This window comes from Arthrobacter sp. zg-Y1143 (genome assembly GCF_030125565.1).
Classification (GTDB): Bacteria; Actinomycetota; Actinomycetes; order Actinomycetales; family Micrococcaceae; genus Arthrobacter_B.
The window spans coordinates 1-115,343 of the sequence record NZ_JASKLW010000005.1; the positions used below are offsets into that span (position 1 = coordinate 1).

The following is a 115,343-nucleotide window of genomic DNA, read 5'->3' on the forward strand; positions in this document are numbered from 1 at the left end:
TTCCATACACCTTGTGTGTGAGAGGCCCCCAGCCAGACCACTGGGTTGATAGGCCGGATGTGGAAGCGGGGACTAAAGACCCGTGAAGCTGACCGGTACTAATAGGCCGATAACTTACACCACATCAACACCTGGGGAAACACGACTTCAAACGGTTTCCCAATGTAGAGGGTGTTGTGATCATGCTGCTTGCGTCCACTATGTGGTTCCCGGACAACAACCCGTGAGGGTTGTTCCCCTGGGAACGAATGAACACTATATTTGAATATTTGCTTACGTCTGTTTGATGTTCGTGACCATTGTTTTCCCCACGCACACTGTTTTTGGGTGTGTGGTGCGGGTGGAAGGGTTACGGCGGTCATAGCGTGGGGGAAACGCCCGGTCCCATTCCGAACCCGGAAGCTAAGACCCACAGCGCCGATGGTACTGCATCCGGGAGGGTGTGGGAGAGTAGGTCACCGCCGGACAAATTGTGGGGTGAGGCCCGTACCAGTGTTGGTACGGGCCTCACCTGTTTAACCCGCCAACCTTTAACTAGACGATCGATCCAAACTGCCAGCCGGCAGGCCCGGGGTGGCGAGGGTCACCCTGATCCGGCCGTGCATACACGCCTGTGAATCGGTAGGTGGGGCCTGCCTGCACTAGAATTAGCTCAGGCGTTGAACGCCTCCCATAACTTTTACATCTCCATTACAGGTACATAGTGACGAGCGACTGCAGTAAATTCCGTTGGTCGGCTCACGACGAGAGGAACTAGCCAGCATGTCAGAGCAGAACAACAGGGACCAGGATCGTAGCGGCGCACCGCGCCGGGATTCCCAGGGCCGCCCCGCCACGAATGACCGCAATGCCCCCAAACGCTGGGAAGACCGCAAGCCTGCCGGCCAGCGCAGCGGTTCGAACGAGCGTAAGCCGTTCTCGCGTGATGATCGTCCGCAGCGTGACAGCCGTCCTGCCCGTGATGGTGAGCGTAAGCCGTTTAGCCGTGATGATCGTCCGGCCCGTGATGGTGAGCGTCGCTCCTTCGGTGACCGCGGTGCTTCCGCTGGTCGTAAGCCGTTCTCGCGTGATGATCGTCCGCAGCGTGACAGCCGTCCTGCCCGTGACGGTGAGCGTAAGCCGTTTAGCCGTGATGACCGTCCTGCCCGTGATGGGGAGCGCAAGCAGTTCGGTGAGCGTAAGCCGTTCTCTCGTGATGATCGTCCGCAGCGTGACAGCCGTCCGCCCCGTGACGGTGAGCGCAAGCCGTTTAGCCGTGATGACCGTCCTGCCCGTGACGGTGAGCGCAAGCAGTTCGGTGAGCGTAAGCCGTTCTCTCGTGATGATCGTCCCCAGCGTGATGGGGAGCGTCGCTCCTTCGGTGACCGCGGTGCTTCCGCCGGCCGTAAGCCGTTCTCTCGTGATGAGCGTCCGCAGCGTGATAGCCGTCCGGCCCGTGATGGTGAGCGTAAGCCGTTCTCTCGTGACAGCCGTCCGCACCGTGATGGTGAGCGCAAGCAGTTCGGTGAGCGTAAGCCGTTTAGCCGTGATGATCGTCCGCAGCGCGATAGCCGTCCGCCCCGTGGCGACCGCCCGGCACAGCGCTCGGAGCGCCCGTCCTTCAGCCGCGACGAAGCCCCGGCAGCACCGCGGCCCCGCAATGCGAAGGACCTGCGCAGCGCCAACCGTCCCGACCGTGAGCGGTCCCCGGAAATCGACGAGGACGTCACCGGCCAGGAACTGGACAAGGTAACCCGTGCCCAGCTGCGCAACCTCGAAGAGGTCAACGGCGAGTGGGTCTCCAAGCACCTGGTCATGGCCGGGCGCCTGATCGACGACGAGCCGGAGCTGGCTTTCCAGCACGCCCTGGCAGCCAGCCGCCGCGGCGGGCGCATGGCCGTAGTCCGCGAGGCAGTGGGCCTCACCGCTTATGCTGCCGAACACTTCGGCGAAGCACTGCGTGAGTTCCGGACGTACCGCCGGATCAGCGGCTCCAACGCCTACCTGCCGATGATGGCCGACTGCGAACGCGGATTGGGTCACCCGGAAAGGGCACTGGACTTGGTCCGTTCCGAGGATGCCAAGGACCTGGACGTCGCCGGTCAGGTGGAGCTGGCCATCGTGGCCTCCGGTGCGCGCATGGACATGGAACAGTTCGAAGCCGCCGTCACGGCCCTGGAAATCCCGCAGCTGGACCGCAACCGTGCGTTCTCCTACAGCCCGCGCCTGTTCCGTGCCTACGCAGACGCGCTGGAACTGGTCGGCCGCAACGACGAAGCCGAACAGTGGCGCAAGCAGGCCCTTCGTGCCGACAGTGCCCTCGGTCTGGGCGATTTCGCCGAGCCGGAGATCTTCGACCTCGTCCCCGAAGAGGAAGAGCGCAAGGAACGCCGCTCCGAGCCCCGCGAGGACCGCTCAGGTGCCTATTTCGAGGCTGAAGCACCGGTTTCCAAGGACAACTCGGTGGTGGACGCAGACGCGGAGGCACTGCCCGGCGACGAGCAGGAAGCCCTGCTCGCAGAGGCCGGCGACATCGATGATGCCGACGACGTCGAGGTCACTGTGAAGGACCTGGACCTCGGCGACGACGACGATGAGGAAACCGCCCACGAAGACGCCGACGAGACGGAGCACCAGCACCTTGACGACTGATACCTCCCTGGTCTCCGGGTATGACGCGGTCTTTTCCGATCTGGACGGCGTGGTTTACGCCGGTCCGCATGCCATACCCGGAGCCGTGGAGGCACTGGGACGGCTGGCGGATGTATCCGTACAGCTTGCCTACGTCACCAACAACGCCTCACGCTCCTCGGAAACGGTTGCAGCGCACCTGCGCGAGCTCGGTGCGCCCGCAACGGCGGAAACTGTTTTCGGATCCGCGCAGGCCGGCGCTGAACTCCTGGCCGAGAAGGTGGCACCCGGAGCCAGAGTCCTGGTGACCGGCAGCGCCACGCTGGCCGCCGCCGTCGAAGCGCAGGGGCTCACCGTGGTCAGGTCGGCTGATGACCAGCCCGATGCCGTCATCCAGGGATTTGATCCGTCGCTGGGCTGGAAGGACCTGGCCGAGGCGGCGTTCGCCGTCGGCCGGGGCGCGGTCTGGGTGGCCACCAACACTGATCTGTCCATTCCCCAGGCCCGCGGTATTGCGCCCGGCAACGGCACCCTCGTGGCCGCCGTCGGCGCCGCCACCGGCAAAGTTCCGTTTGTGGCCGGCAAGCCGGAGGCACCGCTGTTTACGACGGCGGCCCGCCACCTGGGCGTCCACCGCCCGCTGGTGGTGGGGGACCGCCTGGACACGGACATCCTGGGCGGCACCAATGCCGGCTTCGACACCGCCCTGGTCCTCACCGGGGTGGATACACCCCTGACTGCGCTGGCGGCCCGCACTCCCGAACGCCCGGTGTACCTCATCAGCAACCTGGAAGCTTTTTTTGCGCCCTATCCGGAGACGACCGCCGACGGCGCCCGCTACCGCTGCGGGAACGCTGCTGCCTGGGTGGAGGACAACGTCCTGGTGATCGACGGCGATTCCTCGGATCTGGACAGCTGGCGGGCCGCCTGCGCCGCCTGGTGGGCGGCCCGGCCGGATGTTGCAACGGCTTCAACCCCCGAGATCCGCTGGACTGTCACCGGGCGCGGATAAGCTTCCGTCAGACGCTTCGCCCGTTACGGGACTGCCTGAACACACTGCCTCGACACACTGCCTGAACACACCGCCTCAATAGCCATTTCCAGGAGGACCACAGATGCCCGATTCCCATCCCGCGTGGCCGGATTCTCCGGCAGCAACGGGGGACCCCGCTGTGGATGCCCTGCTGGAGGGACTTTCCGCTCTCGCCGGAGAGCCGGTGTCCGGACAGGCGGCTGCCTACGCCGCCCTGCATGACGGGCTGCTGGCAGAACTGAACACTGAACCGGATGTGGCAGCAGCGTCCGGTGCCCCTATGCCGGGCGGCCCCCGGGCAGGCCGCTAGGATGTCCAGGCTCGACCAGGAACTGGTGACCCGCGGGCTGGCCCGCTCCCGCACCCAGGCTGCCAAGCTGATTGCCGCCGGCCGTGTCCTGCGCGGCGGCCAGCCTGCGGCCAAAGCGTCAACGCCGGTGGACGCTTCTGAGTCCCTTGAAGTGCTCGACGACGGCCTGCCGGATTACGTCAGCCGCGCTGGCCACAAACTGGCCGGCGCCCTGGCCGCCTTCCCCGCCGTACAGCCGCAGGGGCTGCGGTGCCTGGACGCCGGTGCTTCCACCGGCGGATTCACCGACGTCCTGCTGCGCTCAGGCGCCGCGCACGTAGCCGCGGTGGACGTGGGACACGGTCAGCTGGTGGAACCGCTGCGGCAGGATCCGCGGGTCAGCGTCTATGAGGGCATGAACGTGCGGTACCTGGACCCTGAGCATATTGGCGGCACCGTGGACCTGACTGTTGCCGACCTGTCCTTTATCTCGCTGACCATGGTGGTGGACGCCCTTGCCGGAGCCACACGCCCCGGGGGCAGCCTGCTGCTGATGGTGAAGCCGCAGTTTGAAGTGGGCCGTGAGAGGCTGGACCGTACCGGCGTCGTTACTGATCCGGGGCAGCACCGGGCGGCCGTGACGGCAGTTGCCGCCGCAGCCTTGGCCGCAGGACTGCATATAGCCGGTATCGCTCCCAGCCCGCTGCCGGGACAGAACGGCAACGTGGAGTTCTTTATGTGGCTGCAGGTACCGGCACAGCGGAAGGACCGGGGCAAGGAGAACGGGCAGGATCCGCAGCAGGCGGAGGAAGCAGCCGCACGGCTGGTTGGGGAAGCGTTCGCCGGATTCGACCGGTTTGCGGAGCACGAACCGGCCGTAGAAGACTGACGGATGGGCGTGCCGTACACATTGCCCGTAGACGGAAAAGGATGAAGACGCAGATGAGCAGACGGATACTGGTCCTGGCCCACACGGGACGGCGGGACGCCATGACTGCTGCCCAGGAAACCTGCACCCAGCTTCATTCCTCCGGCCTCGTGCCGGTAATGCGCCGCTGCGACCTCGAAGACATCCAAGCTGAATACGGGGTGCTCACGGCGCCCACCGAAATCCTGGACGAGGACGTGGCACTGGAAAATGTGGACCTGGGCATGGTCCTGGGCGGGGACGGAACCATCCTGCGGGCCGCTGAACTGGTCCGCGGAACAACCGTGCCCTTGCTGGGCGTCAACCTGGGCCACGTGGGTTTCCTGGCCGAAAGCGAACGCGCGGACCTCGCCCAAACCGTGCACTGGGTGGTGGAACGCGCCTACACCGTCGAAGAGCGGATGACCATCGACGTTAAGGTCTGGCACAGCAACAAGCTGATTGCCCACACCTGGGCATTGAACGAGGCAGCGGTGGAGAAAGCAGACCGGCAGCGGATGCTTGAAGTGGTCATGGAGGTCGACGGCCGCCCCATCAGCTCCTTCGGATGCGACGGCGTGGTGATGGCAACCCCCACCGGTTCCACGGCCTACGCCTTTTCCGCCGGCGGCCCCGTCGTCTGGCCGGAGGTCGAAGCCCTGCTCCTGGCCCCCATCAGCGCCCACGCCCTGTTTGCCAAGCCCCTCGTAGTGGCGCCCACATCCGTCCTGGCGGTGGAAATCCTCACCCGCACGGACGCCTCCGGGGTGCTGTGGTGCGACGGGCGGCGGAGCGTGGACCTGCCTCCGGGCTCCCGGGTCGAGGTCACCCGGTCGGCCACCCCGGTACGGCTGGCCCGCACCCACAAAACGCCCTTCTCGGAACGGTTGGTCCGGAAATTCCAGCTACCCACTACCGGCTGGCGCGGGCCGGTGTCCGGCCCGGTCCCGGGCACCCAGTTGAGCCCCGCGGCCCGGGTCGCGGAGGCTCGGGTCGGGGAAACCAGGGCCGTGTCGGACAGTGCAGCTTCGGACAAAGCAGCTTCGGACAATGGAGGCGTGGTCGAATGATTGAGGAAATCCGCATCAGGGACCTCGGCGTCATCACCGATGCAACTTTGGACCTCGGTCCGGGCTTTACCGTGGTGACCGGTGAAACCGGCGCCGGCAAGACCATGGTGATCACCGCCCTGGGGCTGCTCCTTGGCGCCCGGTCCGACGCCGGTGCCGTGCGCATCGGAGCCAAGTCCGCCGTCGCCGAGGCGCTGGTCCATGTCGACCCGCATAGCGCCGCCGCAGTGCGCGCCGCCGAAGCGGGAGCCGAACTCGAGGAGTACGACGGCGCCGCTGAACTGACGCTGGTACGCACCGTTAACGCCGACGGCCGCAGCCGGGCGCACGTGGGCGGCCGGTCTGCTCCGGTGGGTGTCCTGGCCGAGGTGGGCGAACACCTGGTGGTGGTGCACGGGCAGACGGACCAGCTGCGTCTCAAGAGCGCCGCCGCGCAGCGCGAGGCGCTGGATAAATATGCAGGAGCGCCGCTGGCTGCGGAGCTGGGCGCCTACCGTGAGGACTACGCCCGCTGGCGCGCCGCCGCCAAGGAACTGGCCGAACTGCGGGACCAGGCACGGGACCGTCTGCGCGAGGCCGAATACCTCACCGCAGCACTGGAAGAAATCGAAGCCGTGGACCCGCAGCCGGGGGAGGACGAGTCCCTGAAGGCCGAGGCGATGCGCCTGAGCAACCTCGAAGAGCTGCGGACCGCAGCGGTGGGAGCCCACGCGGCCCTGATTGCCGACGATTTCGCCGACGGCGGCGACGCGACTTCACTGGTGGACGCCGCCAAACGCCAACTGGAATCCGCCGGCGAACACGACCCGGTGCTGGCCGATGCCGGCACGCGGTTGGCCGAGGTGGGTTACATCCTCGCGGACATCGCCACCGAGCTGGCCAGTTACGGTGCCTCCCTTGACTCCGAGGGTCCCGGACGGCTGGCCGAAGTGGAGTCCCGCCGCGCTGAGCTGGCCGGGCTGGTCCGCAAGTACGCTCCGTCCATCGACGGCGTGCTTCAGTGGAGCGGTGAAAGCGCCAAACGGCTTGCCGAGCTCAGCTCCGATGACACGCGCATCGAAGCCCTGGAAGCGGAGATCACTGCCCTGGGCGAGGCGCTGGAGAGCAGGGGAGCGGCCCTGACCAAGCTGCGGACCGAAGCGGCCGCGGAACTGGCACAGCGGGTCAGTGACGAGCTGACAGCCCTGGCCATGAAGGACGCCAACCTGGTCATCGAGGTGGAGCCCGCCGGCGAGCCCGGTCCGCACGGCGCTGACACCATTGCCTTCCTGCTGGCGCCGCACCCCGGTGCGCCTGCCCGCCCGCTGGGCAAGGGCGCGTCCGGCGGTGAACTGTCCCGCGTTATGCTGGCTATCGAAGTGGTGCTCGCCGCCGTGGACCCGGTGCCCACCTTCATTTTCGACGAAGTGGATGCCGGCGTCGGCGGCAAGGCCGCCGTCGAAATCGGCCGTCGGCTGGCCATGCTCGCCCGGCACGTGCAGGTGATCGTGGTGACCCACCTCCCGCAGGTGGCAGCCTTCGCCGACCATCACATCCGTGTGATCAAGACCTCCACTGCGGCCGACGACGGCACGGGCGTCACCGCCAGCGACGTCCGCGTGCTCGGCCACGAGGAACGGATCAAGGAACTTGCACGGATGCTGGCCGGCCAGGAGGACTCGGCAACGGCACGCGCCCACGCCGAAGAATTGCTGGAAGCAGCGGGACATCTCCAATAACCGTCCGCCGGAGACCCGAGTCTCCGGCGGATCCAGTGCAGGTTCTACTCGAATCAATAAAAGGTGATAGGCTCGAACTCCGTGGTGCAGCGATCAAATTCCAGGTTTCCCAAGTCGTCTTCTACGACCAAACACATCTTCGTCACCGGTGGCGTGGCGTCCTCACTCGGTAAGGGACTGACAGCGTCAAGTCTCGGCCATCTGTTGAGGTCGCGCGGCATAGCGGTGACCATGCAGAAGCTCGATCCATATCTGAACGTGGATCCGGGCACAATGAACCCCTTCCAGCACGGCGAAGTCTTCGTGACCGACGACGGCGCGGAGACTGACCTCGACATCGGACACTACGAGCGGTTCCTTGACGAGAGCCTCGACGGTTCCGCCAACGTAACCACCGGACAGGTGTACTCCACGGTTATTGCCAAGGAGCGCCGCGGCGAATACCTCGGTGACACGGTCCAGGTCATTCCGCACATCACCGACGAGATCAAGCGCCGGATGCGCCTGCCCTCCGAGGCGAAGAAGACCCCCGACGTCATCATCACCGAAATCGGCGGCACGGTAGGCGACATCGAGTCCCAGCCGTTCCTCGAAGCGGCACGCCAGGTCCGCCAGGACATCGGCCGCAGCAACGTCTTCTTCCTGCACGTCTCCCTGGTGCCGTACATCGGCCCGTCCCAGGAACTGAAGACCAAGCCGACCCAGCACTCCGTGGCCGCGCTGCGCTCCATCGGCATCCAGCCGGACGCCATCGTGATCCGCTCGGACCGCCCGGTGCCCGACGCCATGCGCAACAAGATCGGCCGCATGTGCGACGTCGACGTTGACGCGGTCATCGGCTGCCCGGACGCCCCGAGCATCTACGACATCCCCAAGACCCTTCACTCCCAGGGCCTGGACGCGTACATCGTCCAGCACCTGGACCTGAAGTTCAAGGACGTCAACTGGACCAAGTGGGACCGCCTGCTCGAGTCCGTGCACAACCCCAAGCACCACGTGGACATCGCCCTGGTGGGCAAGTACGTGGACCTGCCGGACGCCTACCTGTCCGTGACCGAAGCGCTGCGTGCCGGCGGCTTCGCGAACAAAGCGAAGGTCAACATCCGCTGGGTTCCCTCCGATGACTGCGACACCCCCGAAGGTGCAGCAAAGGCCCTGGCCGGCGCGGACGCCATCTGCGTGCCCGGCGGCTTCGGCATCCGCGGCCTCGAAGGCAAGCTCGGCGCCCTGACCTACGCCCGGGAAAACAAGCTCCCGACGCTGGGCCTGTGCCTTGGCCTGCAGTGCATGGTCATCGAGTACGCCCGCAACGTAGTGGGCCTCGAAGGTGCTTCATCCTCCGAGTTCGAACCGGACACCCAGTACCCGGTCATCGCCACCATGGCCGAGCAGAAGGCCATTGTTGACGGCGGCGGCGACATGGGCGGCACCATGCGCCTGGGTCTCTGGGACGCCAAGCTGGAGCCGGAGTCCGTGGTTGCCAAGACCTACGGCAAGACGGAGGTGGCCGAGCGCCACCGCCACCGCTATGAGGTCAACAACCAGTACCGCGACCAGATTGCCGACGCCGGCCTGGTGTTCTCCGGAACCACCACCGACGGCGGCCTGGTGGAGTTCGTCGAGCTTCCCGCCGACGTTCACCCGTACTACGTGTCCACGCAGGCACACCCGGAGCTCAGCTCCCGCCCGACGCGTCCGCACCCGCTCTTCGCCGGACTCGTCAAGGCTGCCCTGGCACACCAGAGCGGCAAGGCCTAGCCCCATGGCACGGACAGAGGGGTTCGCAGACGAACAAAGCCCACGCCCGCTGCTGGCATCCGAAACGGTGTACAGCGGTCCGGTTTGGGACGTGGTCAAGGAGAAATTCACCCTGACCGACGGCGGCGAGCCCCTCGTCCGTGACTACATCACCCACCCCGGCGCCGTGGCCATCCTGGCCATGAACGACGCCGGGCAGGTGCTCCTGATCAACCAGTACCGGCACCCGGTGCGGATGACCCTGTGGGAAATCCCGGCCGGCCTGCTGGATGTGGAGGGTGAAGACTTCCAAGTCGGCGCCGCCCGCGAGCTCGCAGAGGAAGCCGACCTGGTGGCCTCCGAATGGCAGGTCCTGACCGACCTGTTCCTCTCACCGGGTTCCTCCCGGGAAGCCCTGCGCATCTACCTGGCGCGGGGCATTTCCGAGGTGCCCGAAGCGGAGCGCCACATCCGCACCCATGAAGAAGCCGAAATCAAGGTGGAGTGGGTGGATCTGGACGTCGCCGTGGAGGCGGCCCTGCAGGGACGGATGCACAGCCCGTCCGCGGTAGCTGCCGTCCTGGCTGCCGCAGTGGCCCGCGGTAACGGTTTCCGCGGTCTCCGCGCGGCCAATGCACCGTGGCCCGAGCACCACTCGCAGCATTCCACCTGGGCCAACGGCCCGGTGCGCTAGCCGGGACCACGCCATGCCCAGCGCTGACGCTTCCGCGCACAACAGCAACGACACCATAGCCATCAACCTCAACGGGTCCCTCAACCCCACCCTGAAGCTGGATCTGGAGTCCGAAGAGGCCCGCCGGCTGCGGGACGCGGATCTGGCTGAGCTGGACCGGACCGGCGGGCCGGACGCCCGCCGGTTGGCGGCGGCGCCTGCGGCCGAGCCCGAGTCTTCGCCGGTGCCCAGGGCAGCGCCCAAGACAGCAGCCAAGTCTCCAGCGGCCCAGAAGGCACCCGCACGTTCGCGTGCCGCCACGGCCCGCTCGGCTGCCGAGGAGCTGCGGTCCACCCCTGCCGGCCGTGCCATCGGCAGCTACCTGCAGCACATGGCCGTGGAACGCGGCCTGGCCGTGAACACCCTGGATGCCTACCGCCGCGACCTGCTCCGCTACGCACGTTTCCTGAGCGCCAGGGGAGTGGAGGACATTTCCCGCATCACCCGGCACGACGTCACAGCCTTCGCCCAGTCCATCTCGGAAGGCTCCGACGGCGCCTCCGCGCTGAGCCTGCGTTCGGCAGCCCGGACCGTGGTAGCGGTGCGCGGCCTGCACCGCTTCTGGGCGCTGGAGGGCATGACCACCGCCGACCCGGCGTCGGACGTCCACCCACCCATGGCCGGCAAGCGCCTGCCCAAGGCCATCAGCGTCAGCGAAGTGACCCGCATCCTCGAGGCCGTCTCGCTGGATACCCCTTCAGGCCTGCGCGACCGTGCCCTGCTGGAATTCCTGTATTCCACCGGAGCGCGCATCAGCGAGGCCGTGGGGCTGGATGTGGATGACCTGTCCCTGGAACGCATTCCGGCCAAGGGTCCGGACGTGGTGCGGCTGTTCGGCAAGGGCTCCAAGGAGCGCCTCGTTCCGTTGGGTTCCTATGCCGCACGCGCGCTGGACGACTACCTGGTCCGCGGCCGCCCGGCGGCATCGGCCAAGGGCACGGGGACCCCTGCGCTGTTCCTGAACGCGCGCGGCGGCCGGCTGTCCCGGCAGAGCGCCTGGACCATCCTCAAAAACGCCGCCGAAAAAGCCAATATCGGCCGCGACGTTTCCCCGCACACACTGCGCCACTCCTTTGCCACCCACCTGCTTGAAGGTGGAGCCGACGTGCGTGTGGTCCAGGAGCTGCTCGGGCACGCCTCGGTGACCACCACGCAGGTCTACACCCTCGTCACCGCCGAAACCCTGCGCGAGGTTTACGCGGCGGCACACCCCCGGGCGCTCTGATGGATTCCGCCGCCGGACGGTCCTTCCGGGCTTCCCCGGTGGTCCTGTGCTTCCTCTTCCGGGATACCCGGGACGGCACCCAGGTGCTGATGGGACTGAAGAAGACCGGCTTCGGCCTCGGCCGCGTGGTCACGCTCGGCGGGCATATTGAAGCAGGGGAGACCCCGGAACAGGCGGCCGTCCGCGAGGTCCAGGAAGAATCCGGCGTAGCAGTGCAGGAAGCAGACCTGCAGCGTGCCGGCACCATCGAATGGATATTCCCCGCACAGCCGGTCTTGGACATGTCCACGGTCCTGTTCCGGGCGCACCATTGGGAGGGGGAACCGGTGGAGACCTCCGAAATCCTTCCCGCCTGGTATGCCCCCGGGGAGATGCCCTACGCCAGCATGTGGCCGGACTCGGCGCACTGGATGCCCCGCCTGCTGTCTGGCGAATACTTCGATGCCGTTGTCACCATCGCCGACGACAACGTCAACGTGGCAAGCATCGTCTTTTCCTAACCTCCCAAACCCAAGGACCGTGCTCCCGGTACGGAACCAAGCAGGGGATGAAGAGTCCGGATCCGGATAGGGAGCCAAGACGCAGAGGAGGCCCCGAGGGTCCCGGAGGAAGGCGGCTTTAATATTTCCTGCGAGCTCTGCGAGCAGGGAATTTCGTTGCCGCCGTTCCGGGACCCTCGGGACCTCAGACCTCACCAAGGCTAGAGATGAAACCTACGGCAGGTGCCGCTCTTCCGGCCCGTTGTATTCGCTCAGCGGCCGGATCAGGGAGTTGGCTTCCAGCTGCTCCATGATGTGCGCCGTCCACCCGGTGATCCGGGCCGCCACGAACAGCGGCGTGAAGGTCGGCGTATCGAAGCCCATCAGGTGGTAGACGGGACCGGCCGGGTAGTCCAGGTTCGGCAGGATGTTCTTACGCTCACCCATGGCCGATTCCAGGGCCGTGTACAGCTCGCCCAGGTCCGGGCGGTCGTAGTGCTTGACCATGTTGTCCAGGGACGCCTTCATGGTCGGTACCCGGGAGTCGCCGTTCTTGTAGACCCGGTGGCCGAAGCCCATGATCTTCTTCTTCTGCTCCAGCGCCTCGTCGAGCCAGGCAGCGGCGTGGGCCGCGACGTCGCCGTGGGCCGCGCTCTGCGTGATCTCTTCGAAGGTGTGCATGACCGCCTCATTGGCGCCGCCGTGCAGCGGGCCCTTGAGGGCGCCGATGGCGCCGGTGACGGCTGAGTGCAGGTCCGAAAGCGTGGAGGTGATGACGCGGCCGGTGAAAGTGGACGCGTTGAAGGAGTGCTCCGCGTACAGGATCATCGAGACGTTGAACGCTTCCACCACCTCGGGTGCGGCTTCCTCGCCGAAGGTCATCCAGAGGAAGTTGGCGGAGTACCCCAGGTCCTTACGGGGCTCGACCATGTCCTGGCCGCGGCGCCGGCGCTGGTCATAGGCGACCACGGCAGGCATGGCAGCGAACAGGCTGACTGCCTTCTCCATGTTGGCCTGCACCGAGGAGTCCTCGGCCAGTTCATGCGACGCACCGAGGACGGACGCCGCGGTACGGCACACATCCATGGGGTGGCAGGTTACCGGCAGGGCATCGATCACGGCCTTCAGTTCCGGGGTGAGGGCACGCTGGGCGCGTTCCCCGTCAGTGAATTCCGCCAGCTCGGCCTCGGTGGGCAGCTCGCCGTTCCAGAGCAGGTAGGCCACCTCTTCGAAGATGCACCGGGCGGCGAGTTCCTGCACCGGGTAGCCGCGGTAAAGCAGGGAGTTCGTTTCCGGGTTGACCTTGGAAATGCGGGTGGTGTCTACGAGTACCCCCGCCAGGCCCTTGTGGATCTGGGTATCAGTCATTGCTGCTGGCTCCTTCGAAAGTGCGGTAAATGCCTGGCCGGTCCTAGCGGGTGCCCGGAACCTGGAAATTGAAAACGGACGTGTCGAAGTGGTTGTACGCCTCATAATCCACCAGATCGTACAAACGCGCACGTGTGAGCATATTGGGCACGTCCGCTTCCTGGGTGCCGTGCGCCTTGATGGTCTCCAGCGTCCGTTCGGCTGCGCCCATGGCGCTGCGCAGCAAGGTGACCGGGTAGATCACCATGTTCACGCCCACCGAGGAGAGCTCCTCATAGGTGAACAGCTCGCTTTTGCCGAACTCGGTCATGTTGGCCAGGATCGGGACGTCGACGGCGGCGCGGATGGCGGCGAATTCCTCCAGCGACTTCATGGCCTCGGGGAAGATGGCGTCGGCCCCGGCGTCGACCAGCGCCCGGGCGCGGTCCTGCGCCGCTTCCAGGCCGTCCACGGCACGGATGTCGGTGCGGGCCATGATCAGGAAGTTCGGGTCCCGGCGGGCGTCCGCTGCGGCACGGATCCGCTTGACTGCGGTTTCGGTGTCCACCACGTTCTTGCCGTCCAGGTGGCCGCAGCGCTTGGGGTTGAACTGGTCCTCGATGTGGCAGCCGGCCAGGCCGGCGTTTTCGAGTTCCTGGATGGTGCGGGCCACGTTCATCGGCTCGCCGAATCCGGTGTCTGCGTCCACGATGGCGGGCAGGTTGGTCATTCGGGCAATCTGCCCGGCCCGGGTGGCCACCTCGGTGAGGGTGGTCAGGCCGATGTCCGGCAGGCCGAGGTCATTGGCCAGCACGGCGCCGGAGATGTAGACACCGTCGAATTCCTTTTCCTCAATGAGGCGGGCCGAGAGCGGGTTGAAGGCGCCGGGGAACTGCTGGAGCGTACCGGAGGCCAGGCCTTCGCGGAAGGCGATCCGCTTCGCTTCGGGGGTAACGGAGGAGTACAGCATTTAGAAGAGTCCCTTCGGTGCGGCGGCGGGGCTGATGACGCCGTCGGCGGCGGTGATGTTCAGCTGGTCCAGCTGGCCGGCGGCCAGTTCGGGCAGGCGCTGCACGGTGGCCAGGAACCGTTCGATCTCCTCTTCGGGAACCAGGCCGGCGGCCAGGGTGCGGAACTTGTTGATGTACTGCTCGCGGGCAAACGGCTTGGCGCCCAGCGGGTGTGCGTCCGCCACGGCAATTTCGTCGGTGATGACGGTGCCGTCGGTCAGCACGATGGTGACCTTGCCGCCGAAGGCCTTCTCGTTGATGTCCAGTGAGTGGTAGCGGCGGGTCCATTCCGGATCCTCCACCGTGGTGACCTTGTGCCACAGCTCCACGGTGTCCGGGCGTCCGGCGCGTTCGGGGGAGTAGGAGTCCACGTGGTGCCAGGCGCCGTCCTGCAGGGCAACGGTGAAGATGTACGGGATGGAGTGGTCCAGGGTTTCGCGCGATGCGGTGGGATCGTACTTCTGCGGATCGTTGGCACCGGAGCCGATCACGTAGTGGGTGTGGTGCGAGGTGGCGATCAGGACGCTTTCCACGTTGGCCGGATCCGCTGCTTCGGGGTGCTCGCCGGAAATCTTGCGGGCCAGGTCGATCCAGGCCTGGGCCTGGTATTCGGCGGAGTGTTCCTTGGTGTAGGTGTCCAGGATGGCGCGCTTGGCTTCGCCCTCTTCAGGCAGCGGCACTTCGTAGGCGGCGTCGGGGCCGTCCAGCATCCATGCAATGACGCCGTCTTCGCCTTCGTAGATGGGGGTGGGGGAAGTCTGGCCGCGCATGGCGCGGTCCACGGCTTCCACGGCCATCTTGCCGGCGAACGCCGGGGCGTGCGCCTTCCAGGTGGAGATCTCGCCCTTGCGGGACTGCCGGGTGGCGGTGGTGGTGTGCAGGGCCTGGCCCACGGCCTGGAAGATGGTGTCGACGTCGAGCCCCAGCAGGGTGCCGATGCCGGCGGCGGCGGAGGGGCCGAGGTGGGCCACGTGGTCGATCTTGTGCCGATGCAGGCAGATGGCCTTGGCCAGATTGACCTGGATTTCGTAGCCGGTGGCGATGCCGCGGATCAGGTCCCGGCCGGAGGCGCCGGTGTGCTGGGCGACGGCGAGGACCGGGGGGATGTTGTCGCCGGGGTGGGAGTACTCAGCGGCCAGGAAGGTGTCGTGGTAGTCCAGTTCGCGCACGGCCACACCGTTCGCCCAGGCAGCCCATTCGGGGCTGGTCTTGGCCAGCACGCCGAAGAGCGAGGCGCCCTTGCCGTGGGCGGAAGGGGAGAAGGACAGCGCCTGGGCGCGGGCGGCGACAATGGGTCCGCGGTTCAGGGAGGCGATGGCCACGGAGGCGTTGTCGATGATGCGGTTGATGACCATGTCGGTGACGTCGTCGGTGACGTCCACGGGGTCGGCGGCAACCTTGGCGATCTTGTAGGCCAGCTGGTCCTCGCGGGCCAGCTTCTCATCGCTGCGGTAGACGCGTACTTTATGCAGGTTCACGGTTTGTCCTTTATTTCAGGGGTAGTGGTCCGCCCGGGGACGGTGGTCCCGGGGGCGGCGGTCCGGGCGGACCGGAGGTGTTCGAGGCTTTTGTGCAGGTGGACGGCGACGGCGGCGGAGGCAAGGTCCGCATCTCCGGCGGCAACGGCGTCGGCAATGGTGGCGTGTTCCGCGGCCGTTTCAAGCAGCCGCTGCGGGTTGTCCTTCGCCAGGCGCCGGACGCGGGCCAGATGCAGGCGGACGTTGCGAAGTGCCTGCACCAGATAGGCGTTGGCTGCGGCCTCGTCCATGGCGGCATCCAGTTCGGCCACCAGGGCGTAGTACCCGGTGCGGTCACTGTCCGCGTATCCGATCAGTTCCCCGGCGGCACGGAACCGGGTCGCGAGCGTACGGAAGGCAGCTTCCTGCCCGCGGACCGCGGCGAGCGCCGCTGCCTTGCATTCCAGCGCCTGCCGCAGCTCGAAGAGTTCAGCCACGGTGTCCAGGGAAATGCCGGTGACGACGACGCCGCGCCCGCTGTGCGGAGCGGCCAGGCCGTCGGCGGTGAGGCGGCTGAGGGCTTCGCGCAGCGGAGTGCGGGAGACCCCGAGCCGGGCGGACTGCTCAACTTCGCCCAGTACCGTCCCGGGAGGTAGCTGCCAATCCACAATGTCCTGCCGCAAGGTGGCATAAGCGCGGTCACTTGCCCGCATAGTCCGCCTCCTTGCGTCAGATACCTGCGTTACTTTCACCACAGTGTATACACGAGAGGGCAAATTAACGTATCCGGGCTCACAATTGGCCGCTGGACCTACGGCTCTGTATACAGATGGGCCTTCATTGGTCGACGCCGTCCGTGTGACGCAGCTATGCGGGAGTACTGCATCCGGTCGAGATCCCCACCCGGGTCTTCCGGCCCACCATTGAGCGGCGCAGCTGCGCAGGTACCATGGCGCCTACCACGCCGGATCAAGGAGGATTCAGATGGGCGAGCGCGACACCTATGCAGAGGCCTATGCCCGCAGTATGTCGGATCCCGAGGGCTTCTGGCTGGAGGCTGCGGCCCTGGTGGACTGGGACACCCCTCCGGCACTCGCCCTCGACACTTCCAAGGCGCCCCTCTATGCCTGGTTCCCCGACGGCCGGCTGAACACCAGCGTCAACGCCCTGGACCGGCATGTTGCAGCGGGCCGCGGAGACAACGCAGCCCTCATCTATGACTCCGCGATGCTCGGCACCAGCCGCACCTACTCCTACTGCGAGCTGCTGGCGGAAGTGGAGGCGTTCGCCGGGGTGCTCCGCGGCCTGGGCGTGGCCGCGGGGGACCGGGTAATCATCTACCTGCCGATGATCCCCGAGGCCGTGATCGCCATGCTTGCCACCGCCCGGCTGGGTGCGGTGCACTCGGTGGTGTTCGGCGGCTTCGCGCCCCGTGAACTGGCAGCCCGGATCGACGACGCCGGGCCCAAGGTGATCGTGACGGCCAGCGGGGGACTGGAACCCAAGCGCCGGGTGGAGTACCTGCCCGCCGTGGCCGAAGCGCTGGAGACCGCGGCACACCGGGTGGGCGCCGTCGTCGTCGCCGAACGCGACGGCTTCACCGCCTCCCGGAAGCAGTACGACGGCACCGGCGGGGCGGCCTGGCTGGACTGGACGGCGCTCGCCGCCGCCGCGGCACCCGCCGGACCGGTGAGCGTGGCCGCCACGGATCCGCTGTACATCCTCTACACCTCCGGCACCACCGGCTCACCCAAGGGGGTGGTGCGGGACAACGGCTCCCACGCCGTCGCCATGGCCTGGTCCATGGAAAACATCTACGGAATCGGCCCGCGGCAGGTGATGTGGACCGCGTCGGACGTCGGCTGGGTGGTGGGGCATTCCTACATCGTCTATGCGCCCCTGATCGCCGGGGCAACAACCGTGCTGTACGAAGGAAAGCCGGTGGGCACCCCCGACGCCGGCGCCTTCTGGCGGGTGGCCGCCGACTACGGCGTGGACGTCCTGTTCACCGCCCCGACCGCCCTGCGCGCGATCCGCAAGGCGGACCCCAACGCCGCCGAGCCGGACACTTACGACCTCTCCCGGCTGCGCTACCTCTTCTCAGCCGGCGAGCGCCTGGACCCCGCCACCATGGACTGGGCGGGCACAGCCCTGGAGGTGCCGGTGATCGACCACTGGTGGCAGACCGAAACCGGCTGGGCCATTTGCGCCAACCCCGTGGGGTTGCAGGAGCTGCCGGTGAAGCCGGGCTCGCCCACCGTGCCCGTGCCGGGCTTCGATGTGCGCATCCTGGACGGAAGCGGCACCGAGGTTCCGCCCGGAACCGAGGGCAACATTGCCCTGAAGCTGCCGCTGCCCCCGGGCACCCTCCGGACCCTGTGGGGCAGTGATGACCGCTACCGGGCCGCATACCTGGAAGTCTTCGAGGGGTACTACGCCACGGGTGACTCCGGCTACCGGGACCAGGACGGCTACGTGTACGTGATGGGCCGCACCGATGACGTCATCAACGTGTCCGGGCACCGGCTCTCCACCGGGGCCATGGAGGAGGCCGTAGGCTCCCATCCGGATGTGGCCGAGTGCGCGGTGATCGGCGTCGCGGATCCGGTCAAGGGCCAGCGGCCCTGCGGTTTTGTGGTGCTCAAGTCCGGCTCGGAGATCGACGCCGGCCGGCTGCAGGCGGAGCTGGTGGAGCGGGTGCGCTCGCGGATCGGTGCCGTGGCGGACTTCAAGGACGTGCAGGTGGTGGACGCACTGCCCAAGACCCGCTCCGGGAAGGTGCTGCGCAAGACCATGCGCCAGATCGCCGACGGCGTGCCCCACACGGTGCCCTCCACCATCGAGGACCCGGGAGTCATCGACGCACTGGCGCCGCTGCTGCGGCCCGAAGCCTCAACCCGTTAGCTACCAGCGCCAGCTGTACTCCAGCTCGGGCCGGCCCCGGGTCCCGTAGCGCGGCGAGCGCAGCACCGACTGCTCCTCGGCCAGGTGCTCCAGGTACCGCCGCGCCGTAATCCGGGACATTGCCAGTTCCGCAGAAACCTCGGAGGCCGACAGCGGGGAAGGGGCACGCTTGAGCAGGTCGGCCACCGCTTCCAGGGTTTCCCCGGACATTCCCTTGGGCAGCGGGGTGGCCACGGTGGGGCGCAGCGCCGCAAACGCGCTGTCCACTTCGCTCTGGGTGGTCGACGCCGCCTGCTCGCCCATCCGCCGCCGGTATTCCGCGTAGGTGGTGAGCTTGGTGCTGAACGCCGAGAAGGTAAAGGGCTTGATGAGGTAACCGACAATGCCGCCGGACATCGCGCCGCGGACCACGGCCAGGTCCCGAACCGCGGTAATGGCAATAACGTCCACGGGCAGGCCCGCCCCGCGGATCCGGCGCAGCAGGTCCAGCCCGTGCAGGTCCGGCAAGTTCATGTCCAGCAGTACCAGGTCGATTCCCTGTCCGGCGTCGGATCCGCTGCCCGGCCCGCTGCCCGATCCGCTGCCCGGCCCGCTGCCCGGCCCGCTGCCCGGCCCGCTGCCCGGCCCGCTGCCCGGTGCTGCGTCGACCTTCAGGGCCGTGATGGCTTCGGTGCCGGTGCGGGCAATGCCTGCCAGCCGGAAGCCGGGGATGCGGCGGACATACTCGGCATGCGCCTCGGCGGGGATTTCCTCGTCCTCCACCACCAGGACACCGATCGTCTTGGAATCGGTCATGGCCGTCCCCCAGCGGGTGCGGCCTCAGTGGAGGGGAGGGGAATATCCACCCGGAAGCATGCCCCGTGGCCGGGAAGCACCTGAATGCGACCGCTCAGCCGGTTGACGGCCTGCCGGACCAAGGCCAGGCCGATGCCGCGTCCGGAGGCGGTGCGCCCCTCGGGGAGCTGCTTGGTACTGAACCCCTGTTCGAAGATATGTTCGAGTACGCCGGGGTCGACCCCCGGCCCGTCGTCCTCTACTGCGATCAGAAGCGCACCGTCGTCGCTGCCCAGTGAGAGCGTGACTAAACCTGCGGCGGCGTCGAAGGCGTTGTCCAGCAGGTTGCCGATGATGGTCACCAGTTCCACCGGTTCCACACCGCCGCCGCTGAACCGCCCGCCCGCGGCTGCCACGGTGATTTCGAGGTCGATGCCGCGCTCGCGGGCCTGGGCGGCCTTGCCCATCAGCAGTGCGGTCACCGCCGGTTCCTCCACGCCGGCCAGGACCTCGTCGTTGAGGTGCTGGGACTGTTCAAGGTCCGCGGTGGCAAATCGGAGCGCCTCCTCGCTGCGGCCAAGTTCGATCAGGGAGACGAGGGTGTGTACGCGGTTGGCATGCTCGTGCGCCTGCGCGCTGAGCGCGTCCGCCAAGGTGCGCATGGAGGCGAGCTCGCCGGTAAGGGATTCGACGTCGGTGCAGTCCCGCAGCGTGGTCACGATGCCAAAGCGCCGGCCGTGCGGACCGGGGGAGACGGCGTCGGACTGGTTGACCACCAGGATGCGCTCGCCGGTGAGGTGGACTTCCTCGCGCGCATCCCGGCCGGTGCGCAGCAGGGAGGCCAGCGGGCCGGGCAGGTCCGGGAGCTCTGGGACCTCCGGGCCGGTGCCTCGGGGCGGCAGTCCCAATAGGGCGGCTGCCTCGTCGTTGTAGAGGACCAATTCTCCGCGGTTGTTGTGCAGCAGCAGTCCTTCCCGCACTGAGTGGAGGGCGGAGTCGTAGAAGGTGAACATATGCGCCAGCTCGGCCGGACCCAGTCCGTACGTAGCGCGGCGCAGGTACCGGCTGAGCAGATAGGAGGCCAGCGCTCCCGCAGCGAGCGCAGCGGCATCGATCGCGAACAGCTCCGGCAGCCGTGCGTCGCGCGCAATCCCCACCCGGTCCACGGTGATCCCGGCTGCCACCAGGGCGGTGACATTGCCGGCGTCGTCGCGCACCGGCGTGATGGCGCGGACCGAAGGGCCGAGGGTGCCGGTGTAGGTCTCCGTGAAGCTCTTCCCGGCCAGGGCCTGGTCCACGGAGCCGATGTAGGGTTTGCCGATCTGCTCGGGGTTGCGGTGGGTCAGGCGGGTGCGGTCGGTATCCATGATGGTCACGAAATCGACGCCGACGCCGGCCATCACTTCCTGCGCATAGTCCTGCAGGGCAGAGTCGCCGGACACCGGGCCGTCCGGGAAGGCGCCTGCTGCTGCCCGTACGGTGTCGCTGGCGGCAACCGTTCCGGCCACAGCCAGCATGCGCTCGCCGGTTTCCTCATACGTGTTCTCTTCGGCCTGCTGGTAGAGGCCCCAGGCAATTCCCCCGGAGACGCACAGGATGAATGCCAGCTGGCCCAGGAACAACCGGCCGGCCAGGCTCCATCTGCGCACGTTCCATCCTTCGTTTCGCTGGTGCATTTTCCGGGGGTAGGTACATTGCCGCGAACAGTATGAACACAAGGGTGACTGTGATCACACAACACAAGAAGATGGAAGCCGACCCCACGCACCAAGGAGTACCGCCATGGCAGCTGCCACTAATCCGTACGCCGGTTCACAGAAGAGCCGCCGGCCGGACCGAACCCATTTCCTCTACATTGCCGTCATTGCGGCGGTAGTGCTTGGCGCCGTCATCGGACTGGTGGCTCCTGAGTTCGCCAAGTCCCTGAAGCCGCTCGGCACCGGGTTCATCAACCTGATCAAGATGATGATCGCGCCGGTCATCTTCTGCACCATTGTCCTAGGCATCGGGTCAATCGCCAAAGCAGCCACGGTCGGCAAGGTCGGCGGGCTGGCGCTGGGCTACTTCATCATCATGTCCACCTTCGCCCTGGCCATCGGCCTGGTGGTGGGCAACTTCATCCACCCCGGTGAGGGACTGGACCTGCAGGCCTCCGGTGCGGCAGCGCCGGCCCCCGCTGAGGACGAAGCGGGGATGACGGGGTTCCTGCTGAGCATTGTCCCCACCACCCTGCTGGCTTCCCTTACCGGTGAGAGCATCCTGCAGACCCTGTTCGTGGCCCTGCTGGTCGGCTTTGCCCTGCAGAAGATGGGCCCCGCCGGCGCCCCGGTCCTTAAGGGCATCGGCTACATCCAGGTGCTGGTCTTCCGCATCCTGATGATGATCATGTGGCTGGCCCCGGTGGGCGCCTTCGGTGCCATTGCCGCCGTCGTCGGCGAAACCGGCATCCAGGCCATCGTCAGCATGGCCACCCTGATGATCGCCTTCTACCTCACCTGCATCCTGTTCATCGTGGTGGTGCTGGGCAGCATCCTGAAACTGGTCACCGGCTTCAGCATCTTCAAGCTCATGCGTTACCTGGGCCGGGAATACCTGCTGATCTTCTCCACGTCTTCCTCGGAAGTGGCCCTGCCCCGGCTGATCGCCAAGATGGAGCACCTGGGCGTGTCCAAGCCCGTGGTCGGCGTGACCGTACCCACCGGCTATTCCTTCAACCTGGACGGCACGGCCATCTACCTGACCATGGCCTCCCTGTTCGTGGCCTCGGCCATGGGCAAGCCGCTGGAACTGGGCGAGCAGATCTCCCTGCTGGTCTTTATGATCATCGCCTCCAAGGGTGCAGCCGGCGTCACCGGTGCCGGCCTGGCCACCCTGGCCGGCGGCCTGCAGTCGCACCGGCCCGACCTGATCGACGGCGTCGGCCTGATTGTGGGCATCGACCGCTTTATGTCCGAGGCGCGCGCGCTGACCAACTTCACCGGCAACGCCGTGGCCACCGTGCTGATCGGCACCTGGACCAAGGAAATCGACAAGGGACAGGTCACCGCGGTACTGAACCGCGAACGTCCCTTCGACGAGGCCAGCATGAACGTGGATGCGGGCACCGACGAGCCGCTGCAGACGGCCGAGTCCGCGGAACTGGCCCAGACGGTTCCCGGCCCCGCCGGAAGCACGGCAGCGCCCGGGCCGCGCCACTAGCGCCTCACCACGCAGCGAACGCGCCCTGTCCCGGTTCCCCGGGGCGGGGCGCGTTTTTGCGTCCGGTGCGCTTTGCCTGCCAAAAGCTGCGGGCGGGCATAATGGTGCCCGGCTTTTCCACTTCCGGCACTGGCCGGCACTAAACGAAAGGCGGGCCCCGGTGGGTGCACTAGGTCCTTATCTGCGGCGGGGATCACTGAACTCGTCGGTGCAGCCGGTTCTAACCGCCGACGGACTGGTGCTGCGGCCCTGGATCGAAGACGACGCCGCCGTCCTGGTTGAGGCCTACAAGCAACCGGCGATAGCCCGCTACAACCGCCGCAGCATGGATACCGAAGAAGAAGCGATCGCATGGATCCTCGGCTGGTCCGCCCGCTGGCGGGCCGAGACCGGCGCAAACTGGGCCGTCTGCACCCGTGGCGGGCAGGTGGTGGGGCGTGCGGCGCTGAGCCGGCTGAACCTGTATGAGGGGGAGGGGGAGCTTGGCTACTGGGTGCTGGAAACCGCGCGGAGGCAAGGTGTGGCTTCCCGCTCTGTGGCGGCCCTGCGCAGCTGGAGTTTCGACGTCGGCGGGCTGAAGCGGCTCCAGCTGTCCCACTCCGTGCAAAACGCGGCGTCGTGCAGGGTGGCCGGCAAAACCGGATTCGCCCTGGAGGGAACCAAACGCAGCGCCCTGAGGCACTTAGACGGGTGGCATGACATGCACCTCCACGCCGCCGTGAATCCGCAAGGTTCGAGTTCTACTTGAGCGTCAAGGCTCGCCGGTGTTCCGCGCACTGATTCACGGTAAGCCTGCGGCCCGGCTGTAACCTTGACACAGACAGCCCGCAGGACAGCTAGATACGGAAGCGTGGATTAATACGTGAGCATCGATCAGAGTTCATCGACTCTGCAGGACGCAACCGCAACCGACTCGACCATGGGCCCCACGGGACGTCCCCTGACTGAATTCCCCGAACCTCCCGTCCTCACCTCGCACGGTCCTGCCCGGATCATTGCCATGGTGAACCAGAAGGGCGGGGTCGGCAAGACCACCTCCACCATCAACCTCGGTGCTGCCCTGGCTGAAGCCGGCCGCCGCGTGCTGCTGGTGGACTTTGACCCGCAGGGAGCCCTGTCCGCAGGCCTGGGCGCCAACCCGCACGAGCTGGACCTGACGGTCTACAACGTGCTGATGGACCGCAAGGTGGACATCCGCGAGGCCATCCACGAGACCTCCATCGAGAACATCCACCTGCTGCCGGCCAACATCGACCTCTCCGCTGCCGAAGTCCAGCTGGTGAACGAGGTAGCCCGCGAGCAGGTGCTCGAACGCGCGCTGCGCCGGGTCTCGGACGACTACGACGTCATCCTCATCGACTGCCAGCCCTCCCTGGGCCTGCTGACGGTCAACGCGCTGACCGCCGCGCACGGCGTGATCATCCCGCTGATCTGCGAATTCTTCGCACTGCGCGCCGTAGCGCTGCTGGTGGAGACCATCGAGAAGGTGCAGGACCGGCTCAACCCCGGCCTACAGGTGGACGGCGTGCTGGCCACCATGTACGACGCCCGCACACTGCACAGCCGTGAAGTCATTTCCCGCCTGGTGGAAGCCTTCGGCGACAAGGTCTTCGAAACGGTCATCAAGCGGACCATCAAGTTCGCCGACGCCACCGTGGCCGCCGAGCCGATCACCACCTACGCCGGGAACCACCCCGGGGCCGACTCCTACCGGCGCCTGGCCAAGGAACTGATTGCCCGCGGCGGCGCGCCCTAAGCCGGCGCGCGGCGCGGCGGCTGCCAAAGCGGGCGCAGCAAAGGCCGCCGAGGTCTCCGATGCCCCGGAACGCGGCGGCTTCGAAGTACGGCTGGCAAACTTCACCGGACCCTTCGACGTCCTGCTGGGACTGATCTCCAAGCACGAACTGGACATCACCGAGATTGCCCTGGCGGCCGTCACCGACGAGTTCCTGGGCTACATCCGCGAGCTCTTCGGAACCGGGCCGGAAGTGGCACTGGACGAGGCCAGCGAATTCCTGGTTATTGCCGCCACCCTCCTGGACCTAAAGGCCGCACGCCTGCTGCCGGCAGGCGACGTCGAAGACGAAGAGGACGTGGCGCTGCTGGAAGCCCGCGACCTGCTCTTTGCACGCCTGCTGCAGTACAAGGCGTTTAAGGAGATGGCCTCCCGGATGGGGGAGCGGCTTCAGGAGGAGGCCCGGCGCTTCCCGCGGCAGGTCTCCCTGGACCCGCACTTTGCCGCCATGCTCCCGGAATTAATCTGGCGCACCACGCCCCGGCAGTTCGCCGACCTGGCCGAGCGTGCCCTGCAGCCCCGGGACGAACAACCGCCCACTGTGGGCCTGGAGCACCTGCACGCCCCCAAGACGAGCGTCCGGGAGCAGGGCGGCATCATTGCCGGCCGGCTGTTCGCCGAAGGCGCCGCCACATTCGCTGCGCTGGTGTCCGACGCCGACGGTCCGGTGGCGGTGGCGCGTTTCCTGGCGCTGCTGGAAATGTTCCGGGACGGCACAGTGAGTTTCGAACAGCAGGCACCTCTGGGTGAGCTGCGCATCACCTGGACCGGCGGCGACCCCTCGGCCCGGGACATAACGGACGAATATGACGGCCCAGGACCGGGCGCCGCCGCAGATACAGAAGGAGCGCAGGCATGACGACTGCCAACCAGGACACGTGGCGTGTCAACGGTGCCGGGCCCGAAACCGGCATCCCGGACATCGCCGGCATGCCCGGCGGAGTCAAGGCCGCAGTCGAAGCGGTGCTGATGGTTGTGGACGAACCCGCCGCGCCGGCGGAGCTGGCCGCAGTGATCGGAGTTCCCGAGCCTGAGGTGCTCGCGGCCCTGACGGAACTGCAGCGTGAGTATGACGGCTATACTGGGGATGGACCCGAGGGCGCACCGCGTGGTTTTGAACTCCGCGACGTAGCAGGCGGATGGCGGATTTTTTCCCGCGCTGACTTTGCGCCCGTTGTGTCGAAGTTTGTACTGGAAGGCCAGAGTGCACGGCTGTCGCAGGCCGCACTGGAAACATTGGCGGTGATTGCCTATCGGCAGCCCGTCTCCCGGGCCCGGGTCTCAGCGATCCGGGGAGTAAACGTCGATTCGGTGGTCCGCACGCTGGTTCAGCGTGGATTGATCGTCGACGCCGGCACCGAAGCTATTACGGGTTCGCTGCTGTACCGGACAACGCCGTACTTTTTGGAACGGCTTGGCTTGGGGAGCCTCGACGAACTTCCGCAGATTGCACCGCACCTGCCCGGGCTGGAAAACCTGGCCGAATTTGAAGACACTACTTACTAACCGCTAGACCCCAAAGGACTTACTCATGACCCCAGCACCCCGTTCCGGATCCGGCCGCAACACCCCCCGCGGCGGCGGACGCAGTGCCGGTGGCCCCGCCGGCGGCAAGACCTTCGGCGGCAAGGGCGGCGGCCGCGGCTCGAAGCCCGGCTCCTCCCGTACCGGCGGACCCCGCTCCGGCTCCGGCCTGAAGCCCGGCGAAGACCGCGCCAACGGCTACCGCCCCGCCCCCGAGGTCCGTCCGGAGAAGTTCAAGTCAGACGCCGTGAAGGCCTTCGGCGACAGTTCCGCCAAGTCCGCCCCCCGCACGGGTGCGCCCAAGTCCGGCGGCGCCCGCCCCGGTGCCGGCAAAACCGGTGCCGGAAAGTTCGGCGGCCCGCAGGCCGGCCAGCGCAAGAGCGGGGACCGTGCCTTCCGCAACGAACGCTTCGGCCAGAACCTGGGACCGGTCCGCCGTTCCACCACCCGCCGCCCTGCCGCGCCGGTCATCTCCGAGCACCACAACCCCGAGGGCGTCCGCCTGCAGAAGGTCATGGCCAGTGCCGGCGTCGCCTCCCGCCGCGTGTGCGAGGAAATGATCGCCGAAGGCCGCGTGGAGGTTGACGGCGAGGTTGTCACCGAGCTCGGTGTCCGCGTTGACCCGGCCACCGTTGCCATCCACGTTGACGGCATGCGCCTGCAGCTGGACGAAACCCAGAAGTACTACGTGTTCAACAAGCCGCGCGGCGTTATCTCCACCATGGAGGACCCCGAAGGCCGTCCGTGCATCAGCGACTACCTCAAGCCCTCCAGCAAGCACGAACGCCTGTTCCACGTGGGACGCCTCGACAACGAGACTGAGGGCCTGCTGCTGCTGACCAACGACGGCGAGCTGACCAACCGGCTCACCCACCCCTCCTTCGAAGTGCCCAAGACCTACCTGGTCCAGGTCCGCGGACCCATGGGCCAGGGCGTCGGCGCGCAGCTGCGCGAGGGCATTGAGCTGGAAGACGGCTTCCAGAAGGTCGACTCCTTCAAGCTGGTGGACTCCACCCCCGGGCACATCCTGGTGGAGGTCGTCCTGCACTCAGGCCGCAACCGTATTGTCCGCCGCCTGTTCGACGCCGTCGGGCACCCGGTGGAGCGCCTGGTCCGCACCAAGATCGGCCCGATCAGCCTGGGTGACCAGCGCCAGGGCAGCATCCGCGTCCTCGGCCGCACCGAGGTGGGACACCTCCTCGCTTCCGTAGGACTGTAGGCCATGGCCGCTGCCGCTGACGGGGGCACCCACCTGTCCGGATCCGTGCTGATCACCGGCACGGGACTGCTGGGCACCAGCATCGGCCTCGGGCTCTCCGCCCGCGGCGTGGATGTGGTGCTCTCGGACATCTCTCCCTCCACAGAGGCGGTGGCCCGCGACATCGGCGCCGGCCGGCTGCTCGGTACCGTGGGCGAAGGCTTTGCGCCTTCGCTGGTGGTGGTTGCCGCACCGCCGGACGTCACCGCGTCCCTCGCGGCGGCCGCGCTCAAGGACTGGCCGGACGCCGTCGTCGTCGACATTGCCAGCGTCAAGTCGGCAGTGCTGGCGGACCTGCGCGGCTACGACGCCGACCTGTCCCGGTACGTGGGCACACACCCGATGGCGGGCCGGGAGAAATCCGGGCCGGTTGCTGCGCGTGCGGAGCTGTTCAACGGCATGCCGTGGGTGATTTGTGCGCCGGTGGAAGCGGCCCCGGAAGCTGTGCGCCGCGCGGAGGCCCTGGCATATGACCTGGGTGCCGTGGTGGCCCGGATGTCCGCGGAGGAGCACGACGCGTCGGTGGCCCTGACCTCTCATCTGCCGCAGGTCATGGCCTCCCTGGTGGCCAGCCGGCTGCAGGAAACCCCGCCGCAGTCCCTGGCCCTGGCCGGGAACGGGTTGCGGGACGTCACCCGGATAGCGGCCAGCGACCCGCGGCTGTGGGTGCAGATCCTCAGCGGCAATGCGGACCGGCTGGTGCCCATCCTGCACGGGGTCCGCGAGGACCTGAACCGGCTGATCCGGACCTTGGAGGATCCGGTGGCGGACGGTGCCCGGCTGGACATGGCCCAGCTGATTGCCGAGGGAAACGTGGGCCAGGCCCGCATTCCCGGCAAGCACGGCGGCCCGGCCCAGTCCTTTGTGTCCTTCACCGTCCTGGTGGATGACACGCCCGGGCAGATCGCCCGGCTGCTCACCGAAATCGGTGAGATCGGCGTGAACCTGGAAGACCTGCGCCTGGAGCATGCCTCCGGACGCCAGGTGGGCCGGGCGGAGATTTCCGTCCTGCCCGGCCGGATGAATGACCTTGTTTCTGAATTAAGCGCCCGCGGGTGGAAGGTAGTGCAGTGAGTTCCAAGATTGATCCGGCCCAGTTCCGGCAGGGCAAGCCGCTGGTGGTGGCCATTGACGGGCCGTCCGGTTCCGGCAAGTCCAGCATCAGCCGCGAGGTGGCCCGCCGGCTGCACGCTGCCTACCTCGACACCGGCGCCATGTACCGCGCCGTGACCCTCTCCTGCATGGAAGCCGGAATCGACCTGACCGATTCGGTGGCCGTGGAAGCGGCTGCCGAAAGCGCCGACATTGCCCTGAGCGTTTCTCCGAACGAGGAATGGGTCCGGGTCAGCGGCCGGGACGTCACCGACGCCATCCGGGAACCCTCTGTCTCCTCTTCGGTCAGCGCCGTGGCAACGACGCTTGGCGCCCGGGCCGAACTGGTCCGCCGGCAGCAGCAGCTGATCCGGGATTCGGGGCTGCGGATTGTGGCCGAAGGCCGCGACATCACCACGGTGGTGGCGCCGCACGCCGAGGTCCGCATCCTGCTCACGGCCAGCGAAGAAGCCCGTCTGCGCCGCCGCGGCATCCAGCTCGGCGGAACGCAGAGCGCCGCCGCCCTGAAGGAACAGGTGCTGGTCCGCGACGCCAAGGACTCCACGGTGGTGGAATTCCAGCAGGCCGCCGACGGCGTCGTCACCATCGATTCCTCCGACCTGGACTTCGAAGAGACCGTTGCCGCGGTGCTCGACGTCGTCTACGCCAGCACCCACTAACCACCCCCGCCGGGGTTCCGGCACCGAACACGGGCACCTGCCCGTGTTTCAATGGGAGGAGGGCCGGCGCGGCAATGCCGCGCGGATCCTCCCGCACACTTACCGGGCTGAACGTCCGGCGACGGCCTGTACGCGCAGTGCTGCAGACCTCAACGGAAAGAAAGCAATTCTATGAACGGAAAACCTCTCAACGACGACACCGCCGGTGATTGGGCCTCCGCGGAGGAGTACATCCCCGCAGGAACCGACTCGGTCAACGAGCGCCTCGCAGCCATCGACGACGACGAGGCCGAGGTTCGCGCCCGCTCCCTCCGCGCCGGTCTTGACGACTATGAGCTCGACGAAGAAGACGCTGCCCTGCTGGACGGCGGCTTTGACGAATTCGACGAAGACGCACCCCTCCGCCAGGATCCCGTGGTGGCCATTGTGGGCCGCCCGAACGTCGGCAAGTCCACCTTGGTGAACCGCATCCTGGGCCGCCGCGAAGCGGTTGTCGAGGATACCCCCGGCGTCACCCGCGACCGGGTGTCCTACCCGGCTACCTGGAACGGCGTGAACTTCACCCTTGTGGACACCGGCGGCTGGGAACACGACGCCCGCGGCATCCACGCCCGCGTGGCCGACCAGGCCGAGATCGCCGTCGACCACGCCGACGCCGTCATGCTGGTGGTTGATGCCACCGTAGGCATCACCGCCACGGATGAAGCCGTGGTGCGGATGCTGCGCGGCAAGGGCAAGCCCGTCGTCGTCGTCGCCAACAAGGTGGACGACATCCAGAACGAAGCCGACGCCTCGTCCCTCTGGGGCCTGGGCTTCGGCGAGCCGTACCCGGTTTCGGCCCTGCATGGCCGCGGCACCGGCGACATGCTGGACGCCGTCCTGGACGTGCTGCCGGAGTACTCCGCCTACGGCGGACTGGACCGCTCCGGCGGTCCGCGCCGCATCGCCCTGATCGGCCGCCCGAACGTGGGCAAGTCCTCACTGCTGAACAAGCTGGCCGGATCCGAGCGCGTGGTTGTTGACGACCTCGCCGGCACCACCCGCGACCCGGTGGACGAAATGGTTGAACTGGGCGGCCGTACCTGGCGCTTCGTGGATACCGCAGGCATCCGCCGCCGCCAGCACATGGCCCAGGGTGCGGATTTCTATGCTTCGCTGCGTACCCAGGCCGCGCTGGAAAAGGCCGAGGTCGCCGTCGTGCTGCTGGCTGTGGACGAGGTCCTCAGCGAGCAGGATGTTCGCATCCTGCAGCTGGCGATCGAATCCGGCCGCGCACTGGTCCTCGCCTTCAACAAGTGGGACCTGCTCGACGACGACCGCCGCCGCTACCTCAAGACCGAAATCGAGCGCGACCTCGCCCACGTGGAGTGGGCCCCGCACGTGAACATCTCGGCCAAGACCGGCTGGCACAAGGACAAGCTGGTGCCCGCCCTGGACACCGCCCTGGAAAACTGGGACAAGCGCATCCCGACCGGCAAGCTCAACGCCTTCCTGGGCGAGCTTGTGGCCGCGCACCCGCACCCGGTCCGCGGCGGCAAGCAGCCCCGCATCCTCTTCGGCACGCAGGCGTCCTCCCGCCCGCCGAAGTTCGTACTGTTCACCACCGGCTTCCTGGACCCGGGCTACCGCCGGTTCATCACCCGCCGGCTGCGCGAAACCTTCGGCTTCGAAGGAACGCCGATTGAGGTTTCCATGCGGGTGCGCGAGAAGCGCGGCAAGAACAGCAAGCGCTAAACCGTCAGTTCCGGCGTCTTGTGCCCCGGTCCGGCTTCCCTTCTGGGCGAGCGGGGCCGGGGTTTCGCGTTCTGCGGGACACCTCGCCGCGTTGGAGGCGGCGCGGAACCGCTCCCGGGCCGTCTCCTGTACAGCTGACGCTGCCTTCGGGACCTCCGGACAGCAGGAGCTGTACAGTAGGCGGATTTCCCGGCCGCCGGGCTGCCGCAGAGGGATTTGTTCGGGAGGGTACGTGCCGATTCGGGACTTTTGCCAACTATGATGTAGAGTATTCGAGTTGGTTCGGCCGGAAATAAACCGGCCGGGTAACGGGTTGTGGCGCAGCTTGGTAGCGCACTTGACTGGGGGTCAAGGGGTCGCAGGTTCAAATCCTGTCAACCCGACAGATAGCCTGATGAAACGCAAGTTTCGTCAGGCTTTTGTCGTTAACAAGCCCATATGCACCGACTCAGGGCTGCGGCCCCAGCGCCGCCAGGTCATCGGCCACCGCGGTCATCCGGCCGCGAAACTGGTGCCCGCCCGTCGCATGGCCGCGGACCCGGGCGTGTGGCAGCCGGGCAGCGTGGCGCCCGAGGTGGCCGAAGGGCACGACGTCGTCGTCCCGGCAGTGGTGCAGCCAGACCGGCAGGCCCGCCGGCAGTTCTGCTTCGGGCGGCAGGGCGTACTCCGCCTGCCAGCCCTCTGCGCCCCAGAACGGCATGGCCAGGAGGGCGAGTCCCAGCGGAGGGTCGCCCGGCCCGCTGCCCGGCCGGCTGCCCGAGAAGTGCTGCAGGGCCATGGACGCTCCAAATGAATGGCCTACGATCACCAGTTCCGGCCCGAGGGCCGCCCGTTGCCGTTCGATTTCGCTGCGCCAGGCCGCTGCGGACATGTCCTCGTCCGGAAAGCGGGGCGCCGACACAGGTACTCCCAGTAGTTCGTACAGTGCCTCGGCCATCGGCTGGTCATCTTCCCAGCCGCCGGCACCATGGATAAAGAGGATTTCCATATGGTGCTCCATTCCCGTACCGCTATTTTCCAACGAAAGCAGCGGATATGGTACGGGTCCCGGGCAGGACCGGGACGCGGGGCATTTGGAACAGGCATGAGAACGGACAAGGGATGCGGAGCAGGCAAACTGCAGCGGCTGTGGCAGTGCTGACTCTGGCCGGGGTTACGGCCTGTTCAGGAACGGACGGAACCGGACAGCGAACGCCGCTCCCGGCAACGCCGGCACCGGCCACGGTTATGTCTGGAGCTGCCGCCCCGGACACCATCACCACCGGCCTCGACACCCCGTGGTCCATCGTGTTCTTTGAAGGCGTCCCGCTCGTCAGCGAACGCGACTCCGGCCGGATCCTGGAGCTCGACGGCGAGGGCACCAGCCGCGAAGTTGGAACCGTCGCCGATGCAGCAGGCAGGGGAGAGGGCGGTTTGCTGGGGATTGCTGTACGGGACGGGTTCCTCTACGCCTACCTGACCGCTGGGGAAGAGAACCGGATTGAACGGCGGGAACTGGTCGGAACAGCCGGATCGCTGCAGCTGGGGCCGCCGGATACGGTACTGGACGGGATTCCCGCCGGTCCGGTCCACAACGGAGGACGCATCGCCTTCGGCCCGGACGGCATGCTCTACGCCACCACGGGCGACGCCGGAAACCGCGCCAGCGCGCAGGACCTGGAATCCGTCTCGGGCAAGATCCTGCGGATGACGCCCGAGGGCGCCGCGCCCGGGGACAATCCCTTCCCCGGCTCGCTCGTGTACAGCTACGGGCACCGCAATCCGCAGGGAATTGCCTGGGACGCCAATGGTGTCCTCTACGCGACCGAATTCGGGCAGGACACCTGGGATGAGCTGAACGTGATTGTTCCCGGCCAAAACTACGGCTGGCCTGAAGCAGAGGGCATCACCGGGGAAGCCGGTTTCACTGACCCGGTGCAGCAGTGGACGCCGGACGATGCGAGCCCCAGCGGGATGGCGGTGTCCAACGGGTACGCCTACATCGCGAACCTGAGGGGCCAGCGCATGCGGCGGGTTCCGCTCAGCGACCCCGGCAGCTCCGCGGAGTACTTCGCCGGAGAGTACGGCCGGCTGCGCGACGTCGTGAATGCACCGGACGGCAGCCTGTGGGTGCTCACCAACAACACTGACGGCCGCGGAAGCCCAGGCCCAGACGATGACCGCGTCCTCCGGCTGGAGCCGGAAGGGTGACGGCGGCTAAACGATCTGGTTGATCCGGATCAGGTTTCCGGTCGGATCCCGGAACGCGCAGTCGCGCACACCGTAGTCCTGATCGATGGGTTCCTGGACGACGTCGGCCCCGGCCGCTTCCAGCCGCGCGAACAACCCGTCGAGGTCATCGGTGGCCAGCGTCACGGACGAATACACACCCTTGGCGATGAGGTCCAGGATGGTCTGCCGCTCGGCGTCGGTAATCCCCGGATCGATAGCCGGCGGCTGCAGCACGATGGAAGTCTCCGGCTGGTCCACGGGGCCAACGGTGATCCACCGCATGTCCTCGTAGCCGACGTCGTTGCGCACCTCTAAGCCGAGGACATCGCGGTAAAAGCCCAGAGCGGCTTCGGCGTTGGTCTGTGGAAGGAAGGTGTAATGAATGTTGAGGTTCATGCTCGAAACGCTACGCGCGGGCGCCAGCGTGCGCTTCTTGATTCCTGACCGGTCTGGTCACCTGCTTCGCCTGGCACGGTGGAATGCCCGCCGCGTCCGGAGCATGGCTGCGCCGGTAGGTGCTGGGCGGCACCCCCACCAGTTCGGTGAAGCGGGTGCTGAAGGTGCCCAGCGAGGAGAAACCCACCGCAAAGCAGATCTCCGTCACGCTGAGGTCCCCGCGCCTCAATAAGGTCATGGCGCGCTCAATCCGCCGGGTCATCAGGTAGGAATACGGCGACTCGCCATAGATGCGGCGGAACTCACGGCTGAGGTGTCCCGCGGACAGATACACCCCGCGCGCCAGCTCCTCCACATTCAGGGGCCGGGCATACTCCCGGTCGATCCGGTCCCGAACGCGGCGGATCAGCGTGATGTTCTCCAGTCGCCGCGACCGGGTGCCTGCCGAAGCTGCACCTGCCGAAGCTGCACCTGCCGACCCCGTGCTTGCCGAACCCGTGTCCTCCGAATCCATACGCCTATTTTTGCGCACCGCCGGACCAGTGTCCCGGTTGCCCACCGCTTAATCCGGGCTCATGCCGCAGCTAAGGTTCAGCACGGCGCCGTTCATGGCCTCGGCCCCGCCATCGGCCAGGAAAACCGCCGCGCGGGCGACGTCGTCGAGCGTCGGCAGGGTTTTACTGCTGGTCAGGGATTCCAGAAAGGTCCGGAATTCGCTCACCGGCATCGGCAGATCGGGTGTGTCGCCCAGTGTTTCGGCGATCCGCTGCGGCCGAAGGCAAACAGTGCGTACACCTGAGGGGCCCAGCTCGGCCGCCAGTGTACGCGTCAGGGCCTCGACGGCGGCGCAGGCCGCGGCGAATCCGCCCACGCCCGCCAGCGACATCCGGGCGGGCGAGGCGGAGAGGGTCAGGATGGTCCCCGCCTGCTGCCGGACCATGTGCCGGGCCGCTGCCCGCGCGGTCAGGAACTGTGTCCGCGGCCAGGCCGTGAGCGGGTCCAGGAGGTCGGCCAGCGGCATCTCCAGCAGTGGGATTCCCTGCACCAGCGGGATTCCGACGGCGTTGATCACGACGTCGATCCGTCCGGCTGAGGAGATTACCTCCCTGGTGAAGTCCTCCACCGCCAGAGGATCGGCGGCATCCAGCACGTGCGTCGACACCGGCTCGGCGGTGAGGTCCCGAAGCTCCGCGGCGGCTCGGGACAGGTGCTCGTCCGTCCTGCCCGCCAGGAAGAGCCGGGCGCCCCGGGCGGCGAAGGCCGAAGCCACCGCGCTGCCGATGGCGCCCGCGGCTCCGTAGACAACTGCAACTGATCCTTGAACCGGCATGTTTTCTCCTTCGGTCAGCTCTATCCCGCAACCTTGCAGGCCGGGAACACCAGTGTCACCCGTGGCCGCGCTATTGCCCCGGCGGAGGTTAAGGGGCAGCGCGCTTCCGGTGCCGCCGCCGGCGCATTATCCTGTCACCGGAAACCGGCGGACCGCTGCTGGAAGGCCTGCTGCAGGTGCTGGTCGTAGAGGGCTTGGACGGAGTCCATGAGCAGCTGGTACACGGGGCATAGATGTCGTCACGCCTCCGGAAACCGAACCCTGGGGCGAGCGGTTTGCGCAGTATCGGGATCCGAACGGTCTGATAGTCCAACTCGTTGAGTGGGTGGAGGGACATGAGTGACAACATCCCAACGGAGCTCGCACGGGAGGAGCTTGTCCGTCTGGAACGGCGGCTGGCCCTGGAAGGTGCACCGGCATATGAGGACCTGCTGCACCGGGACGCCCTGGTCATCGTCCCCGGTGCCGTGCTCAACAAGGGGGAATGCGTTGCAGCCATTGAAGCCTCCGCTCCCTGGGCCCGGATCGATATCGACCCGTTCTGGTACTTCGGTACGGCCGACACAGCAAGCATCGCGTACAGGTTCACGGGCAGCCGGGGAGCGGACGAGTACCGGGCCGTGATGCTGTCCAGCTACCTTCTCGACGCGGGTTGGCCTCAGTTGATCCATCATCAGCAGACAGTAGAGGCGCCATAGCTGCCCGCTTTCTTTGGATCCGGGTCCCGAAGCATCCATTACCACCGTTTCGGTTGCAGGGTGAAAGGCGGGATGGAAGCCTCGGTGCATGCAAAATTTGAAGCTCCGTAAGGCCCTGGTCCTACCTTCCGTCTGCAGCCTGGCGGCAGGGCTTGCAGTGGCAGGAACGCTGTTCACGGCTCCCGCGGCCGCGGCACTGGCGCCGGTCAATCCTGTCCGGATCAACGACGCCGCCCCGGCAAACTCAGGATTCCTCGTTTTTGTGGAAGGAAATACGGCCATCAATGCAGATGAATCGGAAGGTTCCATCGCAACTGGAGGGAACCTGAGCTTCAGCACCTCCTACAACATCGCCATTTCGGAAGTACTCCAGACACCCACTGCACCCGGTGATCCGGCTCCGGTGTCGCTTTGGGTCGGGGGAGGAATCGCCTGGCCGGACAACGGGTCAATCGTCAGCGTGAACCAGGGCACCACGAAGGTCGGGGACACGAGCACCTACACGGCGTACGACGTGGACCCGAACGGCGCTCAAGTGAATTACCGGTTGACCGAGTTCGGTCAGCCGTACACGTCCACGCCCCAGATCAATGGCACGGTCCGCCAGACTCCCGCATCCGTCGCCGCGACCGAGGGCATTGTCGACATTCCCGGCGCTTTCACCCAATACCGGGCGCTCACCCAGGAGATGGGGGCCTGCACCGAGACCTTGGCACTGCGCAACGCCAACGGCGATCCGTTGCCCCGTCCGGTGGCTGCCGGGACCAACGCCTACATCACCCTCGTGGAAGGCCAGACCAACGTCCTGAACCTCACGGCCGAGGAACTGGACGCCCTGGACGTCCTTACCTTCACCAACCAGCCCACCGCGGCCACACCATTGCTGGTCAATGTCTCTGGGACCTCGTTCAACGGAACCACCCCGAACCTTGCCGGCATAGGCCGGGACCAAGCACCGTATATCATGTGGAACTTCCCTTTCGCCACCAGTGTTACCGCCACGGGAGGGGCCGCCCTGCAGGGAACGTTGTATGCACCGAACGCGGACGTCGCTTGGCTCACCACCCAGAACATTGAAGGAAACATTATCGCGGGCTCGCTCACCCACGGGGCTTTGAACGAGCGGGAGACAGGACCGCGCGAGATCCACAGTGAGGCGTTCGCCACCACGTTGAGCTGCGCAGATCCGACACCTACTCCCACTCCGACTCCGACGCCGACTCCCACTCCGACGCCGACTCCCACTCCGGAGCCCACGCCCACCCCCACGACGTGCCCGCCGACCCCAACTCCCACCCCAACGCCCACCCCAACGCCCACTCCCACCCCAACGCCCACTCCCACACCGACGATCACGCCGACCCCGACAATCACGCCTACTCCGGAACCGACCACTACTCGGGCCTGTCTGCCAGCCGCCAACCCGCTACCGGCCCAGACTGTGCGGCCCCAGCTACCCAACACTGGTACCGGGCCTGCGGCTCTGCGCTGGCTTTCCGCAGCGCTCGTGCTGGCAGGAGGCACGGGAATCTATCTTGCCCGGGGCCGTGGATCGCGCGAATAGCCGGGAACGCACGCCAGGCACGGATCGGTGCAGGCACTACCTATGTGGCGGGTGGGGTCAGCGTGAAACTCATGCGGACTTCTGCATTTACTGTTGTCGAGCGGAAACCAAGGTGCAAGCCTCTGGCCTATGCACACTAAACGTCACTCAAGAGCCCTAATTGTCACTACTATGTGCAGCCTCGCGACAGGGTTCGCCCTGACAGGCTCCCTGGCCACCGCCCCGTCCGCCGCCGCGCTTGAACCGGCGTCCTCGGCCCAGGTCAGCAATGCCGTTTCGTTGGAAAACGGCATACTTATGTCCCTCACCGACCCCACACCCACGTGTTCCCCCTCGCTGGTGCCCACCCCTACAGAGCCGGCACCAACGCCAACCGATCCGGATCCCGTGCCCACGTCAAGCGTCCCGGAGACTACGCCTACAGTCCCGGCGCCGATCCCGACACCCACGGAGCCTGCGCCCAGCCCGACGACGACCGAGCCTAGCCCGCCGATGACTACCTCGGAGCCGAGCCCGCCGATGACTACCTCGGAGCCGAGCCCGCCGATGACGGACCCCGAGCCGAGTTCGACGGCAACTGACCCCTCCTTGACCGTAACGGGCTTGACGGTTGACAGGGTCCTGGCCGTCACGCCTCCGTGCATGGGTGCTGTGGATTCATCGCAGCCCGAACGGGCAGGCTTGGCCAACACCGGAACAACCGGTACGTCGCTCAGCCTGCTGGCCGCAGGCGGAATGCTGACAGCCGGTGCGGCCGGGCTTTACTTCGTTCGCCGACGCGGAGTTCGGGAGTAGAACGCTCTGCCGGTCCATCCTTCCCATAGCAAAGGTCCCTGCCGGCCCCCGTACTTGACGGGGCGCCGGCAGGGCGCCGGCCAGTTGGAACCGCCCCGCGTTGCGCAGGGCGAGAGGGGGGGCATGGCCGGTCCGGCGACACAGTGCTCCGCCGCAGCGCCTCATCCGACCGCTCAGACGGAGGTGGAAGGGACCCGGCGCGACAGCATGTTTCGACGCCCCTGAACAACCAGTGCCGTTGGAGGCCGGCAGCGGGTAGGCTAATACAGCAGGTAAGGCAGAAACAGTCATCGGAACCGGGTCAGCCAGGACAACTGGCTGATCAGTTTTCTTTTTGGGGAGGAAATTGCACATGGCGGGCGAGCAGTACAGCGCCGAACGAACGGGCGACCGACGGGAACCCAGCTCGGAAGACACCACATCCATCAGTCTTCCGCCAATCTCAGACTCCACCACGGTGGAGCCTAAGCTCACCCCGGACGAGCGCGCCGCGGTCGCGGCCCTTCCGGCGGGCTCCGCCCTGCTGATTGCCCACACCGGCCCCAACGCAGGTGCGCGTTTCCTGCTGGACCAGGACGTCACCACTGCAGGACGGCACCCCAACGCGGACGTTTTCCTGGACGACGTGACGGTGTCCCGCAAGCATGTGGAGTTCCGGCGCACTGCGGAAGGATTCCGGGTAGTGGATGCCATGAGCCTGAACGGCACCTATGTCAACAACGACCGCGTGGACAGCGTGCTGCTGCGCACCGGCAGCGAAGTGCAGATCGGCAAGTTCCGCCTGACTTTCTATGCTGCCCGGCCCGCATCTGCAGGAAACCAGGCGCCGGCACAGGCGTAGGGCAGATAAGGTAGTAGTCATGTCAGCATCTCAGTCCGTCAGGCGCAGCACCGGACCCGAACGGCTGCGCGGCAGGGTGCTGAACATCGGTGAAGTACTCGGCGAGCTCAGCGGGGATTTCCCCGCCATCAGCGCGTCCAAGATCCGTTTCCTGGAGGAAAAGGGTCTGGTGACGCCGCAGCGTACGGCGGCCGGCTACCGGAAATACAGCACCGCCGACGTCGAGCGCCTCCGCTTCGTGCTTGCCCTCCAGCGAGACCAGTACCTGCCCCTGAAGGTCATCAAGGATTACCTTGATGCGATCGACCGGGGTGAACGGCCCGAATCCCTCCCCGGCGGGATGTCCTTGGCACCGCGAGTTGTTTCCGACCAGCTGGCCGGAGAGCTGTCGGCCCGAACACACGCGCGGACACTGACGTTTGACGAACTGGTGCAGGAATCCGGAGCCAGCGCCGACCTGGTGCGGAGTTTGGCCAGCTACGGCCTGATCGGGCCGGCCGATGAGAACTACGACGAGCACGCGCTGAAAGTGGCCAAGGCGTGCGCCCAGCTTGAAGCCCATGGCATCGAGCCGCGGCACCTGCGCCCTTTCCGTGCCGCAGCGGATCGTGAACTGGGCCTGGTGGAACGTGTGGTTGCTCCGGTTGCGTCCCGGCGCGACGTTGCGTCCAAAGCCAGAGCTGCCGAAACCGCACGGGAAATCAGCGACCTGTGCCTGAGCCTGCACAGTGCGCTGGTCCACGGCCAGATCGCGCGGATGGAGTCCTGAGCATGCAGGAAGTCGAAGTTGTGGGTGTCCGGATTGAACTGCCGTCCAACCAACCGCTGGTCCTGCTCAAGGAAATAAACGGGGAACGCCACCTGCCCATCTGGATCGGGGCGCCCGAGGCCAGCGCAATCGCTTTTGTGCAGCAGGGCATTGTCCCGCCGCGCCCCATGACCCATGACCTGCTGGTGAACCTCATCCACGCGCTCAAGCGCGAGGTCAGCCTCGTCCGGCTGATCTCGGTGGAGGACACCGTCTTCCACGCCGAGATCGTCTTCGAGGACGGCACAGCGGTCAATTCACGTGCCTCTGACGCCATCGCAGTGGCCCTGCGCATCCCCTGCCCTATTTACTGCGCCGACCAGGTCCTTGACGAGGCAGGCGTCCGCATTGCCGACGCTGACGACGACGGCGAGGAAGAGCAGGACAACGCCGAGCAGGAAATGCGGCAGTTCCGCGAGTTCCTGGCCGACGTCGAGCCTGAAGACTTCGAGCGCTAGACGCTTTTCCGGTCCCCGGGTCCGACACGCTGCGGAAAGTTCCGCCGCCTCTTTGACCTTGGTGCCCGTCAGTTCTAACGTCGAAGACATAGAGTTCCCATTGCACCGGGGGAGTTCTCGGGGGACACTGAGAAAGCCCCGACAGCTCCGGCCAGTGCCGACCCCCAGGGGAACCGTTACTAGGAGGCACAAGTGAGTCCGAAAGGCGATGCCGGCCAGCATGCCGCAGCACCGGGGAGCATCCCTTCCCAGAGTGCGCAGGGCTTGCTGTTCACGGAGGACCTGCCTGTGCTGGATGAAGACGCCGGCTACCGCGGTCCCACGGCCTGCAAGGCCGCCGGAATCACCTACCGCCAGCTGGATTACTGGGCCCGGACCGGGCTCGTTGAACCTGCCGTACGCGGTGCGGCCGGCTCCGGTACCCAGCGGCTGTACAGTTTCCGCGACATCCTGGTCCTGAAAGTCGTCAAGCGCCTTTTGGACACCGGGGTATCGCTCCAACAGATCCGTACCGCGGTGGAGCACCTGCGGGAGCGCGGCGTGGAGGATCTGGCGCAGATCACCCTGATGAGCGACGGCGCCAGTGTGTACGAATGCACCTCCGCAGACGAGGTCATTGACCTGGTGCAGGGCGGACAGGGTGTCTTCGGAATCGCAGTCGGCCGCGTGTGGCGAGAGGTTGAAGGCAGCCTGGCCCAGCTCCCGAGCGAACACGTCAATGACTTTCCCGGCGACGAGCTGAGCCAGCGCCGGATCGCCCGCAAAATCAGCTAGTCTCCTGCCGGCAGCGCCGGCAATAACGCTATGACAAATGCAGGAAGGCCACCCCGCGGGGTGGCCTTCCTGCATTTGTACGGTGAATCCTCAGCGGATGCTCAGATGCTGTCTTGGTTTACGCGACCGGGCGCCGCATCACGCGGTTGCGCACACTGCCCGTGTCCATGAGGTTCTTCAGCAACGCATCAAAGGTTCCGGAGGCCTGCTTGGCGGATTCGCCGGGCCAGTGGTGGACGGAATGCGCTGCACCCTGAATCTGCTGCCAGTTGGCCTGCTCGGCAATGGTGGGGCTAAGCAGCAGATCGCCGAACATCTGCTTCATTTCAGCCAGCCGGAAAACATGCTCATTGGAACTGGGACGGACCCGGTTGGCAATGATCCCCGCCGGAGCGAGGTTGGGAGCGAACTCCTCCCGGAACAGTTCAAGGGCACGCATGGTCCGCTCGGTTCCGGCAACGGAAAACAGGCCGGGTTCGGCAACCAGCAGCACCCGGTTGCTGGCGGTCCATGCCATGCGGGTCAGCCCGTTCAGGGATGGCGGGCAGTCGATGAGGACCAGCCCGTAGCCGGTGACCCGGGAGAGCAGGTTGGTCAGGCGGCGGAGATCCCGCTTGCCCAGATCCGGGCGGTCGTAGATACCCGAATAAGCCGAGCCCATGGCAACGTCCAGCACGGGGCGCTTGCCGGTGTCCTTGGCCAGGCGGCGGGCGTTCTCCACCCAGCCGCTGGGCACCACGTTGTCGCTGAACTGGACCCGGCGGGGACTGCGAAGCATCTCGCCGATGCCCAGCTGGTTTCCCGCACTGACGCCCAGGCCCGTGGTTGCATCAGCGTGCGGGTCCAGGTCCACGACCAGGGTCGGAATGCCCGCGGCCAGCGCGGCGGATGCCAGACCCAGAGTGACGGAGGTCTTGCCGACGCCGCCCTTCAGGCTGCTGATGCTCACTACTTGCACTTGTTGAACCAAAACCTAACGTGTCTAGGAATCACTGGAGGCTGCACACTCATTCTATGTGACGGACTACGGTTACCCTCGCATCAGGGATTTGCAGGGGTGGCGCTTACACTGGTGCCACAGTGTGAGCCCCGGCACGGTCCAGGCAGCGCTGTTCTCCCGGAGTTGCGCCCGCAGGCGGGCTTCGGTGCGTTCTGCCGATGGCCCGACAGCGTAGGTAGAATCCGATACAGGCGGTACTGTCCAGGTGCCCCAGCCCGCAATAGACGCAGGAGACCCATGTTCTCGAAGATATTGGTAGCCAACCGGGGTGAAATCGCCATCCGTGCCTTCCGGGCGGCCTATGAACTCGGTGCCAAGACCGTAGCCGTATTTCCGCACGAGGACCGCAACTCGATTCACCGGCAAAAGGCCGACGAGGCCTACCTGATCGGTGAAGAGGGGCATCCGGTCCGGGCGTACCTGGATGTGGACGAAATCGTCCGAGTGGCCAAGGAGTCCGGCTGCGACGCCATCTACCCCGGTTACGGCTTCCTGTCGGAAAACGCGCAGCTGGCCCGGGCAGCGGCCGACGCCGGCATCACCTTTGTGGGGCCCGCCGCCGACATCCTGGAATTGGCAGGCCATAAGGTCCATGCCCTGAACGCCGCCCGGGAAGCGGGTATCCCGGTCCTGCGCTCCACCCAGCCCAGCGCCGACGTCGAGAAGCTGCTGGGTGAGGCGGAGGACATCGGCTTCCCCATCTTCGTTAAGGCCGTCGCGGGCGGAGGCGGCCGCGGAATGCGCCGCGTGGATACCGCGGACAAGCTTCCGGAGGCGCTGCAGGCCGCCATGCGCGAGGCGGAGACCGCTTTCGGTGATCCCACCGTCTTCCTGGAACAGGCGGTGCTGCGCCCCCGGCACATTGAAGTGCAGATCCTGGCGGACAACGAGGGCAATATTGTGCACCTGTTCGAGCGGGACTGCTCGCTGCAGCGCCGCCACCAGAAGGTGGTGGAAATTGCCCCGGCGCCCAACCTGGACGAGAACATCCGGCAGGCGCTTTACCGCGACGCGGTGAAGTTCGCCAAGGCACTGAAATACGTCAACGCCGGAACCGTCGAGTTCCTGGTGGACACCGTGGGTGAGCGGGCCGGCCAGCACGTCTTTATCGAGATGAATCCCCGCGTGCAGGTGGAGCACACCGTCACGGAGGAAATCACCGACGTGGACATTGTCCAGTCCCAGCTGAGGATCGCGGCGGGGGAGAGCCTGGCGGACCTGGGCCTGGCACAGGACGAGCTGCAGGTGCGCGGTGCCGCACTGCAGTGCCGGATCACCACCGAAGACCCGGCCAACGGCTTCCGTCCCGACGTTGGACGGATCACCGCGTACCGGTCAGCCGGCGGCGCCGGAGTGCGGCTCGACGGCGGCACGGTCTACGCAGGTGCCGAGATCAGTCCGCACTTCGACTCCATGCTGGTGAAGCTGACCTGCCGGGGCCGGACCTACCCGATTGCCGTGAACCGTGCCCGCCGGGCGCTGGCCGAGTTCCGGATCCGCGGGGTGGCCACCAACATTTCCTTCCTCCAGGCCGTGCTGGATGATCCTGATTTTGTGGCCGGCGACGTTGCCACCTCCTTCATTGAGGAACGCCCCGAGCTGCTCAACGCGCGCGGCTCCGCGGACCGCGGCACCAAACTGCTTAATTGGCTGGCGGACGTTACCGTCAACAAGCCCTACGGCGAAGCAGCCGTCCACATCGACCCGGCAGAGAAGCTCCCGTCCCCGCTGCCGGAGGCTCGGCCGGGCTCCAGGCAGCGGCTGCAGGAGCTGGGCCCGGAGGGTTTTGCTGCGGAGCTGCGCAGGCAAACCGCGCTGGCCGTCACCGACACCACCTTCCGCGACGCACACCAGTCGCTGCTGGCAACCCGCGTGCGGACCCGTGACCTTGTCGCCGCCGCACCGGCAGTGGCAGCACTGACACCGGAGCTGCTCTCCGTGGAGGCCTGGGGCGGTGCCACGTACGACGTCGCCCTCCGCTTCCTGGGCGAGGACCCCTGGGAGCGACTGGCCGCACTGCGGCACGCACTGCCCAACGTATGCATCCAGATGCTGCTGCGCGGCCGCAATACCGTCGGTTACACCCCGTACCCCACGGAGGTTTCGGATGCCTTCGTGGAGGAGGCCGCAGCCACCGGCGTCGACATTTTCCGGATCTTCGACGCGCTCAATGACGTCTCACAGATGGAACCGGCCATCCAGGCCGTCCGCAGGACCGGAACAGCCGTGGCCGAGGTGGCGCTTTGCTACACCGCAGACATGCTCAACCCTGATGAGACGCTCTACACGCTGGACTACTACCTGGACCTGGCCCAGCGGATGGTGGACGCCGGCGCGCACATTCTGGCCATCAAGGACATGGCCGGGCTCCTCCGCCCGGCCGCTGCCGCGAAACTGGTGTCAGCCCTGCGGGAGCGTTTCGACCTGCCCGTGCACCTGCACACCCACGACACCGCCGGCGGACAGCTCGCCACGCTGCTGGCGGCGGCGGAAGCCGGAGTGGACGCCGTCGATGTTGCCAGCGCGCCGCTGGCCGGAACCACCAGCCAGCCGGCCATGTCCTCACTGGTCGCCTCGCTGACCAACACCGAACGTGAGACCGGTATCAGCTTGGCGAACGTAGGGGCGCTGGAGCCCTACTGGGAGGCAGTGCGCCGGGTCTACGCACCGTTCGAGTCGGGCCTGGCCGGACCCACCGGGCGGGTCTACATGCACGAGATTCCCGGCGGGCAGCTCTCGAACCTCCGCCAGCAGGCCATCGCGCTGGGGCTTGGCGAGCGGTTTGAAGCCATCGAAGACATGTACAGCGCCGCAGACCGGATCCTGGGCCGCCTGGTGAAAGTCACGCCGTCGTCCAAGGTCGTGGGGGACCTGGCCCTGCAGCTGGTCGGTTCCAATGTCTCCCCGGAAGACTTCGAGGAGAACCCGCAGAACTACGACATCCCGGATTCGGTGATCGGCTTCCTCAGCGGTGAACTCGGCGACCCGCCGGGAGGCTGGCCCGAGCCCTTCCGGACCAAGGCGCTGCAGGGACGCGAGGTCAAGCCCCGCCGCGTTGAGCTGACGGAGGTGGACAAGGCCGGACTGCAGGCGGATTCCGCCACCCGGCAGGAAACCCTGAACCGGCTGCTCTTCGCAGGCCCGGCGAAGGAATTCGCCACGGTCCGGGAAACCTACGGCGACGTTTCCGTGCTGGAAACCCGGGACTACCTGTACGGGCTGCGCCGCGGTGAGGAGCATGTCATTGAGCTGGAGAAGGGCGTAAAGCTGATTGCGGCCCTGGACGCGGTGTCCGAACCCGATGAGAAGGGCATGCGTACGGTCATGACCACGCTCAACGGGCAGATGCGGCCCGTCTCGGTCCGGGACCGGAGCATCGAGAGCTCCAGCAAAACGGCGGAGCGTGCCGACCCGGCCGAGCCCGGGCACGTCGCTGCTCCGTTCGCCGGAGCCGTCACCGTCACGGCCAAGGAAGGCGCCGAAGTGGCCGCCGGGGAAACGGTGGCCACCATTGAGGCGATGAAGATGGAAGCCTCCATTACGGCACCTGTCGCCGGCACCGTGGAGAGGGTGGCCATCTCCACCGTGGAGCAGGTCCAGGGCGGGGACCTCCTGCTGGTGATCGCACCCAAGTGAGGTCCGCGGAAATGTACCGGCGGGGCCGACTGCCTAGACTGGGGGAGTGACCCACTACGATCTAGCCATCATCGGTTCAGGCTCCGGCAACTCCATAATCACCCCGGATTGGGACGGCAAGCGGGTGGCCGTCATTGACGGCGGCACGTTCGGGGGAACGTGCCTGAACGTCGGATGCATCCCCACCAAGATGTTCGTATATCCCGCCCAGCTGGCGGCCGCCGCTGCCGACGGCGTCCGGCTGGGCGTGGATACGTCCATGCAGGGGGTCCGCTGGCGGGAGGTCCGGGACCGCATCTTTACCCGCATTGATGCCATCTCCGAGGGCGGCCGGCGGTACCGGGACGAGGAACTGGACAACGTCACGCTGTACAGCGAGAACGTACGCTTCACTTCGCCGCACGCCTTGGTCACCGAGTCGGGGGAGAAGATCACCGCTGACCGGATCGTTGTGGCTGCCGGTTCCCGTCCGGTACTCCCGGACACCCCGGGCATGGACCTGCCGCAGGTGCACACCTCCGACACGGTCATGCGCATTGATGACCTGCCTGCCCGGGTACTGATCATCGGCGGGGGATACATTGCGGCCGAATTCGGTTTCGTTTTCTCGGCACTGGGGTCCCGGGTCACCATGGCCGTCCGCTCGGAGGCGTTGCTGCGCTCCCTGGACGGCACCCTATCCGAGCGCTTTACCGCAGAAGCAGCCAAGCAGTGGGACCTGCAGCTGAACACCACCGTGGATTCGCTGAAAGAAAACGCCGACGGTTCCGTACATGCCGTGCTCAGCAGCCCGGGCGGCACCCGGGAACTGGACGTGGACCTGGTGCTGGCCGCTACCGGGCGCAAACCCAACACCGACCGGCTGGACATAGCCGCGGCCGGTTTCGACGCCACGCCGGACGGACGGCTCGCGGTGGACGGGTTCGGCCGGGTGCTGGCCGGCGGAGAACCGGTGCCGGATCTTTGGGCCCTGGGCGACATAAGCAGCCCCTACCAGCTCAAGCACGTAGCCAACCATGAGGCCCGCGTGGTGGCCCACAACCTGGTGCACCCCGATGACCTGCGGGAGATGGACCACCGGTACGTCCCTGCGGCAGTTTTCAGCAGCCCGCAGATCGCCAGCGTGGGAATGACCGAAGAGCAGGCCTGCGCCGACACTGAAGCCCGGGGAGTGGAACTCGCCCTGGCGGTGCAGGAGTACGGCTCAACGGCGTACGGCTGGGCCATGGAGGACTCCACCGGCTTCGTCAAGCTCCTGGCTGAAAAGGAAACCGGCCGGCTGCTGGGCGCGCACATCATGGGTCACGAGGCCTCCATGCTGATCCAGCCGCTGGTCCAGGCCATGGAATTCGGGCTGGACGCAGCGACCATGGCCCGCGGCCAGTACTGGATCCACCCGGCCCTGACCGAAGTTGTGGAGAACGCGCTGCTCTCGCTCAAGACAAACGAAAAGCCGGGCAGGAACCGCCTTTAAGGGGTTCCTGCCCGGCCGGCAGGCAAGGATCAGACGCGCTGCCCGCTGTAGATCTCGTCAATCACTTCGGAGAAGTCGCGCAGCACCTGGGCACGCTTGATCTTCAGTGACGGGGTGAGGTGCCCGCTTGACTCGGTGAAGTCCGTGGGGACCACCCGGAACACCTTGATGGCCTCGGCCTGGGAGACCTTCTTGTTGGCCCGGTCAACCACGGCCTGGAGTTCTGCCTGCAGCTCGTCGGTCTTGGCCACCTCGGTCACCGTCATGCCGGCCGGCAGCTTGTGCCGTTCCAACCAGCCTGGCAGTGCTTCTTCATCCACCGTGATCAGCGCGGAAATAAACGGCTTGGCGTCGCCGACCACCACGCACTGGGAAACGATGGCGTCTGCACGGATTGAGTCCTCCAGCTGGGAGGGGACCACGTTCTTGCCGCCGGCGGTGACAATGATTTCCTTCTTGCGGCCCGTGATCTTCAGGAAGCCGTCCGCGTCCAGCTCGCCGATATCCCCGGTGTGGAACCAGCCGTCGGTAAAGGTTTCCGCCATCAGTTCCGGGCGCTTGTAGTAGCCCTTCATCACGCTGATGCCCTTGGCGAGGATCTCGCCGTCGTCGGCGATCTTGACGCTGTTGCCCGGCAGCGGCGCCCCCACCGTGCCGAGCTTGACCAGCTGCGGGGTGTTGGTGGTCAATGGGGCGGTGGTTTCGGTGAGGCCGTAGCCTTCGAGCACCAGCAGGCCGATCCCGTGGAAGAAGTGCCCCAGCCGCTCACCCAGGGGAGCACCGCCGGAAACGGCATACTGCACCCGTCCGCCCATGGCCTCGCGGATTTTTCCGTAGAGCAGCCGGTCGAACACAGCGTGCTTGAGCTTCAGGGACAGCGGTACCTTGCCTTCCTGCTTGGCGCGGGACCATTCCACAGCGGTGGCCACACCGGCGTGGAAGATCTTGCCCTTGCCGCCGTCTTCGGCCTTGAGCATGGAAGCGTTGAAGACCTTTTCCAGTACGCGCGGAACCACCAGGATGAACGTGGGCTTGAAGCTTTGCAGGTCCGGCAACAGGTTCTTCACATCGGGGGTATGGGCAACGGTGGCACCGGTGCCCACGCTGAGTACCGAAATAAAACGGGCAAGCACATGGGCCAGCGGAAGGAACATGATGGTCTGGGAGCCCTCACGGGCAACTTCAGGCTCGGCCAGCTCGGAGTTCTTCGTCAGGTTCACGAAGTTGGCGTGCGTGAGTTCGCAGCCCTTCGGCTTCCCGGTGGTGCCGGAGGTGTAAATGATGGTGGCGAGGTCTTCCATGGTGGCCGCAGCGCGGCGGACCTCGAGATTTTCGTCACTGACGGACGTGCCGGCGCTGCGAAGCGTATCAAGTCCGCCGCCGTCGATCTGCCACACGTTTGCCACTGCGGACAGGTCTTCGTCGGCGGCCGCCTGCCGGACAATGTTCTCGTGCCGGGCCGCTTCGACCACAATACCCACGGCACCGGAGTCGCTCAGGATCCAGGCGACTTGGGACGGGGAGGATGTCTCATAGACCGGAACCGAAACGGCTCCGGCGAACCACAGGGCAAAGTCAACCAGCGTCCATTCGTACCGGGTCCGGGACATGATGCCCACGCGGTCCCCGGCCTTTACTCCCGCGGCCACAAAGCCCTTCGCCAGGGCACGGACGTCCTTGGTGAACTCCGTGGCGCTGATGCGCTGCCATTCGCCCTGGCCGTCCCGGACAGCAAACAGCGCCGGGTTGCTCGGCTTGGCAGCCTGGTCCAGCAGCATGTTGGTGATGTTTGTCTGCGGCGGGGATTCCGCTAGGACGGGAACGCTGAATTCTCGCACGATAGCTCCTTTGATATCCGGTAGGCCCGTAGGCACTGCCAGCCTATAACGTAGATCACACTTCTGTACCCGTCGGTAACCTTGCGGATCGATAACGTTCGTGCCACCCCTCTTGCAGTTTCCCTAGAATAGGTTTCTGATGCGTTCCGTTACCCCAGCACCTGTTCCCCGTCCCGCCTCCCCGTTGCAGCGCCGTCCCGACGCGGCCGGGCCTTTCCGTACCCGCCGGCCCATGCGCCTGCCCAACCGGATGCGCCGCCGCGGACTCGCGATCGGCATTGATATCGGCGGCACAAAGGTGGCAGGCGGCCTGGTGGACGGCGACGGGCGGGTCCTCAGGCAGGCCCGCCGCCTGACTCCCGGGCATGATCCGCGCGAGGTCGAAGCGGTCATTGTGGATTTGGTGCAGGAACTCTCCGCGGACCATCATGTCTGGTCCGTTGGCATAGGCGCGGCCGGTTGGATGGACCTGGCCGGCAGCACCGTGCTGTTCAGTCCGCATCTGGCCTGGCGCAATGAGCCGCTCCGCGAAAACCTGGAACGGCTTCTGCGGCGCCGCGTGTTCCTGGTCAACGACGCCGACGGCGCGGCCTGGGCCGAGTACCGGTTCGGTGCGGGGGCGGGGGAGAGCAGGATGGTCTGCGTCACCCTGGGCACCGGGATAGGCGGCGCCATGGTGATGGACGGGCGGCTGGAGCGCGGCCGCTTTGGCGTGGCCGGCGAGTTCGGACACCAGATCATCATGCCCGGCGGCCACCGCTGCGAATGCGGCAACCGCGGCTGCTGGGAACAATACGCTTCCGGCAATGCCCTTGGCCGGGAAGCCCGTGAACTTGCGGCCGCCAACTCGCCGGTAGCCCAGGAAATCCTGCGGGCCGTGGACGGCAACATAGGGGACGTGACCGGGGCAGTGGTCACGCGGCTGGCCCTGGAAGGAGATCCGGCGTCGATCGAGCTCCTCGACGAGGTGGGGCAGTGGCTGGGCCTGGGCCTCGCCAACCTCGCAGCCGCCCTGGATCCGGGAATGTTCGTGATCGGCGGCGGCGTCAGCGATGCAGGAGACCTGATGCTGGAACCTGCGCGGCGTTCGTTCGCCCGCAACCTCACCGGCCGGGGCTTCCGCCCCGCGGCCCGCATGGAGCGTGCCGCACTGGGACCAGCGGCCGGACTGATCGGCGCCGCAGACCTCTCCCGGATAGCCGCGCGCCGCTGAACCGCGGCGGTGGGGCAGACCCCGGCGGCATTGCCCGCCGCGCTCCGTCACGGGAGCGGCGGGCGCACTGCTGCGCCTAGACGGCCGCGCCGTCGTCGCCCTCATCGCGGTACTGCGGCAGGCGGAACAAGAGGTAGCCGGCCGAGCCGACAAAAACGGCAACGGTGCCGAGGATGACGGCCAGCGGAGCGCTGCGCCAGAACATGGCGAACACCAGCAGGAGCAGCGGCCCGCCGACGGCGCCCAGCCAGGCAAGCACCACCGTCGGTTCGCCGAGGCCCAGCGGCGGCGGTTCCGGCGGAACAAACGCACCGTCCTGCTCGTCGGGGACAGCATAGTCCCGCGGCCCGCCCGCCAGCGCCTGGTTCTCGAAAAGGGCCCTGGTGCGTTCAGCCGGCGATGCTGTGCCGGGGGACGCGGGAGCCCCGGAGGCTTCCGGGCCGGGCTCCGCCGGCGGGGACGGCCGGGTATCCGGTGCGGGGCCGGCGTCGTCCATGTGTTCCAGGCGGGCCACCAGATCCTTCCAGACCTCTTCGTCGGTGGACTCGTTGTGCTCGGGTTCGCGTTCACTCATGTCCGGACCCCGGCGCTAACCCGTTGGATGAACTCGTGCGAACGGACAAAAATCAACAGCGAATCGTGGTCCATGGTTGCCACGTGGTAGCTGTTTTCCAGCGGAACCACTTCCAGCTCGGCGTTCACCAGCCTCCGGCGCAGCAGGTCCATGCTGGATTCCGGGACCACCGCATCCGTCCGCGAGCGGAAGGCCAGTACGGGGGCGGTGACGGCCGGCAGGCTGGCCGCCGTGTCCCGGAAGAGACGGCCGAGCTGCTGAACGGCTGCCACCGGGGTCCGGGCATAGGCGCCCTCGTCCTGGCCCGGCAGCCGGATGTCATTGCCGATGGCGGGAACCGATTTGAGTACATACTTGAGCACCCCGGAATACCGGGCACGCGGGTCGCCGAAGGTGAGGCCGGGATTCACGACGGCGGCACCGGCCACCGGCTGGCGGGCCGCCAGGCGCAGGGCCAGGGCGCCGCCCATGGACAGTCCGGCAGATACAACACACCGGGTCCGGGCACGGAGAGAGAAATACGCGTCCTCGTATTCCTCATACCAGCGCTGCCAGGGCGTCACGGCAAGTTCCTGCCAGCTTGTCCCGTGGCCCGGCAGCAGCGGCAGCTCCACGGCGTATCCCTGATGGGCGAGATGGCGTGCCCATGCCGCCATGCTCACCGGGGAACCGGTGAATCCGTGGCTCAGGAGCACGCCCACACCCGCGTTGGGACCGTGCCCCTCATAGGAGAAGGCAGCAGCGCCGGGGAGGGAAGTCATATCTCTATGGTTGCATTAGAGGGCGCTTTTTCCACCCCAAAAGGGGCAAACTATTCGTAGGCGCCGTTCGCTGGAATTAACCAGCGGGGTGGGGCGCGCATACAGTAGAGTCTGGGGAACCAAACAGGTCCCTAGCTTTGCCTTGTCCGGACGGGAGATCAAACCGCGTGTTCTATTGGGTGATGAAGACGATATTCATCGGGCCGGTGGTAAATCTTCTCTTCAGGCCCTGGGTTAAGGGAATGGACAACATCCCCGAATCCGGTCCTGCCGTCCTGGTGAGCAATCACCTGTCGTTCTCAGATTCGATTTTCCTTCCGCTGGCCGTGCCCCGGCCGGTGAGTTTCCTGGCGAAAAGTGACTACTTCAACGGCAAAGGCCTCAAGGGTAAACTCACGGCTGCTTTCTTCCGGCTTTCCAACCAGCTGCCGATGGACCGTTCCGGCGGTGCCGCCTCCGCATCCTCGCTGAAGGCAGGCGTGGACGTTCTGGAGAACGGCGGCCTGCTGGGTATTTACCCCGAGGGAACCCGCAGCCCCGACGGCCGTCTCTACCGCGGCAAGACCGGTGTGGCCAAGCTTGTGCTCTCCACCGGGGTACCGGTGATTCCGGTGGCCATGATCGGTACTGACAAAGTCCAGCCGATCGGACGCAGGATCCCCAACATCCGCCGGATCGGCATCATTGTGGGACGGCCGCTGGATTTCTCCCGCTATGCCGGGCTTGAGAACGACCGTTTTGTCCAGCGTGCAGTGACCGATGAAATCATGTACGAACTGATGCGGCTGTCCGGCCAGGAATATGTCGACGTGTACGCAAGCACCGTCAAGGAACAGCTGGCCGCCCGCAAGGGCGGAAAGGCGGCGGAAGCCCGTGGCGCGGCAGTACGGCTTTCCGCCGGCAAGGGGGCCGGTCCCGCAACCGGCGGCTCCGAACTGCCAACCGAGTCCGGGGACAAGCTGCCCGGAACCGTTACGGTAATCGGTTCGGCCAAGGGATCCCGGGATGCTGCCCGGGGGAAGCAGGGGAAGCGCGCCGCCGGTGCGCCGGAGCCCGACGGCGGCACAGGCCGCGCGCGCCGTTCACACACCGCCTAGGGGCGGGCCCACGGCGGCACCGTGTTGCGCTGTGTCCGGCGGAATATGACGTTCTTGTTTGTTCCCGGCAGGCAGCCAGTAGGATTTAAGCCGTGACGTACACACCCGTAGACAGCGACTCCACTCCTACAACCCTTTCCGGTGCGGCAGCAACTTCCGCCAGCCACCCCGAACTGGATAACTGGCGCTCCCTCCCGATCGGCCAGCAGCCGTCCTGGCAGGATGATCCCGGGTATAAGGCCGCCATCGATGAACTGTCGATGGTTCCGCCGCTGGTGTTTGCGGGCGAAGTGGATGTCCTGCGGTCCCGTCTGGCTGAAGCAGCGCAGGGCAGGGCCTTCCTCCTGCAGGGCGGTGACTGCGCAGAGACCTTCCAGGCCGCGACCGCCGATAAGATCAGCGCCCGCGTACGGACCCTGCTGCAGATGGCCGTGGTGCTGACCTACGGCGCCTCGGTGCCGGTGATCAAGATGGGCCGCATGGCAGGCCAGTTCGCGAAGCCGCGCTCCTCCAACGACGAGACCCGGGACGGCGTGACGCTGCCGGCCTACCGCGGTGACATGGTCAACGGCTATGAGTTCACGCCTGAGTCCCGCAGGCACGACCCGGCCCGCATGGTCCGGGCCTACCACACCTCTGCCTCCACGCTGAACCTCATCCGTGCCTTCACCCAGGGCGGGTTCGCGGACCTTCGGCTGGTGCACCACTGGAACAAGGGTTTCACCTCCAACCCGGCACACTCGCGCTACGAGTCACTTGCCCGGGAAATCGACCGTGCAGTGCGCTTTATGGAAGCATGCGGGGCCGATTTCGAAGCCCTGAAGCGGACCGAGTTCTTCGCCAGCCATGAGGCCCTGCTCCTTGACTACGAACGTGCGCTGACCCGGGTGGACTCGCGGACCGGGCAGCCCTATGACACGTCAGGGCATTTCCTGTGGATCGGGGAGCGGACCCGCGACCTGGATGCCGCGCATGTGGACTTCCTGTCCCGGGTGCGCAACCCCATTGGCGTTAAGCTCGGCCCCTCAACAAGTGCCGAGGACGCACTGGCCCTGATCGACAAGCTCGATCCGAACCGCGAGCCCGGGCGGCTGACCTTCATTACCCGAATGGGCGCGCGCAACATCCGCGAGAAGCTGCCGCAGCTGGTGGAGAAGGTCACTGCCTCCGGTGCCCAGGTCCTGTGGGTCACGGATCCCATGCACGGGAATACCGTTACATCTCCCAACGGGTACAAGACCCGCAACTTCGATGACGTGATGGATGAAGTCCGCGGCTTCTTTGAAGTCCACGACTCCCTGGGCACGTTCCCGGGCGGGATGCACGTGGAAATGACCGGCGACGACGTCGCAGAGTGCCTGGGCGGTGCCGATCCGATTGACCAGGAAGCCTTCGCGGAGGGCTATGAATCGGTGTGCGACCCCCGCCTGAACCACATGCAGTCACTGGAGATGGCGTTCCTGGTGGCCGGAGCCCTGTCCGGCAGGGGCCAGTAACTCCCCGCCAGCCGGGGAGGATTGGCTCCTCCCCGGCCGGCATACCGAAAGCCGGCTAAACCACCTTCAGGGTGATGGTGGAACCTTCCGGTGCCGTTCCGGCGCCGGGCTCCTGGTCACGGACCAGGCCGAGCAATCCGCCCAGCAGGTTTTCGACCTGGACGCTGAATCCGCGGCTTTCCAGATCTGCCTTGGCATCCTCGGCCCGGCGCCCCACATAGTTGGGTACCTCGACCATCCGGGGGCCGAGGGAAATAGTCAGGGTCACCGTTGAACCGCGTTCCAGAAGGCCCGACGCTGGTGTCTGCGACACCACGGCACCGGCAGGAACAGTGCTGCTGTTGACCTGTTCGGGCGAAACAGCGGCGGTGAGCCCCGCGGCCTCTATGGCCTTCACCGCGGCGTCCCGGCTTTGTCCCGTCACGGCGGGGACCTCAACCGGGGCCGGGCCCTTGGATACGGAGACGTTTACAGGCGTGCCCTGGCGGAGCTCCGTGTCGGGCAGCGGATCCTGGCTGATGATGTTGCCGGACGCCACGTTTTCGCTGTACTCCTCCGTGACCGTACCGAGTGCCAGGCTGGACTCGGACAGGTCTGCCTGTGCAGCCTCGAGGTTGCGCTGTACGAGGTTGGGCACGGAAAACAACTGCGGTCCCTTGGATACAAGCAATGTGACCGGCCGGAAGCGGCGGACCTCCAGGGTTGCGGCCGGATCCGTGCCCACGGCAAGCCCGGCCGCCACCACCTCGTCGTACACCTCGTTCGTGGTGTAGGACAGTCCGGCATCACCGAGCTGCGCGCCGGCCTCTTCCACGGAAACGTTGCTGACGTCGGGCACGGAAACGAGTGCTCCAGGCCCGGCGCCGAAGAACCAGCCGGCGAAGGCTGCTCCGGCCAGCAGGAGAGCTATCAGCACCCCCAGCAGGATGCCGCGGCGCCGGGATTTGCCGCTGCGCAGGGATACCTGCGGACGTCGGGCTTCCCGATCGCTCTCGCGCAGCCGGTCGCGGTCGTGACGCTTGTCCAACCGGCGCCTGGCGCGGGCACTGAGCCCCTCGTCGTCGTACCCGTCATCGTCTCCGTAGTCCGCGCTGTCGTCGTCCTCGTCGTCGTCTTCGTCTGCGGGCCCGTGTCCGGAGAAGCCGCCGGCCGGGAAAACGGTGGTGTCATTGTCGCTTCGGCGGATCACCTCTGTGTGGTTGCTTCCCGAAGCGGGCGGACGAAGGTCGGAGGTGTCGATGATGCTGGTGGCACCTGCTGCGGAAAGCACCTCGGTGGCACCGGGAGGCATCTTCGGGAGTGCCGGCAGGGCCTGGGTGGCGTCGCCGGGGGAGCCAACGCCGGCACCGGCGGGCGGGCAGTGGAAGTCCAGTTCCGCATCGCTCAGGGACGTACGGATATGCCGCAGTTCCCCCAGCAGCGCCCGGCCGTTGACCGGACGGTCTTCCGGGTCCCGGGCCGTGCACCAACGGACAAGTTCGTCGAGATCCTCGGCAAGTCCCGGGCAGAGGACGGAGGGTGCCGGAACGGTGGAATGGACATGTGCGAAAGCCACCTGGATGGGTACCTCGCCCGTGTACGGCTGGCGCCCGGTCAGCATCTCGTACAGCATGATGCCGGCCGAGTACACATCGCTGCGCTCGTCCGCTACGGCCCCCGTCACGAGTTCTGGTGCCAGGTAGGCAACGGTTCCCACCAGGGTTCCGGTATTGGTGCTGGTGGAGACGGCCCGGGCAAGGCCGAAGTCGGCAATCTTGATCCGGCCGTTCTCCGCCAGGAGGACGTTCTCCGGCTTGACGTCGCGGTGGACCAGGCCGGCGTCGTGCGCAGCCGCGAGTCCCTCAACTACGGCGTCCATCAGCGCCAGGGCCAGCCGCGGGGACAGGGAACCCCGCTCATCGAGCAATCCGCGAAGGGTGCGTCCCGGCACGTACTCCATGACCAGGTAGGCGAGGTCCTCGGTAATGCCCTGGTCCAGTACGCCCACAACGTGGGGGTGGGACAGCCGGGCGGCGGACTTGGCTTCACTTTCGAAACGCCGCAGGAATCCACGGTCTGCGGCGAGGTGCGGATACAGCACTTTCAGCGCGACGTCGCGGTCCAGCCGGCGGTCGGTGGCGAGGTAGACGGAGGACATGCCTCCGCGCGCAATCAGGGACCGGACGTAGTAGCGCTCGTCTACCAGCGTCTCAACGAGGGAGTCTTTCAGGGGCTCTTGCACTCTTCGATCCTAATGGGGGTAGGCGAAAGGGTCCGGATCGACACCCGATCCGGACCCTTCGCTGCGCTTCAGGCCTTGTGTTTTGCCTACAGGAAGGAGGACCTGTGTGCGAGCACGGAGTTCACGTACCCCTGCGTGTCGGCGAACATGCCGTAGGTGTTCACCGAGTACTGGCCCTGATAGTAGGACGCGATGGCGGTCTCCAGGCTGTCGCTGCTGCGGACCAGCGCGCTGATGATGGCCACGCCCGCCGTGGCGTTGTCATAGGGGTCCAGCAGGTTCAGCTGGCGTCCCACCAGCTGCGAGGCCCATTCACCCGAGGACGGGATGACCTGCATGGTGCCGATGGCGTTGGCGGGGGATACCGCCCGCTGGTCGAAGCCGGACTCCTGCAGGGCGAAAGCCTGCGCCAGGGCCGGGTCGACGCCCATCTGGGCTGCGGTATCGGCAACAATCTGCTGCATCTGGGCGCGGCTGGGAACCGGCAGGGAGTTCAGCGTCTGCTTGTTCAGGTTGGCGCCGGCAACAGTGTGCTCCGGGTAGGTGTAGTGCAGGAAGGTGCTGGGCACCAGGTCCGTGGGTGCCGCGGTAACCGGGGCGGAGGACGCGATGCTGATGGTGCTCTTGCTGACGGCAATCTTCTGGCCCGGGTGGATCACCGACGTCGTGGTGAGGCCGTTGGCGGCCAGGACCGTGGTTAGGCTGACTCCGTGCCGGGCGGCGATGCCGCTCAGCGTGTCGCCGGAGACCACAGTGTAGGTGGACTCTCCCGCATCAGCGGGCGCGACGGCGACGTCGGCCGGCGTGGCGGACGGGGCGGCCGGTGCGGCCGGTGCGGAACCGTCAACGCGGATGGACTGGCCGGGGTAGATCACCGAGGTGAGGGTCAGTCCGTTGGCAGAGAGGACACTGGAGAGGCTGACGCCGTGGCGGGCTGCAATGCCGCTGAGCGTATCCCCGGAGACCACGGTGTAGGTGCCGGCGGAGACAGCCGGAGCTTCGGGGGAAGCGGGGGCGGCGGGGGCAGCAGCACCGGTCAGCCGAAGTTCCTCGCCCGCAAAGATGAGGGACGTGGACTGCAGGTTGTTCACGCGCAGGAGCTCGGTCACGGAGAGACCGTACTGGGCGGCGATCGAGGTCACGGTGTCGCCGCGGACAATGCGGTGCGTGGCTGGGACGGAGGACTCGGCCGGCAGGGTAGCCGGAACCTGGGTGGCCAGCTGTGAGGCGGCAACTCCGGTTGATGCACCGGTGTTCAGGTTCTTGATGGCCTGCAGCGGCATCTGGGGGAACAGCGTGTTCTGCGGGGCGGCGGGCGCAGCAGCGGCCGGCTCGGCAAGGGCCAGGGCGGACATCATCACTGCCGGAATGGCGGCGGTTGTCACCGCGACACTCAGTTTGCGCGGCATTCCGGTACCAGCGGGACGTGCGCTTTGCGTTCCCGTTGTTGACGATGCGTTCATATGGTGCTGTTTCCTCATCTGTGATGGCCGCGGCCTTTACCGCAATCCTTGGGACTAAAAACAAGTGATAGGGCTCGAAAGCTGTTATTTCTGTTACTACTGTTGCATTTGTTACTGATGTGACTTTAGGTACTCCTGTGAATTTACACCAAGGGCGGTGCCGCACAATACCTGAGTAGTCCCATTTGTGTTTCAGTTAGGCCACTAAAGCCCGAGTGGCCCGGGGTGCCCGGGTCGTGGCACCCTTGAAGGGTGAATGAACTTCAGGAACTGGTTTCCGACTGGCTGACCCTGCCCGATGTGGCTGAACAACTCGACCTCCCCATTAACAAGGTGCACAGCCTGCTGGAGGAGCGCGCCCTCGTGGCCGTCCGCCTGGGGGAGCGGAAGATCCGCAGCGTCCCGGCTGCCTTTATCGCTGACGGCGCCGTGCTGGACAGCCTCAAGGGCACTATCTCGGTGCTGAACGATGCGGGCTTCCATGATGACGAAATGATCCGCTGGCTGTTCACTGCTGATGACACCCTGCCGGGACGTCCCGTCGACGCGCTCCGGGAAGGACGCAAGACTGAGATCCGCCGGCGGGCGCAGGCCCTGGCCTGGTAGTGGTCCGCTTCCGCCGGTAACCGGCGGTAACCGCCGGTAACCGCAGGAAAATAGCTGGACAAAATCTGGACAACACAGCTGGACAACACAGCTGGACAACACAAAGCCGCCCCGTCGCTGACGGGGCGGCTTTGTGTCTTGGGATGCTCCCTTGCCTGTGTTGCCTGTGCTGCCTGGTTGTCGGCCGTTAGGCGCTGCGCCGGACGGCTGCATGCGCCAATGCATCCAGCGCGGCCCGTGACACTTCGTCCAGGGACAGATCCCTGAGCGCGGAGAAGGCAGTTTCCGTGTGCCGGGAGATGAGCTCTTCGGTGGCAGCCAGTGCACCCGTGTCCTGGATGATTCCGCGCAGGACGGCAACGCCGTCGTCGTCCAGCTCCGGATCCCCGAGCCTGGCAGTGATCTCCCTGCGCGCGTGCTCACCGCCGGCGAGTGCATAGGCAATCAGGACCGTACGCTTGCCCTCCCGCAAATCGTCACCGGCAGGCTTGCCCGTGGTCTGCGGATCCCCGAAGACCCCCAGCACATCGTCACGCAGTTGGAAGGCCTCGCCCAGCGGCAGGGCAAAACGCGAATAGCCGGACAACAGGTCAGGTTCCGCTCCGGCAAGCGCGCCGCCCAGGGTCAGGGGATGTTCCGTGGTGTATTTGGCTGCCTTGTAGCGCAGGATATTCCGGGCCCGGACAACCGCGTGCTCAGGTTCGTGGCTCGGGCCGACAACCTCTTCAAGGATGTCCAGGTACTGGCCGGCCATCACCTCCGTGCGCATCCGGTTGAAGATCCTCCGAGCCGTCGTGCCGTGTGCAGCGCGCTGCCCGACGGCGGTGAACATCTCCTCGCTGAGGGAAAGGCACAGGTCGCCGGCAAGGATGCCGGCCGAGGCACCGAAGTGGGATCCGTCCAGATGCCAGTTGGAATCCGCGTGCGCGATGGAGAAGGTCCGGTGGACGCTGGGTCCGCCGCGCCGCGTGTCCGAGCGGTCAATGATGTCGTCATGGATCAGTGCTGCGCTCTGGAACAGTTCCAGGGCTACGCCGGCCCGGACCGCATCGGGCGCCAGGGCGGCGCCGCCCGCTCCACGCCAGCCCCAATAGGCCAGCAGGGCACGGAGCCGTTTTCCGCCGCGGGCGAGGTTGCGGACCGCGTCCAGCAGCGGGAGGGCTTCTGCGGACACTTCCGCGAGGACCGAATGCTGGACAGCCAGGAAGTCTTCCAGTTCCGCGCCCAGCAGGGCCCTGTACCCGGCCTGCTCATGTTCGGCCGCTTCTGCCGGGAGCGGGGCGGGGGAACCGTGGACCCCGCTGGCCGAAGCGGGACCTGATCCGGTTGCCGCGGCGGGGGAACCCGGTTCCGGAGCAGTGCCGGGAGCCACGGGCTAGCCCTCCGCTTCGACGAGGAGAGTGGAGCCTACGGTGACGGTGGAGGAATCTGCGTCCTTGGCAGTGACCGTGATATTAACGGTTTCCGGTTCCCCTGCACCTATCCGCAGGAAGTCCCGGGACGTGGGAGTGCCCGGTTCTGCGGGTGAGGCAGCGAACCCCTGGGCCGTCAGGGCTGCTTCGTAGTAAGCGATGACCTCGGCCGCCGGCACAGCAGTGGAGGCGACCAGTACGGAGGTAATGGTTTTCCCCGAGCGGTCCACGGTGCTGGAGAGGATCTCGGCTCCGTCCATAACCGGGATCCGGTCGGTCGGGAAACCGTCCGCCAGCGCCACCGGCGTCTTCGTGGGAGAAGCTGAGGGAGCAGGAGCGGCGGCCGTGGAGGAGCTGGATTCAGGGTCCGCAGCAGCGCCGTCTCCGGCGGTGCAACCGGACACAGCCAGGGCCAGGGCCGCGATGGTCAGTGCAGGGAGGGACTTGTTCATCGGTTTCCGCATCGGTGGGGGTCAGGGTCCTGCACCCAAGTCTAGGCGACCGGACCGCCCGGGCAGGAAAGGAGTTATGGGGGTGGCGGTGGCTACGATGAGTTGGTGAGCAATGGCCCCGAGAACGGCAGCGGCAACCGCGACTGCACCATCATGCACGTGGACATGGACGCCTTCTATGTCTCCGTCGAATTGCTGCAGCACCCGGACCTGGTGGGCAAGCCGGTGATTGTTGGAGGATTGGGGGGCCGGTCCGTTGTGCTGTCGGCTTCCTATGAGGCCCGCCGCTACGGCGTGCACTCAGCCATGCCTATGGCGGTGGCCAGGCGCCAGTGTCCGCAGGCGGTGGTGCTGGAACCGCACCAAGAGGTCTACCGGTCCTATTCCAAGCAGCTGATGGCAATCTTCGAATCCATCACGCCCCTGGTGGAGCCGCTCAGCGTGGACGAGGCCTTCCTGGATATCTCCGGTTCCATGCGCAGGCTCGGCCCGCCACGCGTCATAGGCGAACTGATCCGTAAAAGGGTGGCGGCCGAGCTGGGGATGACCGCCAGCGTAGGCATTGCCGCCACCAAGTTCGTGGCCAAGATCGCCTCCACCCGCTGCAAGCCCAACGGACTGCTGCTGGTGCCCAAGGACCGGACAGTGGACTTCCTCCACACCCTGGAGGTATCCGCACTGTGGGGGGTGGGCGCCAAGACCCGCGAGGTGCTGGCCCGGGTTGGCATAGCCACCGTCGCCGACGTCGCCAATACTCCGCCGAGCGTACTCCGGCGGCTGCTCGGTGCCACGGGGGAGCATGTGTACGAACTGTCCTGGGGGCGGGACGCGCGCGCAGTGACACCGGTACGCCGGGAAAAGAGCATCGGGGCCGAAGAAACCTTCGCGGCCGATGTCAGCGACGATGACGTGCTGCATACCGAACTGCTGCGCCTGGCACACAAAAGCGCTGTGCGCCTGCGCGCCGCAGGCCTGCAGTGCAGGGCGGTTTCCCTCAAACTGCGCTACACCGACTTCACGACATTAACCCGCACCCGCACCCTCACCGAACCTTTGGACAGTGCCCAGATGATCTACGAGGCAGCCAAGGGCCTGCTAACGGCCCTGGAGCGGCGGCCCCAAAGCGTGCGCCTCATTGGCCTGCGGGCGGAACAGCTGGAGCCGGCGCAGGGTGCCGCCATGCAGCTCACCTTGGACGGGCGGGAAGACAGTTGGCGTTCGGCGGAGGATGCCCTGGACCGGATCAACCGGCGCTTTGGCGAACTCGGTGTGGTGCCGGCCCGGTTGATCGCACCCTCAGCCCGCAAGACACCGCCGGAGAGCACGGAATGAGGCACCGGAACGGCTCCGGCGGCCTACCCGCCGGAATACGTACACGGGCCGCTTTCATGCGGACCCGTTGACACCTATCCTTGGACTAAGTGCAAAGCAGCAGCGGCCTGCGCGGGAACATTCGGCGTAACGGGTTCGTTGGTTGGTTTACAGGGGCACAAACCGGACGGCAAGGAGGCAGCAATGGCACTCTCGGAACACGAGCAGCGCTTGCTGGATCAACTGGAGCAGCAACTACACGCCGAAGATCCGAAATTCGCGAACTCGATGGCAACGTCCGCCGGCCGCGGCATTTCCACCAGGCGCATTGTCCTCGGGTCACTCATGGCCGTGGTGGGGTTGGCGATACTGCTCCTTGGCATCACCGAAGCCGGCATAGTGGTCGGCGTCCTTGGGTTCCTGGTTATGGGTGCGGGGGTCTACTACGCCACCACGCGCGGCCGCAAGAATGCGCCCAAACCTGCGGACGGCCGCAAGGAACGCGAATCAAGTGCCCAGCGCGGATTCATGAACAATCTGGAAAACAAATGGGACGAACGCAAGCGTGACCAACCCTAACCTTCCCCGGTGCCCGCTCCCGGTCCCGGCAGTGTCCACCTGAAACCACCCCAGGCACAGGCTTGGCATAAAGGATCCGCTTAGGCGGGTCCTTTTTTGTGTCCCCTGCGGGCCAGGCGGGCGGTCCAGTCCCTCCACTTTGCACCACCGCCTGCATCCCGCGGGAATTCGCGGAATTTGGAATACGGCGCGCCCGGAATCAGATGCCCCGCATCGTTGACTGTGGAGGGAAGTGGAGTAAAGTGGGGGACATAAGAGGGTAGGGGCGGTACTCGAGGGGTTTTCCCCTAATCGGACAGGGTGGTGAGTGATGTTCCTGGGAACACATTCACCGCGTTTGGACGAGAAGGGGAGGCTGATCCTGCCGGCCAAGTTCCGCGAGGAACTGGCTGACGGCCTCGTCCTGACCAGGGGTCAGGAGCGCTGCATCTACGTCTTCAGCCAGAAGGAATTCGAACGGGTCCACGACCAGATGCGGGAAGCTCCACTTTCCTCCCGCCAGGCGCGCGACTACATTCGGGTCTTTTTGTCCGGAGCCTCTGACGAAGTACCAGACAAGCAGGGCCGGGTCACTATCCCGCCGGCCCTGAGGTCGTATGCAGGCCTCGGACGCGAACTCGCCGTAATCGGCGCAGGAACGCGGGCCGAGATCTGGGATGCGGCTGCCTGGCAGAAGTACCTGGAAGAGCAGGAGACCGCTTTCTCGGAAACGGACGAGGACGCGATTCCCGGCATCTTCTAGGTGCACCACCCGCAAAGACAATCCCGCAGGCAGTTGTTTCTTGTATGAGATCTCCAGCCGCCCCACCGCGAGCCATCCTGGCTTCCCTTCCCCGGAGCCAGGCGGCCGGCAGCGGTGAGGCGCGGATGGGGGCCTGATCCAAGAACCAGCAGCTGTTGCCGGTACCACTCACTACGTACGGAAGGAAGCCTCAGATGAGCGAAGAGCGCCCCACCGAGGAACGGCATGTTCCGGTGCTGCGCGACCGCTGCATCAATCTCCTGGCTCCCTCGATTGAACGCGCAGTCGCAGAACGCGGCCGCGCCGTCGTCGTGGATGCAACCCTGGGAATGGGCGGACACAGCGAAGCCATGCTGCAGCGGTTCCCGGAACTGCACCTGATCGGCATTGACCGTGACCAGCAGGCCCTGGCGCTGGCCGGAAAGCGGCTCGAACCCTTCAACGACCGGATCGACCTGGTTCACGCCGTGTATGACGAGATTGCCGACGTCGTCACAGATCTGGGCTTCGACGGCATCGACGGCGCACTCTTCGACCTCGGGGTCTCCTCCCTCCAGCTGGACGAGAGGGACCGCGGCTTCGCGTATTCATACGACGCGCCGCTGGACATGCGGATGGATACCACCCGCGGACAGACCGCGGCCGACGTCGTCAACACCTACAGCGAAACCGAACTGGTCACCCTCATCCGCAAGTGGGGCGAGGAGAAGTTCGCCGGCCGCATTGCATCGGCCATCGTTGCGGCCCGCGCCGTCCAGCCCTTCTCCACCACCGGCGAGCTGGTGGAAACCATCCGCAAGGTGGTTCCCGCTGCTGCGGCCCGCACCGGCGGACACCCCGCCAAGCGCACCTTCCAGGCCCTGCGGATCGAAGTGAATGAGGAACTGGACGTGCTGGAGCGCGCCATCCCGGCATCACTGTCGGTGCTGAACCTGGGCGGCCGGGTTGTGGTGCTCTCCTACCACTCGCTTGAAGACAAGATCGTCAAGGGTGTCTTCGCCGCGGGAGCCCGGTCTTCCGCCCCCAAGGGTTTCCCCGTTGAGCTTGAGCAGCACAAGGCCCAGCTCACACGGCTGACGAAGGGCACCGAAGTGCCCACCGACGAAGAAATAGCAGAGAACCCCCGCGCGGCATCGGCCAAGCTCCGGGCAGTAGAACGAATCCGCAAACCCATGGATGGGGCCAGGAAATAATGAGTGAACGTCGGCCATCGGCCCGAATCGGCTCCGGCCGCGCAGCGCAGTCGGTTGTGGGCAACACCGCCCGTGCCCTCGATTGGGACACAGCCACAGCCGCTCCCGCGCCCAAGCGGCGCACTCCGCTGTCGCTGGTCCCTGCGGCCGCCCGCAGGAAGCGCACTCCGTTCGCTGTCGTATGCTTCGCGGCCCTGGTGCTGGGACTGGCGTCCGTGCTGCTCCTGAACATCTCCGTTTCCAGCGGCCAGTACGAGCTTGTACAGCTGCAGAGCCAGCAGGCGGAACTCGCCCAGCGCAACGAGGCCCTGACACAGGAAATCGAAAACCACCAGGCGCCCCAGGTCCTGGCAGCGGCCGCAGGGGAGCTGGGCATGGTGTCTTCACCCACCTTCGGCACCATCGACCTGATGACCTTGGGCGTTACGGGCAGCCCCGAAGCCGCCAAGGAAGCAGACCCGGCCAAGGCACTGATCGGTGCTCCCAGTGTCCTGACACAACCGGTGGCACCCGCGCCTTCCGTGGTTCCGGAGGAATCCCGGGATACTGTGAGGGCGACCGAGGAGCAGGAGGAAACCGCTCCCCGGGAACAGGACACGGCTCCCGCCGCGCCCACGGTTGTACCCCAAGCGCCCGAGACGGTACCGGAAGCTGAGCTGAACGGTGGAACCATCCCGGTTCCGGGCCAGAGAAGCGGAAACTGATCCAGGCCGGCAGGCATCGAATTTAGGCATAAACAAGGACACGTTGTGGCACAAACTTCCGGCCCGGACAACCACAGGGTGGCCATCGTAGCCAAGCGGCTGCGTGTCGGCCTGGTCCTGGCACTGGCACTGCTGGCACTGCTGGGGCTCCGCCTGTTCTGGGTCCAGGCGGTGGACCCGGACGGCATGGCGCAGGCCGCCGTCGACAAGCGGCTGGTGACCGTCCCTGTTCCGGCCCTGCGCGGCAGCATCCTGGATGCCAAGGGCAACTACCTGGCCCGCAGTGTGGAGCGCTTCGACATAGTTGTGGACCAGCGCCTCTCCCAGGACATCGAGGAGAAGTACAAGCGCCGCGACGCCGAAGGCACCCTGCAGGAAGTCACCTTCGACCAGGCCTTTACGGAACTTTCGGCCGTACTGGGCCAAGACCCGGAGACCCTGCGTTCTGCTGTGCTGGGGGAGAAGGGCTTCAACTTCGTCGCCAAGACCGTGACCCCTGAAATCAAGGAGAAGGTCCTGGCCGTCAAGTTCCCGGGGATCTACGCGGACCGCACCACGCTGAGGACCTACCCCTCCGGAGCGGTGGGCGGTTCCATTGTCGGTTTCCTCGGCACGGAAGGTGCCCAGGAAGGCCTGGAGCTTACCCAGGACGGCATCCTGGCCGGTGCTGCCGGCAGCAAGACGTACGAAATCGGCGGTGACGGCATCCGCATCCCGTACGCCACCAACACTGACGAACCGGTCCGGGACGGGCAGTCCATCAAGCTCAGCATCGACCAGGACCTGCAGTGGTTCGCCCAGCAGACCATTGCCGCGCAGGTGGAGGAATACCACGCCGAGTGGGGCAACATCGTCGCCATGGAGGTGGAGACGGGCAGGGTTGTTGCACTGGCCGAATCCACCACTGCCGACCCGAACGATCCCGGCGCAACACCGGCGGAATCGCGCAAGGCACGCTCCGTCACGGACTCCTTCGAACCTGGTTCCACCACCAAGGTGATCACCATGGCCGCCGGCATCGAAGAGGGGATCATCACCCCGCAGTCGCAGTTCGAACTTGAGCCCACCTACACCGTCGACGGCCAGACGTTCAAGGACGCCTCGCCCCACGGAGTGCTGCACATGACGGCCTCGGGAATCCTGGCCAAGTCGCTGAACACCGGGACCGTGAAGATCGGCCAGCAGTTGACTCCCCAGGAACGGTACGACTGGCTGACGAAGTTTGGAGTCGGCCAGCCCCTGGGCGTGGGCCTGAACGGAGAGACCGCAGGCCTGCTGGCCGACCCGGAGGACTGGGACAACCGGCAGCAGTACACCGTGCTCTTCGGCCAGGGCCTGACCCAGACCGCGCTGCACACCGCCAGCGTCTACCAGACCATCGCCAACGACGGCGTCCGGCTGAAGCCGAGCATCATTGACTCAGTGATCGACGAGGACGGCACGGAGCATCCGGTGGAGAAGGACACGGGAACCCGGGTGGTGTCCAAAGAGACGGCCACGCAGGTACAGCACATGCTGGAGACGGTCACCACGGATGGTTCCGGCGCCACCGGCGCGCTGAAGCAGTACCGCGTGGGTTCCAAGACCGGTACCGCGGAGGCTCCCGGCGCCAACGGCGGTTACGACGGTTCCACACTCTCCTATGCTGGTATTGCACCCATGGACGACCCCAAGTACGTGGTTGTGGTGACCCTCCAGCGGCCCCAGGGCGACCTCTACTACATCGTTCCCGGCCAGTCCTTCCAAAAGGTCATGGAACAAGCCCTGGTCAGCAACAACGTGCCGCCGTCCAAGGGTGAGCCGGAGACCTACCCCATTGAGTACTAATTCCTGGAGCAACGAAGTGGCAACAAGTGAAGATCAGCAGCCCGGTTCCGGGTTCCGCCCTGCCGCCGTGGAACCCGTCACCATGCGTGCTGCGGTAGACCGGCTGCCGGCGGCCCTGCGCGCGGTGGCGCCCGCAGCAGGAACCGGGAACACCGCCTGGGGCACTGAACTGACCGGTCTCACCATCAACTCCCGCGAGGTGCTGCCGGGCGACCTGTATGTGGGTGTTGCCGGGGCGCGCCACCACGGCGCCCGTTTCGCTGCCGCAGCCGAAAAGGCCGGCGCCGCCGCAGTTCTGACCGACGAGGCCGGGCTGGAACACCTCGAAGGACTCGGCATCCCCGTGTTCCTCGCAGGCGACGTCCGCCGCCTGGTGGGCCCGCTCGCCGCTGCCGTGTTCAACAGCATGCCCGCCGACGGGCAGCGCCCGGTGCTGCTCGGCGTCACCGGCACCAACGGCAAAACCACCACCTCCTACTTCGTGAACTCCCTGCAGCAGGCACTCGGGCGGACCACCGGGCTCATCGGCACCATCGAGATCCTGGCCGGCGGGGAATCGATTCCCAGTGTGCTGACCACCCCTGAATCGCCCCAGGTCCACGGGCTGCTGGCGCTCATGCGCGAGCGGGGCCTGGACGCGGCCACCATGGAGGTCTCTTCGCACGCCATCAGCTACCGGCGGGTGGACGGGATCCGTTTTGACGTAGCCGGGTTCACCAACCTCACCCAGGACCACCTGGACCTGCACGGATCCATGGAGGAATACTTCGCCGCCAAGGCCGCGCTGTTCCAGCCCGACCGTGCCCGCCGCGCCGTGGTGACCGTCGACGGCGAATGGGGCACCAGGATGGCCGAACGGGCCGGGGTGCCGGTCCTGACCCTGTCCACGGACGGTGCAGGTGCCGGTGCGGACTGGAACGTGACCGAGGTGGCTCCCCGCGGCCTCGGGCACTCTTTCGTGCTGAGCGGCCCGGACAACGTACAGCTGCGCGTGTCTACCGCCCTGCCCGGCGGGTTCAATGTATCCAACGCAGCCTTGGCCACCGTTATGGTCCTGGCCTCCGGTGTCCCCGCGGACGCCGTACAGGAGGCACTCGATACCCATGACCCGTTCACCGTTGAGGTGCCGGGACGGATGCAGCTGATCGGCGAAGAGCCGGCTGCCATTGTTGATTTTGCGCACAACCCCGATGCGCTGACCCGCACCCTGGAGGCCGTGCGGCGCACTGACGAGGACAGCAGGGTGATCATCGTCTTCGGTGCCACCGGCGAACGCGACCAGACCAAGCGCCCGCTGATGGGGGCCATCGCAGCGCGGCTGGCCGACGTCGTCGTCGTCACCGATGACGACCCGCACGGTGAGGACGCGGCGGCGATCCGCGCCGACGTGCTCCGCGGTGCATCGGCAGCGCAGTCCCGGGAGGGGCTCACCTGTGTCATTGAGGAAGTGGCACCCCGTGCTGCAGCCATTGACCGCGCCGTGGAACTTGCCCGGCCGCAGGACACTGTCCTGGTGGCGGGCCGGGGCCACGAGGTCTGGCAGGAAGTCATGGGGGAGAACCTCGCCCTGGACGACAGGGTGGAGCTGCGCCGGGCTTTGACAAGATACGGATTCACTGCCCTTTCCAGCGACGGGGTAGAGTCCTAAATCGTTATGATTGAACTTAATGCAGCCGAAATAGCGGCAATCACGGGCGGCGAACTGATCGGTCCGGCCGCGCAGGCACCGGTTCCGGCAGTGACTTCCGCCACTACGGATTCCCGTGAAGTAACCGGGGGTTCGCTCTTCATAGCCAAGCCGGGGGAGAACTCCGACGGCCACCTGTACGTGGGGACGGCCTTTGAACGCGGCGCCGTGCTGGCGCTGGTGGAGCGTCCCGTGACCGACGACGCCGGCGCGCTGTACCCCGCCGTTATGGTTCCCGACGCCGTCCTCGCCATGGGCGCCATCGCCGCGGAAATAGTCCGCAGGCTCCGGGCCCACGGCGAGCTGACCGTCATCGGCATTACCGGATCCGCCGGAAAGACCACCACCAAGGACCTGCTGGCAGGGGTGCTGTCGCAGGCGGGCCCCACCGTGTCGCCCGTCGGGTCCTACAACGGTGAAGTAGGCCTGCCGCTGACTGTGTTCAACGCCGGCTACGGGACCCGCTACCTCGTGATGGAAATGGGTGCCACGCGCATCGGTAACATCCGCTACCTGGCGGACATGGTGAAGCCGGACATCGGAGTGGTCCTGTTCGTAGGGTCCGCCCACGCCGGCGAATTCGGCGGCGTGGAAAACATTGCCGTGGCCAAGGGTGAACTGGTGGAGGCGCTGCCCGAAGGCGGTACCGCCATCCTGAACGCAGACGACGTCCGCGTGTCCGCGATGGCCTCCCGCACCCAGGCCCCGGTGCTGTACTTCACCTCCTCGCCGGAGGAAGCCCACGGGGCCAAGAACGCCGTGCGCGCCCTGGACGCGCGTACCGACGCCGAGGGCCGCCCGGTCTTTACGCTGCTGCTGCCCGACGGCAGCAAGCACGAGATCCGCTCCGGGCTCATTGGCGCGCACCACACCGCGAACCTGCTGGCAGCCGCTGCGGCTGCGTATGCCGCCGGCATCAGCGGCGAGCAGATCGCCGCGGGACTGTCCGGACGCACCGCGGCCAGCCGCTGGCGGATGGAACGCACCGACCGGGCCGACGGCGTCACCGTCATCAACGACGCCTACAACGCCAATCCCGAATCCATGCGGGCAGCGCTGCGGACCCTGGCCGAACTCGGCGCCGAACGCCGCACCTGGGCGGTGCTGGGCGAAATGCTCGAACTCGGTGAAGACTCCGTCACCGAACACGACGCGATCGGCCGGTACGTTGTCCGGCTGAACATCTCCAAACTGATTGTCGTGGGCACCGGCGCCCGCGCCATGCACACCGGGGCCGTTATGGAGGGTTCATGGGGGGATGAATCCACCTTCGTGGAGACCGCCGAGGACGCCGAACGTATCCTCGCCGAATCCCTGGCGCCCGGTGATCTTGTCCTGTTCAAATCCTCCAACGGAGCAGCCCTGCGCTACCTCGGCGATCGGATAGCCTTGACCCCTGTACCACCGTCCGCAGTCACAGACTCAGCCGCACAGCCGGCCCGTGCCGAAGGGACCGGAGGCGAGAACCTGTGATCTCCCTGCTCGTAGGGTCTTCGCTGGCCATGGTTTTTGCCTTTGCCGGAACACCCCTGTTCATCCGTTTCCTGGTGCACAAAGGCTACGGCCAGTTTGTCCGCGACGACGGCCCCACCTCGCACCACACCAAGCGCGGCACCCCCACCATGGGCGGCGCCGTCATTGTGGCATCCGTGGTGGCTGCGTACTTCATCACCCACCTCATCAGCGGCATGCTCGGATCGGGATCGTTCAGCCCGACGGCGTCGGGCCTGCTGGTGCTGCTCCTCACAGTGGGCATGGGCATGGTCGGTTTCATTGACGACTACACCAAGATCTCCAAACAGCGCAGCCTCGGCCTGAACGCCAAGGCCAAAATCATCCTGCAGGCCGCGGTGGGCATAACCTTCGCCGTCCTGGCCCTGCAGTTCCCGAACGACCAGGGACGCACACCGGCCTCCACCGCCATCTCATTCGTCCGTGACACCGGCGTGGACCTGGCGTTTGCCGGAACCATCATCGGCGCGGTCCTGTTCGTGATCTGGTCCCTGCTGATCACCACCGGAACCACCAACGGCGTGAACCTGGCCGACGGCCTGGACGGCCTCGCCGCCGGCGCCTCGATCCTGGTCTTCGGGGCCTATTTCCTGATCGGCATCTGGCAGTACAACCAGAGCTGCGGTGCCGAGGATGCAGGCTCCGTTTGCTACGAGGTCCGCGATCCGATGGACCTGGCACTGCTGGCCGGAGCCATGGCCGGCGCGCTGGTCGGTTTCCTCTGGTGGAACACGGCGCCCGCCAAGATCTTCATGGGCGACACCGGTTCGCTGGCCATCGGCGGTGCCATTGCCGCTTTCGCCATCCTTTCCCGCACCGAACTGCTTCTCGTGATCCTGGCCGGACTGTTCGTGATCATCACGCTGTCGGTCATCATCCAGGTGGGGTACTTCAAGATCAGCGGCGGCAAGCGTGTGTTCAAGATGGCCCCGCTGCAGCACCACTTTGAACTCAAGGGCTGGGCAGAAGTGACGGTGGTGGTCCGGTTCTGGATCATCGCCGGACTATGCGTAGCCGTGGCACTGGGAATCTTCTACGCCGAATGGGTGGTGGGACTGTGAGTGCTCCTCTTGAGGAACTGACAACCTGGGACGCTGACTGGAGCGGACTGCGCGTGGTGGTGACCGGCATCGGCCTCTCCGGCTTCTCCGCCGCGGACACCCTCGTGGAACTCGGTGCCCGGGTGGTTGTCGTTGACGCGTGCGACACGGAGGAAAACCGTGCCAAGGCGGACACCCTGCGGATTGTGGGTGCAACGGACATCCTGCTGGGTGCGGACGCCGTTGCGTCCCTGCCGCCGGTTGACGGGCAGGCGCCCGACCTGGTGGTGACCTCCCCGGGGTTCCGCCCGACCCATCCGGTGCTGGCAGCAGCCGCCGAGGCAGGTATCCCGGTGTGGGGCGACGTCGAGCTGGCCTGGCGGGTGCGCATCCGCGAAGGCCGCAAGACAGCGCAGTGGCTTGCCATCACCGGAACCAACGGCAAGACCACCACCGTTTCGATGACGGAGAGCATGCTCCGCGCAGCCGGACTGCGAGCCATCGCGGCCGGCAACGTCGGCACGCCGATCCTGGACGCCATCCGGGACCCGGAAGGCTACGACGCCATTGCCGTGGAGCTGTCCAGCTTCCAGCTGCACTGGACGCACTCCATTTCGCCGCTGGCCAGTGTGTGCCTGAACATTGCTGAAGACCACGTGGACTGGCACGGCTCCTATGAGGCCTACATGGCCGATAAGGCCAAGATCTACGAAAACACGCAGGTTGCCTGCATCTACAACGCCGAACAGTACGAGACCGAACACATGGTCGAGGAAGCGGACGTGGTGGAAGGCTGCCGTGCCATCGGCTTCACCACCGGTGTTCCCGCCGTCAGCATGGTGGGCGTTGTCGAAGGCCTGCTGGTGGACCGCGCGTTCATCGAACAGCGGAAGGACTCGGCCGCTGAGCTCGCCGCCATGGCGGACCTGGGGGAGTACGCCCCGCGGCACATGGTGGCCAACGCACTGGCCGCCGCGGCACTGGTGCGGGCCTACGGCGTCGAACCGGCTGCCGTCCGTGAGGGACTGCGCGCCTACTCGCCCGGAGACCACCGGATCCAGGCGGTTGCCCGGCTCGGAGACATCCTCTGGGTCAATGACTCCAAAGCCACCAACCCGCACGCGGCTTCGGCCTCCCTGGCCGCCTTCAGCAGCGTGGTCTGGATTGCCGGCGGCCTGTCCAAGGGCGTGGGCTACGACGACCTGATCGCGGCGCACCGGGACCGGCTCAGGGCCGTGGTCCTGATAGGCGCAGAGACCCGCGACCTGCAGGATTCCCTGGCAAGACACGCACCCGATGTACCGGTGATCCGTGCACTCGGAGAGCAAACTGGTGAAGAGCAGTCCCCGGTCACCAGCGCCGAGGAAATCATGGTCCGTGCCGTTGCTGCAGCGGCCGCCGTCGCGGAGGCCGGTGACACCGTCCTGATGGCTCCGGCAGCTGCGTCCATGGACCAGTTCACGTCATACGCCCACCGCGGCGAGGCTTTTATCGAAGCGGTTGCCGGGTATGTGGGCGAGCAGCAGGAAAACACCACGCCGGGACAGGTCCAAACCCCGAAGGAGCCCTAGATTGGCCACCACGCCCACCGGCAGCAAGCGCAAACCGGTCCTGCGCCGGAATCCGGGCGCGGGATCCAGTAACGGAACGGGCGCGGTATCAGGGACTGGCGGGGCAGCGTCCGGCGCCGGCCGGGCCTCCTCCGCACCCCGGCCGTCTTCCGGCCGGGCCTCAGCGGGCGGGCCCTCCGCGGGCAGGCCCTCCGCGGGCAGGTCCTCCGCAGGCAAAGCGGACAGGACCGCCACGGCCAGCAGGGCCGCGGAGACGGCAGCCGCCGCCGCCAAGCCGGTCTCCCGCCGGGAACGCTTTATGGTTTTCCTGGAAGGCAGCGGCCGCCTTGCCACCGGTTCCAGCTACTACACCATCCTCGGCGCCACGCTGGCGCTGACGGCCATTGGCCTGATGATGGTCCTCTCGGCCTCCTCGGTTGAATCCATCGCTGCAGCCGCCGGAAGCGACGCCGGAGCGGCCACCACGTTCGACCTGTTCCTGAAGCAGTCCATGTTCGCAGCGGCCGGCGTCATCGCGATGCTGGTGCTCTCACGGCTGACCACCCGCCACTACCGGGTCTTGGCCTGGCCGCTGTACTTCCTCGCGATTTTCCTGCTCATCCTGGTGCTGGCGATCGGCAAGGAAGTCAACGGCAACAAGAACTGGATCGAGATTGGTCCCATTACCGGACAGCCGTCGGAAGCCGCGAAGCTGGCCATGGCCATCTGGTTTGCGGCCGTGCTCTCCCGCAAGGGGCGGCTGCTCACTGAGTGGAAGCATGCGTTGATCCCGGTGGTGCCCGGCGGCGGCATCCTGATTGTGCTGGTCATGGCCGGCAGCGACCTTGGCACCGTGATCATCATGGGCCTGATCATGGTGGCCGCACTGTTCTTCGCCGGCGCCCCGGGGCGGTTCCTGGCTGCCCTCGCCGCTGCCGCAGCCTTCGGAGCCCTGCTGATGTCTGCGCTCAGCGGCAACCGGTCCGGCCGAATCAGCGCCTGGCTGAAGCTGGACTGCGGCACCGGACTGTGTGACCAGGCCAACGCGGGCATGTACGCCCTGGCGTCCGGCGGCTGGCTGGGCGTGGGCATCGGGCAGAGCCGGCAGAAGTGGAACTGGATTCCCGAAGCACACAACGACTTCATCTTCGCCATCATCGGCGAGGAGTTCGGCCTGCTGGGCACCCTCGTGGTGGTCAGCCTGTTTGCCGTGCTGGCGATCGCCACCGTCCGGGTAACCATGCGCCACACGGACCCCTTCATCCGGATCGCATGCGGTGCCGTCCTGGTCTGGATCATCGGCCAGGCGGCTGTGAACATCGCCATGGTCACCGGCCTGCTGCCTGTCATCGGTGTTCCGCTGCCCTTCATTTCCTACGGCGGATCGTCCCTGACCTTCACCCTCGCGGCCATCGGCGTCCTGCTTTCCTTTGCCCGCAAAATTCCTGAAAGTGAACCAACAGCTCCATGACGCAGCACCCCTTGTCCGTAGTCCTGGCCGGAGGCGGCACCGCCGGGCACATCAGCCCGCTGCTGGCCATTGCAGACGCCGTGACCGCGCAGCGCCCCGACGCCCGCATCACCGTGGTGGGAACGGCGTCAGGCATGGAAACGCGCCTGGTCCCGGCTGCCGGCTACGAGTTGGCCACCATTGACCGGGTGCCCATGCCCCGCCGTCCCTCGGCGGACCTGGTGAAGCTCCCGGCCCGTCTGGTGCGTGCCGTGAAGCAGGCCGGTGCGATCCTGGACGCTGCACAGGCCGACGTCGTCGTGGGCGTGGGCGGATACGTTTCCACGCCGGTGTACCTGGCGGCCCGCCGCCGCTCACTGCCCGTGATTGTCCATGAAGCCAACGCCCGTCCGGGCCTGGCCAACCGCGTGGGTGCCCGCTTTGCCGCCGTCACCGGGGTCGCCTTCGAAGCCACCAGCCTGCCGAAGGCCACGTGGGTGGGCATGCCGATGCGACGGGAAATCTCCTCGTTGGACCGGAACGCTGCCCGGAACGCTGCCCGGGCCGGTGCCCGTGCCGCGCTGGGACTGAAACCGGACATGCCCACACTGGTGGTCACCGGCGGGTCCTCAGGAGCCGCCAGCATCAACCGTGCCGTGGAACAGGCCCTCCCGGCACTGGCAGCCGCCGGGATCCAGACCCTGCACATCACCGGCCGCGGAAAGTCCCTGCTGGATGCTGCCGGCCGGCCGCTGGCCGCCCCCGGCTACACCCAGGTGGAGTACGTGGACGGGATGGAGACCGCCTACGCGGCAGCGGACCTGCTGCTGGCGCGCTCCGGCGCAGGCACGGTCTGCGAGATCAGTGCCGTGGGCCTGCCCGCCGTGCTGGTGCCGCTGCCGCACGGCAACGGTGAACAGGCACTGAACGCCGAGGCCCTGGTCTCTGCCGGCGGTGCGCTCACCGTGGCCGACCCACTCTTCACAGCCGAATGGATATCGGGCAGGCTGATACCTTTGCTGGCCGATCCGGCAGCACTGGACGCCATGTCCCGGGCGTCGTCCAGCCTGGGAATCCGTGACGCGGACCAGCGGATGGCGGCATTTATTCTCGAAGCAAGCGATAGGTCAAAGGCATGAACCGGCTCAACCCCAGTGACTTGGGACAGGTACACTTCATCGGCCTGGGCGGCGCGGGAATGTCCGCCGTGGCGCGGGTGCTCGTAGCCCAGGGGGTGCCTGTTTCCGGTTCCGATGCGAAGGATTCCCCGGGGCTGCGCGCGCTCGAGGCGCTGGGTGCCACGGTCTACGTCGGGCACGACGCCGCACACGTGGCGGACGCAGACACCGTTGTGGTCTCCACGGCCATCCGCGAGCAGAACCCCGAACTGGCCGAGGCCCGTGCCCGCGGGCTGCGGATCATCCACCGGTCGGTGGCGCTCTCCGCGGCCATGGGGACGCAGGACCTGGTGGCCGTGGCCGGAACCCACGGCAAAACGACCACTTCCGCCATGGTGACGGTCATGCTGCGCGAAGCGGGGCTGGACCCTTCGTTCGCCATCGGCGGCGACGTTGCCGCGCTAGGCGTCAACGCCATGCACGGTACCGGCCCGGTTTTCGTGGCGGAGGCCGATGAATCCGACGCTTCGTTCCTGAACTACAGCCCGCGGGTCTCTGTGGTGACCAACGTCGAAGCGGACCACCTGGACCATTACGGCACCGAAGAAGCGGTGTTCGCCTCCTTTGACGCGTTTGCGGCCCTGCTGCCCGCCGGCGGACTGCTGATTGCCTGCGCCGACGACGCCGGCGCCAGCGCGCTGGCCGACCGCAGCGGTGCCCCGCGGGTCCTGACCTACGGCTACGCGGCGACGGCCGGAGTCCGGGTCTCGGATACCCGCGCCGCGGGCGCAGGGTCGGTCAGCACGCTGCACTTCACGGTGGACGGAACCGAATCCCAGGTGGAGCTGGCGCTGCAGGTTCCGGGCGCCCACAACATCCTCAACGCGGCGGCGGCCTTCGCCGTCGCCCTGGAACTGGGCGTCGACCCGCAGGCCGCCGCGGCGGGACTGGGCACCTTCTCCGGTGCGGCACGGCGCTTCGAACCACGCGGCAGCGCCCGGGGCGTGCAGGTCTTCGACGACTATGCGCACCACCCAACCGAGGTGAACGCGGCCCTGAAGGCCGCCCGGACCGTAGCCGGCTCTCACCGGGTGCATGTATTGTTCCAGCCGCACCTGTTCAGCCGCACACGCAACTTCGCGGCCGAGTTCGCGGCTGCCCTGGACCTGGCGGACACCGCCACGGTGCTGGATATCTACCCCGCACGTGAAGATCCCATTGACGGGGTCACCAGCGAACTAATCACCTCGCGGCTGCACGTGCCCGGCGGCTACGCCGGCTCTGCGGACGAAGCCGTGGCGCAGGTGGCGGACAACGCCGGCGAGGGGGACATTATCCTCACCGTGGGCGCCGGCGATGTCACGGCCCTGGGCAGCGAACTGGTCCGCCGGCTGGCCGCCGGGAAAGCCGTCCATGGCCGGTAGGAAGCGCCCCGGAGGCGACGCCGAGATCATTACCGCCACCCGGGCGCTGGACCCTCGGGACGAAATTACGCACGCCCCGGGCAACGGGGCAAGGGGAGCCGGCAGGACCGGCGGGGCCAAGGGTGCCCCCCGCCCGGCAGGCACCGTCCTGGCCTTTCCCGAGCCTCCGCGCAAGCGCCGTCGCCGGATCGTATGGATCACTGCTGTGTCCGCGCTGGCAGCCGTGGCCCTGTTCTTCGTTTTCCTGGTCTATTCGCCTGTCTTGGCGCTGAAGACCGTGGTGGTGGAGGGCACGGTACTGCTGCCGCGCGAGCAGGCCGAAGCCGCGCTCGAGCCCCTGAAAGGGCAGACGCTGCCCACCATTTCCGACGGGGACGTTGAAGCGCTGCTGCGGGACCGCCCGGAAATCGAGAAGATCGACGTCGCGGCCCAGCCGCCGTCCACACTGGTGGTCACCGTCACCGAGCGCGTTCCGGTGGCCGTCCTGCAGGACGGTCCGCAGTTGGCGCTGATCGATGAGCAGGGCAGGCGCCTTGCAGCCGCTGCTGACCGGGCGGCGGTGCCGCTGCCGCTGATCGACGGCGGTGCCGAGGCTGTGAATGCGCAGGTTTTCCCCAGCATCACCTCGGTGCTTGCCGCGTTGCCGACCAATGTCCTGGCCCTGCTGGAAAGTGCTTCGGCCCAGACCGTGGACTCCGTGGAACTGAAGCTGGCGAGCGGGCAGACGGTATTCTGGGGGAGCGCCGACGACAATGCGGCCAAAGCGCGTGTCCTCGAAGCGCTGATGCGGATGGCACCGACGGATCCGCCCGTGCAGGTCTACGACGTGAGCACTCCGGACCGGCCGGTTACCCGCTGATCCGCAAGAGGCGCAGAAAGAATCCGCCGACACGCGGGGCCGGTAATTGCAGAAGCAGCGCTGGCCCCATAGCGTCTCAGGTAGAGGATTACTTGACATAACTATAACTCTCAAGCTGAGGGTTAGGGTTGGTCAGGTTCAAGGTTTTCGGCCGGGCAGCCGCAGGGACTCCAAGGGGAGGTCCCGGCGGTTTACCCGGGCCGGCAGTTGCAGAACACTAAAAAGTTGCAGAGATTCGAACAAGGGACACAGGACGTGGCAGCACCGCAGAATTACTTGGCCGTCATCAAGGTCGTCGGCATCGGCGGCGGTGGCGTGAACGCCGTAAACCGGATGATTGATGTTGGCCTCCGCGGCGTGGAGTTCATCGCCATCAACACCGATGCGCAGGCTCTGCTGATGAGCGACGCCGACGTCAAGCTTGACGTTGGACGCGAACTCACCCGCGGCCTGGGCGCCGGCGCGGATCCCGAGGTCGGCCGCAAGGCAGCTGAGGACCACGCCGAAGAGATTGAGGAAGTCCTGCGCGGAGCCGACATGGTCTTCGTTACCGCCGGCGAAGGCGGCGGAACCGGCACTGGCGGCGCTCCCGTCGTTGCCCGCATCGCCCGCTCCCTGGGTGCGCTGACCATCGGTGTCGTCACCCGCCCGTTCACCTTCGAAGGCCGCCGCCGCTCCAACCAGGCGGAATCGGGCATCGATACCCTGCGGGACGAAGTGGACACGCTGATCGTGATCCCCAACGACCGCCTGCTCTCGATCAGCGACCGCAACGTGTCCATGCTGGATGCCTTCCGTTCCGCCGACCAGGTGCTGCTCTCCGGCGTGCAGGGCATCACCGACCTGATCACCACCCCGGGTCTGATCAACCTCGACTTCGCCGACGTGAAGTCCGTCATGCAGGGCGCCGGCTCGGCCCTCATGGGCATCGGTTCGGCCCGCGGTGAGGACCGGGCCGTCAAGGCAGCCGAGCTGGCAATAGCTTCTCCGTTGCTTGAGGCCTCCATCGACGGTGCCCACGGCGTACTCCTGTCCATCCAGGGCGGCTCCGACCTCGGCCTCTTCGAAATCAACGAGGCAGCCCGCCTGGTCCAGGAAGTGGCGCACCCCGAAGCCAACATCATCTTCGGTGCCGTCATTGACGATGCCCTGGGTGACGAAGCACGCGTTACGGTTATTGCCGCCGGTTTCGACCAGGTGGACGTCACTTCCCAGCCGGCTTCGCACAAGCCCGCTGAGCCGGCCACCCCGCCGGCTTCGGCTCCGGCCGCAGGCGGCTACGCTGCTGCAGCACCGGCGTCGGCAGGACTTTCGGCCTGGTCGCAGCGGTCCCACCAGCACAGCGACGTCCCGGCAGACGCCGGGTTCGACATCGACCTTCCGGCCGTCGTTGAGTCCGATCTGTCCACCGGCCGTCCGGATGACCTCGACGTCCCCGATTTCCTCAAGTAGGAACCGCAGGAACAGCTGAGCATGGCAGCGGGGTTGTCCCGGATGTTTTGGTGGCACCGGCAGGTTGGCGACAACCTGTGGGCGGGCTTCACCAACACCTCCGCGGGCAACCTCGCTTTGCATGTAGGGGACAACCCTGCCGCCGTCCTGCAGCGCAGGGCCGCGCTTGAATCCCAGCTGGGCGTAGCGCCCGGCTCGCTGCGGTTCATGAACCAGGTCCACTCGGCCCGGGTAGTGGATGCCTCGGCCCCGGGTGATGCCGGGGGAGCGGATACTTCCGCACCCACCGCGGACGGACTCATCAGCATCGGGGGCAGCGTTCCGCTGGCGGTCCTGGTGGCAGACTGCATGCCCGTCCTGTTCGCGGGCGCAGGCCCGGCCGGGAACCCCGTGACCGCCGCCGTCCACGCCGGCCGCAAAGGCCTGCTGGACGGCATCCTGCCGGCCGCAGTGGAACAAATGCGCTCGGCCGGCGGTACGGACATCCAAGCCTGGATCGGGCCCTGCGTCTGCGGGACCTGCTACGAAGTCCCGACAGACATGCAGGCCGGAGCCGCGGCCCTGCATCCGGCAGCAGTGTCACGCACCCGCAGCGGTACACCCGCCCTGGACCTTCCGGCAGGCGCCGAAGCGCAGCTGGCTGCGCTGGGCGTCCGCAGTGAACGGATCCCCGGCTGCACCATGGAGAACGAGGACCTGTTCTCGCACCGCCGCAATCCGGCCACCGGACGCCTCGCCGGGATCATCTGGCGCCGCGCCTAACTGCCGGCAGCGGGCTGAGACAATGAAAGAACCATGACATCTATGCATTCATCCCGGGCCGTCGAACTCGCGGACCGGCTGGGCCGGGTCCGCGCCCGGATTGCCGCCGCCGACCGCCCGGCACGCTCCGGTGAGCCCCGCCTGATTGTGGTCACCAAATACTTCCCGGCCTCCGACGTCGAAATCCTCGCCGGACTCGGCGTGCGGGAGGTGGGTGAGAACAAGGACCAAGAGGCGGCGGCCAAAGCCGCACAGCTGCACGGGCTGGGTCTTCACTGGCACTTCATCGGCCAGCTGCAGTCCAATAAGGCCAAGTCAGTGGTGCGGTATGCCTCCTCCGTCCATTCCGTGGACCGCCTGTCGCTCGTGACTGCGCTTGGCAAGGCCATGGCGGCAGAGCAGCAACGCCGGGCGGGGGAGTCGCTGCCGGTCAGGCAGGACCTGCGCTGCTTCCTGCAGGTGGACCTGCGCACGGAGCATGCCCGGGCGGCAGATCCCGGCCGCGGGGGAGCGGCACCGGAGGAACTGGCGCAGCTGGCGGACGCGGTGGCCGGCACCCCGGGACTGGAACTGTCCGGGCTGATGGCCGTGGCTCCGCTGGACGGGGACCCCGCCGAGGCGTTTGCCCGGCTGCGCGGGCTCTCGGAGCGGCTGCAAAAGGACCACCCCGGGGCGCGGGGCATCTCCGCCGGTATGAGTTCGGACCTGGAAGCCGCACTGGCCAACGGGGCGACACACCTGCGAATAGGTTCCGATGTTCTGGGCCCGCGCCCGCCCGTGCGGTAGCGTCGAAGTAAGAACATCACAAAGCCGCCGCCCGGCATGTAGCCCGGGGAAGCGCCGGAACCACGGGCAGCTGCGGCGTTGAAGGATTAGAGGAGCAACCATGGCTGGCGCAATGCGCAGGACAATGATCTACCTTGGGCTCGCCGATGGTGACGAGCACTACGAGTCCGAGCAGCGGAACCTGCGGGAAGCCCCGGTCCGGGACGAAGACTATGCTCCCATTCACGAACCAGAGGAGCTGGACCCCGAACCCGCTCCCGCACCCGTTGTCCGCAATGCAGTCGAGGAGTACCGCGCACCCGTGACACCCATCAAGCGTGCCCCGTCATCCCGCGAGGATGTTTCCGGCCTTCGGCAGATCACCACTGTCCACCCGCGCTCCTACAACGATGCCAAAATCATCGGTGAGAGCTTCCGGGACGGCATCCCGGTCATCATGAACGTCACCGACATGGGCGAAGCAGATGCCAAGCGCCTGGTGGACTTCTCCGCCGGCCTGGTCTTTGGACTGCGCGGCAGCATTGAGCGCGTGACCAACAAGGTCTTCCTCCTGTCGCCTTCACACGTGGAGGTCCTTGGGGACGACAAGAAGATCAGCGAGTCGCAGTCCACCTTCTTCAACCAGAGCTAACGTGCTCCCGTTCCAACGGGACGCGGGGGCTGCCAACCGACTTCCGGAAATGAAACCCTTCGCGTGAATATCATTCTTCCCCTGGTGTATCTGGTGCTGGTGCTCTTCCAGCTCGCCCTGATCCTGAGGATCGTTTACGACGCGGTGCAGATGTTCGCCCGCCAGTGGCGCCCGAAGGGCCCGGCACTCGTGCTGGCTACGGCCATCTACGGTGTCACCGATCCGCCGGTACGGCTTTTCCGCCGCATTATTCCGCCGCTGCGCCTTGGCGGGGTGGCACTGGACCTCGCGTTCCTGGTCCTGTTCATCATCGTGTCAATCCTGACGCAGATTGTCGCCGGCGTGGCCCGCTAGGTCGGGCCCGCTGGGGGCCGGTTAGTTTTCGGCCCCCAAAAGATATACTGTGAAAATTGATACAACCCCAGATTTTTGTATGTCCGAAATTCTCTACGTAGAACCGCCTGCCTGACACGCAGGCGAATCTTATAATCCAGTATGAGGTGACCAGATGGCTCTGACGCCAGAAGATGTTGTCAACAAGCGGTTCCAGCCGACCAAGTTCCGGGAAGGCTATGACCAGGACGAAGTCGACGACTTCCTCGACGAGATCGTGGTGGAGCTGCGCCGGCTGAACGCCGAAAACGAAGATCTCCGCCGCCAGCTGGCAGAAGCGGCAGCCGGTGGCTCCGTATCGGAGAAGACCGTCCCCGCGCCCGTCGCGGCCGCCTCCACCACCGAGCAGGTCCGCGAAGAGCCCAAGCCTGAGCCTAAGGTTGAAGCACCCCGCGTGGAGGAGCGTCCCGCTCCGGTCGAGCCCAAGCAGGAAGCGGCCCCGGCTGCACCTGCAGGCAACACCACCGAAACCGCAGCCGGCATCCTGGCCATGGCCCAGAAGATGCACGATGACTACGTCAGCGCCGGCGTCGAGCAGCGCGACAAGATCATTGCCGAGGCACAGATCGAAGCCAGCGGCCTCGTCACCGATGCCCAGGAGAAGAGCCGCAAGATCCTCAGCACCCTGGAGCAGCAGAAGGCTGTCCTGGAGCGCAAGGTCGAACAGCTCCGCGGCTTCGAGCGTGACTACCGTTCACGCCTGAAGGCATACATCGAAGGCCAGCTGCGTGATCTGGATGCACGCGGCTCGGTTGCTTCGGAGACCGCCGACGCGTAACAGCGTCAGGTCCCGGCCGCGTTCCGCGTTCGGATAAGAATCACTTCAGCGGGGCGGGGGGGGGGGGGGGGGGCCCCCCCCCCCCCCCCCCCGCGGGGGGGGGCCGGCGGGCCGGGCCCCGGCGGGGTGCGGGGTTGGCATAACAACCACTCCAGCGGGCCGGCGGCCGGGTCATCCCGGCCGCCGGCCCGCTGCATTTGTTCCCGGCGCCTGAGCGCGCCGCTCGTTTCCCGCCCCCAGCTCCGCCCAGCAGTACAGAAAGCACCATGACCAACTCTTCACCGGACACCCCGCAGGACACCGGAGCCAGGCGTCCTGCCAAGGCCAAAGCGGCCTTCGCCATGCTCGCCCTGGCGGCCGCCGCCCTCGTTGCGGACCAGCTCACCAAACTGTGGGTAGTGCGTACCATGACCGAGGGACAGGTCACCGATGTCCTGCCGCCGCTGCTGCGGTGGCATTTCATCCGCAATCCCGGAGCTGCGTTTTCGATCGGGACCGAGTTCACCTGGGTGTTCACCATCATCATGGTGCTGGTTTCAGGTTTCCTCGTGTACCTGATGATCCGGGTCCGTTCGCTTGCTTGGGCCACGGCCCTTGGCTTGGTGCTCGGCGGTGCCCTTGGCAACCTGACGGACCGGCTCTTCCGTGCGCCCTCCTTCGGGCAGGGCCACGTGGTGGACTTTATCGCCTTCCCCAATTTCGCCATCTTCAATATCGCCGATTCCTGCGTGGTGTGCGGCGTGATCCTGGTCTGCCTGCTGACCCTCCGCGGCATCAGCCTCGACGGGACACGCACGCTTCCTTCCGCCAAGGAACCCGCTGCGGCCAACGACGGCGAGGAGCAGCGATGAACGAGTTGCACGCCGTGTTCGCGGTCCCGCCCGAAGCTGACGGCAAACGCGCGGACGCCGTCCTGGCCGGCCTGCTGGATGTATCCCGCTCCACTGCCGCAACCTGGTGCACCGACGGGTACTTCAGTTCCGCCGGCAAGGTGCTGGGCAAGTCAGACAAACTGCACGCCGGCCAGGAAATCACCGCCGACGTCCCCGAACAGCGGGACCCGCTGGCCGTCGTCGTCGAGCCGGTGGAGGACCTCAAGATCCTGGGCGATGACGAGCACTTCGTGGTCATCGACAAACCCGTGGGTGTGGCAGCGCATCCCTCTCCCGGCTGGGTCGGTCCCACCGTGGTGGGTGCCCTGGCCGCTGCCGGCTACCGGATCTCCACGTCCGGCGCTCCGGAACGGCAGGGCATTGTGCACCGGCTCGACGTCGGCACCTCCGGCGTGATGGTGGTGGCTAAAACGGAGCACGCCTACACGCTGCTGAAGCAGGCTTTTAAGGAACGGACCGTGGACAAGATGTACCACGCCGTCGTCCAGGGTCTGCCCGATCCGCTGAAGGGCACCATTGACGCCCCGATCGGGCGGCACCCGGGCTATGACTGGCGCTTCGCCGTGGTCGAGGGCGGCAGGCCGTCGGTGACGCATTATGAGGTGCTGGAGGCCTTCGGGAAGGCCTCCCTGGTGGAGGTGCACCTGGAAACCGGGCGCACGCACCAGATCCGCGTCCATTTTTCTGCCCTGCGGCATCCCTGTGCCGGTGACCTCACCTACGGCGCTGACGCCAAGCTTGCCGCCGAGCTGGGGCTTACGCGCCAGTGGCTGCATGCCCGACAGCTGGGCTTCACCCATCCCGGCACCGGTGAGCATGTGGAGTTCGTCAGCGAGTACCCGCAGGACCTTCAGTACGCCGTCGACGCCCTGCGCAGCGGCGAGGTCTAGGCACGGACCCCGGCCCGGCCCGGCAGTGACGCAGGCCCCGGCGCGGCGGCGGCAAAGCGCTCCCGCGCCGGGGCCTAGAATGTACAGGTGGCTTCAGCAACTAGTACGTCCAAATCGTTTGCCCATCTTCACAACCACACTGAATATTCCATGCTGGACGGCGCAGCACGGCTGACCGACCTGTTCAGCCACGCCGAGGAACTGGGCATGAATGCCCTGGCAACCACCGACCACGGCTTTGTGTTCGGCGCCTTCGACTTCTGGAACAAGGCCCGCAGTGCCGGCATCAAGCCGATCGTGGGCGTGGAAGCCTACCTGACACCGGGCACCGCGCGTGCGGACAAAACCCGTGTGAAGTGGGGCGACGGCGGACGCAACGACGTCTCCGGTGCCGGTGCCTACACCCACATGACCATGTGGGCCGAGAACACCGAGGGCATGCACAACCTCTTCCGGATGTCTTCGCTGGCTTCCCTCGAGGGTTACCTCTACAAGCCGCGCATGGACCGGGACCTGCTGCAGACCTACGGCAAGGGCCTGATTGCCACCACAGGCTGCCCCTCCGGTGAAGTACAGACCAAGCTGCGGCTGGGCCTCTACAAGGAAGCCGTGCAGGCGGCGTCGGATTTCCGCGACATCTTCGGCAAGGAGAACTTCTTCTGCGAGCTGATGGACCACGGCCTGGACATTGAGCGCAACGTCCAGGCGGACCTGGTCAAGCTGGCCCGCGAGCTGCAGCTGCCGCTGGTAGCCACCAATGACTTGCACTACACCCACGCCGAAGACGCGTCCGCGCACGCGGCCCTGCTGTGCGTGCAGTCGGGGTCCTCGCTGGCGGACCCCAAGCGGTTCAAGTTCGACGCCGACGAGTTCTACCTGAAGTCCCCGGAGGAAATGCGGGCCATTTTCCGCGACTACCCCGACGCGTGCGACAACACCCTGCTCATTGCCGAGCGGTGCGACGTCGAATTCAACACCAAAGCGTCCTACATGCCCCGCTTCCCCTGCCCGCCCGGGGAAAACGAGGAATCCTGGTTCATCAAGGAAGTGGAGACCGGCCTGCACTACCGGTTCCCGAAGGGTATTCCCGACGACGTCCGCAAGCAGGCCGAGTACGAGATCGGCATCATCACCCAGATGGGCTTCCCGGGCTACTTCCTGGTGGTGGCCGACTTCATCAACTGGGCCAAGAACAACGGCATCCGGGTGGGACCGGGCCGCGGTTCCGGTGCCGGATCCATGGTCGCCTACGCCATGCGCATCACCGACCTGAACCCGCTGAACCACGGGCTGATCTTCGAGCGCTTCCTGAACCCGGACCGCGTCTCCATGCCTGACTTCGACGTCGACTTCGATGATCGGCGCCGCTCCGAGGTGATCCACTATGTCACCGAGAAGTACGGCGCGGACCGCGTGTCCATGATCGTCACCTACGGAACCATCAAGGCCAAGCAGGCACTGAAGGACTCCTCCCGCGTGATGGGATATCCGTTCTCCGTGGGCGAGCGGCTCACCAAGGCCATGCCGCCGGACGTGATGGGCAAGGGCCTGTCCCTGCAGGACGTTCATAACAAAGACGCCAAGCGCTACGGCGAAGCCGACGAACTGCGTGAACTGCTCAAGTCCGATCCGGACTCGCAGCGCGTCTTCGACACCGCTTTGGGCCTCGAAGGGCTGAAGCGCCAGTGGGGCGTGCACGCCGCCGGCGTCATCATGTCCTCGGACCCGCTGATCGACATCATCCCGATCATGAAGCGCGAGCAGGACGGGCAGGTGATCACGCAGTTCGACTACCCGACCTGCGAAGGCCTGGGCCTGATCAAGATGGACTTCCTCGGCCTGCGGAACCTGACGATCATTTCCGACGCGATCGAGAACATCAAGAACAACCAGGGCGTGGACCTGGACCTGGAAAAGCTGGAGCTGGACGACAAGGGTTCCTACGACCTGCTGGCCAGCGGCGACACCCTGGGTGTGTTCCAGCTCGACGGCGGGCCCATGCGGTCCCTGCTCAAGCTGATGCGTCCGGATAACTTCGAAGACATTTCCGCCGTCATCGCCCTGTACCGTCCCGGTCCCATGGGCGCGAACTCGCACACCAACTACGCCTTGCGTAAAACCGGCGTGCAGGAAGTCACCCCCATCCACCCGGAGCTGGAAGAGCCGCTGCGGGAAATCCTGGATACCACCTACGGCCTGATCGTGTATCAGGAGCAGGTGATGTCCATTGCCCAGAAGGTGGCCGGCTTCTCGCTCGGCCAGGCAGATATTCTCCGCCGCGCCATGGGTAAGAAGAAGAAATCCGAGCTGGACAAGCAGTACGCCGGCTTCCACCAGGGCATGGTGGACCGCGGCTACTCGGAGGCAGCCATCAAGGCGCTATGGGACATCCTGCTCCCGTTCTCCGACTACGCCTTCAACAAAGCCCACTCGGCCGCCTACGGCTTGGTGTCCTACTGGACCGCGTACCTCAAGGCGCACTACCCGTCCGAATACATGGCCGCCCTGCTCACCTCCGTGGGCGACGACAAGGACAAGCTGGCCCTGTACCTGAACGAGTGCCGCAAGATGGGCATTACGGTGCTGCCGCCGGACGTGAACGAATCCTCGGTGAACTTCACCCCTGTGGGCACGGACATCCGCTTCGGCATGGGCGCCATCCGCAACGTCGGCGCCAACGTTGTCCAGGCCATGGTGGCCGCCCGCGAGGAAAAGGGCGCGTACACCAACTTCAAGGACTTCCTGATGAAGGTCCCCGCGGTGGTGTGCAACAAGCGAACCATCGAGTCCCTGATCAAGGCCGGCGCGTTCGACTCGATGGGCCATGCCCGGCGTCCGCTGGCCATGATCCACGAAGAGGCCATTGACTCTGTGGTGGTGCTCAAGCGCAACGAGGCCGTGGGCCAGTTCGACCTGTTCGCGGCCATTACGGACCAGGAACCGGAAGACTCGATCAGCATCGATATCCCGGACCTGCCGGAGTGGGAAAAGAAGGACAAGCTGTCCTTTGAACGCGACATGCTGGGGCTTTACGTCTCCGACCATCCGCTGCAGGGCCTGGAGGGCATCCTCAGCCAGCACGCCGACTCCTCAATCACGAACATCGTGGGGGAGGAGGGGCCGCCCGACGGCGCCATTGTCACCATTGCGGGCATGATCACCTCGCTGCAGCGACGGATCGCCAAGAACAGCGGCAACGCCTATGCACGCTGTGAGATCGAGGACCTCGCCGGGTCCATGGAAGTGATGTTCTTCGGCCAGGTCTACGGTCCCATCGCGGCCGTGCTGGCCGAGGACCTGATTGTGGTGGTCCGGGGCCGGCTGCAGCGCCGCGACGACGGCGCGGTGACCCTGAACGCGCAGGAGCTCACCGTTCCCGACCTCAGCGAGGGCCACTCCGGGCCGGTGGTCATTTCGATGGCCACCTACAAGGCCACGGAAACGGTGGTCTCCCAGCTGGGTGACGTGCTGCGCACCCACCCGGGCACGTCCGAGGTGCAGATCCGGCTGAACGGCTCCCGCACCGTGGAAGTCATGAAGCTTGGCGTGGACATGCGGGTGAACCCTACGCCGTCGTTGTTCGGCGACCTGAAGGTGCTGCTGGGTCCGGCCTGCCTGGACGCCTAGGCGTTTAGGCAGGCCGGCCGGGCCGGCGCCCTAGCTGGCGCTGGACACGGGCATCAGGACGTCCTCCGTGGTCCAGCGGTTCACCACGTTATCCATTCCGGCGGCCCTGAACGCCAGGACTGCTGCTCCAATCCGGCTGCCGGAGGTCCCGAGCATGGAGAGACGGAGATCGGGGGCATCCCGCCATGCGAGTGAGCCGGACAACTCCCGGAGCAGCGGGTCCAGTAAGGCTGACCCGGCGCGGGACACGCCGCCGGTCAGGACGATGACGGCAGGATCGGTCAGCAGGGTCAGCGTCTTGAGTCCCAGCGCAAGGGCCGTGATGCCCTCGCGCCACACGCGGTCGGCCAGTGGATCGATACCCAGCCGGGCAACAATGCCCGACACGTCCAACCCTGCCTCGCCCCCGGAGGCGGCGAAACGCCGGGCCACCCCTGCGCCGGAGAAGTAGGCCTCCAAGCAGCCGAACTGGCCGCAGGTACAGCGTTCCCCGTCCGGTAGGACCGGGATATGGCCCAACTCACCGGCTGTGGCAGACGCGCCGGAAATACGATGGCCCCCGCTTTGGATTGACGCGGCAACACCTGTTCCCACAGCAACCAGCACGGAGTCGCCGGAACCGTGTGAAGCTCCGAAAAGGTCTTCGGCCAGGCCACTGGTTCGGACGTCATGGTCTATGTGGACGGGGACACCGAGCCTCTCCGTGAGGAGGCGCTTCAGCGGAACGTTGGACCAGCCGAGGGAAGAGGCATACCGGATGATTCCCTCTTGGGAGTCCACCATTCCCGGCGTGACGACGCCTGCCCCTGCGACAACGCAGCCGTCATCCTCCGCATAGTCGCGGAGGTCCTCCGCGAGGGCCAGTATCCGCTCGATGGATTCGTCGCCCGTAACACCTGCCGGGACGGTACGGGAGAGCAGGGTCCGGCCGGATGCCGCCACCAGCGCTCCCTTGATGTTGGTGCCGCCTACATCCACGGCGAGAACCACTGCGTCGTGACGGGGAGCAGAGGGTGAGCCGTCTGCTGCTGCGGACTCCAGCGCCGCGAAGAGGCTGCGGACCATGTCCGGGTCTGTCTGCAGCGTTCCGTCCATGCGCGGCGACGGAGTCTGGGCCCGCAGGTGGATTTCGCCTGCACCGGTCGCTGCGACAATTTCCCTCACGTTGGCAGGGCGGACCGATCCACCCACCAGGACCGACGGCGCGGACGGAGCGGCCTTGGAGAGGCGGACCAGCTCAGCCAGCACTCCGATGCCCTCGGCTGCCGGGTGCGGGCCGCCCGAGGTGAGGACACGCTGGACACCCAACTGCGTGAGCTCCTGGTACGCCTTAAAGGGATCCCGTGCCAGATCGAAGGCTTTGTGGAAAGTCACGGGGAGGGTGCCTGCAGCCGCCATTAGCCGGCGCATGGCGGTTACATCCACCTCGCCGTCGCTGGTGAGCACACCCGTCACGACTCCTACCGGGGTGCCGGCCCCGGACGCCGCGGCTTCGATTGCTTCCAGATCCCGGCACATTGTCTCGAGTTCAGCTTCGCTGTAGACAAAATCGCCGCCGCGCGGCCGTACTATGACTTGGACGCCTACCCGGTTCACCGCCCGCAGCACGGCCAGAACCGCACCCATACTCGGCGTGGTGCCGCCTTCGCCCAGGTTTGCGCACAACTCGATCCGGTCCGCACCTGAACGGTCCGCCACCAGGGCCCCGTCGACGTCATCGACGCAGAGTTCCACGGCTATGCGCCGCACTGCAGGCGTACACCCGTTTGCTGACCTCACCACCGGGGCACCGGGTTTTCGGCCCAGGCAGCAACGTCCGAACCAATCGATATCCGGCCAACCCGTTCCGAGCCGCCGTTGATCGGCAGGTCCATCAGTGCTCCGGCACCGGAAGTGTCGACTCCGAGGGCCTCCAGGACCTTAAGGGCTATCAGGGTGGTTGCCCGCGGGTTGCCGTCGACAATCTTCATGGCTACTGCCTGGCCGGTCGACGCGGACATGCCGATAACCCCTTCCGCCCCGCCCTTGGCAAGGACGCCGGGTACGAGGGTCATGGCGCTGCTGTTTGCATGCCCTGTTCCGCCGACGTGGAAAGGGTTGGCACGCATGGCATCGGCTACCAGGCGCTCCGGAGTCCCGGGGGACGCGGTGACGAGGGCGCGGAATGCCTGCGCAAGCCCAAGGACCGTGGTGCTAAACAGCGGCGCTCCGCATCCGTCGACGGCCGCGTGCTCAACCGGAACGCCGGTAGCGCGTTCCACGGTGTCCCGGACCATGAGCTGCAAAGGATGGGCCGGGTCCAGGTAGCCTGCGGTGTCCCAGCCGTTGGCGGTGCAGGCCAGCAGCATGGCGGCGTGCTTACCCGAGCAGTTCATGTGGACCCGGGAGCGCGTCTTGCCGGCTCTTATCAGGCGCTCACGGCTTGCTTCGTCCTCGGGCCAATCGGCCGGACAGGCAAGGGCGGAATCATCCAATCCCGCCCGCTCCAGGATGCTGCGCACCGCCTCTACGTGGGCGTCCTCCCCGGTATGGCTTCCGGCGGCGATCGCCAGTTCCGGGCCGGACAGGTCGGCGCCGGCGCGCAGGCAGGCAAGAGCCTGCAGCGGCTTGGTGGTCGAACGCGGCAGCACCTGCCCTGAGCTGGCACCGAGGCTGGCGGCGACGTTTCCATTTGCGTCAAGTGCCGCCAGCCAACCGTAATGGCGGCTTTCAGTGACACCGGACCTTATGACGACGGCGAGTTCGGCAAGATGCTCGGCAGCGTTGGATATGCGGGCGCTGGCCGTGCCAGGCGCGGCGGGGGATACCACGGGGGTGCTCCTTTACTGGGGGCGGGGGAGGTCGGAAAAGGGTGCGCCGGCCACAGGTACCGGTCCTGCAGCGGCCCGGCGCGGGCTTCGTTTGGGAGGGCGTGTCCGCAGGCGGGCGGCGAGGGCGGAAAGGATGCCGTTGAAGACGAGATAAACCAGGGTCACCACGAGGAATGTCTGGATGAGCAGACCGTTGAAGGCGGAGAGCACCTGGCCGCGGTACAACAGCTCCGTGAAGGCCACTATGTATCCGAGCGAGGTGTCCTTGATGAGGCTTACCAACTGCGTCACGAGGGACGGCGTGGCAAAACGCAGCGCCTGCGGCAGGACAACAAGACGGCTTGCCTGCCCCTCCGACATGCCGAGGCTGAGTGCAGCCTCCCGCTGGCCGCGGGGGAGGCCGAGGATCCCGGCACGGATAATCTCCGCAAAGGCAGCCGAGTTGGCGACGGTGAGCGGGATGACCAGCTTCCAGATCAGGGGGAAGTTGAGGCCCAGCTGCGGAAGGCCGAACAGCATCAGGTAGATGAGCAACAGCACGGGTATTGTCCGGGCGGTTTCGATGTAGCCTGCGCAGATCCATCGCACGGGTGCGAAGCGGCTCAGGCGGCCGAGGGCAAGGAGGAGTCCCAGCGTCCCGCCCAGGACGGCAACGAGGGCTCCGGCCTGCAGAGTTCCCCACAGTCCAACGAACAGGTACTGCCAGATGGGCCAGGAGAGGAACGGCGTCCACTTGTCCGGGTGGAGCTGGCCTTTGGAACCGAACTGGATCAGCCCGCTGATAATCACGCCCAGAAGCGCGAAGATTGTGATCACGGACCATATACGTATGTTCCGCCTGGCCTTCGGGCCCGGCTCGTCATAGAGGGACAGGGTCGCCTGCGCCTGCACGCGGGTACGGGCAGCGGACTTGGCAGGTACGGCGGTAGTCATCGGAGAACAGCCACCTTTCGCTCGATACGGCCGGCGCTGAGTCCGATGCAGAGGGCAAGAAGCATGTAGGTCAACCCCGCGGCGGAAAAGATCAGGATGGGCTGTGCCTCAACTAGGTTCAGTTTGTTGGCTGCGGACGTCAGTTCCACCACACCTACGGCAGCGGCCAGCGCTGTGTTCATGGTCAAAGCGATCATCACGTTGCCGATGGGTTGCACGGCCGCCCGCAGTGCCTGCGGCAGGACGACGAGGCCAAGTGTTTGCCGGAGGGTGAAACCCAGGGCGCGGCTGGCCTCTATCTGTCCGTGGCCCACGGTGTTGACTCCGCTTCTGATGGCTTCGGAAACGTATGCAGCTTCATAGGCCGTGAGGACAAGGACGGCCGTTGGGGTGAGCGGCAGGATGAAACCGGCGTCCGGCAGCGCGAAGACGGCAAGGATCAGGAGGGCAAGCAGGGGAACATTGACGAAGAACTGCACGTAGGCAAAGGCAGCAGCCCGCAGGGGCGGAATGGGGCTGATCCGGGCGGCGGCCACGAGTGTGCCGAGGATCAGTGCTCCCGCCCCGGCGATGATTGCCATAACAACCGTTGTTCCAAGGGCATGGAGGAAGGCGTCGGCACTGTCGGCAAAGATGTCCATCTATTTCCTTTGAGTATGCGGCGGGCGAATGCCCGGTACGGCGCCCGGCGGCGCTGCCGCGGCGCCCGGTGTGCAGTGACACCGGGCGCCGGGCAGGCGGACTAACTGCCGGGAACGGAACCGATTTCGGGGGCGCTGGGTGCCTCTGCCTCCACGGCTTCGCCGAGCGTGGCATCCCACACCTTGCCCCAGGTGCCGTCGGCCTGGATCTTCTGGAGCCATTCGTTGATGAAGGCCTTGAATTCCTCATCGTCGTGCTTCAGGCCGATGCCGTAGGACTCCGTAGTGAAGGGCTGGCCCACCACCTTAATGGAGGTGTCATCTGCACTGTGTGAGGCCAGGAGCGTGAAGTCCTGCACATAGGCATCCCCGCGGCCCTGCTTGAGTGCCTGCAGTGCCTGCGGATCCGTGCCGAAGGACACCAGGGTGGCCGTCGGCTGCTTTTCGGGTACGGCAGTCACTGCAGGTGTGTTTGCGCCGACAATAACGGTTTTTCCGCCGAGGTCATCGATGCCGTTGATGTCCTGGTTGTCGCCTTTCACGGCAACGGCCAACCCTGATTCCAGATACGGTCCTGCGAAGGAGATCTGCTCGGCACGCTCCTCGGTGATCGTGTAGGTATTGAACACTACGTCGACCGTTCCGTTTTGGAGCAGGGCTTCACGCGTCTCGGACGCCGGCGGGACGATCTTGATATTCGGTTCGCCCAGGATGTAGATAGCCAGCAGTTTCGCGAGATCGGCATCAAATCCTTCGATGCTTTCGGGGTTTGCGGGGTCCTGCTGAGACAGCAGCGGTGCGTCGAGCGCGGCCCCGACGATCAGCGTTCCGCGTTCCTTGATCCGGGCCATGGTGGACTCGGGCAGTATGGCTGCGGCGTCGGCCACGACCGCGTTTGCGTAAACCTCCTCAAGGTTGGAGGGCTGGGTCGAACTGCCGGCTTCGGCTCCGGGGACGGCGGTATCGCCGCCGCCGCAAGCCGAAACGCTCAGCAGTGCAGTCAGTGCAAGTACGGCAGGTAGGAGCCGCCGGAAGGGGGATGTGCTGCGCAAGGTGTGGCCTTTCTTCTGATGTGGACGGCAGACGCCGCTGATAGTTGGTCAGTGAGTAAGGATTCTGGAGAGGAATGCCCGCGCCCGTTCAGAATCCGGACGGGCGAAAAACCGTTCCGGTGAGCCGTGCTCGATGATGCGGCCCTCGTCCATAAAAACAACACGGTCGGCGGCCCGCCGGGCGAAACCCATTTCGTGGGTGACTACCACCATGGTCATTCCTTCTTGGGCGAGGGAGACCATAACGTCCAGCACCTCAGTCACCATTTCGGGGTCCAGGGCCGAGGTTGGTTCGTCGAAAAGCAAAACCTTGGGGCGCATTGCCAGCGCGCGGGCAATAGCTGCGCGCTGTTGCTGTCCGCCCGAAAGCTGGGCCGGATAACTGTCGGCCTTGTCGGCGATGCCAACACGTTCAAGCAGTGCCATTCCATCTGCCCGGGCCGTCTTCTGGGCTACGCGCCGCACTTTGACAGGTGCGAGCGTGACGTTCTCGAGGATGGTGCGGTGCGCGAAGAGATTGAAGGACTGGAAAACCATGCCAACGTCACAGCGAAGCGTCGCAAGCGCCCTGCCCTCTGCCGGCAGGTCCTTGCCGTCCACGAGGATCTGCCCGCTGGTTACCGTCTCCAGCCGGTTGATGCACCGGCAGAGGGTGGACTTGCCGGATCCTGACGGGCCAACCACCACTACCACCTCACCGGTGGCCACGCTCAGGTTTATGTCCTTCAAGACGTGGTGCTCACCGAAGTGTTTCTGCACATCCCTCAGTACCACCATGGCACCCGGCTTATCCGGAGCAACGGGTCCGCGGAGGCCGGAGGAATCATTAACCAGTGCCATCGAGCTGCCTTTTCCTGAACCCGGACCTGCAGCTTTAGCCGGCCGCGGCGCCGTGTTCTGTCGTTGGTGTGACTCACCACACACTATCCGAGGTTTTCCAGAAATAAACCTAAGCGGTAAAAGTTTCACAGATATTTCGATTAACTCTCTATAAACTTGGACTAAGTTAAGAGGGAGCTATCGAACAGATTGGGAAAACATGGCTGAACGATTGAGCGGAAATGCTGCTGGCCCCTCCCGCACTGTGGACCTGATCGGACTTATCCGAACGGGCCGCGCGGGATCCCGCGCGGAACTGGCAAAAGCCACGGGACTCTCTCCCTCCACGGTGGCAACGCGGATCGACGCTTTGATCGCGCGGGGGCACGTTGCAGAGGTTGGCGAGGGGGAATCACGCGGCGGACGCCGCCCGCGGCGCCTGGAAATCAGGGCGGATGCCGGGCTGGTGGGTTGTATTGACCTTGGCGTTGACCGCACCTCGTTCGGGGTGGCCGATTTCGCCGGTAACCTCCTCGCTGAACACCATGCGGCCCTCGATCTTGCAGCTGGTCCGGAGATTATCCTGACTTCCGCAACGGCCCGGCTCAAAGACATGGTCGAGCAGGCCGAGGCAACGGGATCCGGCCGGCTAAGGGGTGTTTCGGTGGGAGTGCCCGGACCGGTGTCGAGCGCTGATTCCCGCATTGTTGCCCCGTCCCGCATGCCCGGCTGGAACGGGACGAACGCAGCGGAGATTATTCAGCGGGAGCTGGGGGTGCCCGTCATCGTTAATAACGACGCCAATCTCATGGCTGCCGGGGAACTGCTCAACGGCACCGACCCGGTCACCTATCCGCACCAGATTTTCGTCAAAGCCGGCACCGGTATCGGCTGCGGGATCATTGCCGGCGGTGAACTGTACAAGGGCAGTAACGGGTGGGCAGGGGACATCAGCCATGCGGCGGTGCAGGGTGCTCCTGCGGTGCCTTGCTCCTGCGGCCGGACGGGATGCCTGGACGTGCTCGCTTCCGGCACCGCGCTTGTCCGCGAGATGCAGCTGCAGGGCCATGATGTACAGACGGTGGAGGCGATGATCGACCTCGCCCGCGACGCCCATCCCGCTGCAACCGGACTGCTGCGCGGCGCCGGAGTGATGACCGGCGGTGTCCTCGCAACCAGCATTAATTTCTTTAATCCGAACCGGCTGGTCCTTGGCGGCGTCTTGGCGGGTTCAGCGGTTTTCGTTGCCGCGGTGCGCTCGACCCTCTACTCGGATTGTCCGCCCATGGCCACTGCGGAACTTGTTGTGGAGGTCGCCCGGCATCCCCAAACCGGTGGCCTGCGCGGCGCCGCCCGCGTGATGCTTGATGACATCTTCTCCGGGGAGGAGTTCCGGGCCTGACGCCCGGCGACGCACAGCGGAACTGGTAGGGGCCCCGGAGGCTTGGCTGGGTAGAATGAAATGCGTGAATCCAACCAGTCCCGAAGCAGCCTTTGACTCCTTCCGCACCATCGACCTGCGCGGTCGGCACCTGCGCCCCGCGGAGCTCAAGGGTGCCATGCCGCGTGCCGAAACGACGTTCGACGCCGCGTCCGACGCCGTCTCAGCCATCATCACCGACGTCCGTACCCGCGGATTCGCCGCGCTGACGGAACTGGCAGAGCGTTTCGACGGCGTTCAGCAGCACACGGTGCGGGTGCCCGAAACCGCGCTGGACTCAGCGCTGGAGCAGCTGGACCCGGCGGTCCGTACGGCACTGGAAACGGCCATTGAGCGGACCCGGATTTTCGCTGCCGCCCAGCGTCCCGCCGACGCCGAAGTGGAAATCCGCCCCGGTGCCCTCCTGGCCCACAAATGGGTGCCGGTCTCCCGGGTGGGACTGTATGTTCCGGGCGGGCTTGCGGTGTATCCCTCCTCGGTAATCATGAACGTTGTGCCGGCGCAGGCCGCAGGAGTTTCCTCCCTGGCACTGGCCTCGCCGCCGCAGAAGGAATTCGGCGGGCTGCCGCACCCCACCATCCTCGCTGCGGCCAAGCTGCTGGACATCACCGAGGTCTATGCCGTGGGCGGCGCCCAGGCCATTGCCGCCTTCGCCTACGGGGTGCGGGAGGATGAAAATAATGCCGCCATCCTGCCGGTGGATGTGGTCACCGGCCCGGGCAACGTCTTTGTGGCCACCGCCAAGCGGCTGGTCAAGGGCGTAGTGGGAATCGACTCCGAAGCGGGACCCACGGAAATCATGGTTCTCGCCGACGAAACCGCTGACCCGCGGCTCGTGGCCGCCGACCTGATCAGCCAGGCCGAACACGATCCCAATGCCGGGTCGGTCCTCGTCACGGCGTCCGAATCCCTCGCTGAAAAGGTCCGGGCTGAACTGGACGCCCAGGTCCGGGCCACCAAGCACAGCGACCGTGTGCGCACGGCCCTGTCCGGCCCCCAGTCCGGCGTTATCCTCGTGGACGGGCTGGAGCAGGGCATTGCGGTATGTGACGCCTACGCTGCCGAACACCTGGAAATCCAGACGGCCGATGCCGAAGCCGTGGCCGGCCGAATCCGCAGTGCCGGTGCCATCTTCGTGGGCAACTACAGTCCCGTGAGCCTGGGTGACTACTGCGCCGGGTCCAATCACGTGCTGCCCACCGGCGGCACCGCAGCCTTTTCCTCGGGGCTGAACGTCACCACCTTTATGCGCGCCATCCAGATGATCAACTACAACCGTGAGGCGCTGCAGGAAGTCAGCGGTGACATTGTTGCCCTTTCCATCGCCGAGGATCTGCCGGCGCACGGGGACGCGGTCACGGTCCGTTTCGAATAACCGCTAACCCTTCGGGATACCCGCAACATGTAGTAGGAGCACCTACTACATGTTGTGGTCCTCCACTTGGTGCTCAGGCAAAGTGCGCCCTATAGTGGGAGCACCATAAGGCGCCTTCCCGAAAGGACGGGACATGTACTGTCCGTTTTGCCGCAACGCCGACTCCCGCGTCGTGGACAGCCGCCTGGCCGACGACGGGTCGGCCATCCGCCGCCGGCGGCAGTGCCCGCAGTGCGGCCGCCGTTTCTCCACGGTGGAAACCACCAGCCTCAGCGTGATCAAGCGTTCCGGCGTAGCCGAACCCTTCAGCCGCAGCAAGGTCATCAACGGCGTGCGCAAAGCCTGCCAGGGCCGTCCGGTCAGCGAGGATGACCTGGCCATGCTGGCCCAGGAAGTGGAGGAATCCATCCGGGCCAGCGGTGTGGCTGAAATCGACGCGAACGGCGTGGGGCTGGCCATCCTCACCCCGCTGCAGAAACTGGACCAGGTGGCGTACCTGCGCTTTGCCAGCGTCTACCAGTCCTTCGACTCGCTGGAAGACTTCGAGACGGCCATTGAAAAACTACGGGCCGAAGCGCAGCAAAACCGCGGGCGGGTCCCGTCCGGCGCGCAGCGCCCGCTGGGCGCCCAGTAGGTCCCGGGCCGGATCCGGCCAGGGGACCCAATAGCTTTAGATGCGAAAAAGCGGCGGAAGGGAGAATCCCTTCCGCCGCTTTTGCGCGCCGTTTTTGTGCGGTGCTGCCGTCCGGCTACTTGATGTACTTGAAGTGCAGGGCCGCCTGCAGGGCGCCGCCCACAATGCCGGCGTTGTTCTTCAGGTTGGCGGTGACCAGCGGGGTGCGCAGGTCCAGCATCGGCAGGAAGTCCTCGCTGCGCTTGGAGATGCCGCCGCCGATCACGAACAGGTCGGGGGAGAAGAGGAACTCCACGTGGGAGAAGTAGCGCTGCAGCCGCTTGGAGTATTCTTCCCAGCTGATGCCGTCCCGTTCGCGGGCGGACGCGGAAGCCTTCGTCTCGGCGTCGTGGCCGTCAATCTCCAGGTGGCCCAGTTCCGCATTGGGGACCAGCACGCCCTTGTAGATCAGCGCCGAGCCGATACCGGTGCCCAGGGTGATCACCAGTACGGTGCCGTCCACTTCGCGGCCGGCACCGTAACGTGCCTCGGCGAGGCCGGCGGCGTCGGCGTCGTTCATGACCTGGACATCGCGCCCGAGCGCCTTGGTCAGCAGTGCGTCGACGTCGGTGTCCACCCAGCTCTTGTCGACGTTGGCCGCGGAGCGGGCGATGCCGTGGGAGATGATGGCCGGGAACGTAACGCCCACCGGAACATCGGGGCCGGGTCCCTCCGGGCGGGAGGAGAGCTCGGCGACGATCTGCCCCACAACCCCGGCTACGGCTTCGGGGGTGGCCGGCTGCGGGGTGGGAATGCGGTAGCGTTCGCCAATCAGCTTGCCCTTGGACAGGTCGACAATGCCGCCCTTGATGCCGGTACCGCCGATATCAATTCCGATGACGGCGTCGACGTGCTTGTCGGACTTATGCTTCTTGGCCATGGTTCTCCAGTAGTAGTTCTGAGCTCGGTCTGCGGATTAGGGAAGGGTCAGAACTTCGGCGCCGTCCTCAGTCACGAGCAGGGTGTGCTCGAACTGCGCCGTACGCTTGCGATCCTTGGTCGTAACTGTCCAGTTGTCATCCCACATGTCCCACTCAATGGTTCCGAGCGTGAGCATTGGTTCAATGGTAAACACCATTCCCGGCTCAATCAGCCTGCTGTACGCCGGTGCGGCGTCGTAGTGCGGGATGATCAGGCCGGTGTGGAAGGCTTCGCCGACGCCGTGGCCGGTGAAATCACGGACCACGCCGTATCCGAAACGCTTGGCATAGGACTCGATGGTACGGCCGATGACATTGATTTCCCGTCCCGGCGCAACGGCCTTGATGGCCCGGCGCAGCGATTCCTGCGTGCGCTCCACCAGCAGGCGGGATTCCTCGTCCACGTCGCCCACCAGGAAGGTCCAGTTCGTGTCGCCGTGCACGCCGTCCATGTACGCGGTGATGTCGATGTTGATGATGTCGCCGTCGGCCAGTTCCGTGGTGTCCGGGATGCCGTGGCAGATGACCTCGTTGATGGAGGAGCACAGCGACTTCGGGAACCCCCGGTAACCCAGCGTGGAGGGGTAGGCATGGTGGTCGAGGAGGAATTCGTGCCCCACCCGGTCCAGCTCGTCGGTGGTGACGCCGGGGGCAATGTGCTTGCCGACTTCCACAATGGCCTGCGCCGCCACCTTGGAAGCAATCCGGATCTTCTCGATGGTCTCGGCTGACTTGACCTCGGAACCGGTGAAGGGGGCGGGTGCTTCCTTGTCCACGTATTCGGGACGCGGGATTGACGCGGGAACGCGCAGCCGGGGGCTCACGCTCCCGGGCGACAGGTGTCCAACGGGTGCTGCGGCAAGTTTTTGGGGCATACCATCGATCTTATCGCCAGCGGCTGCGGCCGGGGGACGAGCACACACCAAGCAACAGGAGGACAGCTGATGGCCGATTACTGGTTCAACGTCGTAACGCACGAGGTGGAGGAAGGCCCGCAGTCGGACTGGACGAAGCTGCTGGGGCCCTACCCTACCCGCGAAGAGGCCGAACTGGCGCTCCAGAAGGTCCAGGCCCGGAACAAGGCCTGGGACGCGGACGAGGACAACTAGCTAGAAGCTGTGCTCCGGGCCGGGGAAGGAACCGCTGCGTACTTCGTCGGCGTATTCCTTCGCCGCCCGGGACAGCTCGCTGCGCAGGTCGGCAAAGGCCTTGACGAACCGCGGCTGCTTTCCGCCGCGCAGCCCGGCCATGTCCTGCCAGACCAGCACCTGCCCGGTGGTGGCATTGCCCGCCCCGATGCCGATGGTCGGCACGCGCACCGCGGCGTCGACCTCGGCGGCCACATCCGCGGGCACCATCTCCATCAGCACGCAGAACGCGCCGGCCTCTGCCAGGGCCACGGCGTCCTGCACGACGGCGGCACCGGCTTCTCCGCGTCCCTGCACCTTGTAGCCGCCCAGGGCATGCTCGGCCTGCGGCGTGAAGCCGACATGGGCCATCACGGGGATGCCGGCGGCGGTCATGGCGCGCACATGGTCAACGTAGTGCCGGCCGCCTTCCATCTTGACGGCGTGCACCAGCCCCTCCTTCATCAGCCGCACGGAGGACTCGATGGCCTGTGCGGGGGAGACTTCGTAGGAGCCGAAAGGCAGGTCGCAGACCACCAGGGAGTGCTTGGCGCCGGCGGTGACGGAGCGGGCGAAAACAATCATCTCGTCCATGGTGATGGGCAGGGTGGTGGCGTGTCCCATCACGTTGTTCGCAGCGGAGTCGCCCACCAGCAGGACTTCGATGCCGGCTTCGTCGAAGATGCCTGCGGCGTACTGGTCATAGGCGGTCAGCATGGCGAACCTGCCGCCGTTGTCCTTGAGCTGCTGCAGGTGGGAAATGCGGATCTTCTTCAGCGGCGGTGCCGCGGGAGCTGAAGGGTCCGCGGGTGCGGCGGCGTACGGGGAAGGCTGTTCGGCACTGGTCATTACTTGAGCCTACTAAAGAACGGCCGCCGGGAACCGGCCCGCGGGTATCCGCCCGGCGTAACGCAACGGCCGCATACGCACCGCTGCGGCCCAAACCGCGCGCACGTAGGTAGAGTGAAGAAAGTTTCACATGCCCCTGAGCAGGTACAGAAAGAAGGTAAGGATGAACCGCCAGCAGGAATTCGTTCTGCGCACCATTGAAGAGCGCGATGTCCGGTTTGTGCGGTTGTGGTTTACCGACGTCGTGGGCTCGCTGAAGTCCGTGGCGCTGGCACCTGCGGAAGTGGAAGGCGCCTTCGAGGAAGGCCTGGGCTTCGACGGCTCCTCGATCGAGGGCCTGGCACGCATCTTCGAGTCCGACATGCTGGCCCAGCCGGACCCTTCCACCTTCCAGATCCTGCCCTGGCGCGGCGACGAGGAGCAGACGTCGCGGATGTTCTGCGACATCCTGACGCCGGACGGCCAGCCCTCCGCCGCGGATCCGCGCAACGTCCTGAAGCGCCAGCTCGCCAAGGCCGCCGACATGGGCTTCACCTGCTACACCCATCCGGAAATCGAGTTCTACCTGCTCAAGTCGGACCAGCTGGATGAAAACGGCGAGCCGGTTCCCGTGGACCGGGCCGGCTACTTCGACCACGTGCCCGGCGGCGTTGCCCAGGACTTCCGCCGCACCGCTGTGTCCATGCTGGAAGCCGTGGGCATCTCGGTGGAATTCAGCCACCACGAAGCCGGCCCCGGCCAGAATGAGATCGACCTGCGCTACGCCGATGCCCTGCAGACCGCGGACAACATCATGACCTTCCGCACGGTCGTCAAGGAAGTGGCGCTGATGACTGACTGCTACGCCAGCTTCATGCCCAAGCCCTTCTCGCACCACCCCGGCTCCGGCATGCACACGCACTTCTCGCTCTTCGAAGGCGATTCCAACGCCTTCTTCGAAGCCGGCGCCGAGTTCCAGCTGTCCAAGACTGCCCGCCAGTTCATGGCCGGTATCCTGCGCCATGCTCCGGAATTCACTGCGGTCACCAACCAGTTCGTAAATTCCTACAAGAGGCTCTGGGGCGGCGGGGAAGCACCCAGCTACCTTTCCTGGGGCCACAACAACCGCTCGGCGCTGCTGCGCGTGCCCCTCTACAAGCCGAACAAGGGGCAGTCCGCCCGCATCGAATACCGCGGCATCGACTCCGCCGCCAACCCGTACCTGTCCTACGCCGTGCTGCTTGGTGCCGGCCTGAAGGGCATCGAAGAGGGCTACGAGCTGCCGCCGGGCGCCGAAGACGACATTGAGAGCCTGAGCGCCGCGGAACGGCGCGCCATGGGCCACGATCCGCTGCCGGCGTCGCTGCATGATGCCGTGCGCGTTATGGAGGAATCCGAACTGGTGGCGGACATTCTCGGCGAGCAGGTCTTCGAGAATTTCCTGCGCAACAAGCGGGCGGACTGGAACGAGTACCGCCAGCACGTGACCCGGTTCGAGCTGCAGAAAAACCTGGGCATCCTTTAGGCGAAGGCACGGTACTACCCATGAGCCTGTCCCGGCGGATGATCGCCACGGGGTTCCACGACCTGGAGAAGAGCACCCGTTTCCTGGCCGCGCCCGAACTTGCCCCGGTGGATGAGGACGCACTGTTTGCCGGGTTCAACTTCTCGGCGGATCCGGACCTGGCACTGCAGTCGCTGGTGCGGCTGATCGGCCGTGCCCCGGAACTGGTGGACCTGGTCAACGCCGGTGCCGAAGAGAGCGAAGCGCTGTTCCGCCTGCTCGGCGCGTCCGAGGCCCTGGCGGAGTTCCTGATGCGCCATCCCGGTGACGTCGGGGTGCTGCAGCGCCAGCTGCGTGCCGAGCCCGGCAGTACCGACGGGGCGGCGCTGCGCGCCTCGCTGCTGGACGCCGTACACGCCGGCAGCGGAGCAGCCCCGGTGGCCGGGGTTACGGGCGCCGATGCCTACGTGGCGCTGCGCGCCCGGTACCGCCGGCACGTGCTGGACCTGGCCGTCCGCGACCTCGGGGCGGCGTCGCCCACGGACTACCTCCCGGCGGCCGGCCGCGAACTGGCCGACCTCGCCGGTGCGGCACTGGAAGCTGCCTTGGCTGTCTCCCGCGCGGAACTTGCGGCCAGCTACCCGGCCGAGGATATTGCTGCCGTAAAGCTGGCGGTGATCGGCATGGGCAAAGCGGGAGCGCGGGAGCTGAACTACATCTCCGACGTGGACGTGATCTACGTGATCGACGGCGACGGGCTGGACGAGCAGCGCGCCTCGGCCATCGGCACGGCACTGGCCGCCGGCATCTCCCGGGCCATTAATGCCTCCGCACCTGAGCCGCCGCTCTGGGAAGTGGACACGAACCTGCGGCCCGAGGGCAAGGACGGGCCCCTGGTCCGAACCCTGGATTCGCACTTGAACTACTACCAGCGGTGGGCGCACAGCTGGGAGTTCCAGGCCCTGCTGAAGGCGCGTGCCATGGCCGGGGATGCGGAGCTGGGACGCCGCTATGAGGAAGCGGTTGCACCCCTGATCTGGAGCAGCTCCGAACGGGACGGGTTTGTGGAATCGGTCCAGGCCATGCGCCGCCGGGTCACCCAGAACATTCCAGCCCACGAGGAGTCCCGGCAGCTGAAGCTGGGCAGCGGCGGGCTGCGCGACGTCGAATTCACCGTCCAGCTGCTGCAGTTGGTGCACGGACGCGTCGACGAGTCGCCGCGGGTGCGCGGCACCACGGCGGCGATTGCCGCCCTGAGCGACGCGGGGTACATCGGCCGCACCGACGCCCGTGCACTGGACGAGTCCTACCGCTACCTGCGGGTACTCGAACACCGGATCCAGATGGTGCATATGCGCCGCACGCACCTGATGCCCGAAAGCGACACCGCCCTGCGCGCCCTGGCGAAGGCCAGCGCCGGATCGCTGACTGCAGAGCGCCCCAGCGCAGACCGCCTGCGTGAGCAGTGGATGCGCACCAAACGGCTGGTCCGACAGCTGCATGAGAGCATCTTCTACCGTCCGCTGCTGAGCACCGCAGCGAACCTCAGCGCCGATGAGGTCCGGCTAAGCCCCGAAGCCGCGCAGGCCCGCCTGGCCGCGCTCGGATATGCCGATCCCCGCGGAGCCATGCGCCACATTGAAGCCCTGACCGTGGGGGTAAGCCGCCGCGCAGCCCTCCAGCGGCAGCTGCTGCCGGTGCTGCTGGCCTGGCTGGCCGACGGCGTGGATCCCGACGCCGGGCTCCTGGGGTTCCGGCGGCTCAGCGAGAACCTGGGGGACACCCACTGGTACCTGGGCATGCTGCGGGACTCCTCGGCGGCGGGGGAGCGGTTGTGCTCCATCCTGTCCTCCAGCCGGTTCATCACGGACCTGCTGGAAGTTTCCCCCGAGGCCACCGCCTGGCTCGGCTCCGACAAGGACCTGGTCCCCGTCCCCTTCGACACGCAGTGGCAGGAAATCCAGTCCAAAATGTCCCGCCATCCCCGGCCGGCGGAGGCCATGCGGCTGATCCGGCTGATCCGCCGCCGGGAAATGCTGCGCATTGCGGTGGCCGACAGCGCCGGACTGCTCAGCCAGCAGGAGGTGGGACAGGCGCTGGCCGACGCCGACCGGGCTGCTGTCCTCGGCGCCCTAAACGTTGCGGAGGGGGAAGTCTTCGGCAGCAGCGGCAAACTTACGGACATGCTGGTGGTGGCAATGGGCCGGCAGGGCGGCCGCGAAATCGGCTACGGCTCGGATGCGGACGTCATGTACGTGCACCGGCCCCTGGCCGGGGCTGATCCTGCGGCGGCGCAGGCCCAGGCCGAAAAAATCGTGTCCTCCATTTCGACCTTCCTGCAGCAGCCCTGCACCCCGGCCATCCTGGCCGAACGCACCCTGGTGCTGGATGCCGGGCTGCGGCCCGAAGGGCGGCAGGGTCCGCTGGTGCGCAGCCTGGAATCCTACCGCGGCTACTACGAGCGGTGGTCCCTGGCCTGGGAAGCGCAGGCCCTGCTGCGGGCCCGTCCGATGGCCGGCAGCGACGCCCTCGCCGAAGATTTCATGGCGCTGATCGACCCGGTGCGCTACCCCGGCGAGGTTACCGACAAGGATGTGCGCGAGATCCGGCGCATCAAGGCCCGGGTGGAGGCGGAACGGCTGCCCCGCGGCGCCGACCCCTCCCGCCAGCTCAAGCTGGGCCGGGGCGGGCTGAGCGACGTGGAGTGGCTGGTACAGCTGCTGCAGCTCCAGCACGCCCACCGGATCCCGGAACTGCGCGTCACGGCGACCATACCGGCACTGGACGCGATCGAGGCCGCGAAGCTGCTTCCTGCTGCCGACGTCGAGACGCTGCGGCACGCCTGGCTGCTCGCCAGCCGGATCCGAAGCGCAAACGTTATCCGAGGCGGCCGCAACGCCGATGTCCTGCCTTCGTCCCGCCGGGAACTGGATGCCGTGGCCCGCTGGTGCGGCTACGGCGCAGGTCAGGGCGGGGTCCTGGAGGAGGATTACCTGCGCGACACCCGGCATGCGCGGGCCGTTTTCGAACGGTATTTCTACGGCTACGGGACGTAGCTCACGTTTCTACGGGCCGTTCCGGTTCGTTGCATTGCCACTGCTCTAGGTAGTCTCTATGGGGGCATTTGCGGCGCCAGCCGCAGTGAAAGAGCTAGGAGACGTTAACTTTGCTTAGTGGCAAACGGGCCTTTAAGGGCCCGGCTAAACTGGCCGTACCGCTGACCGCATTCCTCGCAACCCTGGCTTTGCTGCTGGGTGTACCTGCGGCCGGGGCTTTCGCAGCGGACGGCGTGGAGGATAAATCCTTCATCGTCGGCACCGACACCACCTTCGCGCCGTTCGAGTTCCGCCAGGACGGCGAACTCGTGGGCATCGACATGGACCTTATGAACGCCATCGCCGAGGAAGAGGGTTTCGGCGTCGAAATCCAGTCCCTGGGCTTTGACGCTGCACTGCAGTCACTGCAGTCCAACCAGGTGGACGGCGTCATTGCGGGCATGTCCATCACCGACGAACGCCGCAAGGTCTTCGACTTCTCGGACCCGTATTTTGAGTCCGGCATCCAGATGGCCGTTGCCGAGAACAATGATGACGTCAAGGGCTATGAGGATCTGCGCGGCAAGCGTGTTGCCGTCAAGACCGGCACCGAGGGCCAGACGTTCGCAGAGTCCATCAAGGGCGAATACGGCTTCGAAGTGGTTGCCTTTGCGCAGTCCGCGCAGATGTACGACGACGTCAAAGCCGGCGGTTCCGTTGCCGTGTTCGATGACTACCCGGTGCTTGCCTACGGCGTGAAGTCCGGCAACGGGCTGAAAACCGTCACGGAGAAGGAAGCCGGCAGCTCCTACGGCTTTGCCGTTAACAAGGGCACCAACGCCGAACTCCTCGCGGCCTTCAACGAGGGCCTCGCCGAGCTGAAGGCAAGCGGGGAGTACCAGGAAATCCTGGACACCTATCTTGAGGCAGGCGCCGCGGATTCCAGCTTCTGGGCCCTGGTCACGGACAACGCTCCGGCCTTCGCCAAGGGGCTGGGCCTGACCCTGCTGGCCACCGCACTGTCCCTGTTCTTCGCGCTGATCCTGGGTGTCTTTTTCGGCTTCCTGAAGGTCGGCAACTACAAGGTCCTGCGCGGCATCGCCACCATCTACGTGAGCATCTTCCGAGGCACTCCCGTTCTGGTCCAGGCGTTCTTCTTCTACTTCGGCCTGCCGCAGATCATCGACCGTCCCGTGGATGTCCTGACTGCCGGCGTGTTGACGCTGAGCCTGAACGCCGGTGCCTACATGACGGAGATTGTGCGTGGCGGCATCCAGTCCGTGGACCCGGGCCAGATGGAAGCGGCCCGCAGCCTGGGGCTGGGCTACGTGAAGACCATGCAGAAGGTCATCATTCCGCAGGCCATCAAGATCATGACGCCGTCCTTCATCAACCAGTTCGTCATCACGCTGAAGGACACGTCGCTGCTGGCCGTCATCGGCTTCGCGGAGTTGACCTACCAGGGCCAGCAGGTTTACGCCGTGAACTTCCGCACCGCGGAGGTCCTCCTCATTGTGGCTGCGCTGTACTTCATCGTCATTACGGCGCTGACCAAGCTGGCTGACGTCTTGGATAAGAGGTTTAACAAGTGAGCAAGATCGAAACCATCGGGCTGCGGAAGTCCTACGGCTCCAACGAGGTGCTCAAGGGCCTGGACGTGGCTGTGGCCGAGGGCGAAGTAGTATGCGTCATCGGTCCCTCCGGCTCCGGCAAGTCCACGTTCCTGCGCTGCCTGAACAAGCTGGAAGACATCACCGGCGGCACGGTCTCGGTCAACGGCGTCAACCTGACCGATCCGAAGGTGGACCTGAACTCGGTCCGCCAGCACATCGGCATGGTTTTCCAGCACTTCAACCTGTTCCCGCACATGACCGTGCTGGAAAACATCATGCTGGCCCCGGTGCAGCTGAAGAAGGCATCCAAGGCCGAGGTCCGCAAGACCGCCCTTGCCCTGCTGGACCGGGTGGGCCTGGCAGACAAGGCCAACGCCCGCCCCGCACAGCTTTCCGGCGGCCAGAAGCAGCGCGTGGCCATTGCCCGTGCGCTGGCCATGAAGCCGGACATCATGCTCTTCGACGAGGCCACCTCGGCCCTTGACCCGGAGATGGTGGGCGAGGTGCTGCAGGTTATCCGTGACCTGGCCAAGCAGGGCATGACCATGGTGGTGGTCACCCACGAAATGGGCTTTGCCCGCGAAGTGGCGGACCGCGTGATCTTTATGGCCGACGGGCACATCGTGGAGGAAAACGTCCCCGACCAGCTCTTCGGCAGCCCGCAGGCACCCCGCCTGCAGGACTTCCTGGCAAAGGTGCTCTAGCCCGGGCCCAGCTGTGCCCGCAGTGGCCGCCTGCCGTTGTTCGTTATGCTTCTGGGCATGACTGAACTGACCGGTACGGCGGCCACTGTCGTTTTGCTGCGGGACTCCGGCGCCGGGCCCGAGGTGCTCCTGCTGGAGCGCCCGACGGCGGGTTCCTTCGGCGGCGCCTGGGTCTTTCCCGGCGGCCGGGTGGACCCCGGGGACCGTCGCAGCGGTGAACCCGAAGCCGCGGCCGCCCGTCGGGCCGGGACGCGCGAGACCGGTGAAGAGACCGGCCTGCTGCTGCATCCGGAAGACCTGGTGCCGTTGTCATGCTGGTATCCGCCGGAGAACATCCCGCGCCGGTACCAGACCTGGTTTTTCGCGGTAAAGGCACCAGCAGGCGATATCCGGCTCAACCCGGGAGAGCTGCTGAACCATTTGTGGCTCGCCCCCGCTGAAGCCTTGGACCGGCACCGCAACGGCCTGATGCAGCTGGTACCGCCCACATGGGTCACCCTGTACGGCCTGCAGCAGGACAGCGGCGCCGATGCCGCCCTGGCCCGCATCTCCGCCGCGGAACCGGAAACCTTCCGGACCCGCCCGCTTGCCGGGTACGGCACAGTCAAGGTGGTCGGCTGGGAAGGGGACGCAGAGTACGACGGCGCGGCGTCCCCGGTGGATGGAACGTCGGCAGTGCCGGGATCACCGGCGCCCCGGCACCGCCTGGTGATGGACGGTACGAACTGGCGGTACGAACGCAGTTAGCTGCACCGGGGACGGCCGGCGGCGGGTGAGCCGCCGTCGGCACGCGTTCCGGCGGGTACACTCCCTGCATGGGGTTTACCGGGGTTTTGATGATTGGATGCGGTGCTGTGCTTTCGTGGGCGGCGGAGGCCACCGCCAGGGGCCGGATAGGGATCAACTCCCTGGTTGGCATCCGGGTGGGTTACGTGACCGCTTCCGATGCGGCGTGGCTCGCCGGCCACCGTGCAGCCCGGGTCCCGACCCATGCGGCGGCCGCTGTTTTCGCCGTACTTGGCGTGTTCGCGCTTGTCTTCCGCGGCTCGGAAGACGTGGCCGGTTTTGCGGTGATCGCCGGATCAGCGGCGGTACTGGGGCTGGTCCTGTGGGCCGCGGTTCGAGCCAACCGGGCCGCTTACCGGGTTGTGGCTCAGGAACGGGCGGTCCCGGGCGTTCCGGTCCCGCACGGTAGCAAGCCAGGGCAGTCTGCCCCTGAGTAGGGCCGGGTCGTGACGCCGGAACCGTTGCGTGCATCCGTCCCTGAAGGCGGCTACGAGCTCGCGCTGGCCCGGCCGGTGGACCGGCTCCCCGGTCCCGGTGCGCTGCCGGGCGGATGCCTGTATGAACCCAAATGGGACGGTTTCCGGGTTGCCGTCATAGTCACCGGCGCCGGTGCGCGGGTTCAGTCCCGCAACGGGAAGGACCTCACCGCAGTGTTTGCGGAGCTGGCCGCCGCCGCGGCGGACCAGGTGCCGCCCGGGTACGTGCTGGACGGCGAAGCCGTGGTCTTTTCCGGCGACCGGCTGGACTTTGATGCCCTGCAGAAACGCTTGGTGGCAGGACGGGAAATCGCCGCCCTGGTACGTGCAAAACCGGCGTCGTTGGCAGTGTTTGACCTGCTGGCCGTAGACGGACAGGACATCCGGAGCATACCCCTGCGGGACCGCCGCGCGCTGCTGACGGAACTGGCCCGGAGTTGGCAGGCCCCGCTGAACCTTTCGCCGGTAACATCCGATCCGGACACGGCTGAGCAGTGGCTGCGGGACCTGCCTGCCACGGGCATCGAGGGCCTGGTGATCAAGGGGGCCGGGCAGGCCTACGCGGGCGGGCAGCGTCAGTGGCTGAAGCTGCGGCACCGGGACACGGTGGAGGTCCTCTGCGGGGCGGTCACCGGTTCGCTGGCGCGTCCGCGGGAGGTGGTGGCCGGGCTGGTCATTGACGGCGAGCTGCGGATAGTCGGGCGCAGTGCCCCGTTGAAGCCTGCTGCTGCCCGAATGCTGGCGGCACATCTGAACGCTTCCGGCGACGGCCACCCCTGGCCGGAATTGATCAAGTCCGCTGCCATGGACCGGTTCAACGCTGGAGCGGAGCCCACCCGGATCATCCGCGTGGAGCCTGTGGTGGTTGAGGTGTCGGCGGACACCGCGTTTACGGGGACCTCGTTCCGGCATGCCTTGCGCTTCCTGCGGCCGCGTCCGGACCTGGATCCCGGGGATATTGAGCTGCCTGCCGCGCTGCGCTGAGGGGTCCGGCACCGGTGGCGGATCAGGCTTCTTCCAGAAACCCCAGAACCTGTTTCCGCGCCTTCCTGCCCTCGGGGACGGGCAGAAGCGGATAGACGTGGACGCCGCCGTCGGCCACCTGCAGGGACACTTGGCCGCCTGCAGCCCGCATGCGGGTTTCCAGCTTGCGGATGTCGGGGTACGGCAGGTCCCGGGTCCCGGCAAACAGCAGTGTGGGCGGCAGCCCGGCAAAGCCGCCGTAGAGCGGGCTGACGCGCGGATCCGTCAGCGGGGTTCCTGATGCCCAGGCGCGGGCGGACACGCGGAGCCCGGTGCGGCTGAGCCACGGATCATGCTTTTCCACCTCGTCCAGTTCCGGGTTCTCCATCGCCAGATCCACCCAGGGGGACAGCAGGACCATGCGGCCCGGGGCCGGCAGTGACAGGGCCGGCAGCTGCTGGGCGAAGGCCAAAGCCAGTCCGCCGCCGGCCGAATCGCCCGCCAAGGCCACCCGCTCCGGCGGGATGTCGGCCAGGATCGATTGGTAGAGCGGTGCCAGCAGCGCAGTCGTGTCCCGGTGGCTGTACCGGGGCGCCAGGCCGTACAGGGGGACTTCAACGCGGTGGCCGGCGGCGGCCAGCCCGGCGATAAAGCGCCAGTGCCAGCCGGTGATGGGGCTGGTGTAGGCGCCCCCGTGCAGATACATCACCGCGGAGGCGGAGGCGGAGGCAGAGGCGGAGGCAGGGCGCGGGTCGCGGGGCTGCACGCTGTAACAGGTGAAGCCGTTGAGGGTGCGTTCGTCCACCCGGAAACCGCCCCGGAGCCGGCGGGGCGGAGGCGACGGGCGCTTGGGCGCTGTGAGCCGTTTCTCCGCCCGCCCCGCGGTTGCCGTCAGGGGTTTCCGGGTCAGCCACAGGTATGGCGTCAACAGCCTTAGCGGCATACTAGCCATCGAACACCCCTTCACCCCGCTTAGAACAAGACGCAAACCTGCCGGAAGACTACACGGTTGACACGCACCACCTGAGCCCGGAACGTTTCTGGCATGCGCAAAGTGACCTCGTCCCTGTTCAGCTCCGTTGACGGCGTGGTGGAATCACCCAACCTCTGGCAGTTCGACCACTTCGATGAGGACATGGGCCCGGCCATGGAAGCCGCTTTGGCCGATATGGACACGGTGCTGATGGGCCGCAAAACCTACGAGCAGTGGGCCGGCTACTGGCCGGACCCCGCCCACGACGACGGGTTCGGAGACTTCATCAACCCGGTTCGGAAATACGTGGCGTCCCGGACCCTGGACGGACCGCTGGAATGGGAAAACTCCTCGCTCATCGAGGGCGGGCTGGAAGACTTCGTCACAGCCCTGCGCGGGAGCGAAGGCGGCACCATCGGCATCCAGGGCAGCATCTCCGTGGTCCGGCAACTGCTCTTCGCCGGGCTGTTGGACGAACTGACCCTGATGGTCCACCCCGTCGTCGCCGGCGGAGGTGAGCGGCTCTTCCGGCCGGAAGACCCCACTACCCGGCTCGAACTGAAAAGCTCCCGGATCACGTCCTCCGGCAATGCCCTGCTCACGTACGCACGGCGTGCGGACTGACCAGCGTGCGGACTGATCAGCCTGCGGACTGATCAGCTGCCGGCAAGTGCGCCCGGACGAAGTCTGCCACCGGCCCTGCCATTCCAGCTCCGATGACGTCCGCCGGCCGCCTCTGCCCGCGGACCTCGAACGAATGGTTCCCGCCCTCAACACGCTGGATCACGGCATTGGGACCGATCCGTTCGGCGACAGGTTCGAGTTCGCCCGGCAGGGCAAACGGATCCCTTGTGCCCTGCAGGAACAGCATCGGCAGGGGAAGTCCGTACAGGTGGGCATCGCGCAGCTTCTCGGGCTTCCCCGGCGGATGCAGCGGATAACCCAGATACACCAGCCCGGCGGCAGGCATCCCCTCCGCTACGGCCATGGACGCCATCCGCCCGCCGAAGGACTTCCCGCAGGCCCACACCGGCAGATCGCCGCCGCGCGAAAGCGCTGCGTCCATGGCCGCCTTCCACGTCTCGACGGCTACCGGCGCCTTGTCCGGAAACTTCCTGCCCGCCTCCCGGTAGGGAAAGTTGAAGCGCAGCGTGGCCAGGCCGGCGTCGTTCAGCGCATCGGTGAATCCCGTCAGGAAGGGGTGCTCCATTCCGGCTCCGGCACCGTGCGCCACAACGACGACGGCGGCGGACTCTGCAGGCCGGGCGAAAACCGCTGAAGGAACTGCTTCGCCCATGGAGAGGGAAAACGGTTCGAACTGCATGTGTCCTAATCTACTGCAGTCCCGGGGGTCTCCTCCTTGAGAGCGGGCGCCAATGCCTCTAGACTGGATAACGGACAGGATTTGAAGGCCAAGGCGCGCTTACCGGCGCCAGCGCACGTATAGATCGCATATGTAGATCGTATGTACACAGCGCAGCCTCTCCTGAAACCCCGCGGTCCGCCTTGGGCGACGAACCGCAGTCACCACTCCGGCGCTGAAGCCACACCAGAAGGAACCCGCCGGTGTTCGGCGTGCCCGGAGTTCCACCACATGCCTCTGAAGGGAGCACCAACTATATGTTGAAGCACGTCGCCGTGACGCGCACCAGGACCACCACTTCACGATTCACCGCACAGATTGCCGCTATTTCGGCCGCCTGCGCGCTGGTTGCCGGGGGAGTATCCGCAGCCGAGATCGGTATGCTGAATGCGGAACCGGCCCCGAGCCCGGTCATCGCCGAGGCATCCGCCTAGCGCACAAGCAGCACACTGTGCAGCGCTTGCAGTAGACGGGGCGCAACGAAGTCTGCGCCGTCGTTCCCGTACCGGGAATGGCGGCGTTTTATTTTGGGCTTTTCCGGTCCATCGGCGGGCGCTCCTAGAATGGAGGGCACACAACCACTACATTCGCGCAGGAGCACCGTGCCCAGAGGCAAACATCATCCGCCGCGTCCCAAGCCGGCCAACAGTGAGGGGATGCTCATCGCCAATGACCTGAAAAAGGAGCGCGGCTGGACGGACGGACAGATTAAGACTTTCCTGCCGGAACCGGATCAGACGGCCCGCAACCCGTTCTCCCGTAAGGCCGCGCCGATGAAGCTGTACGCGCTCGAGCGCGTAGAGGCCATCGAGGCTACCCCGGAGTACCGGAAGGCCCGCGAAGCCTCCCGCAACCGCCAGCTGGCCGCCCGGGAACGTGCCCTGGTGAAGAAGAAGGCCGCCGTCGCCGTCGCGCAGTCACTGGACCTGCGCATCGTCCCGGAGCCGTGGGAGAGCGTGCAGCGCAAGGCGATTGAACACTTCAACGGCCGGCTGCGCGGCAAGCAGTCCCCGGCGAGCCTGTCCACTGCACCGTCGCGGCTGAACCGGCTGACCGTGAACTACCTGCGCCACCAGCAGACCTCCTACGAGGCGGAGCTCAAGGAGTTCAAAGGAGTGGTGGGCGTTGGTGAAGCGTACCTGGTGGTCCGCAACCGGATCCTGGACCTGATCGCCGCTACCTATCCGCAGCTGGCCGCGGAGTGCGAATGGCAGAAGTTTGACGCCCCGGATCTGCCCGACGGCGTGACACTGTAGGACGGCGCCGGCGATCATCCTCTATCTGGAGCAGCACGACGGTCGATGGGAAGTCGTGTGACATCAATTTCAAGCCGTGGGATAACTGTTCGCTGTAGCCACCCTGATCTCCGGCCTACGATTTTGATTAGGCGGGCGGTCTGCCAATTGGTCGGCTCGGCCGTATCTCAGTGCCTATTATTAAACCGATCAGCGACCTGACAGTGGATTTGCACATCAGCTATAAGCGCAAAAATGCAACTCCACGTATCGTTCCTAGCCGTGCTCAGAAAGATAGAAATGCAGTCCGCGCCGCTACTATGAAGAGTATCGCGATAGTAGAATTCCGTGGGTGCAAGTCCGCGTTGGTGGATTATGGGTAATCGCGTGTACGAACGCCGTGACACCGCAAAGGCAACCGACGATCATCAATATTACCAACAGCGACCACATGGTCCCCCTTATGCTCAAGGGTTCATTTTAGAACACCAGTTATGGAAAATATTATGAGACACACTCCAAATGCGATACAGCCAAAGATAGGGAACATGAGAAGCGTGCCGGTTCCGTTTGGGTCCTCCACCGGTTTGCCAGGCACAAAAACCCGGAACCTGGAGTCAGCAAATCTACTTAGTCTTTCACGCTTGACAGTGCACTTCCGAATGGAAACAACAAAGACAGGGCGGGGCCGGAATCCCACGGAAGGTTCCGGCCCCGCTGTTTGTAAGAAATAGCGAATCTAGGATCAAGGTCAAAAATTATCGACGTCTAGATTGGTAAACGGTTCCCGCGATTGCGGCTACGCCGAGTAAGGCCATGGCTGCGTATAGCCAAGCCAAAGAACTAGTTCTTATCAGGGCGCTTGTTAAGAGCATCACAGAAAATATTGTGTATAAAGACATAGAGATAAGCCAAAGCCGACGGCCCAAAGTGTCTCCTTTCGACGGCCATACCTACCGCAGACGTAATCTTAATCAATTATCAGTGGAACGGGCGGTAGAGCTTGACGCGGATAAAAAGGATCGTCGCAAGCAACGACGGTGGACGTTCCCGCCGCTGCTCCGCCTATCAAGGCCAGGGACAGATTAATAGCCGCTCCTGCGCCGATTGGACCCGTCACGGGAATAGATGCGGCCGAAAACACGATAGCCGCAGCTGACACCAGCAGCGCTCCTTGAGAGAAAGCGCACTCGCCTGCCAGGAGACCGAGTGGGTCCGAGTTGTTGATTGGATCATTGGCGGAGTAAGCATAACGGTTGGCATTAGCTGGGTCCAGGGGCGCGTCCAAGGTGTCCATTTGGGTCCAGCGGCCGATGCCCGGGTTGTACCAGCGTTGTCCGTATTTTACCCAGCCGGTGGCCCGGTCTTGGAGCCCGATCTTGAAGGTGTACGGGTTCTGCGGCACACCCAGGCCCCCGGAGTCTTCGGTGAGGGTGGGCTTGCCGTAGGGGTCGTAGGCGTAGGCGAAGGCCACATACTTGCCGCTGGTGATCAGGGCGGCGGGGTTGCCGGTTCCGTCGTAAACATACAGTGACTGCATGCCGGAGCTGGTGCGCAGCATCAGCGGTTCACCGGTGACGGGGTCGTGTTCCACATAGGCGGTGAGGTTGTCCTTCTTCAACTGTTCGATCACCGGTTGGCCCTGGGCGTCCGTTCGGCCGTAGGTGAGCTGATAGGTGCCCTGAGGCGTGGTCTGGGACAGCAGCTCGTTCTGGGCTGGGCCTGCGTATTTGTAGGTGTAGGCCTTCCCGCCAACGGTGGCTGTCGTCATCTGTTCGGCCCCGTTGTATTTGTATGATCCGGCGGGATCGGCGGTGAGGTTCCCGGCGCCGTCGAAGGCGTACCCGGCGGTGGTGATTTGATTGGCGGCGTTCGCGGCCAGGGTTTGTGTGCCGGAGGGGCCGCCGGCGGTGAGCCGGTTGCCGCGGGCGTCGTAGGTGTAGGTGTAGGTTGCCGGGGAGGGCCCGCCGGTGACAACTGCTTTGGTGAGCCGTCCTGCCCCGTCGTATGTGTAGGCGGAGACAGCCCCGGACAGGTTGTCCTTAATCCACTGGACCTTGGTGCGGTCCGAGGCGGGGTTGGGTGTGCAGTTAGGTGCCGTGGTGCCTGTGGTGTAGCAGTAGGACAGGTCCATCACCGGGGTGTTGTCAGTATTGCCCGGCCCGGTCTGGGCGGTGACGCGGGTGACCTTCCCAGCAGAGTCGTAGTCGGTGTGGGTGTGGGCGGCCCACCCGGTGCGGTCCTTGTTGGCCTGCAGCCAGGAGTCGGTACGCCTGCCTTTGTCATCGACAGCGAACGCGAGGGTCTTTTCCGTACCGTCCAGCAGATATTTCAAGGCGGCCGGCACCCCGGCGTCGTCGAACTCGTATTTGGTCGTGCCGCGGCTGTCGGTCGTAGCGACCAGGTTGGAGGCTTTGTCATATCCGTAGTCGATCGTTCCGCCGCCTGCGGAGTTGGCACGGGAGGTGAGGCGTCCGAGCCGGTCGTAGGCGTAGGTGGTGGTGCCGGAGCCGTCGACGCGTTTGGTGGTCCGGCCGTCGGCGTTGTAGGTGTAGGTGATTTTCCCGGTGCCGTCGGAGAAGGATTGCGTGAGGATCCGGCCGAGGGTGTCGTAGGTGTAGGTGGTGGTGTTCCCGCGCCCGTCGGTGGCCGTTTTGGTTCGTCCCCATTCGTCGTAGGTGAAGTCCTTGGCGGCCAGGGAAGAGCCGGTCACCGGGGTGACCCGGGTGAGCTGGTGCTCGGCGTTATAGGTGTATTTAGTGGTGTTGGTGCCGTTGCCCGGTGCCTGTGCGGCTGCCACGGTGCCGTCGGCGCTGTATGTCAACGCGGCAGTGGCGGCGAGGGCATCGGAGGAGGAGAGCATGTTCCCGGACCCGTTGAAGGTGTAAGTGCTTTTATTCCCGGCATCGTCGGTGCTGGAGGTGGCCAGGTACTTGGTGCTCGCTGCTGTGTTGCCGTATTCGGCCTTACCGGTTGCGCCGGTTGAGGACTGGGACCCGGTGAGGGACTGTCCGGTGTTGGCCCCGTAGGTGTTGGTGGTGGTGCCGGCACTGGTGCCGGTGCCCTGGGTTGCGGTGAGGGTATCGAAGTCCGCGGTATAGGTCTTGGAACGGGTACGTCCGACCGCGTCCACGACATTGGTGACCCGCCCGGTGCCGTCCAGGGTGTAGGT

Annotated in this window: 102 protein-coding genes, 1 tRNA gene and 2 rRNA genes (1 of these 105 running past the window's edge); 73 read left to right on the plus strand and 32 right to left on the minus strand. The window is 66.1% G+C overall.

The genetic code is table 11. The annotated features are described in order from the left end of the window. Together QNN98_RS06525 and rrf are read left to right on the plus strand one after the other, a co-directional pair. Positions 1 to 123, plus strand: a 23S ribosomal RNA gene (locus QNN98_RS06525); the annotation flags it as partial. A gap of 227 nt (positions 124 to 350) precedes the next feature. After that, a 5S ribosomal RNA gene (gene rrf, locus QNN98_RS06530) occupies positions 351 to 467 on the plus strand. A gap of 298 nt (positions 468 to 765) precedes the next feature. Here rrf and QNN98_RS06535 read toward each other — a convergent pair. Continuing rightward, positions 766 to 1,842, minus strand: coding sequence for a hypothetical protein (locus tag QNN98_RS06535; RefSeq protein WP_283996583.1), 1,077 nt, complete (start codon positions 1,840 to 1,842; stop codon positions 766 to 768). On the opposite strand from QNN98_RS06535, the gene QNN98_RS06540 reads away from it, so the two are divergent. The 10 genes from QNN98_RS06540 to QNN98_RS06585 all read left to right on the plus strand — a co-directional run bounded on the left by QNN98_RS06540 (position 1,795) and on the right by QNN98_RS06585 (position 11,822). Next, complete coding sequence (locus QNN98_RS06540) at positions 1,795 to 2,631, plus strand: hypothetical protein (RefSeq protein ID WP_283996584.1); 837 nt, start codon at positions 1,795 to 1,797, stop codon at positions 2,629 to 2,631. The genes QNN98_RS06535 and QNN98_RS06540 overlap by 48 nt on opposite strands. After that, positions 2,621 to 3,622 carry an HAD-IIA family hydrolase gene (locus tag QNN98_RS06545; RefSeq protein ID WP_283996585.1) on the plus strand — a complete coding sequence of 334 codons (1,002 nt, stop codon included), beginning with the start codon at positions 2,621 to 2,623 and terminating at the stop codon, positions 3,620 to 3,622. The genes QNN98_RS06540 and QNN98_RS06545 overlap by 11 nt, the downstream gene beginning before the upstream one ends. Before the next feature lie 103 nt (positions 3,623 to 3,725). Then, on the plus strand, positions 3,726 to 3,953 hold the full coding sequence (locus tag QNN98_RS06550; RefSeq protein WP_227910790.1) for a hypothetical protein: 228 nt from the start codon (positions 3,726 to 3,728) through the stop codon (positions 3,951 to 3,953). A gap of 1 nt (position 3,954) precedes the next feature. Beyond that, positions 3,955 to 4,821: a TlyA family RNA methyltransferase gene (locus tag QNN98_RS06555; protein ID WP_283996586.1), complete on the plus strand. Its 867-nt coding sequence runs from the start codon at positions 3,955 to 3,957 to the stop codon at positions 4,819 to 4,821. Positions 4,822 to 4,874: 53 nt separating this feature from the next. Then, the gene (locus tag QNN98_RS06560; RefSeq protein WP_283996587.1) at positions 4,875 to 5,909 is read left to right on the plus strand and encodes an NAD kinase; all 1,035 of its coding nucleotides are present in this window, start codon (positions 4,875 to 4,877) and stop codon (positions 5,907 to 5,909) included. Beyond that, on the plus strand, positions 5,906 to 7,627 hold the full coding sequence (recN, locus tag QNN98_RS06565; RefSeq protein ID WP_283996588.1) for a DNA repair protein RecN: 1,722 nt from the start codon (positions 5,906 to 5,908) through the stop codon (positions 7,625 to 7,627). The genes QNN98_RS06560 and recN overlap by 4 nt, the downstream gene beginning before the upstream one ends. A 63-nt stretch (positions 7,628 to 7,690) precedes the next feature. Next, entirely contained in the window at positions 7,691 to 9,385 is a 1,695-nt protein-coding gene (pyrG, locus tag QNN98_RS06570) for a CTP synthase (protein WP_283996589.1), read from the plus strand. A gap of 4 nt (positions 9,386 to 9,389) precedes the next feature. Then, the gene (locus QNN98_RS06575) at positions 9,390 to 10,058 is read left to right on the plus strand and encodes an NUDIX domain-containing protein (RefSeq protein WP_283996590.1); all 669 of its coding nucleotides are present in this window, start codon (positions 9,390 to 9,392) and stop codon (positions 10,056 to 10,058) included. A gap of 322 nt (positions 10,059 to 10,380) precedes the next feature. Continuing rightward, positions 10,381 to 11,322 (plus strand): site-specific tyrosine recombinase XerD, encoded by a 942-nt coding sequence (gene xerD, locus QNN98_RS06580; RefSeq protein WP_283996816.1) that lies wholly within the window; start codon positions 10,381 to 10,383, stop codon positions 11,320 to 11,322. Next, complete coding sequence (locus QNN98_RS06585; protein ID WP_227926642.1) at positions 11,322 to 11,822, plus strand: 8-oxo-dGTP diphosphatase; 501 nt, start codon at positions 11,322 to 11,324, stop codon at positions 11,820 to 11,822. Before xerD ends, QNN98_RS06585 begins: the two co-directional genes overlap by 1 nt. A 213-nt stretch (positions 11,823 to 12,035) precedes the next feature. Here the strand turns inward: QNN98_RS06585 and QNN98_RS06590 are convergent, their stop codons facing one another. From QNN98_RS06590 to QNN98_RS06605, 4 genes are read right to left on the minus strand one after another with little or no spacing between them, the layout of a single operon-like run. Next, positions 12,036 to 13,169, minus strand: coding sequence for a bifunctional 2-methylcitrate synthase/citrate synthase (locus QNN98_RS06590; protein ID WP_283996591.1), 1,134 nt, complete (start codon positions 13,167 to 13,169; stop codon positions 12,036 to 12,038). 43 nt (positions 13,170 to 13,212) lie between these two features. After that, complete coding sequence (gene prpB / locus QNN98_RS06595; RefSeq protein ID WP_227910798.1) at positions 13,213 to 14,118, minus strand: methylisocitrate lyase; 906 nt, start codon at positions 14,116 to 14,118, stop codon at positions 13,213 to 13,215. Next, positions 14,119 to 15,636 carry an MmgE/PrpD family protein gene (locus tag QNN98_RS06600; protein ID WP_283996592.1) on the minus strand — a complete coding sequence of 506 codons (1,518 nt, stop codon included), beginning with the start codon at positions 15,634 to 15,636 and terminating at the stop codon, positions 14,119 to 14,121. It lies immediately after the preceding gene. Then, positions 15,633 to 16,328: a GntR family transcriptional regulator gene (locus QNN98_RS06605; RefSeq protein WP_227926638.1), complete on the minus strand. Its 696-nt coding sequence runs from the start codon at positions 16,326 to 16,328 to the stop codon at positions 15,633 to 15,635. The genes QNN98_RS06600 and QNN98_RS06605 overlap by 4 nt, the downstream gene beginning before the upstream one ends. 271 nt (positions 16,329 to 16,599) lie before the next feature. Here QNN98_RS06605 and QNN98_RS06610 point away from each other — a divergent pair, with 271 nt between their 5' ends. Continuing rightward, positions 16,600 to 18,519: an AMP-binding protein gene (locus QNN98_RS06610; RefSeq protein ID WP_283996593.1), complete on the plus strand. Its 1,920-nt coding sequence runs from the start codon at positions 16,600 to 16,602 to the stop codon at positions 18,517 to 18,519. Here QNN98_RS06610 and QNN98_RS06615 read toward each other — a convergent pair whose 3' ends face one another. After that, entirely contained in the window at positions 18,520 to 19,314 is a 795-nt protein-coding gene (locus QNN98_RS06615) for a response regulator transcription factor (protein ID WP_283996594.1), read from the minus strand. It lies immediately after the preceding gene. Continuing rightward, complete coding sequence (locus QNN98_RS06620) at positions 19,311 to 20,942, minus strand: sensor histidine kinase (RefSeq protein ID WP_283996595.1); 1,632 nt, start codon at positions 20,940 to 20,942, stop codon at positions 19,311 to 19,313. The genes QNN98_RS06615 and QNN98_RS06620 overlap by 4 nt, the downstream gene beginning before the upstream one ends. A 133-nt stretch (positions 20,943 to 21,075) precedes the next feature. Between QNN98_RS06620 and QNN98_RS06625 the strand changes: the two genes are divergently transcribed. The 10 genes from QNN98_RS06625 (at position 21,076) to QNN98_RS06670 (ending at position 30,957) form a co-directional block, all read left to right on the plus strand. Beyond that, the gene (locus QNN98_RS06625; RefSeq protein ID WP_229959645.1) at positions 21,076 to 22,491 is read left to right on the plus strand and encodes a cation:dicarboxylate symporter family transporter; all 1,416 of its coding nucleotides are present in this window, start codon (positions 21,076 to 21,078) and stop codon (positions 22,489 to 22,491) included. A 160-nt stretch (positions 22,492 to 22,651) separates the two neighbouring features. Continuing rightward, positions 22,652 to 23,239, plus strand: a complete 588-nt coding sequence (locus tag QNN98_RS06630; RefSeq protein WP_283996596.1) for a GNAT family N-acetyltransferase — start codon at positions 22,652 to 22,654, stop codon at positions 23,237 to 23,239. Positions 23,240 to 23,353: 114 nt separating this feature from the next. Next, positions 23,354 to 24,247: a ParA family protein gene (locus QNN98_RS06635; protein WP_227910806.1), complete on the plus strand. Its 894-nt coding sequence runs from the start codon at positions 23,354 to 23,356 to the stop codon at positions 24,245 to 24,247. After that, positions 24,225 to 25,145 (plus strand): segregation and condensation protein A, encoded by a 921-nt coding sequence (locus tag QNN98_RS06640; RefSeq protein WP_502864623.1) that lies wholly within the window; start codon positions 24,225 to 24,227, stop codon positions 25,143 to 25,145. The genes QNN98_RS06635 and QNN98_RS06640 overlap by 23 nt, the downstream gene beginning before the upstream one ends. Beyond that, on the plus strand, positions 25,142 to 25,792 hold the full coding sequence (gene scpB, locus QNN98_RS06645) for an SMC-Scp complex subunit ScpB (RefSeq protein ID WP_442860324.1): 651 nt from the start codon (positions 25,142 to 25,144) through the stop codon (positions 25,790 to 25,792). Before QNN98_RS06640 ends, scpB begins: the two co-directional genes overlap by 4 nt. A gap of 25 nt (positions 25,793 to 25,817) precedes the next feature. After that, positions 25,818 to 27,029, plus strand: coding sequence for a pseudouridine synthase (locus QNN98_RS06650; protein ID WP_227910807.1), 1,212 nt, complete (start codon positions 25,818 to 25,820; stop codon positions 27,027 to 27,029). 3 nt (positions 27,030 to 27,032) lie between these two features. Continuing rightward, positions 27,033 to 28,142: a prephenate dehydrogenase gene (locus QNN98_RS06655; RefSeq protein ID WP_283996597.1), complete on the plus strand. Its 1,110-nt coding sequence runs from the start codon at positions 27,033 to 27,035 to the stop codon at positions 28,140 to 28,142. Beyond that, the gene (gene cmk, locus QNN98_RS06660) at positions 28,139 to 28,840 is read left to right on the plus strand and encodes a (d)CMP kinase (protein WP_227910809.1); all 702 of its coding nucleotides are present in this window, start codon (positions 28,139 to 28,141) and stop codon (positions 28,838 to 28,840) included. The genes QNN98_RS06655 and cmk overlap by 4 nt, the downstream gene beginning before the upstream one ends. A 171-nt stretch (positions 28,841 to 29,011) precedes the next feature. Beyond that, the gene (gene der / locus QNN98_RS06665) at positions 29,012 to 30,574 is read left to right on the plus strand and encodes a ribosome biogenesis GTPase Der (RefSeq protein WP_227910810.1); all 1,563 of its coding nucleotides are present in this window, start codon (positions 29,012 to 29,014) and stop codon (positions 30,572 to 30,574) included. A 309-nt stretch (positions 30,575 to 30,883) separates the two neighbouring features. Then, positions 30,884 to 30,957: transfer RNA gene (locus QNN98_RS06670), tRNA-Pro, on the plus strand. A 65-nt stretch (positions 30,958 to 31,022) separates the two neighbouring features. On the opposite strand, the gene QNN98_RS06675 is transcribed toward QNN98_RS06670, so the two are convergent. Continuing rightward, the gene (locus QNN98_RS06675) at positions 31,023 to 31,562 is read right to left on the minus strand and encodes an alpha/beta fold hydrolase (RefSeq protein WP_283996598.1); all 540 of its coding nucleotides are present in this window, start codon (positions 31,560 to 31,562) and stop codon (positions 31,023 to 31,025) included. A 239-nt stretch (positions 31,563 to 31,801) separates the two neighbouring features. Between QNN98_RS06675 and QNN98_RS06680 the strand changes: the two genes are divergently transcribed. Then, entirely contained in the window at positions 31,802 to 32,764 is a 963-nt protein-coding gene (locus QNN98_RS06680) for a PQQ-dependent sugar dehydrogenase (protein ID WP_349643214.1), read from the plus strand. Positions 32,765 to 32,770: 6 nt separating this feature from the next. On the opposite strand, the gene QNN98_RS06685 is transcribed toward QNN98_RS06680, so the two are convergent. Genes QNN98_RS06685 through QNN98_RS06695 form a run of 3 tightly spaced genes read right to left on the minus strand, consistent with a single transcriptional unit; the run spans position 32,771 to position 34,511 of the window. After that, complete coding sequence (locus tag QNN98_RS06685) at positions 32,771 to 33,181, minus strand: VOC family protein (protein WP_283996600.1); 411 nt, start codon at positions 33,179 to 33,181, stop codon at positions 32,771 to 32,773. 10 nt (positions 33,182 to 33,191) lie between these two features. After that, positions 33,192 to 33,695 (minus strand): helix-turn-helix transcriptional regulator, encoded by a 504-nt coding sequence (locus QNN98_RS06690; protein ID WP_283996601.1) that lies wholly within the window; start codon positions 33,693 to 33,695, stop codon positions 33,192 to 33,194. A gap of 48 nt (positions 33,696 to 33,743) precedes the next feature. Further along, positions 33,744 to 34,511 (minus strand): SDR family NAD(P)-dependent oxidoreductase, encoded by a 768-nt coding sequence (locus QNN98_RS06695; RefSeq protein ID WP_283996602.1) that lies wholly within the window; start codon positions 34,509 to 34,511, stop codon positions 33,744 to 33,746. A 335-nt stretch (positions 34,512 to 34,846) separates the two neighbouring features. Here QNN98_RS06695 and QNN98_RS06700 point away from each other — a divergent pair, with 335 nt between their 5' ends. Together QNN98_RS06700 and QNN98_RS06705 are read left to right on the plus strand one after the other, a co-directional pair. Then, positions 34,847 to 35,209: a hypothetical protein gene (locus QNN98_RS06700; protein ID WP_283996603.1), complete on the plus strand. Its 363-nt coding sequence runs from the start codon at positions 34,847 to 34,849 to the stop codon at positions 35,207 to 35,209. Positions 35,210 to 35,297: 88 nt separating this feature from the next. Next, positions 35,298 to 36,773: a collagen-binding domain-containing protein gene (locus QNN98_RS06705; RefSeq protein WP_283996604.1), complete on the plus strand. Its 1,476-nt coding sequence runs from the start codon at positions 35,298 to 35,300 to the stop codon at positions 36,771 to 36,773. 143 nt (positions 36,774 to 36,916) lie between these two features. Here QNN98_RS06705 and QNN98_RS06710 read toward each other — a convergent pair whose 3' ends face one another. Beyond that, positions 36,917 to 37,405 carry a hypothetical protein gene (locus tag QNN98_RS06710; protein WP_283996605.1) on the minus strand — a complete coding sequence of 163 codons (489 nt, stop codon included), beginning with the start codon at positions 37,403 to 37,405 and terminating at the stop codon, positions 36,917 to 36,919. A 515-nt stretch (positions 37,406 to 37,920) separates the two neighbouring features. Here QNN98_RS06710 and QNN98_RS06715 point away from each other — a divergent pair. The 4 genes from QNN98_RS06715 to QNN98_RS06730 all read left to right on the plus strand — a co-directional run bounded on the left by QNN98_RS06715 (position 37,921) and on the right by QNN98_RS06730 (position 40,449). After that, complete coding sequence (locus tag QNN98_RS06715; RefSeq protein ID WP_227910820.1) at positions 37,921 to 38,409, plus strand: FHA domain-containing protein; 489 nt, start codon at positions 37,921 to 37,923, stop codon at positions 38,407 to 38,409. Between the two features lie 19 nt (positions 38,410 to 38,428). Next, on the plus strand, positions 38,429 to 39,178 hold the full coding sequence (gene ftsR, locus QNN98_RS06720; protein ID WP_283996606.1) for a transcriptional regulator FtsR: 750 nt from the start codon (positions 38,429 to 38,431) through the stop codon (positions 39,176 to 39,178). 2 nt (positions 39,179 to 39,180) lie between these two features. Continuing rightward, the gene (locus QNN98_RS06725; protein WP_227910822.1) at positions 39,181 to 39,675 is read left to right on the plus strand and encodes a bifunctional nuclease family protein; all 495 of its coding nucleotides are present in this window, start codon (positions 39,181 to 39,183) and stop codon (positions 39,673 to 39,675) included. 192 nt (positions 39,676 to 39,867) lie between these two features. Next, entirely contained in the window at positions 39,868 to 40,449 is a 582-nt protein-coding gene (locus tag QNN98_RS06730) for a MerR family transcriptional regulator (protein ID WP_283996607.1), read from the plus strand. A 118-nt stretch (positions 40,450 to 40,567) separates the two neighbouring features. Here the strand turns inward: QNN98_RS06730 and QNN98_RS06735 are convergent, their stop codons facing one another. Next, positions 40,568 to 41,407 carry a ParA family protein gene (locus QNN98_RS06735; protein ID WP_227910823.1) on the minus strand — a complete coding sequence of 280 codons (840 nt, stop codon included), beginning with the start codon at positions 41,405 to 41,407 and terminating at the stop codon, positions 40,568 to 40,570. 279 nt (positions 41,408 to 41,686) lie between these two features. On the opposite strand from QNN98_RS06735, the gene QNN98_RS06740 reads away from it, so the two are divergent. Further along, positions 41,687 to 45,085 carry a pyruvate carboxylase gene (locus QNN98_RS06740; protein ID WP_227926621.1) on the plus strand — a complete coding sequence of 1,133 codons (3,399 nt, stop codon included), beginning with the start codon at positions 41,687 to 41,689 and terminating at the stop codon, positions 45,083 to 45,085. A 46-nt stretch (positions 45,086 to 45,131) separates the two neighbouring features. After that, the gene (locus tag QNN98_RS06745) at positions 45,132 to 46,559 is read left to right on the plus strand and encodes a mycothione reductase (protein WP_283996608.1); all 1,428 of its coding nucleotides are present in this window, start codon (positions 45,132 to 45,134) and stop codon (positions 46,557 to 46,559) included. Positions 46,560 to 46,588: 29 nt separating this feature from the next. Here the strand turns inward: QNN98_RS06745 and QNN98_RS06750 are convergent, their stop codons facing one another. Next, positions 46,589 to 48,397, minus strand: coding sequence for an AMP-dependent synthetase/ligase (locus QNN98_RS06750; RefSeq protein WP_283996609.1), 1,809 nt, complete (start codon positions 48,395 to 48,397; stop codon positions 46,589 to 46,591). A 139-nt stretch (positions 48,398 to 48,536) separates the two neighbouring features. On the opposite strand from QNN98_RS06750, the gene QNN98_RS06755 reads away from it, so the two are divergent. Further along, entirely contained in the window at positions 48,537 to 49,610 is a 1,074-nt protein-coding gene (locus QNN98_RS06755; RefSeq protein WP_442860123.1) for an ROK family glucokinase, read from the plus strand. 76 nt (positions 49,611 to 49,686) lie between these two features. Here the strand turns inward: QNN98_RS06755 and QNN98_RS06760 are convergent, their stop codons facing one another. Further along, on the minus strand, positions 49,687 to 50,184 hold the full coding sequence (locus tag QNN98_RS06760) for a hypothetical protein (RefSeq protein WP_283996610.1): 498 nt from the start codon (positions 50,182 to 50,184) through the stop codon (positions 49,687 to 49,689). Then, positions 50,181 to 50,945, minus strand: coding sequence for an alpha/beta hydrolase (locus tag QNN98_RS06765; protein WP_283996611.1), 765 nt, complete (start codon positions 50,943 to 50,945; stop codon positions 50,181 to 50,183). The genes QNN98_RS06760 and QNN98_RS06765 overlap by 4 nt, the downstream gene beginning before the upstream one ends. A 167-nt stretch (positions 50,946 to 51,112) precedes the next feature. Between QNN98_RS06765 and QNN98_RS06770 the strand changes: the two genes are divergently transcribed. Continuing rightward, positions 51,113 to 52,042, plus strand: a complete 930-nt coding sequence (locus QNN98_RS06770; protein ID WP_283996612.1) for a lysophospholipid acyltransferase family protein — start codon at positions 51,113 to 51,115, stop codon at positions 52,040 to 52,042. A 92-nt stretch (positions 52,043 to 52,134) separates the two neighbouring features. Beyond that, positions 52,135 to 53,538 carry a class II 3-deoxy-7-phosphoheptulonate synthase gene (locus QNN98_RS06775; protein WP_227926616.1) on the plus strand — a complete coding sequence of 468 codons (1,404 nt, stop codon included), beginning with the start codon at positions 52,135 to 52,137 and terminating at the stop codon, positions 53,536 to 53,538. A 55-nt stretch (positions 53,539 to 53,593) separates the two neighbouring features. Here QNN98_RS06775 and QNN98_RS06780 read toward each other — a convergent pair whose 3' ends face one another. After that, positions 53,594 to 55,759 (minus strand): Stk1 family PASTA domain-containing Ser/Thr kinase, encoded by a 2,166-nt coding sequence (locus QNN98_RS06780; protein ID WP_283996613.1) that lies wholly within the window; start codon positions 55,757 to 55,759, stop codon positions 53,594 to 53,596. Between the two features lie 86 nt (positions 55,760 to 55,845). Continuing rightward, entirely contained in the window at positions 55,846 to 57,168 is a 1,323-nt protein-coding gene (locus QNN98_RS06785; protein ID WP_283996614.1) for a LysM peptidoglycan-binding domain-containing protein, read from the minus strand. Positions 57,169 to 57,474: 306 nt separating this feature from the next. Between QNN98_RS06785 and QNN98_RS06790 the strand changes: the two genes are divergently transcribed. Next, positions 57,475 to 57,828 carry an Rv2175c family DNA-binding protein gene (locus QNN98_RS06790; protein ID WP_227910833.1) on the plus strand — a complete coding sequence of 118 codons (354 nt, stop codon included), beginning with the start codon at positions 57,475 to 57,477 and terminating at the stop codon, positions 57,826 to 57,828. A 187-nt stretch (positions 57,829 to 58,015) separates the two neighbouring features. Here the strand turns inward: QNN98_RS06790 and QNN98_RS06795 are convergent, their stop codons facing one another. Together QNN98_RS06795 and QNN98_RS06800 are read right to left on the minus strand one after the other, a co-directional pair. Continuing rightward, positions 58,016 to 59,059, minus strand: coding sequence for a polyprenyl synthetase family protein (locus tag QNN98_RS06795; protein WP_227926653.1), 1,044 nt, complete (start codon positions 59,057 to 59,059; stop codon positions 58,016 to 58,018). Between the two features lie 144 nt (positions 59,060 to 59,203). Next, entirely contained in the window at positions 59,204 to 59,692 is a 489-nt protein-coding gene (locus QNN98_RS06800; protein ID WP_227910834.1) for a hypothetical protein, read from the minus strand. Between the two features lie 105 nt (positions 59,693 to 59,797). Between QNN98_RS06800 and dinB the strand changes: the two genes are divergently transcribed. The 23 genes from dinB (at position 59,798) to dnaE (ending at position 86,900) form a co-directional block, all read left to right on the plus strand. Then, on the plus strand, positions 59,798 to 61,024 hold the full coding sequence (gene dinB / locus QNN98_RS06805) for a DNA polymerase IV (RefSeq protein ID WP_283996615.1): 1,227 nt from the start codon (positions 59,798 to 59,800) through the stop codon (positions 61,022 to 61,024). A gap of 183 nt (positions 61,025 to 61,207) precedes the next feature. Continuing rightward, entirely contained in the window at positions 61,208 to 61,582 is a 375-nt protein-coding gene (locus tag QNN98_RS06810; protein ID WP_227910835.1) for an SCO2097 family morphological protein, read from the plus strand. A gap of 310 nt (positions 61,583 to 61,892) precedes the next feature. Beyond that, positions 61,893 to 62,324 carry a division/cell wall cluster transcriptional repressor MraZ gene (gene mraZ / locus QNN98_RS06815; protein ID WP_227910836.1) on the plus strand — a complete coding sequence of 144 codons (432 nt, stop codon included), beginning with the start codon at positions 61,893 to 61,895 and terminating at the stop codon, positions 62,322 to 62,324. A gap of 194 nt (positions 62,325 to 62,518) precedes the next feature. Continuing rightward, positions 62,519 to 63,517: a 16S rRNA (cytosine(1402)-N(4))-methyltransferase RsmH gene (rsmH, locus tag QNN98_RS06820; protein WP_227910837.1), complete on the plus strand. Its 999-nt coding sequence runs from the start codon at positions 62,519 to 62,521 to the stop codon at positions 63,515 to 63,517. Continuing rightward, a complete protein-coding gene (ftsL, locus tag QNN98_RS06825; protein ID WP_227910838.1) occupies positions 63,517 to 64,221 on the plus strand; it encodes a cell division protein FtsL in 705 nt (234 codons plus the stop codon). Before rsmH ends, ftsL begins: the two co-directional genes overlap by 1 nt. A 45-nt stretch (positions 64,222 to 64,266) precedes the next feature. Further along, positions 64,267 to 66,048, plus strand: coding sequence for a peptidoglycan D,D-transpeptidase FtsI family protein (locus QNN98_RS06830; RefSeq protein ID WP_283996616.1), 1,782 nt, complete (start codon positions 64,267 to 64,269; stop codon positions 66,046 to 66,048). Between the two features lie 82 nt (positions 66,049 to 66,130). Further along, positions 66,131 to 67,696 (plus strand): UDP-N-acetylmuramoyl-L-alanyl-D-glutamate--2,6-diaminopimelate ligase, encoded by a 1,566-nt coding sequence (locus tag QNN98_RS06835; protein WP_283996817.1) that lies wholly within the window; start codon positions 66,131 to 66,133, stop codon positions 67,694 to 67,696. 6 nt (positions 67,697 to 67,702) lie between these two features. Continuing rightward, positions 67,703 to 69,208, plus strand: a complete 1,506-nt coding sequence (locus tag QNN98_RS06840; protein ID WP_227910840.1) for a UDP-N-acetylmuramoyl-tripeptide--D-alanyl-D-alanine ligase — start codon at positions 67,703 to 67,705, stop codon at positions 69,206 to 69,208. Further along, positions 69,205 to 70,308, plus strand: a complete 1,104-nt coding sequence (gene mraY / locus QNN98_RS06845; RefSeq protein WP_227910841.1) for a phospho-N-acetylmuramoyl-pentapeptide-transferase — start codon at positions 69,205 to 69,207, stop codon at positions 70,306 to 70,308. Before QNN98_RS06840 ends, mraY begins: the two co-directional genes overlap by 4 nt. Next, entirely contained in the window at positions 70,290 to 71,858 is a 1,569-nt protein-coding gene (murD, locus tag QNN98_RS06850; RefSeq protein ID WP_283996617.1) for a UDP-N-acetylmuramoyl-L-alanine--D-glutamate ligase, read from the plus strand. Before mraY ends, murD begins: the two co-directional genes overlap by 19 nt. A 1-nt stretch (position 71,859) precedes the next feature. After that, positions 71,860 to 73,308, plus strand: coding sequence for an FtsW/RodA/SpoVE family cell cycle protein (locus QNN98_RS06855; protein WP_283996618.1), 1,449 nt, complete (start codon positions 71,860 to 71,862; stop codon positions 73,306 to 73,308). Further along, positions 73,305 to 74,426: an undecaprenyldiphospho-muramoylpentapeptide beta-N-acetylglucosaminyltransferase gene (gene murG, locus QNN98_RS06860; protein ID WP_283996619.1), complete on the plus strand. Its 1,122-nt coding sequence runs from the start codon at positions 73,305 to 73,307 to the stop codon at positions 74,424 to 74,426. Before QNN98_RS06855 ends, murG begins: the two co-directional genes overlap by 4 nt. Next, positions 74,423 to 75,829: a UDP-N-acetylmuramate--L-alanine ligase gene (murC, locus tag QNN98_RS06865; RefSeq protein WP_283996620.1), complete on the plus strand. Its 1,407-nt coding sequence runs from the start codon at positions 74,423 to 74,425 to the stop codon at positions 75,827 to 75,829. The genes murG and murC overlap by 4 nt, the downstream gene beginning before the upstream one ends. Then, positions 75,819 to 76,688: a cell division protein FtsQ/DivIB gene (locus QNN98_RS06870; RefSeq protein WP_227910846.1), complete on the plus strand. Its 870-nt coding sequence runs from the start codon at positions 75,819 to 75,821 to the stop codon at positions 76,686 to 76,688. The genes murC and QNN98_RS06870 overlap by 11 nt, the downstream gene beginning before the upstream one ends. Before the next feature lie 255 nt (positions 76,689 to 76,943). Further along, positions 76,944 to 78,140: a cell division protein FtsZ gene (ftsZ, locus tag QNN98_RS06875; protein ID WP_227910847.1), complete on the plus strand. Its 1,197-nt coding sequence runs from the start codon at positions 76,944 to 76,946 to the stop codon at positions 78,138 to 78,140. Between the two features lie 21 nt (positions 78,141 to 78,161). Then, on the plus strand, positions 78,162 to 78,902 hold the full coding sequence (locus tag QNN98_RS06880) for a purine nucleoside phosphorylase YfiH/LACC1 family protein (protein ID WP_283996621.1): 741 nt from the start codon (positions 78,162 to 78,164) through the stop codon (positions 78,900 to 78,902). Between the two features lie 33 nt (positions 78,903 to 78,935). Further along, positions 78,936 to 79,688 (plus strand): YggS family pyridoxal phosphate-dependent enzyme, encoded by a 753-nt coding sequence (locus tag QNN98_RS06885; RefSeq protein ID WP_227910849.1) that lies wholly within the window; start codon positions 78,936 to 78,938, stop codon positions 79,686 to 79,688. 100 nt (positions 79,689 to 79,788) lie between these two features. After that, positions 79,789 to 80,319 carry a cell division protein SepF gene (locus QNN98_RS06890; protein ID WP_227910850.1) on the plus strand — a complete coding sequence of 177 codons (531 nt, stop codon included), beginning with the start codon at positions 79,789 to 79,791 and terminating at the stop codon, positions 80,317 to 80,319. 63 nt (positions 80,320 to 80,382) lie between these two features. Then, positions 80,383 to 80,673: a YggT family protein gene (locus QNN98_RS06895; RefSeq protein WP_227910851.1), complete on the plus strand. Its 291-nt coding sequence runs from the start codon at positions 80,383 to 80,385 to the stop codon at positions 80,671 to 80,673. Positions 80,674 to 80,827: 154 nt separating this feature from the next. Further along, complete coding sequence (locus QNN98_RS06900; protein ID WP_227910852.1) at positions 80,828 to 81,490, plus strand: DivIVA domain-containing protein; 663 nt, start codon at positions 80,828 to 80,830, stop codon at positions 81,488 to 81,490. A gap of 266 nt (positions 81,491 to 81,756) precedes the next feature. Further along, a complete protein-coding gene (gene lspA / locus QNN98_RS06905) occupies positions 81,757 to 82,341 on the plus strand; it encodes a signal peptidase II (RefSeq protein WP_227926579.1) in 585 nt (194 codons plus the stop codon). Then, positions 82,338 to 83,273 carry an RluA family pseudouridine synthase gene (locus QNN98_RS06910; RefSeq protein ID WP_227910862.1) on the plus strand — a complete coding sequence of 312 codons (936 nt, stop codon included), beginning with the start codon at positions 82,338 to 82,340 and terminating at the stop codon, positions 83,271 to 83,273. The genes lspA and QNN98_RS06910 overlap by 4 nt, the downstream gene beginning before the upstream one ends. 87 nt (positions 83,274 to 83,360) lie before the next feature. After that, positions 83,361 to 86,900: a DNA polymerase III subunit alpha gene (dnaE, locus tag QNN98_RS06915; protein ID WP_227910863.1), complete on the plus strand. Its 3,540-nt coding sequence runs from the start codon at positions 83,361 to 83,363 to the stop codon at positions 86,898 to 86,900. A gap of 30 nt (positions 86,901 to 86,930) precedes the next feature. Here dnaE and QNN98_RS06920 read toward each other — a convergent pair whose 3' ends face one another. The 6 genes from QNN98_RS06920 to QNN98_RS06945 all read right to left on the minus strand — a co-directional run bounded on the left by QNN98_RS06920 (position 86,931) and on the right by QNN98_RS06945 (position 93,113). Beyond that, positions 86,931 to 88,634 (minus strand): copper homeostasis protein CutC, encoded by a 1,704-nt coding sequence (locus QNN98_RS06920; RefSeq protein ID WP_283996622.1) that lies wholly within the window; start codon positions 88,632 to 88,634, stop codon positions 86,931 to 86,933. Between the two features lie 41 nt (positions 88,635 to 88,675). Then, a complete protein-coding gene (locus QNN98_RS06925) occupies positions 88,676 to 89,710 on the minus strand; it encodes an asparaginase (protein WP_283996623.1) in 1,035 nt (344 codons plus the stop codon). A 12-nt stretch (positions 89,711 to 89,722) separates the two neighbouring features. Beyond that, positions 89,723 to 90,643, minus strand: coding sequence for an amino acid ABC transporter permease (locus QNN98_RS06930; protein ID WP_283996624.1), 921 nt, complete (start codon positions 90,641 to 90,643; stop codon positions 89,723 to 89,725). Continuing rightward, entirely contained in the window at positions 90,640 to 91,284 is a 645-nt protein-coding gene (locus tag QNN98_RS06935; RefSeq protein WP_227910867.1) for an amino acid ABC transporter permease, read from the minus strand. Before QNN98_RS06935 ends, QNN98_RS06930 begins: the two co-directional genes overlap by 4 nt. A gap of 101 nt (positions 91,285 to 91,385) precedes the next feature. Continuing rightward, positions 91,386 to 92,336, minus strand: a complete 951-nt coding sequence (locus QNN98_RS06940; protein WP_283996625.1) for a glutamate ABC transporter substrate-binding protein — start codon at positions 92,334 to 92,336, stop codon at positions 91,386 to 91,388. A 48-nt stretch (positions 92,337 to 92,384) separates the two neighbouring features. Further along, positions 92,385 to 93,113 carry an amino acid ABC transporter ATP-binding protein gene (locus tag QNN98_RS06945; RefSeq protein WP_283996818.1) on the minus strand — a complete coding sequence of 243 codons (729 nt, stop codon included), beginning with the start codon at positions 93,111 to 93,113 and terminating at the stop codon, positions 92,385 to 92,387. A 262-nt stretch (positions 93,114 to 93,375) separates the two neighbouring features. On the opposite strand from QNN98_RS06945, the gene QNN98_RS06950 reads away from it, so the two are divergent. The 3 genes from QNN98_RS06950 (at position 93,376) to nrdR (ending at position 96,605) form a co-directional block, all read left to right on the plus strand. Further along, positions 93,376 to 94,557: an ROK family transcriptional regulator gene (locus QNN98_RS06950; protein ID WP_283996626.1), complete on the plus strand. Its 1,182-nt coding sequence runs from the start codon at positions 93,376 to 93,378 to the stop codon at positions 94,555 to 94,557. A gap of 55 nt (positions 94,558 to 94,612) precedes the next feature. Then, the gene (gene hisD / locus QNN98_RS06955; RefSeq protein WP_502864629.1) at positions 94,613 to 95,971 is read left to right on the plus strand and encodes a histidinol dehydrogenase; all 1,359 of its coding nucleotides are present in this window, start codon (positions 94,613 to 94,615) and stop codon (positions 95,969 to 95,971) included. 133 nt (positions 95,972 to 96,104) lie between these two features. After that, the gene (gene nrdR, locus QNN98_RS06960) at positions 96,105 to 96,605 is read left to right on the plus strand and encodes a transcriptional regulator NrdR (RefSeq protein ID WP_227910871.1); all 501 of its coding nucleotides are present in this window, start codon (positions 96,105 to 96,107) and stop codon (positions 96,603 to 96,605) included. A gap of 115 nt (positions 96,606 to 96,720) precedes the next feature. On the opposite strand, the gene ppgK is transcribed toward nrdR, so the two are convergent. Further along, positions 96,721 to 97,524 (minus strand): polyphosphate--glucose phosphotransferase, encoded by an 804-nt coding sequence (gene ppgK / locus QNN98_RS06965; RefSeq protein ID WP_227910872.1) that lies wholly within the window; start codon positions 97,522 to 97,524, stop codon positions 96,721 to 96,723. A 36-nt stretch (positions 97,525 to 97,560) separates the two neighbouring features. Next, positions 97,561 to 98,439: a type I methionyl aminopeptidase gene (map, locus tag QNN98_RS06970; RefSeq protein ID WP_227910873.1), complete on the minus strand. Its 879-nt coding sequence runs from the start codon at positions 98,437 to 98,439 to the stop codon at positions 97,561 to 97,563. Positions 98,440 to 98,508: 69 nt separating this feature from the next. Between map and QNN98_RS06975 the strand changes: the two genes are divergently transcribed. Next, complete coding sequence (locus QNN98_RS06975; RefSeq protein ID WP_227926574.1) at positions 98,509 to 98,673, plus strand: SPOR domain-containing protein; 165 nt, start codon at positions 98,509 to 98,511, stop codon at positions 98,671 to 98,673. Here QNN98_RS06975 and panB read toward each other — a convergent pair whose 3' ends face one another. Beyond that, entirely contained in the window at positions 98,674 to 99,540 is an 867-nt protein-coding gene (panB, locus tag QNN98_RS06980; protein WP_227926573.1) for a 3-methyl-2-oxobutanoate hydroxymethyltransferase, read from the minus strand. It lies immediately after the preceding gene. Between the two features lie 163 nt (positions 99,541 to 99,703). Here panB and QNN98_RS06985 point away from each other — a divergent pair, with 163 nt between their 5' ends. The 7 genes from QNN98_RS06985 (at position 99,704) to QNN98_RS07015 (ending at position 108,621) form a co-directional block, all read left to right on the plus strand. Further along, a complete protein-coding gene (locus tag QNN98_RS06985) occupies positions 99,704 to 101,044 on the plus strand; it encodes a glutamine synthetase family protein (protein ID WP_227910876.1) in 1,341 nt (446 codons plus the stop codon). A 20-nt stretch (positions 101,045 to 101,064) separates the two neighbouring features. Next, positions 101,065 to 104,079, plus strand: coding sequence for a bifunctional [glutamine synthetase] adenylyltransferase/[glutamine synthetase]-adenylyl-L-tyrosine phosphorylase (locus tag QNN98_RS06990; RefSeq protein WP_283996628.1), 3,015 nt, complete (start codon positions 101,065 to 101,067; stop codon positions 104,077 to 104,079). Between the two features lie 110 nt (positions 104,080 to 104,189). Continuing rightward, on the plus strand, positions 104,190 to 105,650 hold the full coding sequence (locus QNN98_RS06995) for an amino acid ABC transporter substrate-binding protein/permease (protein ID WP_227926571.1): 1,461 nt from the start codon (positions 104,190 to 104,192) through the stop codon (positions 105,648 to 105,650). Further along, positions 105,647 to 106,375, plus strand: coding sequence for an amino acid ABC transporter ATP-binding protein (locus QNN98_RS07000; RefSeq protein ID WP_227910879.1), 729 nt, complete (start codon positions 105,647 to 105,649; stop codon positions 106,373 to 106,375). Before QNN98_RS06995 ends, QNN98_RS07000 begins: the two co-directional genes overlap by 4 nt. Positions 106,376 to 106,432: 57 nt before the next feature. Beyond that, complete coding sequence (locus tag QNN98_RS07005) at positions 106,433 to 107,122, plus strand: NUDIX hydrolase (RefSeq protein ID WP_227910880.1); 690 nt, start codon at positions 106,433 to 106,435, stop codon at positions 107,120 to 107,122. A gap of 68 nt (positions 107,123 to 107,190) precedes the next feature. Then, the gene (locus QNN98_RS07010) at positions 107,191 to 107,598 is read left to right on the plus strand and encodes an SdpI family protein (protein WP_283996629.1); all 408 of its coding nucleotides are present in this window, start codon (positions 107,191 to 107,193) and stop codon (positions 107,596 to 107,598) included. A 9-nt stretch (positions 107,599 to 107,607) separates the two neighbouring features. Then, complete coding sequence (locus QNN98_RS07015; RefSeq protein ID WP_283996630.1) at positions 107,608 to 108,621, plus strand: ATP-dependent DNA ligase; 1,014 nt, start codon at positions 107,608 to 107,610, stop codon at positions 108,619 to 108,621. A 22-nt stretch (positions 108,622 to 108,643) separates the two neighbouring features. Here QNN98_RS07015 and QNN98_RS07020 read toward each other — a convergent pair whose 3' ends face one another. Then, on the minus strand, positions 108,644 to 109,528 hold the full coding sequence (locus QNN98_RS07020; protein WP_283996631.1) for an alpha/beta hydrolase fold domain-containing protein: 885 nt from the start codon (positions 109,526 to 109,528) through the stop codon (positions 108,644 to 108,646). 117 nt (positions 109,529 to 109,645) lie between these two features. Here QNN98_RS07020 and QNN98_RS07025 point away from each other — a divergent pair, with 117 nt between their 5' ends. After that, a complete protein-coding gene (locus QNN98_RS07025) occupies positions 109,646 to 110,197 on the plus strand; it encodes a dihydrofolate reductase family protein (RefSeq protein ID WP_283996632.1) in 552 nt (183 codons plus the stop codon). A 16-nt stretch (positions 110,198 to 110,213) separates the two neighbouring features. Here the strand turns inward: QNN98_RS07025 and QNN98_RS07030 are convergent, their stop codons facing one another. Then, positions 110,214 to 110,897, minus strand: a complete 684-nt coding sequence (locus QNN98_RS07030) for an alpha/beta hydrolase family protein (RefSeq protein WP_227926566.1) — start codon at positions 110,895 to 110,897, stop codon at positions 110,214 to 110,216. A gap of 314 nt (positions 110,898 to 111,211) precedes the next feature. On the opposite strand from QNN98_RS07030, the gene QNN98_RS07035 reads away from it, so the two are divergent. Both QNN98_RS07035 and QNN98_RS07040 read left to right on the plus strand, forming a co-directional pair. Continuing rightward, entirely contained in the window at positions 111,212 to 111,370 is a 159-nt protein-coding gene (locus QNN98_RS07035) for a hypothetical protein (protein WP_283996633.1), read from the plus strand. A 168-nt stretch (positions 111,371 to 111,538) separates the two neighbouring features. Continuing rightward, on the plus strand, positions 111,539 to 112,192 hold the full coding sequence (locus tag QNN98_RS07040; RefSeq protein ID WP_227926564.1) for a hypothetical protein: 654 nt from the start codon (positions 111,539 to 111,541) through the stop codon (positions 112,190 to 112,192). Positions 112,193 to 113,141: 949 nt separating this feature from the next. On the opposite strand, the gene QNN98_RS07045 is transcribed toward QNN98_RS07040, so the two are convergent. Further along, on the minus strand, positions 113,142 to 115,343 hold the 3' portion of the coding sequence (locus tag QNN98_RS07045; RefSeq protein WP_283996634.1) for an RHS repeat domain-containing protein. 570 nt of this gene lie beyond the right edge of the window; only the last 2,202 of its 2,772 coding nucleotides appear in the window; its start codon lies beyond the right edge, outside the window — the gene reads right to left on this strand; the stop codon is at positions 113,142 to 113,144.

Coding starts and splice junctions, on each gene's coding strand:
- QNN98_RS06540 (WP_283996584.1), top strand. CDS start 1,795: ATGGCCGGGCGCCTGATCGACGACGAGCCGGAGCTGGCTTTCCAGCAC.
- QNN98_RS06550 (WP_227910790.1), top strand. CDS start 3,726: ATGCCCGATTCCCATCCCGCGTGGCCGGATTCTCCGGCAGCAACGGGG.
- QNN98_RS06555 (WP_283996586.1), top strand. CDS start 3,955: ATGTCCAGGCTCGACCAGGAACTGGTGACCCGCGGGCTGGCCCGCTCC.
- QNN98_RS06560 (WP_283996587.1), top strand. CDS start 4,875: ATGAGCAGACGGATACTGGTCCTGGCCCACACGGGACGGCGGGACGCC.
- recN (WP_283996588.1), top strand. CDS start 5,906: ATGATTGAGGAAATCCGCATCAGGGACCTCGGCGTCATCACCGATGCA.
- QNN98_RS06575 (WP_283996590.1), top strand. CDS start 9,390: ATGGCACGGACAGAGGGGTTCGCAGACGAACAAAGCCCACGCCCGCTG.
- QNN98_RS06585 (WP_227926642.1), top strand. CDS start 11,322: ATGGATTCCGCCGCCGGACGGTCCTTCCGGGCTTCCCCGGTGGTCCTG.
- QNN98_RS06590 (WP_283996591.1), bottom strand. CDS start 13,169: ATGACTGATACCCAGATCCACAAGGGCCTGGCGGGGGTACTCGTAGAC.
- prpB (WP_227910798.1), bottom strand. CDS start 14,118: ATGCTGTACTCCTCCGTTACCCCCGAAGCGAAGCGGATCGCCTTCCGC.
- QNN98_RS06605 (WP_227926638.1), bottom strand. CDS start 16,328: ATGCGGGCAAGTGACCGCGCTTATGCCACCTTGCGGCAGGACATTGTG.
- QNN98_RS06610 (WP_283996593.1), top strand. CDS start 16,600: ATGGGCGAGCGCGACACCTATGCAGAGGCCTATGCCCGCAGTATGTCG.
- QNN98_RS06615 (WP_283996594.1), bottom strand. CDS start 19,314: ATGACCGATTCCAAGACGATCGGTGTCCTGGTGGTGGAGGACGAGGAA.
- QNN98_RS06625 (WP_229959645.1), top strand. CDS start 21,076: ATGGCAGCTGCCACTAATCCGTACGCCGGTTCACAGAAGAGCCGCCGG.
- scpB (WP_442860324.1), top strand. CDS start 25,142: ATGACGACTGCCAACCAGGACACGTGGCGTGTCAACGGTGCCGGGCCC.
- QNN98_RS06650 (WP_227910807.1), top strand. CDS start 25,818: ATGACCCCAGCACCCCGTTCCGGATCCGGCCGCAACACCCCCCGCGGC.
- QNN98_RS06655 (WP_283996597.1), top strand. CDS start 27,033: ATGGCCGCTGCCGCTGACGGGGGCACCCACCTGTCCGGATCCGTGCTG.
- der (WP_227910810.1), top strand. CDS start 29,012: ATGAACGGAAAACCTCTCAACGACGACACCGCCGGTGATTGGGCCTCC.
- QNN98_RS06675 (WP_283996598.1), bottom strand. CDS start 31,562: ATGGAAATCCTCTTTATCCATGGTGCCGGCGGCTGGGAAGATGACCAG.
- QNN98_RS06680 (WP_349643214.1), top strand. CDS start 31,802: ATGTCTGGAGCTGCCGCCCCGGACACCATCACCACCGGCCTCGACACC.
- QNN98_RS06685 (WP_283996600.1), bottom strand. CDS start 33,181: ATGAACCTCAACATTCATTACACCTTCCTTCCACAGACCAACGCCGAA.
- QNN98_RS06690 (WP_283996601.1), bottom strand. CDS start 33,695: ATGGATTCGGAGGACACGGGTTCGGCAAGCACGGGGTCGGCAGGTGCA.
- QNN98_RS06695 (WP_283996602.1), bottom strand. CDS start 34,511: ATGCCGGTTCAAGGATCAGTTGCAGTTGTCTACGGAGCCGCGGGCGCC.
- QNN98_RS06700 (WP_283996603.1), top strand. CDS start 34,847: ATGAGTGACAACATCCCAACGGAGCTCGCACGGGAGGAGCTTGTCCGT.
- QNN98_RS06705 (WP_283996604.1), top strand. CDS start 35,298: ATGCAAAATTTGAAGCTCCGTAAGGCCCTGGTCCTACCTTCCGTCTGC.
- QNN98_RS06715 (WP_227910820.1), top strand. CDS start 37,921: ATGGCGGGCGAGCAGTACAGCGCCGAACGAACGGGCGACCGACGGGAA.
- ftsR (WP_283996606.1), top strand. CDS start 38,429: ATGTCAGCATCTCAGTCCGTCAGGCGCAGCACCGGACCCGAACGGCTG.
- QNN98_RS06725 (WP_227910822.1), top strand. CDS start 39,181: ATGCAGGAAGTCGAAGTTGTGGGTGTCCGGATTGAACTGCCGTCCAAC.
- QNN98_RS06740 (WP_227926621.1), top strand. CDS start 41,687: ATGTTCTCGAAGATATTGGTAGCCAACCGGGGTGAAATCGCCATCCGT.
- QNN98_RS06755 (WP_442860123.1), top strand. CDS start 48,537: ATGCGTTCCGTTACCCCAGCACCTGTTCCCCGTCCCGCCTCCCCGTTG.
- QNN98_RS06760 (WP_283996610.1), bottom strand. CDS start 50,184: ATGAGTGAACGCGAACCCGAGCACAACGAGTCCACCGACGAAGAGGTC.
- QNN98_RS06765 (WP_283996611.1), bottom strand. CDS start 50,945: ATGACTTCCCTCCCCGGCGCTGCTGCCTTCTCCTATGAGGGGCACGGT.
- QNN98_RS06785 (WP_283996614.1), bottom strand. CDS start 57,168: ATGCCGCGCAAACTGAGTGTCGCGGTGACAACCGCCGCCATTCCGGCA.
- QNN98_RS06800 (WP_227910834.1), bottom strand. CDS start 59,692: ATGAACAAGTCCCTCCCTGCACTGACCATCGCGGCCCTGGCCCTGGCT.
- QNN98_RS06810 (WP_227910835.1), top strand. CDS start 61,208: ATGGCACTCTCGGAACACGAGCAGCGCTTGCTGGATCAACTGGAGCAG.
- mraZ (WP_227910836.1), top strand. CDS start 61,893: ATGTTCCTGGGAACACATTCACCGCGTTTGGACGAGAAGGGGAGGCTG.
- rsmH (WP_227910837.1), top strand. CDS start 62,519: ATGAGCGAAGAGCGCCCCACCGAGGAACGGCATGTTCCGGTGCTGCGC.
- ftsL (WP_227910838.1), top strand. CDS start 63,517: ATGAGTGAACGTCGGCCATCGGCCCGAATCGGCTCCGGCCGCGCAGCG.
- QNN98_RS06835 (WP_283996817.1), top strand. CDS start 66,131: ATGCGTGCTGCGGTAGACCGGCTGCCGGCGGCCCTGCGCGCGGTGGCG.
- QNN98_RS06840 (WP_227910840.1), top strand. CDS start 67,703: ATGATTGAACTTAATGCAGCCGAAATAGCGGCAATCACGGGCGGCGAA.
- murD (WP_283996617.1), top strand. CDS start 70,290: ATGGGTGGTGGGACTGTGAGTGCTCCTCTTGAGGAACTGACAACCTGG.
- murG (WP_283996619.1), top strand. CDS start 73,305: ATGACGCAGCACCCCTTGTCCGTAGTCCTGGCCGGAGGCGGCACCGCC.
- murC (WP_283996620.1), top strand. CDS start 74,423: ATGAACCGGCTCAACCCCAGTGACTTGGGACAGGTACACTTCATCGGC.
- QNN98_RS06870 (WP_227910846.1), top strand. CDS start 75,819: ATGGCCGGTAGGAAGCGCCCCGGAGGCGACGCCGAGATCATTACCGCC.
- QNN98_RS06880 (WP_283996621.1), top strand. CDS start 78,162: ATGGCAGCGGGGTTGTCCCGGATGTTTTGGTGGCACCGGCAGGTTGGC.
- QNN98_RS06885 (WP_227910849.1), top strand. CDS start 78,936: ATGACATCTATGCATTCATCCCGGGCCGTCGAACTCGCGGACCGGCTG.
- QNN98_RS06890 (WP_227910850.1), top strand. CDS start 79,789: ATGGCTGGCGCAATGCGCAGGACAATGATCTACCTTGGGCTCGCCGAT.
- QNN98_RS06900 (WP_227910852.1), top strand. CDS start 80,828: ATGGCTCTGACGCCAGAAGATGTTGTCAACAAGCGGTTCCAGCCGACC.
- lspA (WP_227926579.1), top strand. CDS start 81,757: ATGACCAACTCTTCACCGGACACCCCGCAGGACACCGGAGCCAGGCGT.
- QNN98_RS06910 (WP_227910862.1), top strand. CDS start 82,338: ATGAACGAGTTGCACGCCGTGTTCGCGGTCCCGCCCGAAGCTGACGGC.
- QNN98_RS06930 (WP_283996624.1), bottom strand. CDS start 90,643: ATGACTACCGCCGTACCTGCCAAGTCCGCTGCCCGTACCCGCGTGCAG.
- QNN98_RS06935 (WP_227910867.1), bottom strand. CDS start 91,284: ATGGACATCTTTGCCGACAGTGCCGACGCCTTCCTCCATGCCCTTGGA.
- QNN98_RS06945 (WP_283996818.1), bottom strand. CDS start 93,113: ATGGTGGTACTGAGGGATGTGCAGAAACACTTCGGTGAGCACCACGTC.
- QNN98_RS06950 (WP_283996626.1), top strand. CDS start 93,376: ATGGCTGAACGATTGAGCGGAAATGCTGCTGGCCCCTCCCGCACTGTG.
- hisD (WP_502864629.1), top strand. CDS start 94,613: ATGAAATGCGTGAATCCAACCAGTCCCGAAGCAGCCTTTGACTCCTTC.
- nrdR (WP_227910871.1), top strand. CDS start 96,105: ATGTACTGTCCGTTTTGCCGCAACGCCGACTCCCGCGTCGTGGACAGC.
- ppgK (WP_227910872.1), bottom strand. CDS start 97,524: ATGGCCAAGAAGCATAAGTCCGACAAGCACGTCGACGCCGTCATCGGA.
- map (WP_227910873.1), bottom strand. CDS start 98,439: ATGCCCCAAAAACTTGCCGCAGCACCCGTTGGACACCTGTCGCCCGGG.
- QNN98_RS06975 (WP_227926574.1), top strand. CDS start 98,509: ATGGCCGATTACTGGTTCAACGTCGTAACGCACGAGGTGGAGGAAGGC.
- panB (WP_227926573.1), bottom strand. CDS start 99,540: ATGACCAGTGCCGAACAGCCTTCCCCGTACGCCGCCGCACCCGCGGAC.
- QNN98_RS06985 (WP_227910876.1), top strand. CDS start 99,704: ATGAACCGCCAGCAGGAATTCGTTCTGCGCACCATTGAAGAGCGCGAT.
- QNN98_RS06990 (WP_283996628.1), top strand. CDS start 101,065: ATGAGCCTGTCCCGGCGGATGATCGCCACGGGGTTCCACGACCTGGAG.
- QNN98_RS07005 (WP_227910880.1), top strand. CDS start 106,433: ATGACTGAACTGACCGGTACGGCGGCCACTGTCGTTTTGCTGCGGGAC.
- QNN98_RS07010 (WP_283996629.1), top strand. CDS start 107,191: ATGGGGTTTACCGGGGTTTTGATGATTGGATGCGGTGCTGTGCTTTCG.
- QNN98_RS07025 (WP_283996632.1), top strand. CDS start 109,646: ATGCGCAAAGTGACCTCGTCCCTGTTCAGCTCCGTTGACGGCGTGGTG.
- QNN98_RS07030 (WP_227926566.1), bottom strand. CDS start 110,897: ATGCAGTTCGAACCGTTTTCCCTCTCCATGGGCGAAGCAGTTCCTTCA.